This is a genomic window from Enterococcus sp. DIV0170 (assembly GCF_051710765.1).
GTDB classification, from domain to species: Bacteria; Bacillota; Bacilli; order Lactobacillales; family Enterococcaceae; genus Enterococcus_A; species Enterococcus_A raffinosus.
On sequence record NZ_JBIOLG010000001.1, the window covers coordinates 2,587,058 to 2,702,400 of the forward strand.

The 115,343-nt window shown below is 40.5% G+C and carries 105 protein-coding genes, 1 pseudogene and 1 other annotated feature (2 of these 107 running past the window's edge); of the genes and pseudogenes, 16 read left to right on the top strand and 90 right to left on the bottom strand.

Going from position 1 to position 115,343, the window contains the following annotated elements; all coding sequences use genetic code 11:
- The 36 genes from IGI50_RS12485 to IGI50_RS12660 form a co-directional block, all read right to left on the bottom strand.
- A protein-coding gene (locus tag IGI50_RS12485) for a hypothetical protein (RefSeq protein ID WP_438777136.1) crosses the window boundary here: on the bottom strand, positions 1 to 795 show its beginning. It extends 1,416 nt beyond the left edge of the window; the window shows 795 of its 2,211 coding nt (coding positions 1–795); it begins with the start codon at positions 793 to 795; the stop codon falls past the left edge of the window.
- A gap of 443 nt (positions 796 to 1,238) precedes the next feature.
- Entirely contained in the window at positions 1,239 to 2,063 is an 825-nt protein-coding gene (locus IGI50_RS12490; RefSeq protein WP_438777137.1) for a helix-turn-helix transcriptional regulator, read from the bottom strand.
- A gap of 4 nt (positions 2,064 to 2,067) precedes the next feature.
- Positions 2,068 to 4,065 carry a HelD family protein gene (locus IGI50_RS12495; RefSeq protein WP_438777138.1) on the bottom strand — a complete coding sequence of 666 codons (1,998 nt, stop codon included), beginning with the start codon at positions 4,063 to 4,065 and terminating at the stop codon, positions 2,068 to 2,070.
- A 131-nt stretch (positions 4,066 to 4,196) separates the two neighbouring features.
- Positions 4,197 to 4,427, bottom strand: coding sequence for a hypothetical protein (locus IGI50_RS12500; RefSeq protein ID WP_222225836.1), 231 nt, complete (start codon positions 4,425 to 4,427; stop codon positions 4,197 to 4,199).
- Positions 4,428 to 4,442: 15 nt separating this feature from the next.
- Complete coding sequence (locus tag IGI50_RS12505; RefSeq protein ID WP_438777139.1) at positions 4,443 to 5,030, bottom strand: TetR/AcrR family transcriptional regulator; 588 nt, start codon at positions 5,028 to 5,030, stop codon at positions 4,443 to 4,445.
- Between the two features lie 151 nt (positions 5,031 to 5,181).
- Positions 5,182 to 5,877 (bottom strand): N-acetylmannosamine-6-phosphate 2-epimerase, encoded by a 696-nt coding sequence (locus IGI50_RS12510; RefSeq protein WP_438777140.1) that lies wholly within the window; start codon positions 5,875 to 5,877, stop codon positions 5,182 to 5,184.
- Between the two features lie 158 nt (positions 5,878 to 6,035).
- A complete protein-coding gene (locus IGI50_RS12515; protein WP_438777141.1) occupies positions 6,036 to 6,707 on the bottom strand; it encodes a ribulose-phosphate 3-epimerase in 672 nt (223 codons plus the stop codon).
- A 37-nt stretch (positions 6,708 to 6,744) separates the two neighbouring features.
- The gene (locus IGI50_RS12520; protein WP_438777142.1) at positions 6,745 to 7,620 is read right to left on the bottom strand and encodes a class II fructose-bisphosphate aldolase; all 876 of its coding nucleotides are present in this window, start codon (positions 7,618 to 7,620) and stop codon (positions 6,745 to 6,747) included.
- Positions 7,621 to 7,637: 17 nt separating this feature from the next.
- Entirely contained in the window at positions 7,638 to 8,348 is a 711-nt protein-coding gene (locus IGI50_RS12525) for a GntR family transcriptional regulator (RefSeq protein ID WP_222226903.1), read from the bottom strand.
- A 165-nt stretch (positions 8,349 to 8,513) separates the two neighbouring features.
- A complete protein-coding gene (locus IGI50_RS12530; protein WP_438777143.1) occupies positions 8,514 to 9,548 on the bottom strand; it encodes a zinc-dependent alcohol dehydrogenase in 1,035 nt (344 codons plus the stop codon).
- Positions 9,549 to 9,574: 26 nt separating this feature from the next.
- Positions 9,575 to 10,423 (bottom strand): PTS system mannose/fructose/sorbose family transporter subunit IID, encoded by an 849-nt coding sequence (locus tag IGI50_RS12535; protein ID WP_438777144.1) that lies wholly within the window; start codon positions 10,421 to 10,423, stop codon positions 9,575 to 9,577.
- 11 nt (positions 10,424 to 10,434) lie between these two features.
- Entirely contained in the window at positions 10,435 to 11,202 is a 768-nt protein-coding gene (locus IGI50_RS12540) for a PTS mannose/fructose/sorbose/N-acetylgalactosamine transporter subunit IIC (RefSeq protein ID WP_438777145.1), read from the bottom strand.
- Positions 11,203 to 11,214: 12 nt separating this feature from the next.
- On the bottom strand, positions 11,215 to 11,688 hold the full coding sequence (locus IGI50_RS12545; protein ID WP_438777146.1) for a PTS system mannose/fructose/N-acetylgalactosamine-transporter subunit IIB: 474 nt from the start codon (positions 11,686 to 11,688) through the stop codon (positions 11,215 to 11,217).
- 2 nt (positions 11,689 to 11,690) lie between these two features.
- Complete coding sequence (locus tag IGI50_RS12550; protein WP_438777147.1) at positions 11,691 to 12,113, bottom strand: PTS sugar transporter subunit IIA; 423 nt, start codon at positions 12,111 to 12,113, stop codon at positions 11,691 to 11,693.
- Between the two features lie 288 nt (positions 12,114 to 12,401).
- A complete protein-coding gene (locus IGI50_RS12555; protein ID WP_438777148.1) occupies positions 12,402 to 13,331 on the bottom strand; it encodes a serine hydrolase in 930 nt (309 codons plus the stop codon).
- Between the two features lie 28 nt (positions 13,332 to 13,359).
- Positions 13,360 to 14,292 (bottom strand): zinc ribbon domain-containing protein, encoded by a 933-nt coding sequence (locus tag IGI50_RS12560; RefSeq protein WP_438777149.1) that lies wholly within the window; start codon positions 14,290 to 14,292, stop codon positions 13,360 to 13,362.
- Positions 14,293 to 14,468: 176 nt separating this feature from the next.
- Entirely contained in the window at positions 14,469 to 15,515 is a 1,047-nt protein-coding gene (locus IGI50_RS12565; RefSeq protein WP_438777150.1) for a serine hydrolase, read from the bottom strand.
- A gap of 307 nt (positions 15,516 to 15,822) precedes the next feature.
- Positions 15,823 to 16,650 carry an ABC transporter permease gene (locus tag IGI50_RS12570; RefSeq protein ID WP_222225850.1) on the bottom strand — a complete coding sequence of 276 codons (828 nt, stop codon included), beginning with the start codon at positions 16,648 to 16,650 and terminating at the stop codon, positions 15,823 to 15,825.
- Entirely contained in the window at positions 16,650 to 17,663 is a 1,014-nt protein-coding gene (locus tag IGI50_RS12575; RefSeq protein ID WP_261321644.1) for an ABC transporter permease, read from the bottom strand. The genes IGI50_RS12570 and IGI50_RS12575 overlap by 1 nt, the downstream gene beginning before the upstream one ends.
- 33 nt (positions 17,664 to 17,696) lie before the next feature.
- Positions 17,697 to 19,301 carry an ABC transporter substrate-binding protein gene (locus IGI50_RS12580; protein WP_438777151.1) on the bottom strand — a complete coding sequence of 535 codons (1,605 nt, stop codon included), beginning with the start codon at positions 19,299 to 19,301 and terminating at the stop codon, positions 17,697 to 17,699.
- 113 nt (positions 19,302 to 19,414) lie between these two features.
- The gene (locus tag IGI50_RS12585; protein WP_438777152.1) at positions 19,415 to 20,398 is read right to left on the bottom strand and encodes an ABC transporter ATP-binding protein; all 984 of its coding nucleotides are present in this window, start codon (positions 20,396 to 20,398) and stop codon (positions 19,415 to 19,417) included.
- Positions 20,399 to 21,391 carry an ABC transporter ATP-binding protein gene (locus IGI50_RS12590; protein WP_438777153.1) on the bottom strand — a complete coding sequence of 331 codons (993 nt, stop codon included), beginning with the start codon at positions 21,389 to 21,391 and terminating at the stop codon, positions 20,399 to 20,401.
- A gap of 393 nt (positions 21,392 to 21,784) precedes the next feature.
- Positions 21,785 to 22,219 carry a hypothetical protein gene (locus IGI50_RS12595; RefSeq protein WP_438777154.1) on the bottom strand — a complete coding sequence of 145 codons (435 nt, stop codon included), beginning with the start codon at positions 22,217 to 22,219 and terminating at the stop codon, positions 21,785 to 21,787.
- Positions 22,220 to 22,411: 192 nt separating this feature from the next.
- The gene (gene dagF / locus IGI50_RS12600; RefSeq protein ID WP_438777155.1) at positions 22,412 to 23,149 is read right to left on the bottom strand and encodes a 2-dehydro-3-deoxy-phosphogluconate aldolase; all 738 of its coding nucleotides are present in this window, start codon (positions 23,147 to 23,149) and stop codon (positions 22,412 to 22,414) included.
- Positions 23,150 to 24,253, bottom strand: a complete 1,104-nt coding sequence (locus IGI50_RS12605; protein ID WP_438777156.1) for a DgaE family pyridoxal phosphate-dependent ammonia lyase — start codon at positions 24,251 to 24,253, stop codon at positions 23,150 to 23,152. It lies immediately after the preceding gene.
- Entirely contained in the window at positions 24,243 to 25,349 is a 1,107-nt protein-coding gene (locus IGI50_RS12610) for an amidohydrolase/deacetylase family metallohydrolase (RefSeq protein WP_438777157.1), read from the bottom strand. The genes IGI50_RS12605 and IGI50_RS12610 overlap by 11 nt, the downstream gene beginning before the upstream one ends.
- A gap of 15 nt (positions 25,350 to 25,364) precedes the next feature.
- Complete coding sequence (locus IGI50_RS12615) at positions 25,365 to 26,057, bottom strand: DUF4310 family protein (protein ID WP_438777158.1); 693 nt, start codon at positions 26,055 to 26,057, stop codon at positions 25,365 to 25,367.
- A 140-nt stretch (positions 26,058 to 26,197) separates the two neighbouring features.
- A complete protein-coding gene (locus IGI50_RS12620) occupies positions 26,198 to 26,977 on the bottom strand; it encodes a DUF4311 domain-containing protein (protein ID WP_438777159.1) in 780 nt (259 codons plus the stop codon).
- Between the two features lie 43 nt (positions 26,978 to 27,020).
- Complete coding sequence (locus tag IGI50_RS12625; protein ID WP_010745529.1) at positions 27,021 to 27,371, bottom strand: DUF4312 family protein; 351 nt, start codon at positions 27,369 to 27,371, stop codon at positions 27,021 to 27,023.
- Positions 27,372 to 27,383: 12 nt separating this feature from the next.
- Positions 27,384 to 27,737 carry a glycine-rich SFCGS family protein gene (locus IGI50_RS12630; protein ID WP_010745528.1) on the bottom strand — a complete coding sequence of 118 codons (354 nt, stop codon included), beginning with the start codon at positions 27,735 to 27,737 and terminating at the stop codon, positions 27,384 to 27,386.
- Positions 27,738 to 27,754: 17 nt separating this feature from the next.
- A complete protein-coding gene (locus IGI50_RS12635; RefSeq protein ID WP_438777160.1) occupies positions 27,755 to 28,087 on the bottom strand; it encodes a PRD domain-containing protein in 333 nt (110 codons plus the stop codon).
- Positions 28,088 to 28,103: 16 nt separating this feature from the next.
- The gene (locus tag IGI50_RS12640) at positions 28,104 to 29,948 is read right to left on the bottom strand and encodes a BglG family transcription antiterminator (protein ID WP_438777594.1); all 1,845 of its coding nucleotides are present in this window, start codon (positions 29,946 to 29,948) and stop codon (positions 28,104 to 28,106) included.
- A 372-nt stretch (positions 29,949 to 30,320) separates the two neighbouring features.
- Positions 30,321 to 31,364 carry a DUF916 and DUF3324 domain-containing protein gene (locus tag IGI50_RS12645; protein ID WP_438777161.1) on the bottom strand — a complete coding sequence of 348 codons (1,044 nt, stop codon included), beginning with the start codon at positions 31,362 to 31,364 and terminating at the stop codon, positions 30,321 to 30,323.
- A 22-nt stretch (positions 31,365 to 31,386) separates the two neighbouring features.
- Entirely contained in the window at positions 31,387 to 33,423 is a 2,037-nt protein-coding gene (locus IGI50_RS12650; RefSeq protein WP_438777595.1) for a lectin-like domain-containing protein, read from the bottom strand.
- A 109-nt stretch (positions 33,424 to 33,532) separates the two neighbouring features.
- Entirely contained in the window at positions 33,533 to 34,258 is a 726-nt protein-coding gene (locus tag IGI50_RS12655) for a WxL domain-containing protein (RefSeq protein ID WP_438777162.1), read from the bottom strand.
- A gap of 2 nt (positions 34,259 to 34,260) precedes the next feature.
- Positions 34,261 to 34,605: an LPXTG cell wall anchor domain-containing protein gene (locus tag IGI50_RS12660; RefSeq protein WP_438777163.1), complete on the bottom strand. Its 345-nt coding sequence runs from the start codon at positions 34,603 to 34,605 to the stop codon at positions 34,261 to 34,263.
- Between the two features lie 347 nt (positions 34,606 to 34,952).
- Here IGI50_RS12660 and IGI50_RS12665 point away from each other — a divergent pair, with 347 nt between their 5' ends.
- A complete protein-coding gene (locus IGI50_RS12665; protein ID WP_438777164.1) occupies positions 34,953 to 36,446 on the top strand; it encodes a helix-turn-helix domain-containing protein in 1,494 nt (497 codons plus the stop codon).
- A 78-nt stretch (positions 36,447 to 36,524) separates the two neighbouring features.
- Here IGI50_RS12665 and IGI50_RS12670 read toward each other — a convergent pair whose 3' ends face one another.
- Entirely contained in the window at positions 36,525 to 37,430 is a 906-nt protein-coding gene (locus IGI50_RS12670) for a magnesium transporter CorA family protein (protein WP_438777165.1), read from the bottom strand.
- 377 nt (positions 37,431 to 37,807) lie between these two features.
- Between IGI50_RS12670 and IGI50_RS12675 the strand changes: the two genes are divergently transcribed.
- From IGI50_RS12675 to IGI50_RS12685, 3 genes are all read left to right on the top strand, one after another.
- Entirely contained in the window at positions 37,808 to 38,422 is a 615-nt protein-coding gene (locus IGI50_RS12675; protein ID WP_438777166.1) for a TetR/AcrR family transcriptional regulator, read from the top strand.
- Positions 38,423 to 38,647: 225 nt separating this feature from the next.
- Positions 38,648 to 39,118: a GyrI-like domain-containing protein gene (locus tag IGI50_RS12680; RefSeq protein WP_438777167.1), complete on the top strand. Its 471-nt coding sequence runs from the start codon at positions 38,648 to 38,650 to the stop codon at positions 39,116 to 39,118.
- A 461-nt stretch (positions 39,119 to 39,579) separates the two neighbouring features.
- Positions 39,580 to 40,245: a DUF998 domain-containing protein gene (locus tag IGI50_RS12685; RefSeq protein WP_438777168.1), complete on the top strand. Its 666-nt coding sequence runs from the start codon at positions 39,580 to 39,582 to the stop codon at positions 40,243 to 40,245.
- Positions 40,246 to 40,441: 196 nt separating this feature from the next.
- On the opposite strand, the gene IGI50_RS12690 is transcribed toward IGI50_RS12685, so the two are convergent.
- The 8 genes from IGI50_RS12690 to IGI50_RS12725 form a co-directional block, all read right to left on the bottom strand.
- The gene (locus tag IGI50_RS12690) at positions 40,442 to 41,155 is read right to left on the bottom strand and encodes a winged helix-turn-helix domain-containing protein (protein ID WP_438777169.1); all 714 of its coding nucleotides are present in this window, start codon (positions 41,153 to 41,155) and stop codon (positions 40,442 to 40,444) included.
- Between the two features lie 23 nt (positions 41,156 to 41,178).
- The gene (locus IGI50_RS12695) at positions 41,179 to 41,934 is read right to left on the bottom strand and encodes a winged helix-turn-helix domain-containing protein (RefSeq protein WP_438777170.1); all 756 of its coding nucleotides are present in this window, start codon (positions 41,932 to 41,934) and stop codon (positions 41,179 to 41,181) included.
- Between the two features lie 70 nt (positions 41,935 to 42,004).
- A complete protein-coding gene (locus tag IGI50_RS12700) occupies positions 42,005 to 42,220 on the bottom strand; it encodes a hypothetical protein (RefSeq protein WP_438777171.1) in 216 nt (71 codons plus the stop codon).
- A gap of 21 nt (positions 42,221 to 42,241) precedes the next feature.
- Complete coding sequence (locus IGI50_RS12705; protein ID WP_438777172.1) at positions 42,242 to 44,623, bottom strand: WxL domain-containing protein; 2,382 nt, start codon at positions 44,621 to 44,623, stop codon at positions 42,242 to 42,244.
- Entirely contained in the window at positions 44,616 to 45,077 is a 462-nt protein-coding gene (locus IGI50_RS12710; RefSeq protein WP_438777173.1) for a hypothetical protein, read from the bottom strand. Before IGI50_RS12710 ends, IGI50_RS12705 begins: the two co-directional genes overlap by 8 nt.
- Positions 45,064 to 46,134: a DUF916 and DUF3324 domain-containing protein gene (locus tag IGI50_RS12715; protein WP_438777174.1), complete on the bottom strand. Its 1,071-nt coding sequence runs from the start codon at positions 46,132 to 46,134 to the stop codon at positions 45,064 to 45,066. The genes IGI50_RS12710 and IGI50_RS12715 overlap by 14 nt, the downstream gene beginning before the upstream one ends.
- Before the next feature lie 67 nt (positions 46,135 to 46,201).
- Positions 46,202 to 46,981 carry a WxL domain-containing protein gene (locus IGI50_RS12720; RefSeq protein WP_438777175.1) on the bottom strand — a complete coding sequence of 260 codons (780 nt, stop codon included), beginning with the start codon at positions 46,979 to 46,981 and terminating at the stop codon, positions 46,202 to 46,204.
- A 357-nt stretch (positions 46,982 to 47,338) separates the two neighbouring features.
- Positions 47,339 to 48,454, bottom strand: a complete 1,116-nt coding sequence (locus tag IGI50_RS12725; RefSeq protein WP_438777176.1) for a tyrosine-type recombinase/integrase — start codon at positions 48,452 to 48,454, stop codon at positions 47,339 to 47,341.
- A gap of 542 nt (positions 48,455 to 48,996) precedes the next feature.
- Between IGI50_RS12725 and IGI50_RS12730 the strand changes: the two genes are divergently transcribed.
- The 3 genes from IGI50_RS12730 (at position 48,997) to IGI50_RS12740 (ending at position 51,174) form a co-directional block, all read left to right on the top strand.
- Positions 48,997 to 49,722 (top strand): hypothetical protein, encoded by a 726-nt coding sequence (locus IGI50_RS12730; protein ID WP_438777177.1) that lies wholly within the window; start codon positions 48,997 to 48,999, stop codon positions 49,720 to 49,722.
- 378 nt (positions 49,723 to 50,100) lie between these two features.
- Complete coding sequence (locus IGI50_RS12735) at positions 50,101 to 50,484, top strand: hypothetical protein (protein WP_438777178.1); 384 nt, start codon at positions 50,101 to 50,103, stop codon at positions 50,482 to 50,484.
- A 48-nt stretch (positions 50,485 to 50,532) separates the two neighbouring features.
- The gene (locus IGI50_RS12740; protein WP_438777179.1) at positions 50,533 to 51,174 is read left to right on the top strand and encodes a DUF2922 family protein; all 642 of its coding nucleotides are present in this window, start codon (positions 50,533 to 50,535) and stop codon (positions 51,172 to 51,174) included.
- 167 nt (positions 51,175 to 51,341) lie between these two features.
- Here IGI50_RS12740 and IGI50_RS12745 read toward each other — a convergent pair whose 3' ends face one another.
- The 32 genes from IGI50_RS12745 to IGI50_RS12900 form a co-directional block, all read right to left on the bottom strand.
- The gene (locus IGI50_RS12745) at positions 51,342 to 51,662 is read right to left on the bottom strand and encodes a hypothetical protein (RefSeq protein WP_240145422.1); all 321 of its coding nucleotides are present in this window, start codon (positions 51,660 to 51,662) and stop codon (positions 51,342 to 51,344) included.
- Between the two features lie 46 nt (positions 51,663 to 51,708).
- Positions 51,709 to 52,308 (bottom strand): alpha/beta hydrolase, encoded by a 600-nt coding sequence (locus tag IGI50_RS12750; protein WP_438777180.1) that lies wholly within the window; start codon positions 52,306 to 52,308, stop codon positions 51,709 to 51,711.
- 64 nt (positions 52,309 to 52,372) lie between these two features.
- Entirely contained in the window at positions 52,373 to 53,194 is an 822-nt protein-coding gene (locus tag IGI50_RS12755; protein WP_438777181.1) for a class C sortase, read from the bottom strand.
- Positions 53,195 to 53,258: 64 nt separating this feature from the next.
- Positions 53,259 to 58,913: a SpaH/EbpB family LPXTG-anchored major pilin gene (locus IGI50_RS12760; RefSeq protein ID WP_438777182.1), complete on the bottom strand. Its 5,655-nt coding sequence runs from the start codon at positions 58,911 to 58,913 to the stop codon at positions 53,259 to 53,261.
- A 461-nt stretch (positions 58,914 to 59,374) separates the two neighbouring features.
- Positions 59,375 to 60,190 carry a class C sortase gene (locus tag IGI50_RS12765; protein WP_438777183.1) on the bottom strand — a complete coding sequence of 272 codons (816 nt, stop codon included), beginning with the start codon at positions 60,188 to 60,190 and terminating at the stop codon, positions 59,375 to 59,377.
- 65 nt (positions 60,191 to 60,255) lie between these two features.
- Positions 60,256 to 61,890 carry a SpaH/EbpB family LPXTG-anchored major pilin gene (locus IGI50_RS12770; RefSeq protein WP_438777184.1) on the bottom strand — a complete coding sequence of 545 codons (1,635 nt, stop codon included), beginning with the start codon at positions 61,888 to 61,890 and terminating at the stop codon, positions 60,256 to 60,258.
- A 13-nt stretch (positions 61,891 to 61,903) separates the two neighbouring features.
- Entirely contained in the window at positions 61,904 to 66,328 is a 4,425-nt protein-coding gene (locus IGI50_RS12775) for a SpaA isopeptide-forming pilin-related protein (protein WP_438777185.1), read from the bottom strand.
- A 404-nt stretch (positions 66,329 to 66,732) separates the two neighbouring features.
- On the bottom strand, positions 66,733 to 67,449 hold the full coding sequence (locus IGI50_RS12780; RefSeq protein WP_438777186.1) for a sugar transferase: 717 nt from the start codon (positions 67,447 to 67,449) through the stop codon (positions 66,733 to 66,735).
- Positions 67,450 to 67,569: 120 nt separating this feature from the next.
- Positions 67,570 to 68,361, bottom strand: a complete 792-nt coding sequence (locus IGI50_RS12785) for a YveK family protein (protein ID WP_438777187.1) — start codon at positions 68,359 to 68,361, stop codon at positions 67,570 to 67,572.
- Between the two features lie 12 nt (positions 68,362 to 68,373).
- The gene (locus tag IGI50_RS12790; RefSeq protein ID WP_438777188.1) at positions 68,374 to 69,219 is read right to left on the bottom strand and encodes a hypothetical protein; all 846 of its coding nucleotides are present in this window, start codon (positions 69,217 to 69,219) and stop codon (positions 68,374 to 68,376) included.
- A gap of 15 nt (positions 69,220 to 69,234) precedes the next feature.
- The gene (locus tag IGI50_RS12795) at positions 69,235 to 69,918 is read right to left on the bottom strand and encodes a class D sortase (RefSeq protein WP_438777189.1); all 684 of its coding nucleotides are present in this window, start codon (positions 69,916 to 69,918) and stop codon (positions 69,235 to 69,237) included.
- Positions 69,919 to 70,568: 650 nt separating this feature from the next.
- Positions 70,569 to 71,132 carry a VanZ family protein gene (locus IGI50_RS12800; RefSeq protein ID WP_438777190.1) on the bottom strand — a complete coding sequence of 188 codons (564 nt, stop codon included), beginning with the start codon at positions 71,130 to 71,132 and terminating at the stop codon, positions 70,569 to 70,571.
- 132 nt (positions 71,133 to 71,264) lie between these two features.
- Positions 71,265 to 72,200, bottom strand: a complete 936-nt coding sequence (locus tag IGI50_RS12805) for an LCP family glycopolymer transferase (RefSeq protein WP_438777191.1) — start codon at positions 72,198 to 72,200, stop codon at positions 71,265 to 71,267.
- A gap of 50 nt (positions 72,201 to 72,250) precedes the next feature.
- A complete protein-coding gene (locus tag IGI50_RS12810) occupies positions 72,251 to 73,678 on the bottom strand; it encodes an oligosaccharide flippase family protein (RefSeq protein WP_438777192.1) in 1,428 nt (475 codons plus the stop codon).
- A 13-nt stretch (positions 73,679 to 73,691) separates the two neighbouring features.
- The gene (locus IGI50_RS12815) at positions 73,692 to 74,702 is read right to left on the bottom strand and encodes a nitroreductase family protein (protein WP_438777193.1); all 1,011 of its coding nucleotides are present in this window, start codon (positions 74,700 to 74,702) and stop codon (positions 73,692 to 73,694) included.
- A gap of 13 nt (positions 74,703 to 74,715) precedes the next feature.
- Complete coding sequence (locus tag IGI50_RS12820) at positions 74,716 to 75,930, bottom strand: polysaccharide pyruvyl transferase family protein (RefSeq protein WP_438777194.1); 1,215 nt, start codon at positions 75,928 to 75,930, stop codon at positions 74,716 to 74,718.
- 55 nt (positions 75,931 to 75,985) lie between these two features.
- Complete coding sequence (locus IGI50_RS12825; protein WP_438777195.1) at positions 75,986 to 77,158, bottom strand: nucleotide sugar dehydrogenase; 1,173 nt, start codon at positions 77,156 to 77,158, stop codon at positions 75,986 to 75,988.
- Complete coding sequence (locus IGI50_RS12830; protein WP_438777196.1) at positions 77,155 to 78,039, bottom strand: NAD-dependent epimerase/dehydratase family protein; 885 nt, start codon at positions 78,037 to 78,039, stop codon at positions 77,155 to 77,157. Before IGI50_RS12830 ends, IGI50_RS12825 begins: the two co-directional genes overlap by 4 nt.
- A gap of 177 nt (positions 78,040 to 78,216) precedes the next feature.
- Positions 78,217 to 79,062: a glycosyltransferase family 2 protein gene (locus tag IGI50_RS12835; protein ID WP_438777197.1), complete on the bottom strand. Its 846-nt coding sequence runs from the start codon at positions 79,060 to 79,062 to the stop codon at positions 78,217 to 78,219.
- Positions 79,059 to 80,390, bottom strand: a complete 1,332-nt coding sequence (locus tag IGI50_RS12840) for an O-antigen polymerase (protein ID WP_438777198.1) — start codon at positions 80,388 to 80,390, stop codon at positions 79,059 to 79,061. Before IGI50_RS12840 ends, IGI50_RS12835 begins: the two co-directional genes overlap by 4 nt.
- Position 80,391: 1 nt before the next feature.
- Positions 80,392 to 81,501 carry a glycosyltransferase gene (locus IGI50_RS12845; RefSeq protein WP_438777199.1) on the bottom strand — a complete coding sequence of 370 codons (1,110 nt, stop codon included), beginning with the start codon at positions 81,499 to 81,501 and terminating at the stop codon, positions 80,392 to 80,394.
- 142 nt (positions 81,502 to 81,643) lie between these two features.
- Positions 81,644 to 82,210: an acyltransferase gene (locus IGI50_RS12850; RefSeq protein ID WP_438777200.1), complete on the bottom strand. Its 567-nt coding sequence runs from the start codon at positions 82,208 to 82,210 to the stop codon at positions 81,644 to 81,646.
- A gap of 15 nt (positions 82,211 to 82,225) precedes the next feature.
- Positions 82,226 to 83,407: a glycosyltransferase gene (locus IGI50_RS12855; RefSeq protein ID WP_438777201.1), complete on the bottom strand. Its 1,182-nt coding sequence runs from the start codon at positions 83,405 to 83,407 to the stop codon at positions 82,226 to 82,228.
- 15 nt (positions 83,408 to 83,422) lie between these two features.
- Positions 83,423 to 84,451 (bottom strand): hypothetical protein, encoded by a 1,029-nt coding sequence (locus IGI50_RS12860; protein ID WP_438777202.1) that lies wholly within the window; start codon positions 84,449 to 84,451, stop codon positions 83,423 to 83,425.
- 20 nt (positions 84,452 to 84,471) lie between these two features.
- Complete coding sequence (locus IGI50_RS12865) at positions 84,472 to 85,188, bottom strand: sugar transferase (RefSeq protein WP_438777203.1); 717 nt, start codon at positions 85,186 to 85,188, stop codon at positions 84,472 to 84,474.
- A gap of 45 nt (positions 85,189 to 85,233) precedes the next feature.
- Positions 85,234 to 85,977 carry a tyrosine-protein phosphatase gene (locus IGI50_RS12870; protein WP_438777204.1) on the bottom strand — a complete coding sequence of 248 codons (744 nt, stop codon included), beginning with the start codon at positions 85,975 to 85,977 and terminating at the stop codon, positions 85,234 to 85,236.
- Between the two features lie 11 nt (positions 85,978 to 85,988).
- The gene (locus IGI50_RS12875) at positions 85,989 to 86,747 is read right to left on the bottom strand and encodes a CpsD/CapB family tyrosine-protein kinase (protein ID WP_010745500.1); all 759 of its coding nucleotides are present in this window, start codon (positions 86,745 to 86,747) and stop codon (positions 85,989 to 85,991) included.
- A gap of 13 nt (positions 86,748 to 86,760) precedes the next feature.
- On the bottom strand, positions 86,761 to 87,549 hold the full coding sequence (locus tag IGI50_RS12880; protein WP_010745499.1) for a YveK family protein: 789 nt from the start codon (positions 87,547 to 87,549) through the stop codon (positions 86,761 to 86,763).
- 14 nt (positions 87,550 to 87,563) lie between these two features.
- Positions 87,564 to 88,409, bottom strand: a complete 846-nt coding sequence (locus tag IGI50_RS12885; RefSeq protein WP_438777205.1) for a hypothetical protein — start codon at positions 88,407 to 88,409, stop codon at positions 87,564 to 87,566.
- A gap of 15 nt (positions 88,410 to 88,424) precedes the next feature.
- Complete coding sequence (locus IGI50_RS12890; protein ID WP_010745497.1) at positions 88,425 to 89,072, bottom strand: class D sortase; 648 nt, start codon at positions 89,070 to 89,072, stop codon at positions 88,425 to 88,427.
- A 28-nt stretch (positions 89,073 to 89,100) separates the two neighbouring features.
- Positions 89,101 to 89,712, bottom strand: coding sequence for a hypothetical protein (locus IGI50_RS12895; RefSeq protein ID WP_010745496.1), 612 nt, complete (start codon positions 89,710 to 89,712; stop codon positions 89,101 to 89,103).
- Between the two features lie 863 nt (positions 89,713 to 90,575).
- Positions 90,576 to 91,571, bottom strand: a complete 996-nt coding sequence (locus IGI50_RS12900) for a TPM domain-containing protein (RefSeq protein WP_438777206.1) — start codon at positions 91,569 to 91,571, stop codon at positions 90,576 to 90,578.
- Between the two features lie 299 nt (positions 91,572 to 91,870).
- Between IGI50_RS12900 and ahpC the strand changes: the two genes are divergently transcribed.
- Positions 91,871 to 92,434 (top strand): alkyl hydroperoxide reductase subunit C, encoded by a 564-nt coding sequence (gene ahpC / locus IGI50_RS12905; RefSeq protein ID WP_010745494.1) that lies wholly within the window; start codon positions 91,871 to 91,873, stop codon positions 92,432 to 92,434.
- 99 nt (positions 92,435 to 92,533) lie between these two features.
- Positions 92,534 to 94,066, top strand: coding sequence for an alkyl hydroperoxide reductase subunit F (gene ahpF / locus IGI50_RS12910; RefSeq protein ID WP_438777207.1), 1,533 nt, complete (start codon positions 92,534 to 92,536; stop codon positions 94,064 to 94,066).
- 67 nt (positions 94,067 to 94,133) lie between these two features.
- Here ahpF and spx read toward each other — a convergent pair whose 3' ends face one another.
- Together spx and IGI50_RS12920 are read right to left on the bottom strand one after the other, a co-directional pair.
- On the bottom strand, positions 94,134 to 94,559 hold the full coding sequence (spx, locus tag IGI50_RS12915; RefSeq protein ID WP_010745492.1) for a transcriptional regulator Spx: 426 nt from the start codon (positions 94,557 to 94,559) through the stop codon (positions 94,134 to 94,136).
- A gap of 485 nt (positions 94,560 to 95,044) precedes the next feature.
- Positions 95,045 to 95,977 (bottom strand): helix-turn-helix transcriptional regulator, encoded by a 933-nt coding sequence (locus IGI50_RS12920; protein ID WP_438777208.1) that lies wholly within the window; start codon positions 95,975 to 95,977, stop codon positions 95,045 to 95,047.
- A 116-nt stretch (positions 95,978 to 96,093) separates the two neighbouring features.
- On the opposite strand from IGI50_RS12920, the gene IGI50_RS12925 reads away from it, so the two are divergent.
- Positions 96,094 to 96,723, top strand: a complete 630-nt coding sequence (locus IGI50_RS12925) for a type 1 glutamine amidotransferase family protein (protein ID WP_438777209.1) — start codon at positions 96,094 to 96,096, stop codon at positions 96,721 to 96,723.
- 745 nt (positions 96,724 to 97,468) lie between these two features.
- Here the strand turns inward: IGI50_RS12925 and IGI50_RS12930 are convergent.
- The 4 genes and pseudogenes from IGI50_RS12930 to IGI50_RS12945 form a co-directional block, all read right to left on the bottom strand.
- Entirely contained in the window at positions 97,469 to 98,665 is a 1,197-nt protein-coding gene (locus tag IGI50_RS12930) for a 3D domain-containing protein (protein WP_438777210.1), read from the bottom strand.
- A 195-nt stretch (positions 98,666 to 98,860) separates the two neighbouring features.
- Complete coding sequence (locus IGI50_RS12935; RefSeq protein WP_438777211.1) at positions 98,861 to 99,640, bottom strand: putative ABC transporter permease; 780 nt, start codon at positions 99,638 to 99,640, stop codon at positions 98,861 to 98,863.
- Between the two features lie 99 nt (positions 99,641 to 99,739).
- Positions 99,740 to 99,925 carry a helix-turn-helix domain-containing protein gene (locus tag IGI50_RS12940; RefSeq protein WP_438777212.1) on the bottom strand — a complete coding sequence of 62 codons (186 nt, stop codon included), beginning with the start codon at positions 99,923 to 99,925 and terminating at the stop codon, positions 99,740 to 99,742.
- A pseudogene (locus IGI50_RS12945) lies at positions 99,897 to 99,995 on the bottom strand (oxidoreductase); the annotation flags it as partial. The pseudogene IGI50_RS12945 and the gene IGI50_RS12940, both read right to left, overlap by 29 nt.
- Positions 99,996 to 100,371: 376 nt before the next feature.
- Here IGI50_RS12945 and IGI50_RS12950 point away from each other — a divergent pair.
- From IGI50_RS12950 to IGI50_RS12960, 3 genes are all read left to right on the top strand, one after another.
- Positions 100,372 to 101,892, top strand: coding sequence for a helix-turn-helix domain-containing protein (locus IGI50_RS12950; RefSeq protein ID WP_010745484.1), 1,521 nt, complete (start codon positions 100,372 to 100,374; stop codon positions 101,890 to 101,892).
- A 171-nt stretch (positions 101,893 to 102,063) separates the two neighbouring features.
- A complete protein-coding gene (locus IGI50_RS12955; protein WP_438777213.1) occupies positions 102,064 to 103,788 on the top strand; it encodes an ABC transporter ATP-binding protein in 1,725 nt (574 codons plus the stop codon).
- Positions 103,785 to 105,542 carry an ABC transporter ATP-binding protein gene (locus IGI50_RS12960; RefSeq protein ID WP_438777214.1) on the top strand — a complete coding sequence of 586 codons (1,758 nt, stop codon included), beginning with the start codon at positions 103,785 to 103,787 and terminating at the stop codon, positions 105,540 to 105,542. The genes IGI50_RS12955 and IGI50_RS12960 overlap by 4 nt, the downstream gene beginning before the upstream one ends.
- Positions 105,543 to 105,650: 108 nt before the next feature.
- Here the strand turns inward: IGI50_RS12960 and IGI50_RS12965 are convergent, their stop codons facing one another.
- Complete coding sequence (locus IGI50_RS12965) at positions 105,651 to 106,682, bottom strand: SDR family oxidoreductase (RefSeq protein ID WP_438777215.1); 1,032 nt, start codon at positions 106,680 to 106,682, stop codon at positions 105,651 to 105,653.
- A gap of 114 nt (positions 106,683 to 106,796) precedes the next feature.
- Between IGI50_RS12965 and IGI50_RS12970 the strand changes: the two genes are divergently transcribed.
- On the top strand, positions 106,797 to 107,366 hold the full coding sequence (locus tag IGI50_RS12970; RefSeq protein ID WP_438777216.1) for a TetR/AcrR family transcriptional regulator: 570 nt from the start codon (positions 106,797 to 106,799) through the stop codon (positions 107,364 to 107,366).
- Here IGI50_RS12970 and IGI50_RS12975 read toward each other — a convergent pair.
- The 6 genes from IGI50_RS12975 to IGI50_RS13000 form a co-directional block, all read right to left on the bottom strand.
- Entirely contained in the window at positions 107,363 to 108,592 is a 1,230-nt protein-coding gene (locus tag IGI50_RS12975; RefSeq protein ID WP_438777217.1) for an MFS transporter, read from the bottom strand. The genes IGI50_RS12970 and IGI50_RS12975 overlap by 4 nt on opposite strands.
- A gap of 117 nt (positions 108,593 to 108,709) precedes the next feature.
- Complete coding sequence (locus tag IGI50_RS12980; RefSeq protein ID WP_438777218.1) at positions 108,710 to 109,879, bottom strand: glycoside hydrolase family 3 N-terminal domain-containing protein; 1,170 nt, start codon at positions 109,877 to 109,879, stop codon at positions 108,710 to 108,712.
- Positions 109,880 to 110,044: 165 nt separating this feature from the next.
- Positions 110,045 to 110,749, bottom strand: coding sequence for a winged helix-turn-helix domain-containing protein (locus tag IGI50_RS12985; RefSeq protein WP_010745470.1), 705 nt, complete (start codon positions 110,747 to 110,749; stop codon positions 110,045 to 110,047).
- Positions 110,750 to 110,918: 169 nt separating this feature from the next.
- Entirely contained in the window at positions 110,919 to 111,530 is a 612-nt protein-coding gene (locus IGI50_RS12990; RefSeq protein WP_438777219.1) for a hypothetical protein, read from the bottom strand.
- A gap of 104 nt (positions 111,531 to 111,634) precedes the next feature.
- The gene (trhO, locus tag IGI50_RS12995) at positions 111,635 to 112,576 is read right to left on the bottom strand and encodes an oxygen-dependent tRNA uridine(34) hydroxylase TrhO (RefSeq protein WP_438777220.1); all 942 of its coding nucleotides are present in this window, start codon (positions 112,574 to 112,576) and stop codon (positions 111,635 to 111,637) included.
- A gap of 203 nt (positions 112,577 to 112,779) precedes the next feature.
- The gene (locus tag IGI50_RS13000) at positions 112,780 to 113,883 is read right to left on the bottom strand and encodes a 5-methyltetrahydropteroyltriglutamate--homocysteine S-methyltransferase (RefSeq protein WP_438777221.1); all 1,104 of its coding nucleotides are present in this window, start codon (positions 113,881 to 113,883) and stop codon (positions 112,780 to 112,782) included.
- A gap of 55 nt (positions 113,884 to 113,938) precedes the next feature.
- Positions 113,939 to 114,181, bottom strand: a binding site (T-box leader).
- 152 nt (positions 114,182 to 114,333) lie between these two features.
- On the opposite strand from IGI50_RS13000, the gene IGI50_RS13005 reads away from it, so the two are divergent.
- Both IGI50_RS13005 and IGI50_RS13010 read left to right on the top strand, forming a co-directional pair.
- Positions 114,334 to 115,005, top strand: coding sequence for a response regulator transcription factor (locus tag IGI50_RS13005; RefSeq protein WP_438777222.1), 672 nt, complete (start codon positions 114,334 to 114,336; stop codon positions 115,003 to 115,005).
- Positions 114,993 to 115,343, top strand: the 5' end (the start) of a protein-coding gene (locus IGI50_RS13010) for a sensor histidine kinase (RefSeq protein WP_438777223.1). The gene runs 837 nt beyond the window's last position; the window shows 351 of its 1,188 coding nt (coding positions 1–351); the start codon lies at positions 114,993 to 114,995; its stop codon lies beyond the right edge, outside the window. Before IGI50_RS13005 ends, IGI50_RS13010 begins: the two co-directional genes overlap by 13 nt.

Below are 115,343 nucleotides of genomic sequence, written 5' to 3' on the forward strand. Positions count from 1 at the left end.
CGTGTGGCTTCCTGCAACAAACTCAAAGTTGTTGCATTCCGCAAACTCTTGTCCAGTCGCCACCGAACCATCTGCCTTCTGCTGCATAAATCGATTCGTTCCATGGAAATAGATTTTGCTGTTCAGATGTCTGAGATAAAATGGTTGGGCCGTTGTGCTAGAATAATAATTTACATTTTCTATATGTAATTGCGTTGCGGAGTCACTTTGCATGATCCCGTACAACCCGCTTGCGGAAAGAGTATAATCGGGAGATCCAAAGGTCATATTTTGCAGGGTAATCGTTAAATTCGCTGTAGATGAATTGAAGGCTCGACCTCCTGTATAAGAAATTTGACGATTATTTCCATCAATGGTCACGTCTGCAGTGATCGGAACATTGGCACTTCCGATAACAAAATCCTCCTGAGAGTTTGCTAACTTTATGTAAGGTTCCTTATCTTTCAATGCGGTTTGCAATTCACTTAAGGTGTTGACAATCACCCATTGTCCGTCATAAATTTGATTCACAGCAGAGCGAGTGTGTGCGGTCTCTTCTTCCACATTAGCTCTCTCATTCTCATCAATATTATCCTCACGGTCTAAAAGCTCTTCTTCTGTTGAAGTAGTTTCCCGTGTTTCTTTATCATTTAGAGAGGAATTATTCTCAGTTGAATTATCAAGTTCTGATGAACTTTGCACCACTGTTTTTTCGGCTGTGACTTCACTATCAATTGTTTCAGCCCAAACAAATTGACTATTTCCAAAATTCACGAAGAATAAAAGGAAAATAATAGGTATTCTCCATTTTCTCATTACTATCGACTCCAAAGTAGTTGTATAATCACCAATAACAGTAATATAAGCGAAATATAATAAAAGAACAATTTCAAAAAAAAAGAAAAAATTAGCATAACACCAGTTATTGAACTTTGTTATTGTTTTCATTAATTATTTAAAATAACTATCAATAAATAACAAAGACAATTAGAATTTTTGCTTTTTCTCCTTTTTTTTGAAAAAAAAAGCCGATTTTTACGCTCCTTTTATAAAAAACTTGTTTTTTCGAGAGTTTCCCTCTTTAAATTTCATTCATTTCTTTATCAATTAATTATTTTTTACGAAATTTGAGCAAATGAAAACGGATAAATGATTAAGAATTTGTAAAAAATGTGTATAGATTGTCTTAAACAAGGACTAATTGCATAAATAAAAAATAAAAAACAGTTCAATTTAATGAACTGTTTTTATCTTTTATTCTATTGCCTCTTATGGAAAAGAAGTTTCTCAGTTGGATAGTTGATTTCGATAATTTCTTCAACAGGAATAAATCCTACCTTTATCAACCGTTGGCGATGTCCAATATCCAATTTATCAGCAGCTCTGAAGGATGTTGTATAAAGCATTCCTAGTTGTTTGTCCTGGAGCAGTCTATTTATCAATTTTTGCTCAATGTTCAAGTCCCAACAAGAAGGAAATACTGCAAGGTTTTCCACTTTTTGTGCCGTATCATCAAACAAAAGTAAGCCTATGATTTGATCTTTTGACCAAGCAAGATAACAGTTTCCTTTCTCGATAAGCCGTTGAATCGAACGTTGGTATTCGGTTTCTTCCAAATAAGGGAGCCCCCCTCGCATCAATTGAGCAAAACTTAGAATTTTTTCTTGATCTCCTCGCTGTCCTGAACGAATCTTTATATCGTTATCCTTTGCCCAAACCAGTGCCTTCGAAACATTATAGGGTTCCTCAATAAAGAATTTCTTGTTCTGCAGTCGGTATTGCTTAGGACTCAACTTAAATAGCTCCTCGAAGGCTTTTGTAAAGGCTTGTTGGCTTTGATACCCTGAATGGAAGGCCACCTCGATGATTCGCTGATCCGAATAAAGCAACGACTTTGCCGCCTCGTTAAGTCGGCGACGTTTGACATAGTTATAAAGTGATTGGCGAGTTGCTTCTTTGAACTCATGAAGCAGATAAAATTTTGAATAGTGGAGTTGCTTCGCCAGCTCTTCAAGTGTTACTTTTTCCTGCAGATGATCCTCAATATATTCTGCAATACTTGCAACCAGCTGAGAATTATTCATAGGCTCACTTCCTTTGAAGAAAATAAAGGGCATGCATCGCTCGTGTCGCCGCAACAAACAACTGCTGGCGGCCTAATTGATCAGGATAATTCTCTTCATCCGCATCAACGATAATTACCGCATCAAACTCTAAACCTTTTGATTGTACCAAAGGACAAATGGAAAGCTTTCCTTGTAATTGTACAGCATCATCTGTCATTAATTCACAGTCCATTCCGTAATTTTCTAATCGCACGAGCCATTCCTTTGCTCTATCAAGCGTTTTGGTTATCAATGCAATGGTTGACAAGCCATTCTTTTTTAGTTGTTCAACTATCTCTAGTATACCTGAAATTTCTTCTGTTTGAGAATGAACCACCCGTTTTTCTGGAGTCATCCCATGGCGTAAAACAGGTTCAATCTGATGATCATTGATGAACTTTTTGGCACAGGTGATAATTTCATAGGTAGAACGATAGCTTTTAGTTAGATAGATTGTTTGGGCTTTTGGATAATAGCGCTGTACCTCTGCTAAGCTCATTTCATTAATATCTGTCAATGTCTGGGTAAAATCACCGATGAACAAAATCGGACAAGTGAACATTTTTTTGAATACCTCAAATTGAATAGGTGTATAATCCTGCATCTCATCAATGATCACATACCGAATCTTCGAAAACTCATCAATCCCTTCCATGAATAGGCGGATATAAAGGATCGGGAAAAGGTCAGAATAGCTTAGATCTTTTTTCATCGAGTACCCCTGTTCTGCTAAAAAATTGGCATACAATTTGGTGCAGTTTGTAATAGGAAGCATTTTCTTCAAACGATTGAACAGCTGCTTTTTAGTCGGCTTCTTTTTTGGTTGAAAGGGTCGACTGCGTAAATTTTCTAAAATATCTTCCGCAATAAGCTGCAAACGCTCAAAAACTGGCTTTTTGCCGTAGGCCTTGTAGCGCTGCAGAATATACTCTTCACCATAATCATAGTCGCCAATCGTTATTGTTTCTGGTGTGAACTTTTCACTTTCTTTGAGAAATTTTTTTAAATCTGCTACACAGCGTTTGGTTGAAAGATAGCGGATTCGTTCAATCAATGATTGTCGCTGATTGAGATATAAGCGCTCGATTTCTTGAAAACGCGATGGAACTTTGGCCGCTCCAGAAAGTTTTTGACCGAATTCATCGATCGTCCATTCGGTCACCGGTTCTTCTCCCAGTTCAGGCAACACTTGAGCGATAAATTGACTAAACGTGCGATTCGGCGAAAGAATCATCACCTGCTCTGACGTAATGTGATCGCGAAAACGATACAATAAAAAAGCGATGCGATGCAAAGCGATTGAGGTTTTACCAGAACCCGCGACTCCCTGAATGATCATGTCCTTTGAACGACTATCACGAATCACTTCATTTTGTTCTTTTTGGATCGTACTAATAATCGTAGACATTTGTCCGCCTTTTTGCTGCCGCAGCTCATTTTGCAGCACCTCATCGAACACCGTCGTGTCAGATTCCACGACATAATCAATCATTCCATCCTTGAACTTGATTTGACGCTTCCGTTGAATTTCTCCTGATGCAATTCCCGCCGGTGTTTGAAACTTCGCCTCACCCAAATCATACTCATAAAAAATGCTGGCGATGGGTGCCCGCCAATCATAGATTAACAAGCCCTGCTCCTTAGTCGAAAAAGAAAAAGGACCCACATAGATTTTCTCCGCTGCTTCTTCTCCCTTATATGTGAAATCTATACGGGTAAAATAAGGATTCTGCTTTTGCTTATCTAAGCGTATCAATTGCTTCCCACTCACTGACTCTGCCAGCTGCTGTTGATTCAGGAGTCGGAAATTAATAAACATTTCATGCGGGTCTATTTCCCCCTTATAATCAACTAAATACTGATGAAATTGCTTTGTCTCCTCTGTAAAATGAAGGATTTCCTGTTCAAGGCTAGTTTCCTTACGCTCAATTTCTGTGCGAATTACTTCCCATTCTTGTTGCTCTTCCGCTAATAGATTCATCAATGATCACCTCTCACAAACTTGGTCAAATAATTAGTATAAGTGAGAAGCAAATTCTTTTTTTCATCAATGTTGCGGTCTTTAAAAAAAGAACGTTAGAACATAAAGCTGTCCCAACGTTCAGTCCCCATCTAATCCTTCAATTGATAATGGAGCGCCGTCGCCCCTGCAAGTCCGACGATTCCTAAGGCAAACATAGCTTTACTAGATAACAGAACACCGCCTGCCATCAATCCTACGCCTACCACTGTGTTACTTTTTACACTGGCTTGAAGACTTTTTTTCGATGGTCTGGGTATCTTGATGGAAACGCCCATGTCCTCCGCCATTTTTTCGAAATATTTCGCTGAGCTATCAAACATCCTTCTTCCTCCTTCTTATTCTTCAATGAACAATTGATCACTGATTGTTTCAAGCATGAAAGTAAAAACTTTTTCTTGGTCATAGACCGTATTGGTCAAGGTGACTGTATAGAGCAAACTGCTAAGCACACCAAAGGCCTTCTTTTTTGAAATTGCCAACCTCAAATTGGTGGAGGTCAGAACGAACTCAAAGAACGACAAAGAACTATTTGTAAATTCTTCCCGCTCCTCTTCGCTCAAACGATTTAGCAAGGCCAAAAAGTCCGGATTCGAAAAATCGTATAGAAATGGAGAGGCCTGATACTCTCGATACAAGGTTAGCATCGCATGATTGAAGCCAGCTTTGTCGGGCTGCTCCTTTAATATCGTCATCCACTCCTTTCTCAATCGCTCTTGAACCAAAAGAAAGGTTTCAAGAAACAACTCCTCCTTATTTTCAAACAGAAGATAAAAAGAACCAGTCGCAATTCCTGTCTCCTTTGTTAATTCTCCGATTGTCGTTTTTCGATACCCAAACTTGGTCCAGCTTCTCTCACAGGCAGCACATAATTTCTTCCTTAGATTCAGCTTCTCTTCTTCAGAAAACCCCTTGTTTTTCTTCATTATTTCACCTCTAATATACCATGAATATATATGTCGATATATTCATGGTATATTAAAACAAGTCGAATTACAATCCTTTCAAAAAAATCAGTAAAAAAAAAGTCGAAAACTGCATTGCTGCACTTCTCGACTATTGACCGATAACTACTATTTATTTCAATCTATTTACAAATCTCTCCGTAATCTCCTTCGGCCGTGTAATCGCCCCACCAACCACGATGCCGCTGACTCCCATTTCTTGTATTTTTTTTGCTTGCTCCGGAGTATGAATTTGTCCTTCAGCGATCACAGACAGATCTGCTTCTACTAACCGTTCAATCAATTCAAAATCTGGTCCCTGACCTTTGCGATCAGCTGTTTCCGCAGTATAGCCGCTTAACGTGGTTCCGATAAAATCAGCTCCAGCGTGAGAAGCATTTATCCCTTCTTCAACCGTTGCAATGTCAGCCATCAATAGCTGCTCAGGATATTTTTCCTTGATCTGTTGAATAAATTGATTGATCGTTAACCCATCATGACGCTTCCGCAAGGTACAATCCAAAGCGATAACCTCTACTCCTGTTGTAACTAACGCATCCACCTCTTGCATACTGGCAGTAATGAAGGGTTCTTCTGGTGGATATTGCTTCTTGATTAAGCCGATGATCGGCAAATCGACCACTGCCTTGATCTCTTGGATATCTCGCACAGAATTGGCGCGAATCGCTATCGCACCGCCTTCTTTTGCTGCCAATGCTAATAAGGGCATAATGCCGCCAGCTTCCGTATATAAAGGCTCTCCCGGCAACGCCTGACAGGAAACGATCAGCCCGCCGTTTATTTTTTCTAGAAATTCTTGCTTGCGCATTTCTTTCACTCCATTTCGCTTACCACTTATGCTTAACGCCTTCACAGCACTAATAAAAGGGTACCATGACAGAAAAAGTCTGTATAGACAGTGGTCTTATATTCCCAAAAGTACATGAAAAAACTTGCCTTAAAAATGCTAGGCAAGTTGCTTCACGATTATTCGAATGTAGTCAAGCTATGCTTTAATTTTTCCACCTTTTCTCCGTAAGTACCGGGCTTTGTGTTAAACAGAGCAGAAGTTCCAACAACGTAAATCGATGCGCCAATTTTACTGATAGCAGCTGCTGTTTCCGAATGAATATTGCCGTCGACTTCAATCACCGGCCTCACTGCTTGCTTTTCAAGGTAGTGGTTTAAGCCTTCGAGCTTTTCCAGCACCGGCCACTGAAAGGCTTGACCAGCAAAGCCAGGATTGACCGTCATCATGAGAATTAATTCCACGGAAGAAACGTATGGAAAGAGACGCTCAATCGGGGTTTCAGGATTAATGGCTATCCCCGCTTTCAGTCCCTTAGAATGGATTTTGTCTATGACTGCTTCTGGCTCTTCTGCGGCTTCTAGGTGAAAGGTCAAATAATCTGGTCTTAAGGGGGCAAACAGTTCCACATATTTTTCAGGGTCAACACAAGCTAAATGAATATCTGTGGTAAAATTTCCTGTCTGAATGATCGGCTCTAACACATAAGGCGCCATCGCTAAGTTATTGACATAGACGCCATCCATCACATCACAATGAAGCCAGTCAATTCCCGCTGCATGCAACTCCTGTAATTCCTGTCCCAACGCTAGCTGATTTCCGCACATGATCGACGCTGCAATCTTCTCCATCCTCTTCCCTCCATCAAATAGATATAGCCTGTATACATCAAGGATTCATAAAAATTTCCATAGCTGCTTTTACGTTCTCCTTCATCGCCGCCGTTGCAACTAAAGACAGTTCATCAAAGAAAACAGAGTCACTTGAAAAATCCTTCAGTTCTTCCTGCACCTTTTTACCTGCTGCTTTATTCATATAGGTATAATAGTTGATTTTGCAAATACCGTTCTTTATAGCTATTCGATAGTTCTCCTCCGATACACCAGACCCCCCGTGCATCACAAAAGGCACATCAATTTTTTCTTTGATCTGAAGGATTCGATTCAGATCCAGCTTCGGTTCCTTCAAGTAAACGCCATGAACCGTTCCGAAGCCAATTGCCAAGCAGTCGACTCCTGTCTCTTCCACAAAGGATTTAGCCAATGCTGGATCTGTGTAAACATCATCCAAATCCTCATAATCTTCACTGGAATCAGAGCCTCGTCCTTCTCCGCCGCCGATTGCTGAGGTGAAGATATGCCCCAACTCGGCTTCGACACTTACTCCTGCCGCATGAGCAATTTTTACGATTTCTTTGGACTCGGCTAAATTAACTGCATATTCCTTGCTTGAGGCATCGTACATCACCGAAGTGAAGCCCAAGCGAATCGCCTTAACACACATCTCAAAAGAAGCCCCGTGGTCTAAATGTACTGCAACTGGAACACTTGCCGCTTTGGCATATTGCAGCATGATTGGGCCGATTTCTTCTAATGAAATGAGGTTCTCATGGACCTCCGCATGCTGCAGAATCACTGGTGACCCTAGCTCCTCAGCGGCTTGAATCACGGCACGAATCGCTTCCAGGTTCGGTACATTGAACGCTCCTACCGCATACTTTTTTTCCTTCGCATCCTTTAAAAGTTCACTTAATGTGACTAACATGAATCTTCCTCCTCGTTTTATTTACTAAAACGATATTCAAGATTTGTTGAGAAAACATCCGTATAGACATATGAAAGTTCAATGGGTTTATCCTCCCAATAGGCCATGTTGTTGACGACCATGACCACCGCTGGATTAGATATATTCAAGTATTCAATTTCTGTATAATTGGCCATCCGTGCACTTACTCGTTGACTGACAATCTCTGGATAAATGCCGAATTGGTTCAACACCTTCCAAAGAGACTTATCAGTCAGATCAAAGGAACCAATCTCTGGACAACGTGCAAGTGGGATAAAGCTTTCCGATAACGAATACACCGTACCATCCACACTCCGCAGCCGCAAAAGATAGAAAACGTAATCATTTTCTGCTATTTTAAGCTCTTCGCTCAATTTTTGATCCGCTTGAATCACGTTCTTTTTCAAAACTTTAGAGCTGATCTTCTTTTTTCGTGAAACGATGTCCTCATAAAAACCAGAAATATGCATACTTGAAACAATCTTTACATCTCGGTCAGGGATAATAAAACCTTTTCCTTCAATATAGGTAACGATGCCTTGTCTTTCCAGTGATTCCAGCGCACGCTTTACCGTCGTTCTGCTTACATCAAAGGTCTCAGAAAGCTTGCGTTCACTGGGGAGCGGTTTCCCTTGTCCGCTCAGTACCTTGGCTAAATTTTGAATATCATCGCTGATTTTTTTATACTTTGGAATAAATTCTTCCATTTCATTCATCCTCCCTCTCCTCGTCTTGTCTTGGATAGGGAGATCTCGTAAAGACTTCTATCAAAACAGACAGGCAATTGTATTCTCTTCTCAATCAAGTGGATTTTCACTATTGATTATAACTGATTTTTTATACAACTACCTACCAGACTAATGCTGCAGAACTTAAAATCTGACCACCACTCGGTATTTATCACCTTCAATCGCGGATTCAAAGCCCGCCACCACTTCTTCAAAAGGCACAATTTCACTAATAAACGGGCGCATATCAATGATACGTTCGCTGATCATTCTTGACGCTCGAACAAAATCACGGCTATTTGAATTGGCGGTACCTGCAATTGCGTAGCCGCCTTTATGCAGCCTGTCTGGGCTAAAGCTGACTGGCTCATCCGGATAGAATGACGAATACAGGATCACTTTCCCAGTATTTGAGACTAAATCTATCGCCTCTTCCACAACGCTATGAATCGGTGTTGTATCAAAGACTACATTCGCCCCTAGTCCCCGACTAATTTCCTTGATTTTCGTCGCTAATACTTCTGTTGAAGAATCAACAGTATAATGCGCACCAATCTTTTTCGCCAAATTCAGCCGTTTCGAATTCAGATCACACGCGACCACTCTAGCCCCACTTTTTACAGCCAACGAAACATGTAAAAGTCCCATGATGCCGCAGCCGATGACTACTACTAAATCCCCGTACTGGATATTCGCCGTCTCACAGCTATGAACGACACATGACAAAGGCTCTGTTAAGGCGGCCTCTTCAGGGGTTACTCCGTAATAATGAAAAAGATGCTTGGGTTCCACCAACATATATTCGGATAACCCCCCCATTCCTTTATGAGGTAGACCTTCTAGTTGCTTGCTGTGATTGAAATCCAAACAATTCTGTTCCTCTCCACTTTTACAAAAATCACAATCCCCGCAGGCCAAATTGGTGCCAAACACTACTTTGTCGCCAACCTGCCATTTTGTCTGATCGATGTTGCTCCCTAAATCCACAATTTCCGCAGCAATCTCATGACCGCCGATAAAAGGATACTCGACTTTTTTTATCCCCGTATACACCCGTTGTTCCCATGTACAAAGTGCGCAAGCCTCGATTTTTATTAAAATCTTGTTTTCTGATACTTCCGGCAAGTCGCATTCCTCGATTTTCAAATCCTTGATTCCATAAAAGACTGCTGTCTTCATTTTCCGTCTCCCTTCTCTGCGATTGGCTAAAATATATTAAACGCTCCAAAAAGAACCCCGATAGCAACTAAGATCAACATGACCCTTGTTGATTTCATTTTCTTATTTTTTAGTAAATACAATGTCAGTAAAGTAATCCCTAGCGGCAGGATGCCCTTGAATAATTTATCTAAAATATCCTCCTGCAGTCCTAATTTTACTGCTCCGACCTTGATGACAAATGGAGAAGAAACAGAGACAAAATTTGCGGTCAACGCCCCTAAAACGATCGCGCCCATTGCAGATGCCCCAGTAATTAAATATTGTAAAATATTACTGCTTAAGATTTTTTCAATACCGGCCTTCCCCATTTTGTATCCCTGCATCCAGACAAAATATGACAGCGAGAACATGATACCAAACATCAATAGACCATAAACCACCGGACCCATCAAGTTCCCTTCAGCCCCTAGACTTACGCCAAAGGCTAATAATATCGGTGTTAACGTCCCTTGCCATAAAGTGTCCCCAATCCCAGCAAAAGGCCCCATCAAACCTGTTTTTATCCCGTTAATCGCATCATCTGTGATAGGGGCCCCATTTGCCCTATCTTCTTCCATCGCAATGACCATCCCACAAATGATGCCTCCAAAATGCGGCTCGGTATTAAAGAAAGCCATGTGCCGTTTCAACGCGTTCCGATACTCTTCTGGATCATCGGCGTAAAGCTTTTTAATGATCGGACTTAATGAATGAACCAGTCCAGTAGCTTCTAATCGTTCGTAGTTATAATTTGCATGACTGAAAAAGGTCCAACGCCAAAAAGAACGGGTAACATCTTTTTTTGATAATTCCTTTTTTGGTTTCTGCATTTCCGTTTCCATTGATTGCTCCATCTTGTTCCCTCCTAACTTAAACTGCCGATTTCATTTCTCGGTGTTATGGTATAAAGATAGGCGATGATCGCCCCTAAAACGGCAATAACGATAACATCTAAGCCCATATAAATCGACATCACAAAACCTAAAATAAAGAAAAGCATCGTATTTGGTCGATTAATCGAACGTAAATTCATTGCGATTCCCAATGCAGGTAGTAAACCGCCAATTACTTGAAGCACATGCAAAGGGGTTCCTTCCAAATAATTAAGGATACTCGTCACGGCGCCCGCGCCATAGTATGCGGCTAAGGTCACAGGAATTACACTAATTAAAAGGAGAATGATTTGCGGTGGAACAACATGTAAAAAATTGATCCGATCAAGGTTTCCTTCGTCCGCGGCTTTGTCTGCCATGTGTACAAAGAAAACATCGATCGTCATATGCGCAACCCAGATCACAGTTCCTAACAACCCGATCGGCATTGCCAAAGTCACTGCTGTTTTCGGATCTGCACCCGAAGCAATCGCTAAAGCAGTGCCTAGGGTTCCTGCTAAACCGGGATCCACCGGTGCTGTTCCTCCAGCCGAAATAAACGCAATATACGGAAGTTGAATCGCCGCTCCAATGATTACTCCTTGAACGGGATCACCTAAGATAAGGCCAACGACTGTTCCCGCAACTAACGGTTTTTGCATAAAAGAGATACTTCCAAGTAATGAAAGCCAAGGTGTTCCAGTAACACCTAGATAGTAAACAACCCCAATCAAAATTGCTTGAATAAAAGATATTTCCATAGGTACCCCTCCCTAAGTCAATAATTTCGCCACATCAATCGCTTTATCCTCGGCGATGATCTGGATAGTAACAGCAGCTCCCGCATCGACTAACTTTTTCAAACTGTCTTTTTCTTCTGGCGAAGCGGAGATATTCTTATAGAATTTGGTTCTTCCCTCTTTCGCGCCCATTCCGCCGATGTTCACTTTTTCCAATGAAATCCCTTGATTGATTAGTTCAACATAGACCTCAGGCGACTTAGCCAAAAGGATTGCTTTGTCTGAGTCGGCCAACTGCTTAATCGTTTCTGCTCCTTCGTGAATATCGAAAACTTCTGTTTTGATATTCGCTGGCGCTACGGAAGTCACAATCATTTTTAAGAAGGTGTCATTTGCTGTTTCATCATCCACAATAATAATTCGATTCGCCCCCGTATAATTAAGCCACGAAGTCATAACCTGTCCATGAATCAGTCGATCATCAATCCTTGCTAATACAATACTCATTATTATTCCCCTGCCTTTGCGATTAAATTACAATACACTTCATTCAAATCCTGCAGACTTTCCTTGCCGCTTTGGAGTGCGGCTTCGCTTAACGTTTCTATATCTGTTGAAAACTCACGGTTCACCACAATTTCCAACAGCATCACCATGTTTACACCGGAAAGCACTCTCATTTTCTTGCTTGCCAAAAGCTTCATCACTTCATTTCCAGGTGTCCCCCCATAAAAATCGACCAATACAATGACCCCTTCTCCTGAATCCAATGCCTCAACTTTCTCCTGAATCTCCTCTCTTAATTGAATAGGACTATCCCCATGGTACAAACCAACCGATGCAGCACATTTTACTTCCCCAGCAATAATAGCAATTGAATCCAAAAGCGACCGACCCAAATCCCCATGAGTAACTACCAGCAAACCAATCACCTTCACCCACTCCTTTCAAAAATCCATCGGTTCTAAAAAAGTGCCAATGGTTCTATTCACAAGTTAAATATATAGCCGACCTTCTCTGTTGTCAATATTTTTTTGAAACCGTTTTTATAAATTTGATTGAAAGGTGTTGTTTTAAAGCCAAATAATCACTATGCCTTTTAATGATTGGTGCGCTTATTCTTTCGCTTTAAGTTTTTTATTCATCAATGATTTTTCACAATCAAATAAAAAAATCGGTTTTGCCTTAGTCATCTAAAGCAAAACCGATTTTCTTTTTCTCTACCGATCTGTTTCTGTTGCCGCTAGTGCAAACTCACCTATGGCGGTTCTGATTCCATCTACACTCTTGAAATTCTTTGTTAACACAACGATCGCGAAAGGATTCTTTTCTGATAACACCAATCCGATATCATTTTCTGTGTCGTCCAGCTCACCAGTTTTATTCGCTACCATACTATCGACAGGAAGCTTACTGGGAATCTTCGTACGCAGCGTCTGTCCCTTCATAATGGTGAACATTGTTGATTGAGGGTACGTCTCTCGCTGCTGATAGAGCTGTTTCAAGAAGGCGAGACAATCATTCAATGAGGTATAGTTTTCTTTTCCTTCACTCCGAGCTTCATCATCTAGCATTCTTCTTTCCAAACTTGTATCCATGTATCCCTTTGCCTGAAAAAAGGCATTCAGTTCCTCCATACCGAAGTGATCCATCAATACATTGGCTGCTTCGTTATCGCTTTGTTGAATCATGGGAATGAGCCAATCATTCAATGGTTTGCCTTGAATGACTTCGCTCGGCTCTGCCTGTGTGAGGGCATACTCCATAATGAATACCTTGATTACGCTGGCTGCAGTCGTTGGTGCGGAATTATTACTAGAAATGTCCTTGCTCTGATTGAAATAATGAACGCCATAGTAAACCTGCTCGGCATTCTCCTTCAATGCCGTGACAGCAGGCTGCAGCTCTGACTCACTTGATTGCTGCACACTGCTATTGTTTGTGGCGACCTCTGTACTTGTTTCAGCTTTTGAAATTGAAGGGGGCGTCTTCACAGAAGCCTGTTTCTTTACACTCGGTGTCCTTTCCTGCTGTTGAGCAAAAAAAGTATTCATTACTAAATAGGAAGAACCCGCAAGTATAAGAAATAGCATCCCTATCAAAACGTATTTGGCTGTTCCTGAGTTTTTCGGACTGGAATGTCTTCCCAAAAGGTTTCATCTTCTTTCTTTTACAATCTTAAGAGATCCAAACCTCATTGACCCCATCATTCTTCGAAACACCATCCGTCAAGGCCAAACGTGAAGAATAAGAAACATAGCCATAATAAATCTGCGTTCCACCGCCGTCCCAAGTCACTGTGATTTGCACATTTGGATTGATCAGCTTCGTATCTGGCATCTCTGATGGGTACTGTTCATTGGTTTCGTAGCTTAGGACATCCCCACTAGCACTGGTGATCGTCGCCTTTCCAAAATACTGAGTTCCATTCACATTTTTCTGTGTCACACTGCCATTCGCACCGATCGTTAATGCCGTTTGCCGTTGGCTAGTTTGGGAATAATAAAAGTAATAGGTATTCGCCCATTTCGCATAGTCCCCGGTAAAGTCGCTTGAACTTCCTGAGGTTCTCACCGCTGGCCGGTCTTTTTCCTGAGCCTTCTGAACGGCTTCCTTGTCCTCTTCTTGCTTAAGTCCTTCTTCATTTTTCTCCGTTAACTCATCTACTTCATCTGCAATCGCTGAAAATTCGCTCTTGCCTAGATCACTGGCAGGGATTCGACTCAGTTTGAGATTGGATTTTTTATAATCACCGTTAATCGTTAATTCCTTGGCTTCCGCAATAATTTCATCATATTTACTGGTATCAGTAGTGCTAGAGGTAGTTGTCGTCGACGGGAGTGTCGCCTCGTTGTTGGAACGACTGGCCATCGCAAAACCGACACCTACAACAACTGCTAGCAATGCCACCCCAGCAATGATGAACGCCCACTTAGGGATACCCGATTTTCCATTGTTCGACACTGCGGCTGTCGTTGGCTTCGTTTCTTGTAGATTGGCGCCTTGGCTTCTTTTTGGCAATGAATCTGTTTTGGCAAATTCGTACCCGCAATGTTCACAAAATAATGAACGATCACTATTTTCTTCCCCGCATCTTGGACAAATTTTCATTTTGAACCCGCTCCTTTTTCCCATTCTTAAGCCCTTTAAAAAAATAATCACTCTTTTTTTCTTAGGTTTATTTTAGCATACAAATAGCAAAAAACATCACAATCATTTCTTTGGTACCTCTTCCGCTCTTGCTAAAAAAGAGCTCGTTGATTTTTATTCAACAAGCTCTACTTCATCTATTTTATTTTTGTTGCCGCTAGACTAAAGTCAGCGATGGCTGTTCGTGTTTTTACAATATCCGAAACTTCTCTAGTTAATACAGCAATCGCAAAGGGATTGTCCTTTGTCAAGACCAACCCAATATCATTTTCGACATTTTGTTGTTCACCAGTGATATTGGCAACTGTCGTACTTTCCGGAAGCTTTTGCGGGATCTTTGTACGGATCACTTGTCCCTCTAATATTTCCAGCATTGTTTTTTGCGGCTCTTTCGATCGATTGTCGTAGATTTTTTTCAATAATTTCATGCAATCATTCAATGATGTGTAATTGTCATCATCGGTGATACGAACATTGATATCCACCATTCGGCGATTAAGTTTTGTCTCTGCATATCCTTGTGCATTGAAATATTCATTTAGCTTATCCATCCCGTAATGGTCAATCAATACATTGGTGGCATTGATGTCATTCTCTTGGATCATGGGGGTAAGCCACTCGGTCAGCTTTTTGTCCTGAATCACCTGATTGCCGCCGTCCTTCTGTGCCAAGGCATAATCCATGATAAACAGTTCAATGATATTTGCAGCGCTGGTTGCTTCAGAATTCTTGCTGGAAACTTCCTGCTTGTCCTTGAAATAATAGACACCATAGTACACCTTTCCGGCACTCTGAGTTAATGATGAGGCATCTAATTTAACCGTTTCCTTCTTTTTAGTGGCGGAGGCTTTTTTCTCAGAACTTTCCTGCTTTTTACTCGTGCTGGAGGTCTTCGTTTTTTTCTTTTTAGAGGATTCCGTTGTCTTTTTAGTTTTTTTCTCAGAACTCTTCTCTGTTTTTTTCTTAGCTGCCTTCTTCGTGCTGCTTGTTGCGGAAGCTTTTTTTGACGAGGATGGCGTATCCTTAGCAGTGACCGTTTCCTTTGGTTTTTCTGGCGAATCATTAAACACACGCGTCACACCAAAATAGGTGCCGCCTGCTAATAGAAGTGCCGCTAAACCGATCACCACGTATTTTCCTTTAGATTTTTCATTTGGATCCGTATGTCTACCCAAAGTCTTCACCTTCTCCCTTTCATATCACTGTGTGGCTTTTTCAATAATAAGTTTATCACATTTCATTATTAAAATAATTTCTTTCGAAAAAGAATATATAATTTATAATTATCATCGATTCCCCTTGATTCAAAACAACTGTTAAATTCATTTTTACAAAACTTTGGAAAAAGTGTTTACTTTTTTCTGTATGTATTCATTTTATTGACATTGCAAGCTTTCATTCCTATTGACTTTGCGACACCCGTTTACTATTTCTTGATTTGGAGCCAAAAAAATCTGACTTAGAAATTTTCCTAAGTCAGACGTTGTTGATCTATTTATTTTTGATTTTTGGATCGAGGTAATCTCGTAGACCATCACCCACAAAGTTGGCGCCGATCGACATAGAGAAGATCGCCACACCCGGGAAGGTGGAGATCCACCAATAGTTCATATTATTGACACCGTCAGAGACCATTGAGCCCCATTCAGGCGTTGGTGGTTGTGTCCCTAATCCCAAGAAGCTTAGTCCTGAGAATGTTACGATCGCGTTCCCGATATCCAGAGTCGCCATAACCAAGAGTGACCCCAAAGCATTCGGTACGATTTCCTTCACCAAAATACGCAAATGACTCGCTCCTAACACTTTGGAGGCGACGATGTATTCATTTTCCTTCAAAGTAATCACGAGACTTCGCATCAGTCGCGCATAGTTGGGCCACCAAATAATCGTCATCGCCAATACTGAGTTGAAGATACTTGGTCCCAACGCCGCGGCAATGACCATCGCCAAAATCAATGGCGGAAAGGCGGCGATCAGCTCTGCGAAACGCATCATGACATCATCGATGATACCACCGACATATCCGGCAATCCCACCATAGATGGTGCCAATGACAATTGTGATACAAACAGTTACTAGTCCCGCAGTAATCGAAACCCGGCTCCCCATCAACACACGAGAAAATACATCTCGTCCCAATTCATCTGTTCCTAATAAATGCCCAGACGATCCTGGAGATAAGAAGCGTCCCGCCATATCTTGAGCTAATGGGTTTTTCGGAACGATTATTGGTGCAAGGATCGCCACAATCACCCACAACGCACAAATGACCAATCCTAATTTAAATAAGAAGTTCTTCTGTCTTAACAATCGTTTCATCAGCTGTACCTCACTCTCGGATCAATGACTCCATAAAGGATGTCGATCAAGAGATTCAGCAGGACGTTGACCATCGCGATCAATAGTGAAACGCCGCAGATTGCTGGAAAATCCAGTGTCGTTGCTGAAAGATACGCATATTGCCCGATTCCCGGCCACGAAAAGATCTTTTCTACAAAGACCATCCCGCCTAACAGGTTACTAAAGCCCATCCCCATAACAGTAATGACAGGAATCAAGGCATTTCCCAACGCATGACGTAACACAATCTGACGCTGAGACAAGCCCTTCGCCTTTGCTGTTCGAATATAGTCCAATGAAGAAACCTCCAGCAAGTTTGAGCGGGTCTGCCGTGAGATGAGTCCCATGGTAAAGAATCCCAATACAATCGCCGGCAGAATCAAATGGGAGAGGGCATCGTTAAGTAATGCCCAATTGCCACTTGTTAGTGCATCTAAGACATAAAGCCCTGTCCCACCTGTTGGCGCCGATATTCGAGAGCTGACTCGTCCACCGCCTGGAAACAGCTGCCACTTAGAGTAAAACAGCAGCAACATGACTAATGCAAACCAGAAGTTCGGGATCGAGACCCCGCTGATTGAGATAGTACGAACTAGATAATCAAACGGCTTGTTGCGATAAACCGCAGAGATGATCCCAAACGTGATCCCGAATAACACCGCGATCAGCATCGCCATGATGGATAGTTCCAAAGTCGCAGGGAAAAACTGTTTTAAATCACTGATAACAGGATTACCGGTGCGAATCGAAGTCCCAAGATCTCCCCGCAACAAGTTGCTCAGATAGATAAAGTATTGCTCCATTAACGGTTTGTCCAATCCCCAGCGTGCTTTGTACGCCGCCACTGCCACAGGATCGCTCATCGCGTTTGGACTCATATTGGATGCAATTGGATCACTGGGAACGAGGTGTGAGATCATGAATACTAAAAACGTCACCCCAATGATCAAAAAGCAAACAAATACTAAGCGCCGTAATAAAAACCTAGCCATATTCCTCATATACTTTTGCCCCTTGCTCTTTGGTTAGTTGATACTGACATCTTGGAAATTGATTTTTTGTACTTCGTAGTAGTTGACACCCTTCAAGCTGTCTCGGTAAGCCAATACTTTTGGATGTTGAACTAAGAAAGCATAAGGCATGTCATCTGCCAATAATTTTTGTAATTCTTCAGATGCTGCCGAACGTTTTTCTTCATCTGATTCTGTTTGAATCGTTTTTTTCAATTCTTCCATCTTCGTATTCGAAGTATCCGTCCATTTCGCCCGTTCGCCCACTGTATCACCTGGTAAGAAGGCTAATTGGTTGTTGATATCCATGTAGTCTGGATGCCAATGCATCATTAAGAAAGCTTCTTTTCCTTCACGATAAGAATCGATTACAACACCAATCTCAGACGTTTCGATCTTCGCATTGATCCCGATTTTTTCTAGATCATCTTTGATTTTTTGACCTAAAGTCGTCCATGACATTCCTTCTGTATCGAAGTTTGCGACTGTGAACTTAATGTCAAAGCCATCTTTGTAACCAGCTTCCTCCATTAATTTCTTCGCTTCGTCTAAGTCTTGATAATCCTTTTCTTTCTCTAATGCGCCCACAAAGCCTTTCGGTACGATATTTAGTGGAAGAACGGCTTGATCGCCTGAAATTTCGAGTAATTCTTTATAATTGATGGCCTTACGAACCGCTTCTTGGACTTTTGGATTCGCCATTGGTCCGCCGATTTCCTCATCTTGGTTCATCAATAAGAAGGTTGTTGTCGAACCAACATAATTCTTAATTTTCACGCCTTCTTGATCCTTCAGTTGAGAAACGTTATCTACACCGATTCCCAAGGCAATATCAATATCCCCTTGTTTCAACATTTGAATCTGCGTATTCACATCTGGAATTTCCTTACAGATGACTTTATCGTTCTTCACTTCACCCCAGTAGTCATCATTCTTGACCAAACTAAGTTCTTCATTTTGTTTCCATTTGTCTAAGACATAGGCTCCTGATCCCGCTGAGTTTGAATTCAACCATTTTTCAGCCGTATCCTTAGAAGAGGCATCCTCTGCATCGGTACCACCATGTTCTTTCACTACTTCTGAATCCAAAATTGCAAAGGAATTGTTCGCAAGCTTCACTAAGAAGGCTGCATCCGGCTCCTTCAATGTAAACTTCACGGTATAGTCATCCGGTGTTTCGATACTTTCAACATTTTCCGTATGATGAGTCGTATTACTTTTTAGATTTTTTGTCCGCATAACGCTGAACTTCACGTCTTTTGACGTCAACTCATTCCCGCTTGAGAATTTCACCCCTTCTTTGATCTTGAACGTGTGAACCTTTTGAGATTCATCTAATTCATGTGATTCTGCTAATGAAGGCTCTGGTGTAGAGGATTCATAAGTTCGATATAAATAATCATACATCGCGTAATACACCATATTGCCGTATACCTCATAGCCATGATGAGGATCCAAAGTCTTCAAATCAGATGCCATCCCGACTACCAATGTCTTGTCGCCATCCCCGCTGCCGCCACCATCGTTTGACCCGTCAGTGCTGCCGCCACCGCCACCACAACCAGCGAGTGTTAACATCACTAAACAAATGACGCTCCACAACATCTTTCTTTTTTTCATACCCTTGTACTCCTCCTTATTTTTTGGTAAATGTATTTAATTTTTCAAACGAAAAATTAAGTCTGATTTTTATGCCGCAGTCTCCCCCGCGAATCTAGTTGAAACACGAAACATTAGCCCTCTTTACTGTGTAGATGACAGGCGACAAAATGCTGGTCCTTCACTTCCTGCAGCTCCGGAACTACCGTCTTGCACTTTTCCATTGCAAATGGACAGCGTGTATGGAATTTGCAGCCCTTAGGCGGATTTGCCGGACTCGGCACATCGCCAGTCAAGACGATCCGTTCCGTCTTTTCCTTGTCGATCGTTGGTGCTGCTGAAATTAAAGCTTTAGTATATGGATGCAGGGTGTCTTTATATAGAGCATCACGATCTGCTAATTCCACGACATTCCCTAAATACATCACCGCGATTCGATCACATAGGTGATAAACCACCCCTAAATCATGGGAAATAAAGAAATAGGTCAGATCCATCTGCTTCTGCAGCTCCACCAGCAGATTGATCACCTGTGCCTGGATCGATACGTCTAAGGCTGAAACAGGTTCGTCGCAAATGATGATATCAGGTTTTAGAGCTAACGCTCGAGCAATCCCGATCCGCTGCTTCTGACCACCGGACATCTCATGAGGATAGCGCTGCTTATAATCTGGTGCTAACCCGACCATTGTCAGCAAGCGATCAATTTCCGCTTCGATCTCTGCTTTGGTCATGTCTTTTTTATGATGTATTTGAAAAGGCTCCGCCAAGATATCTTTGATCTTATTTCGCGGATTCAAACAGGCTGACGGGTCCTGAAAAACGAGCTGAACCTTTGACCCAAAGGCCACTTTTTCTTTTCGGTTCTTAAAGGCGCTGACATCTTGCCCATCGATAATGATCGTTCCGTCCGTTATAGCACCAAGGTTTAGCATAGTCTTTCCCAAGGTACTCTTGCCACAACCGCTCTCGCCTACAATACCGAAAGTCTCGCCTTTATTGACGGTTAAGGACACATCATCAACGGCTTTTAAGGTCCCTTTCTTCCCTTTACTGTCGCGAATCTCAAAATATTGTTTGACATTTTCCATCCTAATAATCGGTTCTTGCGTCATCATTTACGTCGTCACCTCGGTCTCTTCTTCCGTCGAATACTTAAAGCAGCGAACCTTTCGACCATCCTCGTCCGTTGTTAATGCTGGTCGTTTTTCTTTACAAATAGCCATCGCGTAAGGACAGCGAGGATGGAAGCTGCAGCCTTTCGGCATGTTGTCCAGCTGTGGGACCATTCCCTCGATGCTGCTTAATTTTCCTTTTTCATCCTGGATATTCGGTATCGCTGCAATCAAACCTTCCGTGTAAGGATGCTTAGGTTTGTCTAATATTTCACGAATTAATCCTTGCTCAACAACCTTCCCCGTGTACATAACGATCACGCGGTCGCAGACTTCGGACACCACGCCTAAATCATGTGTAATGAGGATGATCCCCATCTTGAGACGATATCTCAATTCCTTTAGAACTTCTAGAATCTGTGCCTGAATCGTCACGTCCAATGCGGTCGTCGGTTCATCCGCGATCAATAGCTGCGGATCACAAGCTAAAGCCATTGCAATCATGACCCGTTGACGCATCCCGCCAGACATTTGATGTGGATATTCGTTAAAGCGCTGCTCTGGTGCAGGTATTCCCACGAGCTTCAGCAGTTCGATCGCCTTTTCTTTCGCATCAGCTTTTGAAATGTCCGTATGAATCAGCATAGATTCAATGATTTGATTGCCGCATTTATGAAGCGGATTCAAAGAAGTCATCGGTTCTTGGAAGATCATCGCTAAATGATTGCCGCGATACTCCTGCTTCTCCTTTTCCTTCATAGCGATCAGATCCGTTCCTTTAAACAGCGCTCTGCCGCTGACTGAACTGGTCGCCTCCTCTAATAGCCCCATAATACTTAATGACGTCACACTTTTCCCGCTGCCGCTTTCTCCAACGATCCCTAATGTTTCATTTTCATTTAATAGAAGCTCTAAATTATTTACGGCAGTTACCTCTCCGTTATAGGTGCGAAATTTGACTGTAAGGTCCTCGACCCGCAGCAGTTCTTTCTCCATAAAATAATTAACTCCCTGCCTTCTAATTTTTAAATTAAGGTTAAAAAATAACTGATCATTCTAATTTAACAAATATTCGAACGCTGTTCTTTTATTCAGATTTTTCGAAAAATATTTTATTTTTTGATTATACCAGTTGCGAAAAGATTGTCAATACAAAGTTTTAAGCGTTTTCTTTAAGAAAGCAGTAACCACAACCTTCATTAAATGAAACCCAAAAATCTTATATTTATTATTAAATTATGCTGAGCTCCTCTCATTTTTAAAAGCCGTATTATATTATCCCTTGTTTTTCGACCTAAATATGCGTTACGAAATAACATACAAAAAGCCCTTGGCAATTTTCTTTTAAAAACTGCCAAGGGCTTCTGCTTTACGATTCAATTTAGTCGTTTACATTAATTTTTCGAAGCGGTTTTCAATCACGCCAATATGCAGCTGGTTAAAATCTCTAAAGGCTCTACAAGGCGTATCTTCTATATCGCAGTCTTCAGCGATATAGATTGGTTTGAAGCCTAACGCTTCGGCTTCTTGCAATTGTTCCAGAGAATTCGAGATGAAATTGACCTTTTGATGACTCAATTCAACCTTCAGAAAGTCCACTAACCCCTGAGGAACCGTTCCGGCAACTTCACCATTGATAGAAAAGTCCAAATAATCCGCTAAATGATGCTCCAGCAAAACATTGTTCATCGTCGCTTGATCATAGAAGACCATTCCGATTTGCTGCTTCCGACTTTTTAAATAGTCCAGCAGCGGTTGAACATTTGCTTGATTTTCTTCTCGTAAAAAAATACTCTCACTTGAAAATACAAAAGTTTCGATCATTTCGTTTCCTCCTACTCCATTTATTTTGTGCGTTTATTCACGAATATTGCTAAAAAAATATCTGTTACTCTATATTGTCTTTTAACTTACATCATTTTTAAAGCGCTGTCAATGAATTGTCGGTTGGAGTTTTTCACTTTACACATCAAAAAAGAGCATAGCTTTTTGCCATGCCCTTCTATTATATAGAAACTACAAAAGTTCTTTTACGAGATCTAGTAAAGTGCGTACATCCTCAGGTCTCGTATCCCCTGTTGCGGAATCAATGATCGAACTGTACACATGAGGGATCACCTTTTCAACACCGGCATCAAGAGCGATTTTGACGATCTCTTGGAAATTCTCCAAATCGATGCCACCCGTTGGCTCTAAGTAAAAATCGTTCTCGGCGCAGGCTTTTGCGACTGCTTGATATTCTTCCTTGCAGGATAAGCCCTTCATCGGGAAGTATTTTACAGAGCTGCCGCCCATATCCTTCAACAAGGCGATCGCTGTTTCGATTGGAACGATTGCTTCAGTGGTTTGCGAGCTCAACGGTCCTGTTGCGATATTGACATAGCCAACCTTACCGCAGGGTGACACTAAGCCGTTAATCACTGTATCTTGTTGTCCAAGCAATGCACGCGAAGTCCCAACACCTGTGAAGACTTGGTTTACATGCTGGGGCTGAAGCTCACCAGATATACGCGAAACCATTTGACTCTGATTCGGATCGCCAGCGCCAAGGCCGACAGACAGTGCATTTTCTGTCGCTGCCTGATAGTTTTTCATATCTTTGATAGCCGCTTCGTCACTCTCATAATTTTTTGATAGCACACCTAGAACAACATGGCCTTCTGCTGCTGTATAGCAATCACGCGCATTTTCAACTGAGTTCGCTAAAACATTCAGACATACTCGCTCTTTATAATAGTTTGGGGTTAATGACATTTATTCAGACTCCTTCTCCATGATTTCTCTTAATCGTCGAACGATTTTATCCATCTCTGCTTCATTTACCGCACGAATATCGAACTCGATAATGCCGTTGTTCGCTTGATATTCTCTCGTATAGATGGCAGGATCTTCTGCTTTTAACGCTTCGATTACTTCGAAAGCGGATTTGTTTTGCACTTTTACACTGGCGCGATAGATCGCTCTTCCAGCACCGTCCTGGACACTTTTAGCCTCTAAGCTCTCGATTTGATCAAGCTGATCAATGAATGGTACAAGACGCTGCTTCATCGACTCCCCCGTCTCACTCCCATTGGCTAAACGATCCTCTAACGCCTGGGTCAACCCCAAGACATTTTCTTTACCAATCTTCATCGCACGTCCGATTCCTTTGCCCTGAAGGCGAAGCCATTCGATGTATTGCTTCTTACCAATGACTAGACCGCTGCTAGGACCTTCGATGGCTTTCGCGCCTGAATAAATGACTAAATCAGCGCCCGCTTTGCTGTACTGATAAAGATCTTCTTCCGCTGCCGCATCAACGATCAGGGGCAGCTGATATTTTTTTGCGACAGCCGCAGCTTCTGCTACTGTCAGCATGCTTTTTTGTACCGTATGGTGGCTTTTGATGTACAGTAATGCCGCAGTTTGATCGGTAATCATCATTTCCATTTGCTCTGGCGAGCAGCCGTTGGCATACCCTGCCTCCACCACTTGTCCGCCACCTTGACTAACCATTACTTCAACTGGCGTTCCGTAATCAACATTGTGTCCCTTCGGCAAAATAATTTCTCGCCCCTGAATACGGTCAGTATAAGGATGATAGGCATGATACATACTGCCTTGTCCAATGACCGCAGCGACAGACTGTGCAATGCCGGCGGATGCAGAGGAAACAATTTGTGCATCCTCTACTTCTAGCAGCTTCGCAATATAGGCACCGGTCTGAATGAAAAGCTCACTCATCTCAAAAAAATGCTCGCAGCCGAAACGTTGTGCCGCTTGCACATTTTCTGATACCTTTGATACACCGAGAATCGTCATTTTCCCAGAAGCGTTGATGACTTCCTTCAAGCCAAATTTGTCGTAACTAATTGTCATAAATGGTGCCTCCAATAATCGTTTTCACTGGTTTGATCAGCTCAGTGGCTGTTCGGGTGAACCCGTTTGAATCCGTTAAGGTTTTCTCGCCCTCCGCCAAATCAAAAATCGTCAGATCCGCATCATAGCCAGCCTTCAATTGTCCTTTTCTCTCTAAATGGAAGTATTTAGCCGGAACCGCAGTTACCTTGTCCAGAATCTCTTCCCAAGAGTACCCAACAACGCGCAGCTTCTCCATCGTTGTCGCCAAATCATAAACAGGCCCATTCTCGCGGTTGCGATGATAGATATCTGTACTGATGGACGTTGCCTTGATCCCTTCCTTTAACGCGATTTCAGCGACATGGAAATTGAAGCTGTCCGTCCCATGACCAATATCAAAAACAATGCCTTTTTCATAAGCAGCCTTTGCGAAATCCTTGATTTGATCGGTTTCTTTGTCCAGAATGCCATTGGGCTTGCCATTAAAGCAATGCGTCAGCACATCTCCCGCATCTAATAGCTCCAATACTTCCCGCAGCTCTGGCGGTGCCGAGCCGATATGAATCATTAATGGAAGGTTTTGATTCTCACGCTGGATATCTTTTGCTAATTCCAATGGCGTGATGCCATTCTCACCAACGACTGTTTTACTCATCCGTGCCTTGATTCCCACGATAAACTTCGGCAGCTCGGCTAACCGATCACGAACGAGAGACGCTTGAATCTTCGATAAATCCGCCAGTTCATCCTGTTCAACGATTCCCCATTTTGAAATATTGACCAAGGCGTAAACATTGGTCTTCACTCTTTTCGTCAGCTCATAAAAATCGCCGATATTTTCCGCACCCGTTGTCCCCGCATCAATCACGGTAGTAACACCTTTAGTGACCCCAATTTCATCTGGATAATCATAATACAGGGTCATTTTTTCATAGCAGTGCACGTGGTCATCGACCCAACCTGCCGATAAGTAATGCTTTCCTTCTAAATCCAGCACTTCCTTTGAAGGGGACTCGATCTCAGCTTCTACCGCTAAGATAGCGCCATCCTTTATCGCCACTTCCACCTTTTCACCGTTCACTCGTTTTCCATTTTTGATTAATAAATCAAACATCCTATGGCCTTCTTTCTACTGAAGTGCTACTGGGAAGATCGTCCCAAGTACCATTGCTCCAAGGATCGCTCCACCAGCAATCGGTTTTTTCCAAGCATAGAAGCCTAACGCTCCCAATGTTGCACCAATCCCGATTGGAATAGAAGCACCACATGCGCTCAAGATAATCAATGGGCCTAAGAAGCGGCCAGAAGAGTTTCCGGCACCCATCATTACATCTGCGCCAAACGTTGAATTCGCTTGATTGATTGTAAATTTACGAATCAAGATGATCACACCGCCGACAAGTAAGCCTAAAACAGCTCCTGTAATCAGCGACAAAGCAAAGTTATCAATAGGTGCCCGAATGCCCATGCTTAAGAAAATCGCCGGAATACCGATACCGATCCCCGTTAGAATCGATCCACCCAAATCAAGAATCCCCACAAGCGAACCCTCTAAGATACGAGCAAACAAGAAACTAGCCCCAAACGCCGCAGCCGCTCCATAAGAACCACCATCTAAGCCTGCCTTCAACATCGCTACGATCGAAACTTCATTAAACGCACCCACCCCATGAGTCACGTACATATGTGTTCCCGCAAAAACCGCCGCAGCCATAATTCCTACCGTAATAGGAAATGCCCAGTCAGCATACCAGAAGCTCTTCGCCTTCTTTTCTTCAGAAAGCGCAATTTGTTCCTTTTCCAATTCTTCTGTGTTATCCATTAAATTCCCTCCTAATTAAGAAATCATTTTTCAAAAAACTTGAAAATGATGTTTTGTCGTTTCGCATACGATGCCGCTAACCATGCCGAAACATAGAGTAAAACTCGCAATCTGGCATCTTATTTTTACCGATGACTAAATTAGCTTAATCCAAGCATCTTGTGGATATTTTCTAACCAGTTCGGCGCCTGCAGCTTGAAGCTTTCCAATACTTGAAGATCGAAGCCACGGAAGAAGCCGCTTAGAACAAACAGTAAGATAATTGCACCCATCATCATCTTGGTTACTTTTGACCAGCCGATCTCATCGACCCCTTTACCAATCAAGATCCCAAGTACCACACCAGGTACCGCATTTCCCATGATTAATTGTGCGATGCCGCCAAATAATGTTCCCCAGAAGCCAGTACGTTTGCCGGCATCCAATGCTGCTAACCAGAAAATGACTGGCATGACGATGTTAATCAATGTTGTTGCTGCGGGAACCAATACGGCTACTGCTGTTACCTGCAATGCTTCTGGAATTGCGGCAGCGGTTGAATTCAAGAATGCCACAACAATCGCACCCACAACAGCGCCCACAAAGCCCATTTTTCTAGGATCATGCATTGTTTCAGAAACATTTTTATTTTTCGCTAATAAGACCGATGCTGCCCAGTTTGGAATGATCCGATGTGTCACATCCTGGGTAAACGCTCCAGCGCCAACCGTTGAAGCCCAAGCATTGAAGAAAAATCCTAATCCAAATGAAAAGTGCGAAGCCGGGTCACCCATACAGGCATTCATCTCACCTAGCGTACGAAAGGCACCCAACCCTTGCGTACTTGGGGCATGAAACATTCGTGCCGCCCCCATCGAGGCAGAAAATCCGAGCAATCCGCCAATGATGATCGATTTAACTAATATAATTGTAAACTCCACTATTTATTTCCTCCTTCTTGTTCGTTCGTCTGACCGTTTCTCCTTAGATCTTTTTGGAAATAACGGGAATTTGAATACCATCAGGATCATCCGTCACTTCCTGTGTAAAGGCGACGTCATTCACTTGAAGCGTCGTCACGTTGACCGTTACTTCCAATTCCACATGATAGCTGGTTCTTTTTCGTGGAAAGAAGAAGAAGAGGAACCGTTCTTTGTAGGTTTTTTCCGTTGCCTTGATCACTTCCACCTCTACTGGCTCAATGCGTAAAATCACTTCCGACTCCTGCATCATTTTTTTCTGAATGTTTCCCAGCGCACTAGCAAACGCATGCTGCTTAGAATCGCCCTTGCCTTCGACAGTCACGATGACTTGTTGACAATCTTGGATACTCATTTGCTCATCTCCCTAATTGTGTTTCTTTTCAAATGCTTCTACTAGACGTTTGCCTAATTCTTCCTGATCCATGAAGCCAAAGCCTAAAACTGTTTTTCCATCATTGATCGCTGTGATCCCTTCTTCGATCGAGCGCATCCCATGACGTTCTGGATACCCATATTTTGTTGCCGCTGTTAATGCGCCTGCTCCGCCGCTGCCGCAAAATGAGATCCCCATGTCTGCTTTTTCCTGCTGCATCACATCACCTAAACGCATATCCGCGCCCATCCCTGGTACGACGACTGCTCTTCCTCCTGCTGCCTCTACGCCTTTTGCGACATTCTGTCCTTTACCCATACGGTCTGCAATTACTACTGTGATCATTTATTTTTCCCCCTAAATTAGTTTTGTTTGGCTGTTTCAAAATGGATTGATAAAACATACATTTCATCTTGTGATAGATTGCTGATTTTTTGGACAACACCATCCGCTAGGCGCAATGCTTCTTGCGAGACTTCGCTGAACATTGCTGGATCTACTTCTGGAATCGCTTCTTGTCCTTTCGAACGCTTCAGCATTTCGTTTAAATGATTGATCAGGATCGTCCATTGCAGTTCTGTCGGTTCGATTTCCGCCTCCGCAAGCTCTCCTGTCAACCAATCGATCAATTCTTCAAGCTCTCTTTGATGTTCACTGGTTGAAATAATTTGTAACGCTTCTCCAGTCACGGTCATTCTCTTCCTCCTTTTGCTATCCTTTGATATAAGCAAATAATGCGTTAATCTCGGATTGATTGATTGCTAAATTATGCTCTGTAAACAATTGCTCTATTTCTTTGTTATAAGTTGAAGTGATCTTATCAGCGTCATCCGTTTTGTTTCCTTCCATCATGTATTGCTGATCAAAAGTAATTCGATGAACCATCAGAAAGACATGCAAGAGGAACGCTTCACGATATTCTTGATTCAACTGCTCTTGGAATAGACACAGCAACTTTTCGTAAATGGTATACGCCTGTAAGATCAGCTCCTTGCTAAAATCCTCTAGTGAGGTTCGATTCCCCGCTGGCTCCAGCCTCAACTTCTTCGTTCCCTGCTGCGGCGACTGACTCAATATTTTTTTGACTGCCTGCTGGATCTTTTCTAAATCCTGTTTGGTCGGCAGTGGATGAACCTTGATGAATTCACAGGTCATTCCCTCAATAGGGAAAATGCTGATCACCAATTCCGGTTCCTTCTGTTTGATGATCTCCTGAGCATTCAGCACCGAAGCAAAGGCCGCGATCTCAATATTGGAAAGCTCCTCCGAAATTTTCTGCTTAATCAAGCTTGTTACCCCTAAGCCGGTCGAGCAAACATAAACTGCCCGCACACTTCGCGAATCCACCTCTTTCTCATAGGAAACAAGAAAGTGCAACGCGATATAGGCGATAAAGGAATCATTGATCAGGACACTCTTTCCTCGAATTTCCCGCCGTACCACTGTTTCGATCGCGTCAAAAAGCTCAGGGTACTTCGCTTTGATATCATCCTTGAAGGGATTGTACTCATTCACGAATTTCTGTTTGCGCGACAATCGCATCGACAAATGCGCATAAAGATTGGTCAACAGCTGCGGATCATTCGAAAAGGAGTAGTGGATCTTTTTACTCACCTTCTGGATCAGATTCTCCGTCAATGCCATGACATCCTGCTGCAGATCATTTTCGAAGGTATCACTATAAATGTAGCGATACTCGTCTTCAAACAAGGGCAGCTGATAATGAGCAAACACCTGCTGCATCAATAAGTAAGAGAGTTCCTGCTGTTCTTTCGGATCATTCAGCAACTGGTAACGACCGATCGTATATTCATTTTGCAAACGAACGGTGGCGATCGCGACTCGGATCAGCATGTTCAATAGCTCGGCATAGTTCAGCTCGGCGGTATCAATTTGCTTCAACAGGTGCCGCATATCCGCTAATACTTGATTGAAGACCGCTTGAAAAGCTGTTCCTTTAGCTGAGTAAAGCTCATAGCCTTCTTGCTTTTCACTTTGTAAAAGCAGCTCCATGATTTTGTAAATGTCATAATCCGTCAGCTCTTTTTGTAGGACCTCCTCGATCAGCAGACGAACCTGATGCTCCGGTCCCGAGATCAAAAAGCCTTTTCGCGGCAGCCGCTCAAGCGTCATTCCTTGCTCCTTCAGCTGCTTCTCCAGAATCTCCAGATCATTAAGGATCGTGTCCTTACTGACCATCAAGCGATCCGCCAGTTCAAAGGAAGTGATCGCCTGATTCGTAAGCATTAAGTGGATACTCAAGCGATCCAAGCGCAAGGTCTGATCAGCGAACAATTCTAAGCGATCAACATCCATCAACTCGCTTTTTAATTTGATTCGTTCAGAATCACTCAGCTCCAGCCACACCCCTTGACTTCGTTTACTCGTCAAGTCATGCTTTCGTTCCTGCAGCCATAAACGGATGTCATCCAGATCATATTTGATCGTGCGGACGCTTACATTTTGTTGCTTTGCCAACTCTTTAGTCGTTATCGGCTCTGCGTTTTCAAGAAATTGCAGCAAGACTTGAATTTGTCTTTTCGTTATCTGTTGCATCATGCTCTCTCCTTACACGTTTTACTATAGTGATTTGTGTTTCTCGTAACAATATGAAATGATTGCACTTACTCTAGTGCAAAAAGTCCTTATTCCATAAGATATGCAGTATATCAATCCTTGTTTTTACTGAAAAAAAGCAAAGTAACCGTCAGCACTCGACATTTACTTTGCACTAATCACTTTATTAAAGTAGCATCTTTCTGGCTGCTTGTATGCCCCAAACCAAAAATTTTGGTCTGATAAAAAAATTTGGTAAAAAAACGCCCCTAAAAATAGGGACGCTCTCCAAAACGAATCTACATGTAATTTTATTGATTGTAGTTGTTGCTATATCTATTAAGGATTCCTGCCACAGCGACTCCAAAAATGTCACTCACTTCTTATCTTTCCTCTGCGCCAAAAAATCAAAAGGACAACGATCCCTAGCAGAAAAAGACCGATCAGTACAAATGGGAAGGTGTGACTTTTCTTTAACGTGACATCTTTCTCATTCAACTTTCTAGCGATCTCCCCTTCAATTCGAAAGTCCTGTTCAAAAATCCATTGGTTTTCGTAGGTAAGCGGCTTATCTTTAGTTTTGTTTCCCGAGACAGTCATGGAAAGATGATAGTCACCCGGCTCCAAGGCCTGCTTGTTCAATGAAATAGGCAGAGAAAAAGTGGAATTCGGCGCGATTTGTCCTTCCTCTTTTTCTACTTGGTAAAGGACCTGATCACTGTCTTTTTTCCGGATTTCCGCCGTGATCGCTACTTGATTGATGTAGGCCATTTGATCATTTTGCAGCGTTGCTTGAATAACATTTCGGGCATTCAAGTGTCCAGGCTTTACCTCGTGAAGAACGAGATTTGGGGATACGTCTTTTTTTGTTTGTCGAAGTAACAGAGCAACGATGTATGAATAGTCATTATCGATGGCTAAGCCTTTTTCAGCTGAGTCCTTGCTTGTTGTCTCTTCCGCTTCTTCCTCAAAGGTAATGCCTCCAGCGATGACTCCGTCAAATGCTGTACTCGGCATCTTTACTTGAAAGGTGACAATTTGCTTACTCTTCGGCTTCAAAACCACCGACGAAGGATAATCAACCAACTCGCTTAAATCGTACAGCAAGCTTTGATCCTTCTTAATCGTATTTTCTCCATAGTCAATAATGACATTGGAATTGGTGATCGCATTGTTGATGGCGATTTTTCCCTTTACCTCTTTTTCCGTATCATTTTTCAGCTTCACCTTTAGCTCCGTTGTCTGATTCGGTGCCAGCAATAAATCAAAATACGTCTTTTCCTTATCTATTTGATATTCTGATGGCAGCGGGGTCACGGAATAATTAAACTCACTTGCCTTTCCAACGATTGGATGAACAGTGACCAACCCGAGCAACGTGAAAAACAGCGTGACTGTGATAATTAGTTTTTTCAATCTATCCCTCCTCTCTAATTCATTAATTATCTGGGACATTGGCTAATGTCCATGACAGTGTTCCTTTAAACGTCCCTATTCGCTGGTACTCAACTGGAATTTCAGCTCGAATTCCTCGTTGTGAAGTGTCATCCAGCAGGGCGCTTAAATCCGTCTCCCCCTTCTTATTACTTTCAAAAAGGGTAATTGCGGCATCACCAATCGTTTCTGATGTACTGTCTGTGACAAAGCTCAAAATATCAGGCATTACGGTCTGCCCATCGGTAAATGCCTGGGTTTGCTTTAGTTCCACGCGCCAACCGTTTGAGGCACGTTCGTCCATGATTTTCAGTCCTTCAGTCGGACGACCGAATAGCTTTAAAACGTTGGTTGATACCTTTTGTGTCCCAAAGGCTATTTGATTGGGGGCTTCAAGAAAATAAAGCTCTCCTGTACGATAATAGAAGTAAATATCCTGTGAACTGTCGGAAAACGTTCCTTCCACATTGCCAGAGTCCTTTTTAAATACAAATCCAGCGATATCCTCGGGCGTTTCTTTATAGGTGTCACCGATCGTTCCAGTGATTTGCTTAGGTGGAGCAATATCTAGGTTGGTGGCTTCCTCCTTGTAGAAAACCGAGAGCGTTTTTTCTTTTGGCTTAGCTATTTTGACTGACACCTCATTGGACTTTTGCAACAAGGCGGCTTCTTCTAGATACTCAAAGTTCATAGGGAGCACTTTTTCAGGTGTCCCATCCTGCAACGTTGCCTTGAGCTCGATGCGCATATCTTTTTCTAAAATTAAGTAATTGCTTAAATCAAGTGTGAGACGGCTACCTGCGATAGTAATGTCTGCTTCAGCTACTTGGACACCATCAACAGATAAGGAGCCTTTTTCATAAGAGAGTTCAGTAGGAAGCGTCAGACTTACCTGCGGCTGGCTGACTTTTGATCCCACCAAGTCATTGTCGATGTTCAATGTATTTTTGAAAGTAAGCTGGTCACTCTTACTCGCCTCGACAGCTGTAGTAAAAGCTCCCCCATTGACACTGATCTCAGCCGTTGACTGAACACTCGATGGAATCTGAGTCATCGCTAACGCGTTCTCTTGGTATTTGCCTCCTGTTGAGGAAGTAAAGCCCCAGTAAACACTTGTCGTGCCAAATTGAGCATTGAGGTCATTGACTACATAAGAAGAAGTTCCCACACCGTCCAGTTCATAGGCCAATCGTCGAGCATTGGCTTCCCAACGAACTGTCAACATGCGCCAAGTATCGTTGGATAAATAAGTTGAAGCAATCGTCACCCCAGCGTGTTCATTCGTGTAATTATTGTTGTTTGCCTTCGGTGTCACGAATGCGATATGCCCGCGTCCATTGGTATCTCCACTGATCTCTCGATCCATTCGATCCGCAGAGCCCTGATTTTTATACGTATCAAACTCAATCGATAGACCATTTTGGACATAAGGTTCCCCTGATCTAGTAGAATAAGCGCCGATCCCCATCCCAGAAGAGCCAATAACCTGTGTTGGATCGTTCGTCATCCTCGGATCATTGGTCAAGGTGAAGGTCATACCATCCCCTGCATTCCCTTGTTGATTGCCTAAATATAAATAGCTTTTAAACGTAAAGTCGGACAACAAACTGATCGGCCTTTTTGACCAGATGGCTCCTTTTTGCGAGGCAGTCGCCGGATTTAATTGAAGCAGCTTCCCATCCTCTAAAATACTCGTGCTATTGCCTATAGGTGCTTGAAATACCTTATCGATGGGAATAATCGTAGGGTCCTGCGGCAAGGAAGCCGCGTAGGGAGTCGCAGAAACTTCTTGCCGTGTTTCTTCTATTGTTGCCATAGTTGCTGGATCGGAGTCTGGTGTATCCGAAGACAATGATTCACTAGCCAGAATAGAACTAGCCGTTGTCGAAGACTCTTCCGTATGCTGCTCTTTACTTTGAGAGGTATCTGTATTTAGATTTAGCTCTTTCGAACTGGCGGTTTCAGCGGCACTGCTCGCTGAACACCCCAGCAGCAAGGCAAAGCCGCCTGCTGCAGCTGCTATAAGGAGGATTCGTTTCATTCCTGTCATTTCTTTTACCTCTATATAATTAATTTTGTGGTACATCCGTCAGGGTCCACCCTTTATTTGCCCCGCGATTATAGGATCAGTCGGATCGATTGGCTGAGCATTAACTATTATCCGGAGTATTCTCAAGGGTCCAGACTAGCTGCGTCGAGTACTGCTGAGCAAGCTTGACCGATTCTCCCGGAACAAAAAGCTGAACCGCGTCGGCATTATCCGCTGTATCTGATCCAAAACGATAAACCCACGTACCAACACCGGTTCCTTTTTTGGCATTGACCGCTAAGGCATTGCTCTGTCCAGGAGTCAAAATGATTTCTGAACTAACATTTGTTGGTGTGTATTTTCCATCCACAGACGAAGCGACTGCTCCTTTTGTCAATTTTAGTTGCGCCCCTTCAAGCTCGTCTCCGGCTGTTGTTTCAAATTGCTTCGGTTGGGAGATGCTTAATTTCCAGCCATCGAGCGTCCCTCTTCTGTCCGTGATTTGAACATAGGTTGGCTTTGTCGAGCCGTCCTTCATTTCATCTGGTGCGGCGTAGTAGGTTTTGTCCGCTGTTGAAATCTTCTGTGGACCAAATTTAAATTTTGACCCATAATCAATCGACAACGCCCCGCCTGTTCCTGGCCCTGGAGGATCGGTAGGGTCCACAGGATTGGTCGGATCAGGGTTTTCTGGATCGACTGGCGGCGTCACACCATCATCTCCTGCCTCAAAAGTGATCGTGCCTTCTGTGGTATATTCCTTAGGAAACGTTTCTGCGGCAGCCGCTGTTGTTCCGATAACTCCGCCTAATAAGATGACTGCGGTAATTGCTAAAATGTTTTTCATGATTAAATAGCCTCTTTTCTTTTTTTGATTAAAATAAAACAACTAACACTTCCCCATAAAAACAAGCCTAGATAGCTGTAGATAAAGTCGTCAGATGCGCCTGTATTGGGCAGAACGGCTTGACCAGATGCTAAATTTCTTTGTGTTCCTTGAGCAGAAGTATTTTTATGATTGGTCCCTCTGCCTGTATTTTGTTCTTCTTTCTGATTCGATTGTTCCTCATAGGTGCCGTAAAAGCTCACTTGACCGTTCGTCTCATAGGCTGCTCTTTCTTCCGCCTCTGCCGGCTTTACGTTTGAGGTTGCCGCTAAGAGTACAAACGACAAGAGAACCATCAGATATTTCATGTCTAATCCCCCTTTGATACATCCTATTTCAGATCTAACTTTTTCCAATGCGCGCGTAAAATTTCTAGATCCTTTGTTTCATGACAAACAAGAATAACTCGTTAAAAATTGTTATCTTTCAGTAAATCATGCTTCCTTAAAAAAACACTTATTTTTTTCCTAGGAATAAAAAACGATAGACTGTTAGAAGATAATTTTTTTCCCAACTTTTTTACATATTCTAAAACTTACTGTTGTATAAATGTTTGTCACGTGTGATATAGTATCAATGCCTACCCACCCTTTTCAAATACAAATTATGTACAGAGCGATACACAAACAGTAAAAATAACAGAGGTGACATTATTATGATCAAGCATTCGATCCTGCGAAAATTGAACGTCCTTTTTTACATTATCCGAAAAGAAAGCACATCGTTAGCCGAACTGTCCCAACAGCTGAACATCCCGAAAAGAACAGTGAAAGAGGACCTGAAGAACATCAATGAGCTGATGCAGGATGAATTTCTGTTAGACAACTTTCTACTTTCCAGTCGTCAAGGGGTCATCACCATCCACCCGGATTATCAACAGGATGCCGTTAAAAACGCCTATAGCCTGAAGCTATCGCTGCTAAAAAGTCAGATGATCTTCAATTTATGCGTGCTTCTGATCACCAATGCCACCATCAGTAAAGATGAGCTGTTAGATACGTTGTTTATCTCAGACGCCTACCTGACTAAGCTGACGGTTCAATTGAAACAATTTCTAAAGCGCTATCGCATTGAAATTGACAGTACGAATGATCATTATTCGCTTACGGGAAATGAATTAGATGTACGGCTGTTTTCTTATATTCTTTTGCAGGACAGCTTTCAAAGTCTTGAATGGCCGTTTACGACTGTCACGAAAGAACAGATCAAACAAATGGTGCCAGAGGAAATTTTGAAGGTCTCACATACTATTTCTCCAACAAAGCGACATTCCCTGTATTTGCTGTATCAGCTGTTGCGCTCCCGCTACGATCACCAACGCTTTTTAAACTTTGAGCTCCCGCCTGCTATCGAGGAGGTGCTTGAATTGATGGTGACGCAATACGATGGCGCCTGTGTCCTTCACGCCAGCAGCTATGAAGATATCCCAGCCGTTCATTACCGCCAAGAGCAGCTCTTTTTTAACTTCATTCAGCACATCTTTACACCGGATTCGATCCCTTATCAGGTAAAGATCGATTTAGGTCGCTTGTACAGTCTGTCCAATACGGGCTTTTGTCGTTTTTCTAATGAAATCTATGACGCCTTTATGACAATTTCAAAGTTTCCGATTCCAGAAGAAAGCGCTCACCTTTATCGTTATTACTTGGTTCTTTTAAAAACCTTGTACGCCTTAGTTGAAGACCGCTTTGAAAACTTTCTCGATCTCTATATACCAAAGTCAGTCTTTCACCTAGGCACCGAAAATGATTATATTGCCGCCATTCGCCAGACCATGAGTGAACGGATTGACGATCCGCGACAAGCCGCGTATATCAGCAGCTTGCTCTATTCCTTGTCTACATCTGAAAAGCAAACACAGGTCACCCTCTACCTGCAAATGAATAAAAATTTTATGGCCATCCATGCCTTAAAAAGCCGACTTGGGGCTATCTTCAACTCAGAGAATATTTATATTACAGAGGACTATTCAAAGGCGGATATTGTCGTGACTGACTCCTTGGAGAAGTCGACAACCGAAGATAAGCTAATTTTTTACTTCGATTCCTTGAACAATGATGACGCTTGGGAACACCTGCTGATGTTGATCCGAAAACGCTATATGAAAAAACGTGAGAAGTTGAATTTTGAGGAGAAGCTAAAGAGCTAGGAAGCCTATTTATCAGGTTTCCTAGCTCTTTAGCTAATATATTTTTTGTGATGTAGGTTCAAAAAACTATACTGCTAACTATTTCATTAACTTCCGCAGCAAATAATACAAGCCAAACCAAAGCACCAGACTCACTAAGATAGTAATGATCCATCCTGAAGCGTTATGCTCCAACGGCAGCGGCATGTTCATGCCGAAAAAGCCGGAAACGATCGTAGGAATCGTCAACAGGACGGATAAGACCGTCAGCACACGCATCGTGTCATTCAAGTTATTATTCAACACATTATTATAGGTACCAGATAATTGCTGCAAAATTTGAGAGGATAGCTGTGTCATTTCCACTAATTGCTGTGCCTCGATCAGCACATCATCCAAGCTCTCCTTCTCCTGATCACTCAACCGCCGATAGATGCCATGACTCTTGATTTGCTGGACTAAGAGGACATTTTGCCGTGAAGCCGTGACGAAATACACGATCCCCGTCTCTAAATCAGATAGTAGCAGCAAATTCTGCTTTGTGGTCTTCTCCTTTAACAGGTTACTAATCCGCTTACGGTCACGATCCATCCCCTCAACAAAGGGAAAATACTGATCAGAAATAATGAAGAGACTGCCGAATAGCAGCTCAAACAAGGTACTCTTCGGATTTTTCTCTAAGTAATTCTTTATCTCAAAGAATATGTATTTACTCTGCTGATTAGTTACCGTGATCAACGTTTGCTTGACCACGATAAAGGTCATAGGAACTGTCTCATAATGATTATCTATTTTGCGCCGATTGGGTGCATTGAAAATCAGTAGCAGTACATCGGTTTCTTTGTCATAATCCAGATGCGCCCGTTCATTCCGGTCCAAGGAATAATCCACGAATTCACTATCGATTCCATAATCCCGATAAAGATTCTTCAACTCGTCTTCATTTTCCGCGTCAATATTAATCCAGCTGTTCATTTTATTGTTGAAAACTTCTTTTGTATACATCGACTTATCTCCTAGCTATCAGTCTGTCCGTTAGCATTCTATCACAGAACAGAGAGAATGCACCATTCGGCTCTTTGAAAGCTTGGTTCTCTTGGGAAATAGGGTAAATGGATATATGCTCGTGTTGAATGCGAACCTTGTAGAATACTTCAAAGTACATCCACTTCGTCCCTATGCTTGTAAATATCACTATTGGACGGACAATAGGCGTGGCAGGGTACAAGGCTGACTGAATAAAGAGCTTCAGCTTCTCTTATAAATACTTCTGATTTCTATTTGCTTTTCTATACACATTGACTACCCTACCAAATGGTAGTATAATTAAACTACCATTTGGTAGGAAAATGGAAAATAAGTAGCTTAGCAGGTAGATAATTATGAAAACAAAACAACGAATATTGATGTGTGCCTTGGAATTGGCCTCTGAAAATGGAATGGGCAATGTAACATTGCAAAAAATAGCAGACAAGGTCGGTGTTCGCAAAGCGACTCTTTTTAGTCACTACAAGTCAAAAGATGAAATATTTGAAGCGCTTTACCAATACCTTCGTGAGACTGCTATGCAAAAGCGGATGTCACCGCCTATAGATTATATCGCTTTTTTTGAAGGTAAATCTGCCGTTGAGGTTCTTGAGCATATTGTACTGGGATACAAGCAGATGAACGAAGACAAGAATATCTCTGCTTTTTATAAATTTATTTATACAGAACGTGTCCTAAACCCTATGGCCGCAAAGATTATGATTGAAGAAACTGAAACCATGCTAGATAAAACAAGAGAATTATTGAGCGCCATGCAGGAGCAAGAATTACTAACATTTCCAAACCTCGAAACGGCAGTCACATCGTTTTGTCTTACCATTCATGAACTTCTAGATTTAGAAAGAGACTATGCAGTGAATGGGCAACAAACCATTGGTGAAACACGAATAAAAGAATATATTAGTGGCTTCTGCTCAGAATATTCACCGAACCATCAGGCTAGGAAGTAGCGGAGGATTGTCAAAACAATCGATTCTTTCTTCAAATACGTAAAAGAGAGTTGCATCCCTATATTCTATGGAGACTGAAATAGGCCTTTATTGGAAAAATGAGTTTTTTGATACCCACAGGAACTTGAACATGACTTTTTCTTCTGATGCAGATAGTTTTTGCATAAATGCACGCAAATGAAGAAGTTTTGTCTGGTTAAAAAAAATACAAATGGAGGGATTGATATGTCTAGGATATCAAATGTTACATTGAACCAAGAGCCAGAGCACTACACAGTAACCATCCGTAAAACGATTGATTTTTTGAAAGAGTTCCCACAAACCGCAGAACAATCATTTAAACTTACTGCCCAATATCTAAATGAACTGGGGATCTCCCCTACGGGTGGTGCAATCGTCTGTTACCACAATCAAGATCTAAAAGCCTGCGACGTAGAAATGGGCTGGCAGATTACACAGCAGGTTGAAGATAAGGGAGATATGATTTGTCGTTTCGTACCTAGCCGAAAAATTGTATCCGCTATCGACCTTGGTCCTTATAATGATTCTGACCCTACGATGGAAGCGGTATTTAACTGGATAAAAGAAAAAGGTATTCATCCACAGGGCACCATCTACAATTATTATCTAAATGACCCAAATCGGCCAGAAACAGAATACCTCACTCAAATCTTTATGCCTGTGAAAGAACTTTAAACTACAAAACATGAAAGTCGCATACAAAGCAATAATGGATGCAATTCTAGGAGTCACTAGCTTTTCAAAACGTGAGTCCTAGCGAAGAAAAGGACCCATTAGCTACTGTCCAACAAGCGATTTCTACTTCGTTTGGATAAAGCGCAATTTTCAAACCTAAAACAGAGCTATCCTGGAAATAAAATGGCTTCGCGTATTTGAAATACCTAGGAGGATCGCTTGATATCGGTTCCGTAACAAAAAATGGTAACGCAACGTTAGATGCACAATCAACAGCTTTCTCTAAAGTTGTTCACATTCCACGCCGCTGTTCTCTTTGTTAGTAGGTGTGGGATGTGAATACAGTATGTTTCTCCTTACAAATATACCTTTGCATTGATCAAACTTTCAGTCTTTTATACGTACAAGTAGGTTAGCCATTTAAACGGTTCATATTTTTAATAGAAAAGAGGAATAAAGTAGTGAGCATCAGAAAAAAGACACTAGTAAATTGGTTGGGATTGTTAGGCTTGGTAAGCCTTCTCTCTTTTACCGTTGCCATAATTTTTGCACCTCTAGCATATCCTGGCTACGACTGGAAAAGCCAAGCAGTCAGTGATTTGAGCGCGGCTAACGCGCCATCGCGGACACTTTTCACTCAACTCAATAGCCTGTTTGGCCCTTGTGGAATCGTTTGTCTGATGATGGTTTGCATCAACATTCAAAATAGGCTTCGCAAACCGACGCGCTGGGGAATTTATCTTTTTACAGCAATGACTTGGGTCGTGAATATTGGCTACACTATGTTTCCTCTGTCGGAAAGCGGCTTTGCCGAAAGTTTTCAGGATATAATGCACGGTGTCGTTACCCTCTTGGTCGTACTGCTATCTCTTACATCTCTAGCAATGATTATTATCGGGGGATTTGGAAAGAAGAGTTTTTTATCGCTGGCTGCTTGGGCATTTGTAACATTACTGTGTATGCTGGTAGGAGCTGTTGGCGTAATTATTGTTCCTTCTGAATACTTTGGTATGGTTCAACGAGTTAGCCTATTTTCCACGGCAATTTTTACAGCTGTACTAGGATTGTATTTATTTTTTGGAAAATTTGATGCTATGGATACGCATTTTACAGCGACAAAAAAGTAGGAGTTTTGAAGCCGGCACTAGATAGACAATCGACTTAAAACAATAACGGCTTAATTTTTATAAGGAATAGAAGTGAGAATTCTCCGAATTACTTCGAAAAAAATGAAGCGCCATCAAGGCTGTTCTTGATTCGCTCCATTCTCACTTACTATTCTGTTTTATTATAATGATTGATCGGACCCTCTCAAAAGTCTTTTCACATGATCTTTGTCTCTTCCTCATCCCCACACACCTGCTCATAAACCGTATCATGCAGCCGATATCCCTGCCCCCAACAAGTCTCGATGATCGGGCCTTCGATGTGATGGGCGGCCAGCTTATTCTTGAGATGCTTCACCAACACGGAGAGCTGCGACATGCTGGAATTACTTTTCTGCTTGTTCCACATACGCAGGCAGATTTCTTCCCGTGACACCGTTTGATTCTTTTGCCCATACAAAATTTTGAACAGCCTTCGTTCTGCTGTACTTAAGGATAGGTTAGCGACAGTACGTTTTTCTGGTGTAGTGGGCAATTGGATAATCTTCTGATTACTGATCAGCTGTTCGCTGCTGAGTTTTTCTCGCAGGACTTCAAGCTCCGGCTGGCTTTCGATCCAATCGGTCACGCCATGTTCTTTCCACTCGTTCAATTGCGCCTCGTCTAGTTTTTCATCCGATTTACGTAGGATGGACAACGGCTGCGTGCCTAGTCTTTTTATGAGCTCTTTGACTTCACTATTCGCGATGGTCTCACTGAGAACGACATGCTGGAAGGCATTGATCATTGCGCTTGTGGAGGTGCCTAAGAGACAGGCCTCGATCATGGTAGCGGAGGTAAAGACCTCATGCCCCAGCTGACGCAATCGTTGTTCAAAGGATTGTTCATTCAATACATTTTTGGTTAATAATAAAATCTGACTCACGGCCATTCCTTCTTTCTGCTCTTTCGCTTTTAGGTAGTGATCTGCTGGGGATGACTTTGGTATTCGCCTTTTAACAGGCAATGGTAAAAATAGGCGTTCAGCTGGTAGCCTTCTCCCCAAAGCGTCAGTACCGCGTCTTCGATTCCATACGTCGCCATTACTTTTTTTCGGATTTTAGTAATGGAAGAGGACAGCTGACTCAGCTTGGAATTCTGGTTCTTCGAGCGCCAGCCGCGACACAGTTCATCACGGGCTAACGACAGGTTCTTCGCCGCCATCAAGCGCTGAATGATGTCCTTCTCCAGCTTCGTAAAATGAATATCTGAAAAATATAACGGAAAGGCTTTTTTCTTGTATTCTGTTATCGGCTGATTCCTGTAAAAGGGCTGAATCGGTTGGCTGTTTGTGAATTCCACTTGATACAGCAGGGTTTTATGAACCAGCTTTTCTCGCAGGCGTTCCAACGATGTCGTCGCCAAGACCCAATCCGAAATATGCCAGTTGTTCCATTCAGAAAACGCCGCCTTCTCCGGCTCCTCCCCCACAATTCGTACTAAACAATCCGTGCTGAACTGTTCGCCAAATACTTTCGCCTCATTGTCTGAAATGGTCTCGCTCAAAAAGATCCACTGGAAGGACTTGATAAAGCTGTCCACTCTGCCAGAGCTTTCCCAGATTTCCCAAATGGAGACAGAGACCAGCACTTCGTAATTCAATTTTTGTAATTGTTCCTGCAAATAGCTTTCCACCGAAATATTCTTCGTTAAGATCAAGATTCGATTCATTTTCCACCTCGCTGTTTATCCTTTGATATGTACAAACCGCTCGAAATATCGAGCGGCAGTGTTTCATTTTTTACCCAGTTAACTGATTTTGAATCAGGATATACAAGCTGATACTCAAACCGATCCAAACGATCGCCAAAAGAAACATGCCCCAATTCGCGATCAGATACGTGGCCTTCTTTTTCTGCGTCTGCTCACAAAAACTCAGGTCTTTGACCAAGAAAAAGATCGCCAGACCGAGTGTCAGCACCGCCATTCCCGCAGACAGCCAGACATAATTGTACATAGATAACCCTCTCTCACTTTCCTATGGCGCTGTCGTTAGCGTCCAATCCATATCCGCCGTATAGGATAGGCCTGCGATACCTGAATGGGCTAATAAATCCAGCTCAACGTCACCAAAGGCGTAATCCAATTGATAGACTCCCTGAGCAGCACCATTTGTTAACGCGACTGTCGTACTGTCAGACGGAATTGATTTATTTCCTGCAGAGCCAATACTTGATAAGGACTCGTTGTCCTTGTTGTAGTTTTGTACTTCTTTCAGGTCGCCATTATTTAGTTGAATCGCTGTCGTTGTTGGCAAGGTCTTCGCACCACTTGTAAATTGTCCAAGCTTGGCAGTCAAACTCCAACCACTCAAGCTCTCCTGATCCATGAAACGGATATACGGATTGTAGCCCGACTGATAAGACGCCGCATCTAAACCTTTCGTTTGTGCGTAAGGCTTCACTTCTACATCCCCGAAACGGAAATCAGGAATATTGATCAATCCAGCATTGCCTGATGGCTTCAAATTCGGTTCATCTGGATCATCAATACGAACGAAATTCTCAGCCGTTAACGGACTGGCCATGTTTCCATCAATTTCAATCTCAGCAGGTAAGACTTGATTGACTGAACCTGTTGCTGTATCTGTGAAGGTGATATCCGCATAGTTATTTGGTCCACCACTTGGAATATTAATTCCTGTCAGATTGAAGCCGCTCGTCCAGTCCGTCGGTGAAACAGTAAAGTTTTGCGACGAACCACCCGCTGGCGTAACGGTTACTTGTGTTGGAGCGGATAGCCCTGCAGCCCAGTTACTCGTTGCTTTCAGTTTCAAATTATTCAAGGTTGACGTTCCAGTATTCGTTAAGCGAGAACTCCAAGCGACATTCCCACCACTTGTCGTTACCTGCGGTGTCGGATTCAAATCTAACGTTGCCGTCGTGTTTCGCGCTTGGTAGTGGTAGCGAATCTCTTTACTACCTTTGATATTGCTAATTACTAACGGCGTACCTGCTGGAACAACCGTACCTACTGCATCTGTTACATTCTCCCAACCAATATAGTCCCAAATATCTCCACTAGAATCAGTTATCGTAGCAATTCCCAAACCATTAAATGGATCATTATCATCTACAGCAGTTGTCTTGGGATTCCCAGCCATTGGTATCAAAGTCGAGCCATCAGAATAATCCACCCATTTTTCAGTAATCGTATGTTCTTTCTTTTTATATACATATTGAATCGTTCTGTTAACGTTAATCGTTGTAGCAACAGCTCCTGTTTTAATTGCACTCATAGGCTCCGTATTAAATTTCCACCCTTGATATTCCCACTCAGTTCCGCTGGAATCAGTTTTAGTTGCGGCTGGCGTTTGCGTGAACACGCTTCCTTGAATAACTGACTTTGAACTATTCCAAGACGTGTCTATCATGTTACTTGAAGGATCGATGTATTCCTCTGTTACCTTCCGACCATTATACTTCTGATAAACAATATGCACTTCATCCGCCGATTCATTCATAGTTGCCGTAAAATTGATAGATGGTGGATAAGTCGTGTCTATATTAGCTTTATTACCTGCTCCTTTGTACCAGCCTTTATACGTATAAATGAAACCTGAATCCTCATAACTTTGCGGCAAAGCAGAATCATTGGTCATTTGATAATGAAATGGATCAGAATCTATGTCTGTCAAGTTACCGTTCACATACCCCGGTGGGGCTGGAATGGATTCAGTTGGTATATGGTTTTCAAAAATTTCCTTAATCTGGTAGAAAGTGGCGTAAAAACGAACAACGTCTCCATCCACTCCATATGCATCAAATGCTTCTTGCATTGTCCATGTCATATCTTTATCCATTATCCTATAGAAAAGGTTGCTTTGGTACCCACCAATGTTACTTCCAAGAATTGGAAGGTCAAATGTGTCATCACTTTGCTTACTGCACTCTATAACGTACATAATCCCATTCCAAGGCACTCCATCTACTTCTCTGTAATGACTTATTGTATTCATAGTTGGTAACGAACCGTTGGTTGGTATCCCTTTAAAAGATTTTACAAAAGGTAAAGGTGTGTTTATTTTCATTTTTGAAGTGTACTCTTGATACCTCTGACCTGACCCTACCGTTCCATTAAAAGCTGGTATATCAATAGAAAAAGTATTTTGTCCTCCAATTTTTGTAATTAATAATGGATTAACTGTTTGAACTGTTGCACCCATTACTGTCACATATTTTCCTTCTACAATTAAAGGTATTGGAAAATCATTTCCCTTTTGATCTTTAAATTCTACATACGTTGTTGCAGCTGGATAGCTCACAGTAAAAGCGTTACTGATTGTCGGATTTACCACCACTCCAAAAATTGTTCCCATAAATATGAACATACTAACAAGGTACTTTATTTTCTTATTCATTCGCTTTTCCTCCCTCTTTCTTAAGATAGAAGAAAAACAACATCACTAAGAATACACCCGCAAATGGCAACGCTAAATGTACCAAATCGCCTGTGCTAGGCAAAAGTTTATCGTCTGTATAATAACGAGTTGTTCCACCTGTGCTTCCACCATCATTATTCCGCAAAAAAAAGAGTCCATTTTGCTTTTCACTAGATTTCGTTTCTGGTAATGAAGAGTCACTTTGTACGACACTATTAGAACTTGAAGAAGAACTAGAAGAGCTGGAACTGGTGGTAGAACTTGTTGTCGAACTCGTAGAGATACTGGTAGATGTTGCTGACGTGCTGTTTGAATCAACAAACCTAACACCCACCTCATTTTGGGTCTTATAGCTTGTTGCATAGACCGTTGCGCCACTCGTTACTAGGCAAAATAATCCGACAAATACAAACCATATTCTATTCTTTTTCATGCAACTCCCTTCCTTTCTTTCGTTTGATCAGGCGAATCACGAGCCAAGCAGACAACGCTGCGGTGATCGTTCCCATAACGTAGAAGCTCGTCGTCCACCAACTTGGAATGAAGATACGGAATGCCGTTTGTTCATTCATCTTCTTCGCCATTTCACGTGTGATCGTGAAATCCTGTTTGAAGTCCCATGTTTTGGTCTTCCCTTTGACTTTCCCAATAAAGGTGTAGTCACCAGCCGAAACCTCCTGCATTCCCCAATCCACTTGGAAAGGAAAAACAGAATTTGGGGCAATCTTAACGTTTTCCAATTTATTATCCGCTAGTGACTTTTTTTGCCCTTTACGAACGATCTTTCCTTCGGCGGTTAATTTCTCCATCGCTTCTGGGTAAGGATTCTGAATACTTGCTTCCAAGACCTTACTGCCATAATCGATTTCAGGTTGCAGCTTTGTCAGCTTCAAATCCGTTTCCCCATACACAGGCGCAAAATCCTGTTCAGTTAACACTAAACCAATCACATAGCCATAGGTATTCTTCACAGACATGCCTTTAGAATCGTCTTCCTTCTCTTCTGATTTCAAAGAGATTCGAATGCCTCCTAGTAAGATCCCTTGAAATTCCTCACTAGGTATTTGAATCTCAATTTCTGCTTTCCCCTCTGAGTAACTCTCAACAGAAACTTCTTTCGTTTTCGGCTTCGCAACCTCCGCAATCGGCAGCTTCATACTCTTATCCGGCTTTTTATCCCGTTCATCGTAGGTAATCAAGCCATTTTTGTTCGTTGCCGCATTGATCACTTCGACTTGATAGCTTTGCTTTTCTGCAGAGGTATTCATGATCTTCACTTCAATGGTCTGTTTCTGTTCAGGTTTCATTAATAGATGGTAGAAACTCACCCGATCATTGACCTGATTCTCAGGTAAAACCGCCTGTACCGTAAAACCGGCACGTTTTTCATTTTCTGTGATCCCTTTTGATTCCTTTGTATCTTCCGCATAACCAGTTAATGGAAAAAGAATCAATACTACTAAACTAAAAATCGGGAATAATCGTTTCATGGTTGGCTCCTTTAGACAAGAACAGGTTGAAGCTGCCATGCAACTTCAGCCTGCCTTTTTTAACTATTTAGATAGAATCTGTTAACGTCCAGTCAATCGTTCCTTCATACTGTTCATTAGCCAAAACATTATTCATTGGAACCGCTGGAATGTTTAGATTGATATTTGTGAATTCTCCTTGCCAATAGCCTTCACCACGACCATCTGCGTTCCCAGGTCCAGTTTCACCAGAAGCGCTCATAACTGTTGTGCTTGTAGTACTCAATGTAACCGCTGAAGTTACTGTATCTGGTGTATGAACCGTTGCACTTGCTGTTGTTGGAGTGGCAACCCACCCAACTGGATTCATTTCATTAATACTTTGTGACATGGTGATTGTTGCACCATCGAGCTTCTTAGTCGCACTAACCTTTAGGTCATCTGTTAATTTAGCCTCTAATTTCCAACCAGAAGCACGAGTACCACGAACATCGCCGACTAAGAAATGTTTAGTCGCCGTATTTGTTCCACCTGTACCACCAGTATTTGTGGCGGGGCTTCCTTCCCAGTTAGTATCAAGAGCAACAACAGTAGTAGGCGTTGTTACAACAGATGTTGGAACTGCAGTCTCCGCAAAGTTGAATTCCTTTGGTACATAAATTAATGCAAAATCTGAATTCGGCGGTACTACTGGCGGATTGACTGGTGGTGTAACTGGTGGCGTAACGATCGTTCCTTTTTTAAATGTCACTGACCCCGTAGAACTTTCACCATATGTTGCCGCCTCTGCCGGTAATGCTGTAGTAACCAACACACCACCAAGAAATGCGGTGCTTAACAATCCTGTGACTAATTTTTTCTTATTCATCTCTTTTCGCTCCTTAAAATAATTTAATTTTTGTATATCAAAAATGTACAGACCGTACGTTTGATATTAGAATGAGTGTGCAATCCACCTATTTTTGATGATTATTCGAAAATTTCTTTCTAGGTTTGATTAAAACTAGGAATCAGCGTATAAACGTTGACATAACAGTGTTTATACGCCCTATTTGACGGAAACTGACGGCGATCAAAAAGATTGTGAATTTTCGAAAATTCTTTATAGACATTTTTTCTAAAGAATTTGGACTTGTGTTTTATCCGTGATTATAGTAAGCGCTTACTTAAAGCGGGCAAAAAGACCTGTCCAAAAAAAGAAAAATCAAAAAAAAACACGAGATATTTAACTGATTTTTCTATTGGCTCGCTCCATTTGATAGATCACTTCGATCCGCTGTTCCATCATAGAATCGGCATATGTGTCTAGAGTCAACTTAGTTGAAGCATGTCCCAATAAGGCACTGACTGATAAAATATCACTTTGCGCTTCTAAGCAGCGGGTCGCAAAAGTATGGCGCAATTGATGGAAATGGATGTCTCCCAATCCACACTTTTTTCGAAGTTGATGGAAATGATACGTCAATAGTCGAGGTTCCATCGGATGATTTTTTGTAGAAAAAACAAAACTTCCTTTTGACTGACCTCGGTGTTTCAAAAGCGCTCTTCGCAAAGACTGACTTATCGGAATAGTGCGAGTACCATAATCGGTTTTCGTTGAACCAATCACCAGTTGCGTCTTTTGTTCCCTCAAACTTAGTGCGATCCTTTGACAAGTATGTTTGACCTGAATCAAATTGCGTTCAAAATCAATGTCCTGCCACTGTAAGGCAGAGATTTCTCCGATTCTAAGACCGGTGTGCAAGGCTAGATATGTTGGCAATCCTGCGCCTCTTTTTTCTTTGAGCGCAACTTTTTCTAACTCATACTGCTCGTTTTTTGTTAATGCACGGATCTTCTGTGTTCGATTCCTAGGCAGCTTCAATGTTAAAAAAGGATTCTCTTTCATTTTCTTCTGATCTTTGGCGTAGTTCAGACATTTATTTACAATTCTCAGAATCACTTGCATGGTTGATGGTTGCAGCTCTTTTTCTTGCCAATACACAATTAACTTTTTCCCGACCTCTGTGGTCAACTCATTTAGAAATAGTTGACCAATAAAAGGGAAGACATATTTGTTCAATTTGTAATGGTAGGAACTGAACGTCGAGGGTTTGACCTCGCTTTGAATTTCTTGAAGCCATACTTCTCCCCATTCTTTCAAAGGAATACATGCCTCTCCATAAAGCTCTTGCTGAGTAAGATAGTGGGCTTTTAGTGAGTACAGTTTGATTCTCACTTCTTGGAAGGCTCTGCCATATACATACCCATACTTTATTTTTCCGTTGGATCGATATCCTTTTTTATAGCGTCCTTCCCAACGCCCATCTTTCCTTTTGTAAATGTTTTCTCCTCTGCGCATAATTCTTCCTCCTGACGGCTTAATTGACGGAGAATAGTTCGTTACTATTTCCGTTTTCGCGTTCTTTCTATTTCTTTTTTATGTGATTGAATATTAATAGAATGTTACAAATATCTTTTTTTAATAATTTAAAACTATATATTGATTATTCTTACGAGGTATTCTATAATTAAGTCAAATCAATTCACTTTTTTATAAGATGTTTGTGTTATTGAAAGAATTTTATTCCTAGTTTTAATCAAACTATGTAATAATTTAAACGAAAATAACAGAATTATCAATTAAAAATTACATAGTTTTTCTCATATATCTCCTTGTAGCCCTTGAGAAGATACTTTTTTTCGTTGTTTTAAAAATGGTCATTTTTCTTAAAAATAAACATATTTTTTTATCTTTTCTTTTGTTTGAATTTTGGACGAAAAAGACGTTTTTTCTTTTTTGTTTATTTTCAACACGTAATTAAAGAAAATTTGTTTCTTCCTTTTGCCGTATATTGTTTTTAGAACCAACAGTAAAGCGCATTATTAGAAGGGGGAATTTTTATGAGTAAGAATCACCATGATGAGATTTTAGATTACAAGAGTCACGAAAGGATTTGGCTGGATTATCAGTCTGTCGCTGAGGTCTTTGATCCGGCAAAGGTGCAAGAGATTTCTTGTATTCTTCCCATGCCGGATCACTCGGGGGTGTTGATCCTTGCGGAGAATGAGATCTTTATCAATCGTCAGAATGCCTTGAGCACTCTGCGTGAGTTTGCCTTGACCCATAATTTTCCTGATTATCGAACACTTTCTTCCGTTCTCAAGGATATCGGTTATTTTGGAAAATATAAGCTGCCTTGGGCGTGTCCTTATTTTGCCTTATGTCCTCTGGAGGGTGTGACGAATAGTGTATGGATCAATCCGGTAAAGGTCGAGAATATCTACAAGTTGGACGGGCAACATTATGCACAGCTGCTCAACGGCGTGAAGCTGGTAATTCCTGTTCAGCGCTATTATGCTTTATTAAGGATGGAAATTGCCTGTGGGATTCTTGCGGCCATTCGTCAGGATATCTTTCACTTTTCAATACTGGGGAATCGACCGCTGGATTATTTGAGTCTGCCGAATACGGCTTTTGCGCAGAGCTTGAAAAAAAGACCGCTCCTTAGAACCTTTGTCACAAGAACCTTTGAGATTCAACGGCGCTATCAACGGGCTCGTTTCCTGCATTACTACAATGAATTAGCTGACAATCCCAAAGATCTTTACTGGGAAAACTGGTATTAGACGTTCTCAAGACTGGATGAAGCCCTTCATCCAGTTTTTTTGTGTCTGTAAGTCAGCGAAGAAGCCAAACTTTCCATTGTATATTCTTCCAACGGTTCAAGTCAAAAGGCAATTTCGATGCTTCCCTCTCAACTTCGATGATTTGAAACGGTCTTTCAACGTTTTTCAGCACTAAACATTCGAAATTGAGGGGGGCGTGTTCGAAATTGCGAGTCGCCTTTTTTTATTATATCCAGTATCTTTTAGTCACCGGCCGAAGATAAAAAATCGATTCCAAACACCAAATATGTCGACTCTGTAAAAATGATCATTTTTCTATCAAACGAGGAACGGCGAGATATCCGCCTTCCTCGAATTACGAAGGAGGAGAAACATCCCATGAATGAACAAGCGCTTTCCCACCAGCAGCTATTCAAATTAACACCAAAAACACTTGAAAAACGAATCAAAGAATACTATTACACCACCCAAAACAGCAGCTTAACGATCAAATATATTTTAACCTTGCGTGTCAGGCACCAACTGGGTGCGGAAGAGTTTGCTCTCATTCTGAAGGATCTTGTCCGCGAGATTTTCATGAACACCAAGGCTACTCGCACCATGAAGCGGTTCTTCTATTACTTTCAGGACTACTTCATGACACCTGAATGGAAGGCCTTGAAAATGAAAACCTTCCCTGTCCGCAACTTTGGTACGAAAGCCTTGTCCATCGTTCGCTCCTTAATCGCTAAAGTCCGCCCTGCCGAAACGACCGAATCATGATCGTCGCTTACCTATCTATACAGAAAAATTCGAGAAAGGGTTAAAAAAATGAGAACTGATTTAGTTGCAACATTTACGAACGCTCGTGGATCAAGACACGACTGGACCTACAAAGAGCTGAATGCGGATCTGCCGATTCCAGTGATCAAAGAAGCGTGTGAATTATTAACTTCCCTAGATATTTTCGAGAAAGATGGCGTAAAGCTATTTGATTCTCTTGTAACAGCAAAGATCGTGACCACGACAGAAACGATCATTTTTGATAAGACCAAGGATTTACCGAGAGAAAAGGAATCATCCCTAGAAGTAACTGCAATGAAAAACCAAGGAATCGAAAAAGTCGCAGGGCGTTTATTAGAAGCGAAGAATCCGCTATTGATGACCTTTGAAGGATCAGAGAACCGGAAAGAGATTACTGATAAAACACTATTGATCCCAGCAGCAGCTTCACCCCTTTCTGTAGTCCCTAATCAACAACTACAGGAACATGAAGCAATCAAACCTACCGAAAAGGAAACTCCCGGAGGAAGAAGAATCGGTCATTCCTCCGATCCAATAAATGCGTTACCAAATTCAGAACCGCATTCCCTAGAAAATGGGCACAGGCTCAAACAAGTCCTCGCTCGATTTTGGAGAAGGAAAACGAAGAACAAAGAAGCGTCTCACATAAAGGAAGTCAAAAAGGAATAAATCCGTCAAAAATTCTATCCTTTTCACATCATTTGAGCGGAAGTCATTCGCTAGGATCGTCCTCTCCTCATTCCGGAAGCTGAGATGACGACTTCAGACGATAGATATGTAATGGCCTTCTGAAAAAGGGCAAAAAAATAAGAGCCGAAAGATTTCTCTTTCGACTCCTATTTATGACTCTCTACATGCATAAAGCCCCAGTTTGTCGGCATATAATACCCGTCTACGGTCATATCCTTCAAATCACTGGAAACTAGTTGCCCTGTGATGTAGTAGATTCGTTTTGCTTTGCGTTCGGCATCGCCCAGTTTTGCCAAAAGACCGTTCAAGTCATATTCCGGCATCAAATAATAATGAAAATTAAAACCCTTCAGGCGTTCATGAGTGATCGCCCCCTCAAAGGTCAATAATTTTTGTAATTCGTCATCATTGAATGCCAAGTCAGTTGGTGTTAAGGTCAAGCCTTTGTATTCAAATGAGTCTGTCATCGCGCCACCCCTTCGACTCATTTTACCATATCCAAAAATGGTGTCACTATTCTTTCAGCCATTCCCGCGCGTTCTGAACCTCGTCCATCGAGACCTGATGACCATAAGGCGTATCGACTACCGTGACTGCCGCACCTCGATCGCGAAAGGCCGCGACTAGTTCCGCAAAGGAGGCCTCACTGACGATGGGATCTTTTGCGCCGCCATAAGAAACCCAAATTTTTTTATTTTCTAAACGAAATGATTGGGTATGCAGCTCCAAGGACATTGGATGGAAAAAGATTCCTCTGGACAGGCTTGTTTCTCGCTCCAGCAGCATATGCGCCGCAATGTTCGCACCATTTGAATATCCGACTAAGGTCCATTCTTCCAGTGGGATTCCTTTTTCCTGACTGATTGCTTTGATCTCATCCAATAGATGATCCGTTTCTTTTTCTAAACTCTCAAAATCAAATTGATTCAAGCCGTTGCGTTTGAAGAAACGATTCATCCCGTCTTCTTTAATCTTTCCTCGTAAGGACAAGACTGTACTATCCTCATCTAAGAATTTTGCCAACTCCAGCAAAGACGTTTCATCCCCGCCTGTTCCATGAAGCAAAATAAATTTTTTCCCATTCGGTTTTCCTGCTTGATATAGGTATTCCATCTCCATGCACCTCACTTACTAATTGTAAGTTAACATGAATACGTGCATAGGACAATTTTTTTGTTTAGGAGTCGCGTCTCTTTCTTTTGATACGCCAATAATTCAGCAGGATCAACAGCAGCATAACGCCGCTGGTAATCAGGATGACCTTCAATAATAAATAATTTTCTTCACTCATTTTTTTCTTCTTTACTTTTTTGTTTGGCTGATAAGGAACGCGTTTCCCACGAACCAATAATCGATGAGAGTTCACACCATACGGGGTACAGGTCAACAATGTCGCGTAGACTTTTCCTTTGACCGCCTTTAACAATTCTGTCTGCTCCGGCTCAATCACAGAAATCTTATCCACCTCATAGGCCAAGGTTCGATCCAATACACGAATATAAAAATGATCACCTTTTTCTAATTCTGTCAAATCGGTGAACAACTTGGCTTGCGTCAATCCGGTATGTGAGGTTAGCACCGTGTGAGTCCCTTCTCCCCCAATCGGCAGCGCAGAACCTTCCAAATGTCCAACTGCTTTTCGCAAAACCGTCTCCTTCGTGCCATGATAGATGGGCAAGTTCACATCAATGCTGGGAATCTTCAGTTGCCCCATCGTTCCGCCTACATTTAGAACCTGATAATAATTATCCGGCATGACGATCCCTGATCCTGGAATGAAAGGGTCATGGGCAGGTTGACCCAATAAATTCTCATTATAAATTTGTGCCTGTTGCATCCGCTTCGCGATTTCTTCCGGCGACAGCTGATCCGCTTCTTTTCGATACTTCTCCATTACCTGCGTGGCATTTTTTTGATTCAGGTAGTTTCCTATGAAAGGGTAAGCAATGATGCCGATTCCAGTTATTAACAATAAGACAATCAATACGATTCGTTTCATCCTTTGCCCTCTTTCTATGTATAGAAAAAACCGAGCATCACTCGGCTTTTTCATCAAGCTTTATTTAAACAGTCTTCTTCTTTTTATTCATGGTCAAAATAATCGCCAGACCAATCAGAATGATCCCAAAGACTACTAGTAAGATCGTTCCTATACCCCCAGTATTTGGTAAGGTGAAGCCCTTTTTGTTAACAATAGTTTCTGTCAACACATGGTATTTATTTTCATTAGTCCCGTCAAATGTTACTTTAACGGGTGCGTCCAATAGATTGTAGTCTGCCGGTGCCTTGGTTTCTGCTATCCAATAGCTTTTCCATGTAGTTGTCCCATTAGAAACCTCATGTGTCTGTATACCTTCAAACGAGGTTGCGTAGAAAATTTTATCGTCCAAACCAAGATTATCATCATCCGCTTCATATGGACGTACGACCCAATAGAAAGCATCATCAGAATTGTATCCAGCATCACCTTTCTTGAGAATATCAACAATATATTCCTTCTTTGAATCAAGCTTCACTTTCAGAAAATCACCGGCTATTGCATCGGTATCAGTAAGAGCTACTTGAAATTCTGCACCCTTCAATTCCGTTGTTCCATCCGAATCCTTCTTGTCGATAAAAATCTCCCCCGTATGCACTTCGCTAATCGGTGTTTTATCTGAATCTGTGGTTGAGCCGTTATCAAATTCGATGGTTGCATCATTTTTGATTTCATTTTCTTCGTCACTGTTGATATTTCCGTTCACAGTCGTATCAAAAGAAATAGCGACCTTCTCAATACCATCTGTTGCGGCAAGCTTAGCGATCCCTGCAGCAGTCAACGAAACAACGATTTTTTCTTTTGCATCTGCTGTAGCCGATGAATGAGTCACCTCAAAATCATTTGGATTAATTAATGGAATAAGTTCATTGCCGCTTGCATCTAGCCCAACAACTTTAACACTTCCGTCAACAAAGTTCAGACGCTTATCTAACTCATCGATTACATCAAATTTCTGGTAAACCCCAATATCAGAAGGGACATTTGCGGTAATTGTCCAGTTCACCTTGTCCCCTACATTGATTGAAGGGACATCTGGTTCTTTATCAGGATTCAGCCCTTGGTTTTTCGGGTATACATGGACATCAGTATTCCAGCCGTTTCCTGCAGAATTTGTCATTGGAACCGCCACAATGAAAGGTTTAGCAGCAGAGGTAATGGTCTTCCCTCCGTTTCCATCTCCTTGCACCTTGTAACCAGTTGATTCAGCTAAGTTTTCTTCCACATAGTAATAGCCAGCAGGTAAATTTGTGTATTTCAATTCCCCAGTTGTATCAGTCTTTTCATTAGGACCAGCATCAGATTCTATTAGCACTAATGTGTATTTGTATTCGGTGCTATCTTTTTTCACAGTTAATTCAAGACCGTTTCTTGAGTATGTCCAGCCATCCTTGTCAGATGGAGGTGTATCTGGCGTTGAAAGATCATTAGGTGTTATCCCATATACATCAAATTGAATGCCTGCAATTGGTGGATTAATCGCCGTATCAATACTCTCTGCTTCACCATCTCCTTCTGCACCAACAGCGCTTGACGTTTCCGCCCAATACTTATGGATCGTTAAATCTCCATTTGTCGGTCTTGTGCCTGGTGCCGCCAGTACTGAGGCAGCACCACCTAGAGTTGTCGCTAGTACAAATAAGATCGTGATTAGTTTGCTAAATAGTTTCTTCATCTTCTTTTCCCCCTTATTTTTTTGTTGCTTGTTCTGACCAATTAATATGGCAAAACCAAGTGTAACTATGCCAATAATTAACAGGAGCACTCTCATAGACCCGCCAGCTCTTGGCAAAGAGTTCTTCTGATAATTTGGTAAATAATACGTACCGTCTTCAATTCGAAAGGCTGGCGGCAATGGATCGCCACGCCCTTTGACGGTTTCAATTTCCCCATAAAAATCAACCGTTACTATCCAATAACCAAGAGGCAGCTGATACCCTGCCAAGGTTTGTGTTTCCATTAATAAGTAATCTCCACGAGCGAGACCCTCAAATGTAACCTTCCCTTTATCTGAAGCATTGGTACTGCTGATTTTTTCAATCGGATTCGCCATATCCCATTTTGTATCTGAAGCTTCTGGATCTTCACTACCAGTCGTCCCTTCCTCACCTTCTTTCGTTTTATAAAGAGAGAAATGAACACCGCCTAGTGGAGTTTGGTTGCCATCTTCTTTATAGAAGCTAATCGGTTTTGTTTTATTGGTTAAATAGAGTGACTTTCGATCGTCACTAATGGCGTGTCCAGGGTCTTCTCCATCAACAGCCGTGTCGCCTAAACCCACCTTATATTTCACTTCAAAAATTTCGAATTGTTGAGTGGTCGGGTTCCAAGCAGTTTTGACAAGCCAGTATCCCTCTGGCAGCTGATACCCACTATAAGTTTCCGTCTCATGAATAATGTACCAGTCGTAATTTTTATTCTCATCACCATTTAAGCCTGTCTGTCCGATCTTCCCGAAGAACCCTTGGTTGTCGGTCGTTCCTGTCGTGAGTTTTTCCCAAGGAGACTTGTTATAGGCATAGTTCTCATGAAAGTATCCACCACCAGTCCAACGATAAATATCGAATTGTACCTTCTGCTGATTGGCCGATGGCATCGCCTCATTTTGTTCATTGACTTTAAAAAGAGATATCTCTGGTTTTCTGTTTTTTAGAATATACCGATTGTCATTGCTTTCGCTGGGCGTTTCAAACTCTGGCTTATCCACTTCCGTTCCATGTGCCCAAGAGGGGGCAGAGAAAATAAGATTGGTGCTCATTCTAACGACCCAATAAACCTCTCGATAAGTACTAAGGTCCACAGGAGGGTTGTTATAAGCTAGAACATAATCTGGATAGGTTTCTACCTCTACGATTGCATAATGCTTTGTAAGATCTGTAATTTCAGGTACTCGGATTCTTCCTAAGGCATCTGTCGCAATGGGTTCATCATTGATTTTCGTCCAAACATTAGGCTTAGCTACCGGCCCATTACCAGGTTCATAGGGATTACTTGTGTCCCAATTCTCATCCCACTCATAAATATCAAAGGCAACCTTCATTTCCCTTCCCTGTTCGTCAACCAATGGACTCCCATTTAAATCAACAGAGGGCATCATTTTCCCATCCATTCCCTGTTTGTAGAGAGTGAAGGGAACTTCAGCAGCGATTGTGTAATATAGCTGCAAAGTTAGGCTGCCATCTTCCGTAACAGTTCCGGTTGTCTTGCCGATGATGTCGGACAAGTCTCTATCATATTGATATGAGCCCAACAGCTCCATCAAGGGTTCGCCAACAACCTCTTCTCCAAGGTATCCTGACTTATTTATTGTTGTGTACAATTTAAAGTTTTCTTTTGCAGTATTCCCTTCACTATTTTGGATATAGTGCTCCACAGCATACGTCGCTTGGGGAAGCTTCTTGTTCCAAACAGTCACGGTCGGCCCTCGCGATGTCGTAGAAGGAATCGCAAAAGAGTCAGAAATGACCGCTTGCTCACTTTCCACCCAGTTCGGCGATTCTTGTGCGTCGTATCCCGCCGCAGCTCTGTTCTCTACGAAACGGTAGGTACCATTACTCAAGCCCAATGCGGCAAAGTCTGCCTTCACCAGTCCGTTAGCTGTCTTTTCTACCGTAATCCCATTTTCTATCTCAAAATACTTTATGCCTTCTGTTTCAAAGAGCAGCAGCTCGCCATCCTTTTTAACATCTGTCCAAGTAGCTCCATCTTTAACCTGCAGTTTGAATTCAGCACCGTTGATCGGAATATAGGCGTCCTCCTCATCACGTTCCACATCGAACTTTTGCAATAGTACTTGATTTGCGTTCAATGTGATGCTGCCATAGGGATTTTGCAAATTGGCTGTTCCTTTGTCTCTCTTCGGCATTTCCTCTGGCACTGTACGATTCAACGTCAACGCACTGTGTGTATAAATCGCTGACTCATTTTGGACAGGACCTGATGGAGTAGCTGGCGGATAGCGAACCGTAAAAGAAATATTGTACGATGTAGCCCTCCCGCCAATGACATTAGAATCTCCATAAGTGATGGAATAATAATTTTCCAACAACTCGCGATCTTCTTCAGCGTAGTATCCCCGCTTGATCGAATAATCTGCTGCCTTCGCCGCAACCTGAGTGATTTGAACCATCTGTCCTGATTTCGGATTTGTGATCGTTCGACCCGTATAGGCCTCATTCGTTAAATCACTGAGCTTCTCCTGTTCATTGTTCGCTTTTTTCAATGAACCATAATGGATCATTACAGTCGATACACCAGCGTTTTCTTTATAGACACCATATTGATATGGCGCAGATTGAATGCGGGTTTTAAACTGTGATTTGGTTTCAGTTGATTCCTGTGTCAACAGGGAAAACCCAGTACCTGTCTTCGGCTGCTGAACCTCACTATTATCAGAAGCATCCCGATAGGTAGGCCCATTTCCATAATCAGCTAAAACAAAGGATTGATAGGCTGCAGTCGTAGATGAATACACCCCTTCTTGCCTCGCATAATTCTCTTGTGTCAGACCAATAGGGATTGGGATATACGCCGCGATTGTCATACTTGTCATCTCTGCTCCCACAGGCAGCTCATCTTCAACATAGCCACCTAAATCGCCCCCAGCTTCTTTTCCAATAGGCGCGAAAACGTCCGTATAATTTGTTCCCCAAGGATGCCAAACATCTCTACCAGGCTTCTCTCTATAAAAGCCTTGATATTCGCTCTCTGCTCCCCCATTTACATCGTAATCAACTTCATCACCGCTCAATTCAAGATTAGCGGCTCCGTTAAATTGAATCCCCCATTTCAATGAATTGTTCGATCCGGCAGCTCCAAATTTGTAGGAAAACCCATTTGAAGCCTTCAAAGCGATTTGATTGAAGGTAATACTTTTTGAAATCCCCGTCCCGCTACCATCCTGACCAAAATGGACGTCCTGTACCCCTTCTTTCGTGACATAGTTCATGAATCCGGAAAAGTTCAATTCTGAATCAAGCGTATTTATATGAAGCTTATCTACTCCATCCAAAAATTCGATCCGAATAACCTGAGTTTTTCCATCAGCAGAGTTTTCGATTCGATAACGATAGACTGATTCAGAGCCATCTTCCGTCGTAACCGTGTTCCACTCACCAGTCATCGCATACCAATGGCCGGTCGATCGATCGTCATTTTGCGGAATATCTAACTGAAAATAATCGCCTGGCAGGAGGTTTCTTCCTAATTTATCAGAGGCGATCATCCACCCGAAGGAAAAATTGTACGCTTGGTTGGGCTCAGCATTTGTTTTAGGCTCCTTTGTTAATGACTCCCGTACTCCATTTTTGTCGCGAAACAACTCCCAGTCCGTTACGACCACAGCATGAAGAATGTCTTTGCTATCGGCACGTGTTTCTTGAGTAGCTGTCTCGACTGCAGAAGCTTCCGCTGCCTGTTCATCCCTTGAAGCAACCGTATTTTCGGAAGGCTCTGTAGATTCTGCTTCAGTGTTAAACACTCGTCCATCGTTTGTCTGTCCCTTCAACAGCGAATCACTCACTCGCAACAATCCATTGGAATCATTCGTTTCCCTGACAGAGGAATCAGTCACTCTTCCCCCTTGCTCTTGGCCAATAGAAAATGTAGGGAAACAGATCGAAAAAAGGACAAAAAAAACTACGAATAGACAAATAATTGAACTTGTACTTATTTTATTCATTGTTTTATTCGTTCCTCCTTCTCATAATCATTTCTATTGTTTTTTCTAATCCAACACAAATGGACAAAAAAACTAATAAGTGATTTATAATATATTAAATCAAATTATTATAACTTAATATTACTATTATTTAATTAAAATTTCAAACTTTTATTGAACTTCACTAACTAAAGAATAATTATGAATATATTTGTTTTATAAAAGTTATTTTAAAAAGTTAAAAATTTGTCATTATAACAAAAAAAGACTGGAGCATTCCTCTCCAGTCTCCTATTATATATTTTATAACCCCTTCTTATTCCTTGTGCTGCAAAAATAACCTCATCAAACATTCGCGAAATTTAGAATGATCAGCCGCATCCCAGCGAATACAACAATGAAAGAACATGGGATAAACAGGTCCTAGCCAATTATTCTGCAGCGCCCATTCGTCCTTTGAGCGATAAAACAAGTTTTTTCGTTTATTTTTCCTTTCGGATGTTCCTCCAATAATTCAACAGGATCAATAACAGCATCATTCCACTCGTAATCAATACAACCTTTAATAACAAATAGTTTTCCTTCGTCATTTTTTTCTTTCGAACGACTTTGCTAGGAGTGTAGGCAACCCGTTCTCCTCGAACCAATAATCGGTGCGAGTTGACCCCATAAGGCGTACAGGTCAATAATGTCGCGTAGTCTTTTCCCTTGAAGGCTCTCAAAAACTCTGTCTGTTCGGGTTTGATCACAGAAATCTGATCCACCTCGTAAGCAAGCGTTCGATTTAATACGTAAATATAAAAGTGATCGCCTTTCTTTAGTTCAATCAAATCGGTAAACAATTTTGCTTTTGTTAATCCAGTATGAGAGGTCAACACGGTGTGGGTCCCCTCTCCGCCAATCGGCAGTGCGGAACCTTCCAAATGTCCGACTGCTTTTTGCAGGATCGTTTCTTTCGTTCCATGATAGATCGGCAAGTTCACTCCAATACTGGGGATCTTTAATTGCCCCATCGTCCCTTCAACGTTCAAAACCTGATAATAATTATCCGGCATGACGATTCCTGATCCGGGAATAAATGGGTCATGAGCAGGCTGCCCCAACAAATTTTCATTATAGATTTGCGCCGTTTGAAAAAGGTCAGCGATTTGCTCTGGGGTTAGCGTATCCGTCTTTTTACGATACGTATCCATCACTTGTGTCGCGTTTTTTTGATTTAGATAATTTCCGATAAAGGGGTACGCAATGACGCCAATTCCAGAAATTAATAATAGAATAATCAAAATCACCCGCTTCATCGTTTCCCCCTTCTTCCTATAGATAGAAAAAGCCGAGGGCGACTCGGCTTTTTCTCAAACGTTCTCTAGACAGTTTTCTTTTTTTTGTTCATAGTCAAAATAATCGCCAGCCCGATCATTACAATCCCAAAAGCAACGAGGAGGAGGGTCCCCATGCCCCCAGTATTCGGTAAAGTAAATCCGCGTTTATTTTCAATTTCATCGGTGGTACGGACGTATTTCGTTTTATCATCGTCTTTTGCGAAGGTTACCTGCAGCGGTTCATTCAATAAGTTATACCCTTCTGGCGCTTTGGTTTCGACTAAATAGTACGATTCAAATGTCTCTCCATGCTCTGAGATTTCCATTGTTTTCAAGCCTTCGAAGGATGCCACATATAATATGTCTCCTACAAGCTTCAACTCTTCATTTGTCTCTGCATAAGAAGGCAATGCTACCCATTTTTTCGCGGTGTCGTACCCAGCTTCACCAGGAGCAACGATGTCCTCAATGTAGGTCCCACTGCTGTCTAGAACAACGCGCAAATAATCCCCCGCAGCAGCATCAGTCTCGCTCTTAGCTAATTGGAATTGCGCACTTTTATCGACTGTTCCACCAGAATAGGTTTTATTAATAACAATCTCGCCTGTATGTACGTTCGCAGGCTGTGTCAGGTCTGTACCAACAGTCACCCCATTGTAGAGTTCGATTGTCGCCCCATTTTGAATCGCGTTCTCATCGTCGCTGGAGACATTCCCATTGACCGTTGTTTCCAAAACGATCTCAACTGTCTCAACAGTAGCTGTTCCTAGTTTAGCGATGCCTGCAGCGGTTAACGACACCACTACTTTTTCTTTATTTTGACCAGCAGCTGGTGTATGGCTCACAGTGAAATCGTTCTGCGCCTCTAACTCAACTACCTCATTACCACTTGAATTTACACCAACAACTTTGATGCTACCATCTACATAATTCAAACGTTTGTCTAATTCATCAATCACATCAAATTTGGGATAATCCGCAATATCAGAAGGAACATTAACTTTAATCCTCCAGCTCACTTTGTCTCCCACATTAACTGATGGCTCTTCTGCTCTTTTTTCAGGACTTAACCCTTGGTTTTTGGGGTATACATGAACGTCATCGTTCCACTCATCTCCAGCCGCGTTCACCATTGGGACCGCCGTGATGAAGGGTTTTGCTGGTGAAGTAATCACCTTGTTATCTGCCACTTGTACCTCGTAGCCAGCAGATGCTGCCAAGTTTTCTTCCACATAATAGTAGCCTGCATCTAAGTCCGTATACTTCAATGCTCCGTCAGTACCCGTCTTGCCATTTGCGCCATTATCAGAATTTTTTGGGGTTAACGCGTATTTGTGTTCAACAGCATCCTTTTTCACTGTTAATTCAGCACCGACTCGTGAATAACTCCAGCCATCCTTATCTGATGGCGGTGTATCGGGGGCCGCATCTTTTGGTGTTAATTGATACACATCGAATTGAATCCCTTTAACTGGGGGATTTTTATCCGTGTCAATCGTTTCCGCTTCTCCATCTCCTTCTGATCCTATATCGCTTGAAGTTTCCGCCCAATATTTATGGATCGTCAAATCCCCCGTTGTCGGTCGTGAACCAGGCGCGGCTAATACTGAAGCAGCGCCTGCGAGCGCTGTTGCTAAAATGAATACCAGTGTGATCAGTTTGGTTAGCTTTCTCTTCATCCTCTTTCTCCCCTTATCTTTTTTTCTTTTTGTCGTTTTGACTGACGATTGCTCCCACACCTAATAAAACAATTCCTACTGCCACCACGATCAACCGCATATATCCCCCTGCTTTTGGCAAAACGTGTTTTCGATAATTTGGTAAATAATACGCCCCATTATCGACTCTGAAAGCTGGAGGAGACGTACCATCTCTCGCACGGATATCCGTGATTTTTATTTCATTATTGTTCTCTTCAACAGTGATGAGCCATTCCCCTTGAGGGAGTTGATACCCCTTCGCCGTCTTTGTCTCAATCAATAAATAGCGTCCCGGCTCCAATCGTTCCAGCAAGACCGCGCCGCTAAAGCTGCTCGTCGCTGTCCGATATGGTTGACTTAAATCCCAAAAGGTCTCAGGTGCATTCGGATCTTTTGAATCTTGCGCCCAATTACCGTCAGACTTTCCAGCGTACAATTCAAATTGAACATTTCCCAAAGGCTCATTCTTTTCATTCTCCTTTGTAAAGCGCAGTGTCGGATACTGATACGATTCATTCAGCAAAACAAATTCTTTGAAGGGATTGCCCAAATCTAACGGCGCCATGAATGAGTAGGTCCATGGCACACGATCCATCCCATCCACGACAAAAGGGGTGGCGTCGTCACCAATCGTTTGATGCTTTACGTAGACAATCCAATAATCCTCTCTGTTCATTCGATAGCCATCATAAGTCTGAACTTCCTGGATCGCATAGGTCTCTCCCCAAGGCCCACCGACAAATAAATCATTGATCTTCGTTAACCGACCTTGATCATCTGTTTTAAATAAAAACTTTTCCTCCGAAGGGTCTGTCACTTCGAAGTCTGGATTGATCAAAGGGAGCCACCTAGTTGTATTCGTTAAATCCGTACTGTTATTCGGTGTTTCTCCAGCATTCCAATCTCCGATAAATTTATAGTACTTAAAGACCACCTGCTGCCGATCATTCGAAGGCATCGCGTATTTCGTATTCTTGTCCGCTTTGTACAGCATCGTTTTGGTGGCGGTTTCATTTCTTAACGCGTAGCTCCCTTTGGAGATGTAGTTCGCTCCCGGATTGTTCGTCCCATGGCTACTCAGTCCACCACCGTCCCATAATATCCAGTAAGCTTGCCGTGGGTTCGGGCAGTGATAGTTAGAATAGGTACTGGTTTCGACTAATGCGTAGGGGCCGCCGCTGACAGGAAGGTCATGCTCCCCTACGATTCGCCCATCTTCATTGGTCGTATAGGTAAAGCCCTCCATAATAGCCCAGGCCCGGTCATCAGCAGGGCTATAGTCGCCCGGTGCGTAAGTCCAAGTAGGGTCGTCGTATTTATAGAGCTGGAAGCTGACCTTCTCTGGTAGGGGATTGCCGTTTTCGTCACAGGAAGGCAGTCGCTTGCCAGACATATCCTCCTTGTAAAGCCACCAATAATTGGTGTCCTTCCGATTGAAGATGGCGAATCGGTCATTTACCTTCGCGCTTAACTGCCACTCCTCCAGTTCGCCTGTCAAATCAACCCCAGCAACATGCGAGATTTGCGCATCTAAATTGTTCGCTGTTTCCTGTGTGAAGACTATCCAATAGGTATTTTTCGTTCCTGAATTCTGATCAGGTAACTCATACTCTCGATAGGTTTGCTTTTCCACCAGTGCAAAGGTGTGCAGATACTGGACTTCTCCTGTATCCGTACGACTCTTGACGAGGTCGATTCTAGAATCTTGAATGCGTCCTTCAGCATCCGTCGTGACCGTGACCGGCTCCCCATCAATGACTAGTCGTTCCCAGTAATGGTTTGGATCATTTTCCGGATGTGTTCCTCGAATATGAGCCTCATCCCACTCTCCGTTGTAAAAATAAATATCAAACATAACCGTCTTCTCTGGTCCCAGAGGATCTCCTCGGATATCATAGGAAGGCATCGGTGAGTGCTGAGCATTATCTAACTTATCTATCGAAAAAGCGGCCACGCTTTTATCGATTTGGTAATAGAGAGCCAGCACTAGTGAGCCATCGGCATTGACAGTTCCCTGCTTTACCTCTAACGGATGCCCCGCCAAATAGCTGTAGCCTGATAACTTTCGCTCTTGGGCAATCACTTCACTATTGGTTTCACCGTGCTTTGTTTCCTGATATTTCAATTCAAAATCCGCAGGCGAGCTTGTCCCGGCCCCTTCTTTTTGCACATAATGGAAGACTGTATAGCTTGGCGCCGAAACATTTCTTACATAGCGTGTCGAACCGTTTCCCGCTGCCGGTATCAAAAATTCTTCAGAAACAACTTGGTTTACTGTTTCATCGAAATTTGGCGACCGCATCTTATCATATCCAGCGGGCGTCTCCAGCTCGACAAAGCGATATGTACCATCGGCCAGCGCTCCTGTCACGCTCCCTCCCTCAAGCGTTTGCATCTCAACGACCGGATGCCCCTCACTATCGACCACCTTCACTGGGACATTAATCGGTCCAGTTGCATACTCTACTTCAACGTCTTCCCAATTGCCTTCCGTCTTCTTTTGTAAACCAAATTTCACCCCATTCATCGGACGATTGTTTTCATCGAACTTAAGCACCGCTGCCTGATTCGATTGCAATTGGATACTGCTGTACGGGTTGCTTAACCACGAGGTGGCGCTTCGCTCATGCCTTCTTCCTTCCCACGGAAGCACTCGATCGCTGCTTTGATCAAATATCCCTGTATTGCTCTTTTTTCCACTGGCAGTCTCAGGCGGATAATTGACATTAAAGGAAACATTATAGGTTGATATTTGTCCGCCAAAGACGTTACTTTCACCAAAGGTTAAGGTGTAGTAATCTTCTAGCAGCTCTCGATCTTTTTCGCTGTAATAGCCATTCTTGATTAGATGGTCCGCTGACTTCACCGCAAAGTTTAGAACAGGAATATTCGTCCCTTTAACCATCCGACCCGATGACGCGTACTTTTGATCGGTTAAATCACTGTATTTTTTCAGCTTATATTGCTCATTGTCTGCTCTTGAGATATCTCCAAAGTAGACCATCAATGTGTATTGCTTGGCTTGCTCATCATAGTAAGCACCATATTGATAGTCTCTTGCCTTCACTCGCTCTCTAAACGCCGTCTTGCTCTCTCCGCTTTCTTGATAGACTCGGTCAAAGGACGTCTCCTGTGTCGGCTTTTGCCACATCTCGCTTGTCGGACTTGTTCGATACTCGGGCCCCCTTCCCGTGTCGAAAAGAACATAGCTCAAATAGGCAGAATCGGATGCGGTGATTCCACCTCTGTGCTTACTGCCATCATAAGGCTGCTGCTCTGTAAAAGGGAAAAGAATGGGAATTCTTGTTTCAGCGGTGATGGTGATATTTCCCAAGGTGGCGCCTGACTCCAACTCATCCTCCATAAAAATTCCGAGTGCGTCTGTCGCGTATTCTCCCCAATCATGGTCTGGATTCACAGGATCGAACCCCCAATAAGTCCCTATCCCATTGTCACGCTCTCTGATCATGTCCCCACCCAGTTCAACAGGCGCAGACAGATTGATCGGTAAAGAGTACTTGATTGAATTGTTCCCTGAATTCTCGGCATTTTTATAGCTATGCCCGCTGGAAGGATCAAGCTGTCGCGCATTGAAATAGATTTGCTGCGTCGAGTTGCCAAAAGCAACATTTTGAATCCCTGCCTTTAAGGTATAATTCTTTAACCCGCCGTGTCCAAGATTGAACTCGCCTGAAATATCGATGACTTTTCCTACTTCATTCGTAAACTGAACCCGAATCTGCTGGATCGTATAATTACTCTCCGGCGTTCCTTCCACATACCATTCGCCAATCTTTGCTACAGAGCCATCCGCCAATTCTGTCATGATCGGTGTCGTTGCAGTTGAATTCAAGGCTACCCACGAACCTGACGCGTCAGACTTGTCTGGCAGAGTCCCTTCATTTTGCGGCAAGGTCAACGTAAAATAATCATTGGGCTGGATTCTGATTGTGCTCGCATCAGAAATTTCCCACTTAAATTTGAAGGTATATCCCTGATCAGAATTGGCTGGATTAGACGTTGATAAGCGCGTGTCGGAATTGTCATAGATTCCCCATTCTGTCACCTCAACCCGATCGTTCAACGATCCAGGCGAACGTACCCCTTCTAACTGGATGTCATTCGGAACAGCCTCCTCCTCACTACTTTCCTCCACAGTCTCTTGCTCCTGCGGCTCTTCGGTCGAGTAGCCCTCTTCACTGTCCTCCGTATCAGCCACAACCTCACTGCTGGACTCTGCGTCCGTCAAATCAGCTAAATCGCTGGTTGATTCGATCACGCTGTCGCTTGTAGTTATTTGCTCACTGTTTTCTCCGAATGAGAGTGCAGGAGAAAATAGTGATAAAAGTAACATTATGCTTAGTAACGACCGCAAAACCCTATGCTTCATCATCATCCCCTCTCCTCTCTTTCCCATTTATTACTTTCCAGTGGTCAAAAATGATGTTTTGCCTTCATTAGTAACGAGGAATATTTTATATAAAAAAGAAAATTAATGGTTTCGGTATAATTAAATATGTTTATTTTATTTTAAAAAAATAAATTTACTGTATCGTTTTACACATAAAGTTTACTACTATTTATTATAATTTCAATAATACACTATATTTTTTTATTAAAAATAAATTAAAAAAATCCGTCTAGTTTTGCTTTAAGACCTGTTCAACACAAAAAAACATACTACGAGGAAAGAGTAGTATGCACCTAACTATTTAATAGACTATTCAATAACCCTTCAATAATGGCTAAGAAACGACAGACTCAAAGGATTACCTAGCGATCTTTTGAGTCTGTCTGCCAGCGGTCAGAACTTGCGGGCAGCTAATACGCCCCATCCGGTTTCAGCATGACCTTTATCGTTTTAAGAATCAACGAAAGATCCTGTCTGATGCTTCGAGTCTGTATATACATAAGATCAAATTCCACCATCTCATCGAAGTCGACTTCATTGCGGCCACTAACTTGCCACAGTCCCGAACAGCCCGGCTTCACCAGTAAACGTTGCAGATCAACCTGCGTGTATTCAGCGACTTCTCTTTGCAAAGGCGGTCGCGGCCCAATCAAACTCATGTCTCCTTTGATGACATTGATCAGCTGGGGAAGCTCATCTAAGCTTGTACGGCGAATGAATTTGCCGAATTCCGTTATCCTTGGATCTTCCTTAATTTTAAACATCGCTCCTTTGAGCTCATTTTTCTTTAGGAGTCCCGTTAACTGTTCATCTGCATCGACACACATCGAACGGAACTTATACATCGTGAATAGTTTGCCATTCCTTCCTACACGTTTTTGTGCGAAGATCACTGGACAAGCTGGTTCGTCCTTATGTATTTTATAGGCGATCCACAGCATGACCGGGGAAATAAGAATCAGACCGCTGCTAGCTAAAGGTAAATCAAAGATTCTTTTAGCAAGCTCATAAGCGGTTTGCTCTTCGATCTTTTCTTTATCTAGCCAGATCCCTTGCGTGTGTTCTTGATCCACATAGATGCCGCTGTTCAAATTACTCATGTGCCAAAAGGTCTTCTCACTTTTCATCCCTAATTCCTCCAACATCCAACATAGTACGAAAAGAAATAAAAACGATGGTCCACTGTCAAATCACTGAATCTTGAAACTTAGATCCAGCTATTCTTTTCATTTCTCCGATTCATTTTTTTAGACTCGTCTGCGCTTTCGCTGAGGTGGTTGAGTGCCCGCGCCCCAGGTAACTGCACGATCCTCCTGAGCTGTCACGATAATTCTATGCCTTCTAACCAGTTCCTTAGGATGAACCTCAGAAACTTGTCCTAGAACAGGCAGGCCCAAAGCCTCTACGATGTAGCGTTCGTCCTTCACTGTTTTATCCAACCATTCGATCAAAATGGCCAGACCCATGCCAATCATCATGCCTAACACAGTCCCGATTAATAAGTTCAATGTATGATTAGGGAAGACCGACTTAGAAGAGACCGCTGCTTCTGAAGTGATCGTCACCTTATTAACGGCTAGTACTTCCTCTGCTTTTTCCTGAAAAGTTTTTGCTGTTGTGTTCGCGATTAACGCCGCTTTTCGTGGTTCAGGAGAAGTCGCGATAATCTGGAACATTTGCGAGTTCTGTGCCTGTTCTACTTCCAAAATACTTTTTAATTCGCTATTACTATAGAGAGATTGATAATCATCCTGCAGCTTCTTTTGAACCGCATCAATAACAATATCACTCTTGATCATATCTTTGTAGGTGTTAATCAACAGAACATTTCCGTTGATATCATTTTGCAGATTCCCACTGCCGCCTTCATCTTGATCACTTTGCACAATTAGCTGGGCCGCTGAATCGTATTTCGGTGCAATCAAGAAAAAGCTCACACCGGCTGCGAGCCCTAGCCCTGCAATCATCGTCAGGACAATCCACGCGAGTTTTCGTTTCAAAATCTGAAGCATTCCTTCTAAGCTGCTTGTCTCTTCCATCTTTTCCTCCTGCTAGTGAATAGTAAATAGTCTTTTATCACGCATTCTTTCACTGATAATGACTAAAATGATCGCGACTCCAATCACTGCCAATCCAACAAATACGAAACTCAAATCAAAGATCGTCACATATGAAGTAACGAAACGGTAGAGTCCCTCTGAGGTAATCCCTAGCCGCTGGATCACCCCACTGAAATAGATGATCGTCGGCAATGTCGCAAGCATCAAGCCTGCGCCGAAGAAGGTGATGCTGCTCCAGCGAACCCTCTGATGCGTCATCTTGATCATCAATTGCAGCCCCGCAAATATTAGTAAAAAGGCCGCACCCACAACAAACATAATGACATTCAATGAGGATTCAAAGGCCATGACCTTCTGTCCATAGCTCATTAAATAAGGGATTTCAATATACGCTGAAAAATTTTTTGCTGCCGTTTCCGCTAAATTGGTTAAATTCTTTTCGGTCGTCTCATCAATCGGGATATTCTTTTCTTGCGCATATTGCTCCACATTCTTCAAGATATTCTCTTTGATCTGATCCTCTCCCTGAAGCTGAAAGGGGATGTTTTGATAAATGCCGCGAATATAGTTCTCCACATTGATCGTCACTAACTCTTCTGTAACCACCTCGCTTAAGACCTCTGGCGGGATATTGCTGCCCCGCCCCACATCCTGAATGCTCTCCGTCACGTCCTTGCGAATCGTTTCAATGTACTTTGCTTGATGCATTTGCTGGATCATAAAGTTTTGATTGAACAAGGTCAGACGAACGCAAAGCAGCGCACCTGCGGCAAAGAGAAGCAGTGAGCCAATAAAAGCTAAAATCCAACGGGGGATGTTCCGTGTCATTTGATTCATTCCAAGCTTCTCCTCCTACTCATTTTCATTGATCCTTGGCCCAGATTCATATTTTCCACTGACAAACAATCGTTGATCGGTTAAACCTAAACTATCGATCGGGTAGCACGTATAGAGAATGAGTCGTCGCTCATTCCGCTGATAGATCATCCGATCAATCGCTGGGTCCTTTTTATCCTTCACCTCTATTTTGGTGACACGATATATATAATTTCCATAAGTGGTCTGAATCTCGATTCGATCACCCACTGGAACCGTTCCGAGCTTGCCAAAATCATCGACATTATGCCCACCGATCAGCGAAGTGCCAATCTCCCCAGGATAGACCGAGCCCATGAATTGTCCCGCACCCTTCCGTAAAATCTCTTCACTATCCCCGAAATATAATGGGACACATAAGCGGACGCTGGCAATCTTTACTTTTCCAAAGATCTGACCGCCCACCGGATACGCCACCTTCGTCGAGGGCAATTCCTTTTTACTATTTACAGCGACATTCTTGTTATCAATTGGTTCAAAGGACTGCTCCGCCGCCTCAAACGTCGGCGTATCCGTTAATAGAAAAAGCTGGATAGACGACGTCACAAATTGGATGACCGGCTTGCCCACGAGATAGATCAACGAATACCCGCAAATTAAAAAGATGATCGGAACGACCACCGTTACACCGATTCTCTTTAACCTCGATAAACTACGCAAGGCACCTACCTCCTATGACGAATGAATGCAGAATCCACTGTAAACTTGCAAAGAAATTCGCAAGACACACAGACCACTCCCTATTCGATCGACCTATCAAGATACTTTTTTCATCAGAAAGAGTCGCTTCTTTTCCTTGAATCTTCAGCTCAATGATGACGAAATCAATAAATGTACGAATAATTTTTCCCACCAACATTTCCCCTTTACTAGTTATACATTTTCATATGGTAAAAATAATATTTTTGATGATATTAGTATACTTTTCTATCTGCGTAAAAACAATCCGATTTATAAATAATATTTTAAGGTCCTAATAAACAGAAAATGAGAAGAATATAAATGTAAGAAACATTGAATTATTTATGTATTATCAAATATCAAACAATCAGAGTCGTTTTAATAAAAGTCGATAGAATTAATCAGATTTTCCGATTGGCTAACTTTTTAATTATTAAAATAGTTCTCTTATTAACTGATAAAGCAAGCGCTCTCTTTTTGCTGTTTTTTTCTATCAATCATTTACAAACTATTGATTGAGTGAATAATCAACTCGCAAAAAGATCAATATAGCACCTTTCTATGCACAGGAAACATAAAAAAAAGCAGATCCTCATCCAGCTTAGGATGACTGATCTGCATTTACTCAGTTACGCGATTCTCTTTTTTATTTGCAGGCAAAGGAAGTAGCCGATGAGACATCCCGCAAAATTTGTAAAAATATCCCAAATATCAAACGTGCCAATGTAGAACACATACTGGATCGTCTCGATCCCAAGAATCGTGATCAAGGCAATCACTGCCGCCTCAACTGGCTTCGCCCGTAATCCATACAAGCAGCCAAGAGGGATAAAGTATCCAGTATTCAATATCAACTCGATAATCTGCTGCCCATTGTTCAAGTACAACTCAAACGGATTCAAATTAAAGGAATGATAGGCCTTCGCTTTCGTGAACAGCATGATGAACAATAAGAGAAAGTAGCAGCTATAAAACAAATACAAATAAATATTCCATAGCTTCCGCTGCTCCCATTGCCAATAAAAGAGCCATAAGCTCAAGAAGATGAATAGCCACAACGCTTCATCCGTATACTCAAACCGCTGCGCCATCGAATCCAGACGGGGATAATTCTGCAAAGTCGGCATGACCAAATAATAGACCATCCCATAACTCAGCACAAAAGATATGATACCTGCAATGATTTTCTTCATCGAATCCCCTCCTCAGACAACCTTATAGCAAATAATTATAGCGAAACAACTTAAACGATTCATTAAAAAGGCGCCGCCACAAGAAAAGCTTAAAGAAAAAACCAGAGACAACCGCTCTGGTTTTCGTCACACCTATTTCAATTGTGCCTTCAATTCCTCTTGAACACGCTTCAGCTCTCCTGGATCAATCCGCTGATAAGAAACGCCATCTTGCATGAAGCCTTCACCCTTCAGTTGATCCGATTGGATATTGCCAAACGCCGCGCGATAATCCCCCATCAAGGTGCGCATATCCGTGAAGGTCAGATCCGTCTTTACATTCTGGCCCATCGTTTTCAAGATCGAGGAATAATTCGTTAGCCCCTGTGTGCTCAATACTTTCTTCGCAATACCGGTAATAATTTGCCGCTGCCGTCCCTGCCGGCCATAATCCCCATCCGGATCATCATAGCGCATCCGAGAATACTTCAACGCCTCTTCGCCATCCAATGCTTGCTGCCCTTTAGGAAATGTCTTCTTCTCATATGTAAATTCAAACGGATTGTTGACCTCGATCCCGCCAACCGCATCAACCAAGGACTCAATCCCCTGCATGTTGATGGTTATGTAATGATCAATCGGAATATCCAGCAGCTCCGCCACCGTATCCATCGACATCGCCGCGCCGCCAAAGGCATACGCATGATTGATCTTATCCTGCGTCCCATGACCAACGATCTCCGCATACGTATCTCGAGGCAAACTCACCAACAACGCCTCATCCGATGACGGATTCACCGTCGCCACCATCATCGTATCTGAGCGTCCTTGCTCCGTCCGCCCCAGCGCTCCAGTATCAACACCCAAAAGCAAAATACTGAACGGCTCCTGATCCGATAAACTCACTTGACGCTTGTTCGATGCATTATCCCGATCCACAGACTCATACGCATCATTCGCTGTGGATCGCACGTCATAGTACATCTTCGCACCGATGCCGACTACGACGAGGAGCAGGGCTAGGAAAATGCCTAGTAGTGAGAGGAGAATTTTTTTAGAACGATTTGGGGCTTTTTTTGGCTTTGACATAATATTAGATTATTTACCTCCATCACACAAATTTAATATCAGCATTGACTTTACTTTCTAATTTTTTTACTCTTATTTATCATCTTAACCATTGGATTTGCATTTAAAAGCATAGTAACACAAAGGTAAATAAACCCACCTAAAATTATTTGAACAAAAGTAGTAAGTAAAGATGAAGACATTTTTTTCGTAAATATATATCCTACTATCAACATAATAACTCCTGAAAATATCCATTTTATCACATTTTTATATTCAAATTTAAAAGTAGTATCTATCAACAACATTCTTAAGCGCAAAATAGAAACTACGAGATATCCCAAATTTATGCCTATAATTGCTCCATACACACCAATAAAAGGAACAAATATTATCGTACTTACTACTGTAACTACTGCTCCAATCAAAACCGAAATATTATATTCTTTCATCTCATTCTTAGGAATTAGGTATTGAGTTGCTACTGACATTTGAAATGACTGTGTAACTACAACTGGTGCTAACCATGGAAGAATATTTTTTATTTCAGAAAAATTAGAACCAAAAAACCAATCTACTAACTTACTACTGAGTAAAATAATTCCAAATGCAATTGCTATTGTAAAATAAAGTTGAAAATGAATAGTTCTTTGAATCATTCCTATCATTTTTTCCTCATCTTTATTTTCGAATAAATTGCTCATTCTAGGAATTAGCACAGTATTCATCGCATTGATTACATTTCCGCACATCAACACTAAAGAAAAGGAATTTGAATAATACCCTACAACCGTCATAGTGGTCATCACACCTAAAATTGTTTTAGTAGCATTTTGATATAATGTTACTGCAACCTTAGCCAAAAAATAAGATAATAGCGGTTTAAAATGAGAAAAACATTCTTTCAAAGTGACTTTGACCCAAGTTATATATTTTTTTATAGAAATCCATAGGCTTAATTGTGAAACCAAAGTACTAAGTAAGTTAATGACGAAATAAAGGTCTAGATCGTTTTTATCTCTTATAAAAAAAACTATCAGAAAGAAACTACTTATTCTTATTACAAAGTTACGAATAGTGATTTTTTTAAAATCCTCCATTCCAGAAAAAAACCAAGTGATATCGAATAAGTTACTGATTATCAAAATACTACTAATAAGAAAATAGAACGTGTTTGAAAAAATTAAACACCATATAAGGTACACAATTAAAGTTAAAATAGAAATAAATACATTGAATCCCTCTAATTCCCAAAATTTCTTAGACAAATTATATCTATCGTCTCTGACGATAGCAATTTCCCTCACTCCATAATTTGCCATCCCCAAACCTGCCACGAGCACAAAATAAGCTACTATAGAGTTAATATAGTTATATGTCCCTATCCCACCTGGTCCCAATGCTTTTGATACAATTGGAATTGTGATAATTGGTAGAATGATAAGAAGAATTTGATATGAAGCTTGGTAAAAGAAATTGACAGCTAGTTTTCTTTTCATAAATACCCTTCTACTAAAATATTTCAGTAATTTTACTTGCTGGACTCCTATAACTTTTAGGAGAAGTCACATGATCATCAATAATTCCACATGCAATAAACATAATTGGAGTTTCACTTTCTGGTATAGATAATATTTTTCTAATTTCATGCACTTTTTCTTGAGAAATATTAACTGATAATGGACATGCGCCTATTGATTTATACTCAAGAGCGTAAAGTAAACTCATACAAAACAACCCTCCATCAACGAATGCTTGGTTTCTTTCTTGTGCACGTAAGAATACTGAAAGATCATTAGTTACTAATAATAATTTATCAGGTAATTCATACCCCCCAAATCCGCCTTGGAGAAATAGAATTCTTTCTATTACCTGCGCATCAGTAACTATTTTTACTCTAGAAGATTGTCGATTACAAACACTTGGTGTCTTTATACATATTTCAATTGCTTCTTCTAAATCTTTAATATCGATACTTTCACCATCTTTAAAATCCCGAACAGATATCCTGTTCATAGCCAACTTCTTAAAATTAATATTAGAATTATTATTCTTAGATTTAGAAGTTACTTCTATTACACCTGCGCACTCGTCCTTAGATTCTTTTATTTCACTGATTATATCAACAGGAATTTTTTCAAAATTTGGAATTTTTTCACTAATTGAACTGTGTCGATCAACATATGCACTTAATGACGATATTCCGTTTCTATAAAAATCATCTTCCTCCCAATTAGAAAATTTCTTCATTCTTTGTAAAGCATCTACTAGATTTATTATTGCATCCAAACCAAATCCATATCGGAAATTTTTTCTACTAAGCCCCTTTTCTATTTGATGAGAGAAATACATAATTTGACTTCTAACATTCTCGCGATCATAATTTACTTTTTCACTAGCGGAATATTTTTGGAATCTTCTTTTATCATTTCTAAATAATGTATTCAATTCCTTTTTTTTTAGAATAATTCTTCGCTTCTCAAGTATTCCTTTAGGAATAATAGATTTCAATTTCTCTTTCATCAATGGTCAACCCTCATTCTTTCGTAATAACTTTAAACGCTTTGTCAAAAGGATCCGACATAGCAAAAATTTTTTTTAATCCAAATTCTATTTTACTTTTCTCCTCAGGGATTTTATTAATTAAATTGTTCATTATTTCAATAAATAAAGATGTGTTGATATTGTGCCTAACATCAAATACGTAGTCAGACTGATCAAAATACTCTGCTAACTCTTTGTATTTAGTAGCCCATCCTAGAATAATACACGGAGTTGCAACTTGATACGAATGTACAATAGAATGGAATCTTGATCCTATTGAAAATTCAAACTTACTGATTAAATTTTCAAACTCTGAAGGTGTTAAATCATTACTAATTATTCTTACATTATCTTTCTCATCAAACAAATTTTTTATATTTTTACACGCCTCAAGATCTTCTCCAGAATGACGGATCAAATACACGTTCATTTTCTTTTTAAGAAGTTCCTCAATTATCAACTCATATAAACTGTATATTTTCTCTCTGTTTCCATGATCAAAATTTCGCATATTAGGTACAATTGCAACACTCATTTTGGGTATTTCAAAATCTATTGGAGCAATAGGTTTTTTATAAATATGGTTCCAATTTATCTTTTCTTTATTTGTAAGAACTAAGTCAGGTGAATAAAAAATATTATCAACTAGTCCCAAATCATGAAGGAACTGCATACCTTCGTTTTCTCTTGGCATAACAATATCCACTTTAGATAAAACTTCTATTATTTCCTTTTTCATTCTTAGATTATTTTTCCCATAATCAAATGGTCCAAATGATTGTGGTAAAATTGCACTTTTAATTCCCCTCTGATAAGCGAGTCGAAATTTTTTTAAGTATCCTCTAGAGTTACGGATTCCCCATTGACTAGAAAGAGCATAACCACTAATATCAAACAAATAATCGGTATCATCTAAAATTCTATTAAATTTTTTTGGATTCTCTCTTAGATTTTTCTTCAAAATCTTGCGAATAATATTTTCACCCACAAAATTATTTCTGACCAGAGGATTTGATATTATATCAAAATTATATATATCAGTTTCTTCTTCTGATCGTTTTGCATCCAAATCTGAAGCAAAAACTATATTGTGCTCTGGAAATTTAGATTTAAGCCTACTTATCGTAATAAAACTCATTGCTTGAGCACCTTTATTATTAAATTCCCCACCCGTAATAATAATATTCCTTTTTGAAGTATCTTTCATTTTGTCTCCTCATATGCAATTAATAGTAATTATAATTGTTGTTCTATATTTGAATCTAATCTCTTCCAAAAATGTCTCTTGTATATATTTTGTGTTCAACATCCTTAAGTTCTTTTTCAAATCTATTTGAGACAATCACATCTGAAACTAATTTAAACTCTTCAAGATTATTAATTACTTTTGAATTATAAAACGTATCCTCATCCTCCATTAAATTAGGCTCATAGATAACTATGATAATGCCTTTAGCTTTTATTCTTTTCATAATTCCTTGTATAGAGGAATAACGAAAATTATCAGAATCTTTTTTCATTGTTAATCGATAGATGCCCACTACTGTAGGATTTCTTGCTAAAATTTGTTCAGCAATAAAATCCTTTCTTGTTATATTCGCATCAACAATTGCTCCTATGATATTACTTGGTACATTTTCATAATTCGCACGTAACTGTTTTGTATCTTTAGGTAAGCAGTAACCGCCGTAACCAAATGACGGATTATTATAGTGATTTCCAATACGAGGATCTAGCCCAACACCCTTGATAATTTGCTCAGTATTTAGCTCTCTAGATTCAGCATAAGTATCTAATTCGTTGAAATATGCCACACGTAAAGCCAAATATGTATTCGAGAAAAGCTTGATTGCTTCGGCCTCAGTGGAATGTGTTAATAATATAGGTACATCTTTATCATTAGCATTCTTTAAAAACATATTTGCAATTGCTTTTCCTCGGTCAGAGCACTCTCCCACTATAATTCTTGAAGGATGTAAATTATCATAAAGCGCTCTTCCCTCTCTTAAAAATTCTGGTGAAAATATAATGTTTTCAGTATCATATTTTTTTCTTAACTCTTCAGTATATCCAACAGGAACTGTCGATTTAATGATAAATGTCGCATTTTGACGAGTAGCTAGTGCTTTTTCAATTACGTCTTCTACTGATGATGTGTCGAAATGATTTTTCTTTTCATCATAATCAGTTGGAGTGGCAATAATTAAGTAGTCGCCATGCTTTACAGCATCATCAAAGTTCGTAGTGAATTCAGCATTTAAATCTTCTCGTCTCAAAAATTCATGAATTTCTGTATCTTCTATAGGAGACTGTTTTTGTTGTAACATATCAATCCTTTTTGAAACAATATCATATGCCTTAACTTGTTCATTTTGTGCCAATAGTAATGTGTTTGCTAAACCCACATATCCTAATCCAAAAACTGATACCTTCATTTTTCACCATCTCTTTTAGATAATCCTGATAAATTTATAGTAGACTTTAACAGTGCATTTTTTTTCATAATTGCTTCGATTTTATCACTATTTCCCCAAGTAGCTTTTGAGTCATATTTTCTGTCTGGATAAGCTCCATATTTGAGCTTGATATTGAAATTATTTTCTCTAATAAATTTGTCTACACGCTCACTGAGTTTCATTGGTTCTCCAGATGAAATATTAATTATTCCGTTTATTTCATTTTGAGAAATTGTTGCTACCACTCTGCGACAAAATTCGTCATAATTTAGAAAATCATACTGATTTTTCCCTAAGGTGAATGGAAATTCTTTCTCACCATTTTCTTCAGCTGTAACTATTTTACTAAAAATTGAACTCCCATTTTTTGAATTTCCAACAATATAATAAGCTCGCAGCCATTGAAAATTTTTTTGTGTATTGTCTGACATATAACTTACAAAGTTTCTAAGTGAATCTTTTGCTATTCCATAATAGTTCATCGGATGAGTATGAGTCCATTCGTCAATCGACCCTTCATGAAAACCAATTTCATGCATTGTTCCCATAACCACTATTTTTTTAACAGGTGAATTGAAAAATTTTTCCATAAGTAACACATGCTTTGATAAATCTTCGATATGCGAATGTGAATTATGACTGAACCCATCTCTCCATGCTAAGTGGAGAAGTATATCTGGTTCTCCGTACTCAACATATGGATTCGGTGAATCAAATATATTTCCACCAATTCTAGTTGATCTATTTGAGACATTCTCTAGGTAAAGATCATTTATCAGGACTTCATGTCCTTCACTTAATAAACTTTCAACAATTCCTCTTCCTAAATAACCATTACCACCAGTTACCAATATTTTCATTCTTAATATCAACTCCTTTTCTTTTATAATTAATAATTTTAGTATTTTAAAATAAAGCTATTACTCCACGTACATAGATTCAATAGTGAAATACTTTTAAAATTTGATAGGGATACATTTTTCCAAAACACATTTTGCTCTTGACTGGTGCAGTACTCATATATAGAAAATGTATAATTAATTTTTATGATATTTCAAAAATAAAAAAAACAACCTCACTAGAGACCGAATATTAAATCTTTCATGTAATGATTTAACATATAAATCCCGATTCAACTCATTTACTCCTTCAGAAGCTTTACCAAGATGATAATAAAATTCTGACATTTTCTTTTTTGAATTTGAAACATATTTGGAATAGTTCTCAAACAATATTTTATATGCTTCATAGTACTTTTCTTTATTTTTTGAAATACTATTAGTTTGAATATACTGATTTACATATGGCTTATCAATGTAGAAGATGTCATACTTTTCCATGACTCTTAATACAAAATCCCAATCTTGCAACCTAGGCATATTCACATCGAATCTGAATTCCTCTATGATTTTTCTAGACATAAGAAAAGTCTGTGTAGAAAGAAAATTTACTGGTAGTATGTCTTCTTGAGTAATCACTTTATTTCCCGAGTTCAAAGTAATTATTTCTTTTTTTTTCCCATCAATTTTATAGAAGCTAGAAGTTATGAATTGAAAACCTTTATTAATAAATGCCATTTGCTCCTCCAATTTTCCCTCCAACCATTCGTCATCGGAGTCTTGAAATGCAATTATATCCCCATAAGAATTTTCAATACCCACGTTTCTAGCAAAATTTGCTCCTCTATTTTCTTTTAGTTCAAATAATCTAATCCTCATATCTTTTTTCATGATTCTCTTTATAATTTCAACAGTACAATCTGATGAACAATCGTCTACAATTAAAATTTCTATTTCATACTTCTCCGACTGATTCAAAACACTTTCAACAGCACGTTCTATTGTATTCTCTCGATTATAACTTGGAATGATTACTGATATCATATCTCTATTCCTCTCTTTGATCTAATGGATATTTTACCTAACAAATTGATCACAATAATTAGTAGTGGGAAGATTATGAATAGAAATGTATAACTTTGAATGTACGTATAAAAACTTAATGCAAGACAAATAAATGATGCCCCCCAAACATAAGAAACAAATAGATTTGATTCTGAACAAACAAAAATTGAAAATGCCAAATTAATTATGAAACTCCAAATAGTTGCTGCAATAAGCCATAAATCTCCAAAATCCAAATATTGATATGAAATAATATTTGTAGCAGTATATCCATATATACTAAAACCTGGTTTATGTATTAACGGAACTTGAAATAAATCTAAAATAGGACTTAAAGTGTAATTTCCTTTCATATATCCAGCTGGAAATGTTTCAATAAACTTCTGCATGACTCTTTGACTGTATCCAAAATACCTAATAATTTCCGTATTTCTTAAGCCTTTTTCAGTTCCAGAATAACTTCCGTTGCCTGCATAAAAGAGATATTCATCAATATTTCCCCCACGTATATTAGCTACAACAACAAAAAATAAAATTAAAAAAAAGGTAAATATAAATATTTTTTTTAGTGTTGTTTTTTCAAGCTTACCTTTTGAATAATTTGATAGCAGTAATAAAACCAACAAGAACAACCCAAATCTTACAGCTGTTAACAATTGAAGTACTACATAAACAAACGTAGAAACAATAAATATTTTGCTATTCCTTTTATTGGGATCCAAAAAAATCACGAAAATTCCTAAAATTCCTAATACTATAATTGTTGCTGTCCCTGGAAGAAAAAAATCATACTTGGCAAGTCCAGCATTCTCAGACAATGCTGGAAACTCTCCACGTCTTAAAAATGATAAAAAAATCATACTACTTGCTAACATAATTATGAATAAACAAAATAGAAACTGTAATTGATTAAGATTAATTTTAGGTCTACTAAGAGAATTTCTTTTAGTTAATTCACTTTTTCCATTACCTAAAAATGAAGCAATGAAACCGCCAAGAGAGAAACAAAGAATAAACAGCAAAGAATACTCCCACTGTAAGTTAGTCATTCGATCCATAATAGGATAAGAAAATGATGTGGCAGGTAACGCAATTAACCAAATAATCGCAAAAATTGATTGCGGTCTAAGGATATTGGAATACTCTTTTAAGTTTAATATAAACACTGTGATCCCAGTAAATATTAAAATAATCGCAATCCCATTTTGAAAAAGCGAGTTTTCTTTTATTAACAAAAGAATAATGATTAACAATATAGACTCAATCGAAATAAAGAAATACAGAATTTGATTTAACTTATTGTCCATATTATTCACCTACCTGTATCATATTTTTCATCTTCAACAAATTATTTTCGTAAGAGTAATTTTTCTTCCATTCCGCGTGTGCATTTTCTGCCATTGTCATCCATAATTCATTATCAGTTGCTATTTTTAAGATAGCATTTACTAAATCTTTGGAATCAGAATCATTTGTCAATACTCCAAAATTTTCCTTAATCACAGTTGAATTGAATCCGACATTCGAACCTATAACAGGAATTGAGTTTGCCATATACTGTATTAGTTTAAAACTACCTTTTCCTTTTTCGAATATACCATTCGATAAAGGCATAATTCCGATATGTGCTGACTCCATTGCTAAAATAGCTTCATCTCTAGTCCATTTAATATTCTTTAGGTAGAAATCATTCTTTTTTGACACAAAAGGAATATTACTTACTACTATGACATTCAAATTCTTTCCCTTAGCATTTAATTTTTTTGCTGCTTCATTTAACCCATTAACATATAGATGTAAATAATCAATACTTGCACTTGAGCCAACCCAAACTATATTAATATCAGTGGTATATTTTTTGACTCTGTTGGTAATAACATCTTTTTTATCTTTCACAAAATCCTTATCTGTTGTAGGCATCAGAATAATCTTACTTTGTGTTTTTTTGTTGAGTAAACCAGATAAATAGGCGTGAGTCACAGAAATAAAAGTAGACTGTTGTTCAAGCAAATTTCTTTCTCTAATTGATATTTCATTTGAACTAAAAATATCATCATCAAAATCCCAAATAACTATCTTTGTTTTTTTGACTAATTTCTTATAAAGAAAAGAAGAAATGCCAAAAAATGTTTTTGGCGTAATTGAACGTAGAATAATAAGTGTATCTGGCTTCCAGATTAAATCTGCTAAAAAGCATAAGGTAGATGATAACAAAATAAACATATGGTAAGCTACTATGACCATCAATTTTTTCCCGTAATTATATTGTAATTCCGTCAAAAATTTGGGAACAAAAATCCTTTCTTTAATAGAAAAGAATTCTTCCTTCGATAGTTCGTCAGTATACTGCAAAACTCTATAATAACTTGAACTAGCATTATGCCCATCACGTGTATAAACTGATACTTTTTTTTTCACTACATATATCTCCAAACATGTTATTTACCCGAAGTATCTGACACTCATTCTCCGAAAAAAATCATTTTATTCAAATATTTGTTTAACCCTATTTAAAATTTGTGTACTTAACAAACTATTTATATGCCTTCTTTCAAGAATACTATTTTGCAATTACTTCGCCATCACCAGTACTGTAGTCATAATAGTATATGTCATTTTTCTCCAAGTGATTTTCAAGGAATGCATCAATTTCAATTATTTTTTTTGCAGGATTTCCTCCGATTACTATATTCGAGTCAATTTTTCCTTTTACAACAGAGCCTGCGCCAACGATAACATTATCTCCAATTCTTGTTCCTGGTAAGATAATGGTCCTAGCTCCAATAAAGCAGTTTTCTCCTACAGAAACAGGTTTTAGAAAAAAACCACCTTTTTTAAAGTTTCCATTAGCTATTAACGCTTTGCTAATGGAATAATCATGAGTAAGAAATTCCACTTCTTTAGAAATTGTCGTATTAGCTCCTATCGAAATTAATGAATAATCCTTTCCATCAAAGTGAACACTTGGATGGATATATGCATCACCAAACTTGGTTCTAAAATTTTTCGGAATCTTGATTCCCCTATACCTAAGAAATTTTGGATAAAATTTCTTATATAGATCAAGGTTGATTTTTTCCAAAAGACCCAATAAATACTGAATTAAAGTTAATAAAATTTTTTTCACTCATAATCACCTACATTACTTTCCCAAATAAATTTTTAAATATTCAATATTTTTGCTATTTTTATCAAATTTATTTCTATAAAAAATTATGGTTTCTTCAGTTAATTTATTAACATCTTGAATAGCTTCATTGATTGATAAAGCATCTTTCTTCTTCACTACTTTTCCAGCATCATTAATGATAGATTCCGGACTTCCTCCCGTATCAAAAGTAATTACAGGTGTTCCACAAGCAAACGATTCTATATTAGTAGTTGGGAAATTGTCATATAAAGTTGGATTAATAAAAACTTTTGCGTTAGAATACCAATTTCTTATTTCTTTTATGCTATCAGTCTGAGATATATGCAGGATATCATCGCTTAACTTCATTCTTTCTTCAATTTTGCCTATAACTACAATTTTTTTATTTGTATGATCAATTAAATCGTCAAGCTTATTCAAGTACTTTAACCCTTTTCTCCTATCCCATACGCTGGCCACACCGAGAATTATTTCTTTATCAGCGATACCATACTTTCTAAGAATTTCCGTATCAATTTCCGGAAAAAATTTTTCCATATCAATTCCATTGTGAATAACATTTATAGGATATTCAGAAAAGAATGTGTCTTTTACCATATTAGCTAACCAAAAAGACGGTGTAACAATCACAAGGTTGTTAAATCCTGAAAAAATTTTTTTCTTTCTTACGTAATTATCCATCGGAGAGAATAACGATCTAGGATATTCTCTTAATTCATCTTTTGAAATAATTTCTGTAGGCAAAATACCTTCCTGATAATCAATGTATCCCGAATGTCTAGAAAAATTCCAACAGTCATGAAAGGTCCAGACTATTTTTGTTTCCCGAGTTTTTAGATACTCCATTAAAATCTTAATATTCACATAATAACCATGTAGATTATGAATATGAATAATATCTGGATTATAGTCTTCAATAAATTTAATGAACTTTTTTGTTGCAATACGTGAAGAAAATCCGTGATTATCAAATAGTCTTGTTTCCAAGACATGAACGTAGTTATTTAAGAATCCACCAATTTTATATGTATTGTAATCGCTACTATCTACTTTATTACGTCCATACGCAATGCAACATTCGTGTCCATTCTCAATTAACATATCATGTAAATCTTGTACGATTCTTCCTGTACTACCAAACCCACAATACTGATTTATTATCAATACTTTCATTTTCTGAACATCCTCTTAATTATTATAATATTTTCCAGATGGTACAAATCCTAATAACTCTTTAAGAAAAAAACCAATTGAATATTGTTCTAAAATATCAGGTTCTACTATTTCAAAGTCTGATATGATCATATCGTTATCAATACAAGGATTAACTCTAGATAATAGCTGAATATTTTTATCTGAAAAAAAATTGTATTTTTTGATTTCATTATTTGTTGTAACAAACTTTTTATTTGAAGCTAATAACTCAATCGTTCGGATTGTTAACCCAACCTGGTGCGGTTTTTGAATATCAATTAAAACTCTTGTCTGGGCTATTATTTCTTGTATTTGGTGATGATTCATTGGTTTAAAGGAAAAATCGCTAATATTTCCATTTTTAAAATCCCTTCGAATGTATTTAAAGTAGTAATACATCAACTTTGATTGAAGGTAGTAAAAAATGAAATAATTTTGTTTGCGAATATCTGCTGACCGTCTTATTTCTTGTAAAATATCAAAACGATCTTTTCTAACTGTTCCAATAAAAGAAAAATCGTATTTATAATTTTGATTAGTTTCATCAGGGTTCTTCAAATATTCATCTATATAAAATAAAGGGCGAAATTTTAGTCCATGCTCTTTCCAGTCATAGGGATCAAATGTGAAAATTTCATCATATAAATCTCTATCATCTAAGCTCATGGGCTTATCGCTTACCGAATCCCATAAATAAAGTATTTTTCTAGATTCTTTATTTTCCTTATTCACAAATTCTAAAAACCATCTTGGTGTTGCTTCGGCTTGAAAAAAAAGTATTTGATCAAATTGTTGCTCCTTTATTTTAAAAAAAATATTTTTATAGTACCTATACACCATTCCTTGAGAAAGCTTATTACTCATCCGTACTAGTGTTTTTCCAAATGTTGAATTCGAGGGTCTTTCATCAAAAAAAGTTACTTGAGCACCCATGCTCTGTAACTTTTTTACAATCGCTTTTTCATAACCAAAAAAAGCAGGCGCAAATACTAAAAGTTTCATACCATTTAAATCGTGATCCATCTTTTATCTTCTCACTTTTCTTAATACGCCCCATCAGGCTTCATCATTACCTTTACAGTCTTAACAATCAACGAAATATCATATCGAATACCCCGTTTTTGTATATAGTCAATATCAAAATCAACCATCTCATCAAAATGAACATCATTTCGCCCACTAACTTGCCATAATCCTGAACAACCAGGCTTTACCAATAGTCGCTGCATATCATACTGTGTATATTCAGCAACTTCTCTTTGTAATGGCGGTCTTGGACCGATCAGACTCATATCCCCCTTGATAACATTGAGTAGTTGAGGTAATTCGTCTAAGCTCGTTCGGCGAATAAACTTGCCGAACTCTGTAATTCTTGGATCTTCTTTGATTTTGAACATAGCGCCTTTTAATTCGTTTTTATCAAGCAACTCTTCTAGTTGTTCTTCGGCGTTTGAACACATCGAACGGAACTTATACATAGTGAATAGCTTTCCGTTTCGTCCAACGCGTTGTTGCTTGAATATAACTGACGCATTTGGGTCTTCTTTATGTATTTTATAGGCAACCCACAGTAGGATAGGGGAGATAAAAACGAGCCCTAGGCAGCCTAAAACAAGGTCGATGATTCGTTTGAAGAAATCATAGCCTTTTTGATTGTCTATTTTTTCCTTATCTAGCCAAACCAACTTGGAGTGTCCCTGATTAGGAAAGTTTTTATTATCCAAACCATCCACATCCCCAAAAGTCTTCTCGCTTTTCATAGTTAATCCCCCCACAAACTATTGATAAAGTCTTTGACACATGATTCATTTTATTGCCTGATACTTCGGTCGAGTGACCGGATCCCCATTTACTAGGTCTTTCGCCATTTGCTGCATGGCTTCGACCATTTCTTTTCCACCGATTTTCTCGATTTCTTTGTATGCTTCCTTCATTAAAAAGGTACGGTGCCGTAAATTATGGGCATCGGAAGCCACCATGTAGAGCATGTTATGCTCTAGCATTTGTCTGGCCGTCTGTTGAATATCGCTACCGAAGATTCCCACGATACTCGGTGCGGTCAGTTGAGTCAGCGTACCCATTTCAAGAAAAGAAACCAATCGATTCGGTTCTTCTCGAAAGACCGCGTTTCTTTCTGGGTGAACAATGACAGGAACCTGTCCTCTATTAAGCAGCTGGTAGAAGACCTGCTCCGCATAGATGGGCACCTCATTTGTCGGAAATTCAATCAACAGATAGGTATTATCCAAATCGGTAAATAGAATTTCATCTCGCTGAACTGCCGTTAAGAGGAATTCGGTCAATCTGACTTCCTGTCCTTCAAGCAATGTTAGGTCTAGTCCGCGTTTATCGAGTTCTCCTTGCAGGTTCGCGACCTCTCGAATGATTTTATCTGCTGGATTGTTATACTTCCCGTTGTTATGATGCGGTGTACACATTAGATGAGTAATGCCTTGACTGATCGCCTTTCGCGCCATTTCAAGACTGTCCTCTAATGTCTGTGCGCCATCATCCACACCGGGCAAGATATGACTGTGTAGATCAATCATTTCGTGATCCCTTACTTCCCTTCCGTTCCATAATAGTAATAAGAGTCTTCCCCTTGCTTCTTACCGTTATAGACGACTCCGATAATTTTTGCTTTGACCATATCTAATAATTTCTTTGCTTCTAAAATCGCTTGTTTATTGGTCTTGCGTTCACGAACGACTAAGATCGTTCCGTCAACGTAAGAGGACATGATTTGCGCATCTGTCACTGTCACTACAGGCGGCATGTCAAAGATGACTAGATCAAAGGACTCGGTTAACGTATCCACCAGCTCCTGCATCCGTTTTGAGCTTAATAACTCAGATGGATTGGGCGGTGTAGGTCCACTTGGCATCAGGTATAGATTCTCGATTTTTGTTTCGATCAGCCTGCTGCCAATTTGTGTATTGCCTTGTGTCAGATAGACGTTCTCCACGTCAGTTTCTGTCAAGAAGCTAGCATGAGCCGCATTGCCTTCTGTTAGATAGTTGCTTAGACCGTTCACATTAGGTACCTTGAAGCTCAATGCGATATTTGGTTTTCTCAAATCGGCATCGACTAACACCACTCGACTGCCTGCATTGGCGAACACAACTGCCAAATTAGAGGCTGTTGTTGTCTTTCCTTCTGAAGGGCCCGAAGATGTTACGACAAGGGATTTGATTTTCTTATCTGCTGATGAAAATTCGATATTGGTCCGAATCTTACGGTATTGCTCAGCTGCGGTTGAGAAGGGATTGATCGCCGTGATCAAATCCACTGGTGTGATTGCTTGTTTCTTTTTCGCCATCTAACTGTTCCCCTTACACACGTTTTCGATTACGAGTCGGCACGGTTCGTGTCCCTCGTTTGTCGTTTTGGTTTTGTTGTGGAGTCGGTGCGGCTCCGCGATTTTCAAACAATTCTTTTTTGCTGATCTCAGATACCTGACCAAGGATTGGCAGCTCTAGTGCTTCAATGATAAAACGTTCATCTTTTACGGTCTTATCTAGCAGCTCTGTAAGGAATGCAAGACCGACACCGAGCATTAGACCTACGACTGCGCCGATCAACAGGTTCAGCTTATTGTTTGGAAAAACGGCTTTAGACGGCACGACCCCTTTTGAGGTGATAGTTACTTTATTGACCGCTAATACATCTTCCGCTTTCTCCTGGAAGGTAGTCGCTGTAACATTGGCGATCGTTGCCGCTTTACGTGGTTCCGGTGAGGTCGCGACGATTTGGAACATTTGCGAGTTCTGCGCCTGCTCCACTTCGATCATGTCTTTTAATTCCGCGTTGCTATAGCTGTACTGGTATTCACTTTGCAGCTCCTTTTGAACCGCGTCGATAACGATATCCCCTTTGATCATGTCCTTATATGTATTGATCAGCAATACATTGCCATTGATATCATTCTGCAGATTCGTATTGGTCCCTTCTGATTGATTGTTTTGCACGATCAGCTGTGCGGCAGAATCGTACTTAGGCGTAATCAAGAAAAAGGTAACGACTGCCGCAAGACCGATGCCGGCAATGGTTGTCATTAGAATCAGTAAAGCTTTCTTTTTTAATACTTGAAATAATTCTTCTAAGCTGATTGTTTCTTCCATCTTTTTTCCCTTCACTAACGAACGTTATGTATTTTTTTGGCGCGCATTCTCTCACTAAGCAGCACCAGGAGCAGCGCTAAAACAGTCAACGTTAATCCGACAAAAATAAAACTTAAATCAAACGCTTTGATATAGCTGGTCACAAAGGTATACAATCCTTCTGATGTGATCCCTAGTCGTTCAATGACTCCGCTAAAGTAAATAATCGTCGGTAAGACTACCATCATTAGTCCCGCACCGAGAAAAGTCACGCTGCCCCAGCGTACCTTCTGATGCTTCATCTTAACCATCAATAGCAAGCCAAAGAATACTAAGATAAAGGCCACGCCCACGATAATCAAAATCATCGTCAGAGCCGATTGAAAGGCCATTACTTTCTTGCCATAGCTTAGTAAATATGGAATCTCGATAAAGTTCGCGTAATTTTTCGTCGCGCTATTTGCTAAGTTGTTCAAATTACTTTGAACCGTCTCATCCACCGCGATATTTTTTTCTTGCGCGTATTGATTGACGTTCTTCAAGATATTGTTCTTGATCTCATCTTCCCCCTGAAGCTCAAAGGGAACCTCTTGGTAGATACTGCGAATATAGTTCTCTACGTTCGTAGCAACTGTTTTTTCTGGAACGACATCGGCTAAGATTTCTGGCGGGATATTACTTCCCCGACCTAAGTCTTGGATGCTTTCTGTCATGTCCTTACGAATCGTCTCGATGTATCCTGTTTCACGAACCTGTTTAATCATAAAGTTCTGATTGAACAGCGTCATACGAATACAAATCAGTGTTAATGTAGCAAAGAGGAGTAAAGACCCGATAAATGCTAAGATCCATCGTGGAACGTTTCGTGTCGCTTGTTTCATACTTTGTCTTTCCTCCTACTCATTTCCATTAATAATCGGTCCTGAAACATATTCTCCGATGGCAAAAAGCCGTTCGTCTGTCAGCCCCAAGCTATCTAAGGGATAACAGGTATAGAGAATGATGCATCGATCGTTTCGTTGATAGATCATCTCGTCGATTTCTTTGTCTGTCTTGTTTCTAACATCTAATCGCGTGATGCGATAGGTGTAATTGCCGTAGGTCGTCTGAACCTCGATCGTATCGCCTACTTGAGCGGCGCCTAACTTGCCGAAATCATCGACATTGTGTCCACCGATCAGTGACGTCCCCAGTTCCCCAGGGTATACCGAGCCCATGAATTGACCCGCGCCTTGCCTTAAAATTTCTTCGGTATCTCCGAAATATAGAGGAACATCCAGTTGTACTTTATCTATCTTCACTTTGCCGAAAAGCTGTCCCCCCACTGGGTAATTGACCTTACTTGATGGAAGTTCATTCTTTTCATTGGTAGGAATCTTTTTATTGTCCACAGCCTTAAATGTCTGTTCCGTCGCCTCAAACTCGGGAGTATCTGTTAATAAAAATAATTGGATAGAAGAAGTGACAAATTGGATTACAGGTCTTCCTATGACGTACATCAGAGAATAGCCGATAACCAGAAAGATGATCGGAGCGATCAACATCGCTCCAACCCTCTTCAGCCTAGAAGTACTACGCAAGTTTCTTACGTCCTACTACAAATGCACCTGCTGCAACAAGTAGTAAGCTTGCGAAAGAAATTGCACTAGACAGATGTGTGATACCTGTCTGTTTCACTGCACCACCTGATGAGTAGACTGTACTACTTGCTGGTTTTCCAGTAGTAGTCGTCCCAGATGAACTTGAACCTAGATTCGTTCCAGTGATTGTGTAGCCACCAGGATAGAAATTGACGGTCAAACCTAAAGCAGAAGCTGCTACAGAGATGACGTCCTTCAATTGGTTTCGGGTACTCAAAGGTAGCGCTTTAATCAACTGTTCAACAGAAGTGATATTTGAAGCATCCACACCTGAAGAAGCAATGATTGAGCGTACTTTTTGAATTTGCGCTACAACTGTGTTCACTTGATCTGCAGAAAGATCATTTTGTTTCAAATAATTTTCTGCATGCGTGCGTTCGTTCGCTCTAACAGTGAACGTCTTTCCACTAACAGTTACACCTTGGTCTAATTCCGTCAGAATCCGTTGTTCATCAGCAGTGATGGCACCATCCGCATGAGCGCTTGGCCCAACAAACAAAACCACCGCGATGAGTGCAATTAACCCACTTACAATTTTCTTCATCTACATACCTCCCTTACTTAGTATTTATGTTACCAAAGTCACAATTCAGCAGAAAAAAAATCAAATTTTCCGCTGAATTTAGTATACTTTCTATTACAAAAAAAAACAATGGAATTCACAATTTAATTTTATTCCAAAAAATACAGAGTTCAAAATGATGAAAATCACGATAATAATTTTACATTAATTTGATATTATTAAAAATAAAACCATTTTCTTTATAAAATAAAAATATTATGGAAATAACCGATATAATCCTTCTGATCTTTAGCTATTTAACTAAACTGTCTTCATTTCAAATTATTGAATTCAGTATTTTTTTATCTCCTTTTAATTATTTAAAAACTTTAAGCGGCGCACTTAATTGAATTGATCCAGCTTTTTAGAGTTTTCTATAAAATAACAGACTTATAAGTATAGTATAGGCTTTGAAAAGTGCTTTATTTTGAAGATTTTTCGCGTCTTAAAGAAAATATCAATCAAGAGTATTTTTCTTTCATGTTTCCGCTATCAATTACGTTAAATTACGTTCTGTAAGTCGTCATTTTTTTTACTATCAGAAACTTAGAATAACGCATAGCACCAATGAAAAACAGCGTTATTTGAAAATAAAGAACCCTTTTTTTTAAATAGATTTTAAGAGAAAAAATTTTCCTCTTGTTTCACCCAATTTGTGAAATTTTTTTCAAAAATAAGGTTTTATTCCTTTATTATCGTAATTATTTTCTAGGTGTCATTCCTTCATTTCCTTACATTTTTGACCAAAAATAAATAGGTATAGAACGTTAACTGAACATTCCATACCTATTTATTATCTATTTTTAAAGCTGTCTTACATCTTTCACCACAATTGGTCTATAGCATTACCAATCTGAACTTGCTCCACCACCACCAGAGCTGCCGCCGCCCCAAGAATCACTGCCACCTGAGTTGCTGCTGCTGGAGCTGCTGCTTGTCCACATGTCTCGATGATGATAATACACGGAGTATTTCTGCATCTCTTTCTTTTTACTCCATAAAAGTCCCCATAAAGTGAGCGTTCCAAAGGCATAGGTAAAATCATAATACATCGGACGTTTGCGCTTTAGTTTGCCGTATCGCTTTTTAATAGCCTTTCTCGCTTCTTCAACCGGCGGTTCTTTACTATGGATTATTTTTCTTGTGGAATAGCGTTGATATTTGGGATCTGCATCCTTTAATCGATCCTTCAGTTCCACCGCAAAGACTTTGCGAGCCTTCCGATAGATAAATAGCTTATTCAACGGTGTCGAGATGAAAGCGTATAGGATACCTAAGCCAATAAGTACTGGACCTATCCGTTCCGTAATGATCTCCCAAAGTGTCAATCCGTCAAATATCCCTGGTGAGAAATCCTTGACCGTTTTATTGCCTTGTAAGACATCGTTGATATTTGCTGCAACGATCGAGACGCCTGCGTCATAGTTCTCCTCGCGGAATTTCTCCTTGGCTTCCTCGTTCATGAGGTCCATCGCCAATGCGTCAGGAATCGTTTCCTCCAGCCCATAGCCGACTTCGATCCGCTGTTTTCGATCTTTTACAGCGATGACATACAGAACACCAGAATCATGTTCCTCATCACCTACTCCTAATCCATTGAATTTCTCATTGGCATAGGACTCGATGGATTTTCCGTCTGGCAATTCGCTTAGAGTAACAACGGCTAATTGCGGCCTCAGCTCGAGTTCCTTGTATTTCTGATTGTATTGATTGATTTCTTCTTTTGTTTCAGCACTTAAGACACCTGCGTGATCTTCTACATGGATATTTTCTCCATAAACGGTCACGCCGCAAAAAAGTCCGAAAATGACCAACGAAAAAAAATAAAGTACCCGCTTCATTTTCTCACCCGCTTTTCCTTTTTCTTAATTATGACGACTCTTGAGAGGCAATGCAATCGCTTTTTTCTAAAGCTTCCTTCGATTTGGAAGGGAAAAAAGCAACAATCAAATTCATTATTGCTAAATTTTTTCTCTTTTTTGGATAAATAGTTTTAAAAAACTACCAAAAAAGCATTTACAATAGAATCGTATTCTGTTTATAATTATTTTAAATAAGAGGGAGAAAGACTTAGCTTTTTCAAAATTCCTTTTATCAATTAAGAGAAAATTTTCTCACTATTACTCAGGAGGGTACATTCATGTCATTAATTGGAAAAGAAGTTGAAGCGTTTCAAGCACAAGCCTATCGTCAAGGAAAATTTGTCGAGATTTCTGATGAAGCCTTAAAAGGAAAATGGTCCGTTGTTTGTTTTTATCCAGCAGATTTTACCTTCGTTTGTCCGACAGAATTAGAGGATTTACAAGACCAATATGAAAAATTACAAGAATTAGGAGTCGAAGTATACTCTTGTTCAACCGATACTCATTTCACTCACAAAGCATGGCATGACACGTCAGATGCTATCGGCAAAATCAATTACACGATGATCGGTGATCCGTCTCATCATATCTCTCGCATCTTTGATGTTTTAGATGAAGAAGCAGGATTGGCTCAACGCGGTACCTTCATCATTGATCCAGATGGCATCGTGCAAGCGATGGAAATCAATGCAGATGGGATCGGCCGTGATGCAAGCAGCTTAATCGATAAGATTCGTGCTGCGCAATACGTGCGCACTCATCCAGGTGAAGTATGTCCTGCGAAATGGAAAGAAGACGGCGAAACGTTAAAACCAAGCTTTGACTTAGTCGGCAAAATTTAAATTTTTAGTGGCCCTTCTGCTAATCTTGCCTCGGCGCGATTGTCAGAAGGGTCTGTACTATGAAAAATGACGATATTTCATGAAAGTAAAGGAGCCTTTATGTTAGATAACGAAACGAAAGAACAGCTCCAACAATACCTAGCTTTGTTGGAATCAGAGATTGTCTTTTCTGCGAGCTTAGATGAATCAGACGACTCAAAAAAAGTGCAAGAGTTTCTGACCGAAGTGGCAGAAATGGATGCAAAGATTACTATTGAAGGAAAAAGTTTAACCCGCACACCTAGCTTTGAAATCAATCGAAAAGATGGGGAAGCCAGCGGCATCATTTTTGCTGGCCTACCAATGGGACATGAGTTCACTTCCTTCATTCTTGCTTTGCTGCAGGTTGGCGGTCGTGCACCGAAGATTGATGACAACGTCGCACAGCAAATCAAATCGATAGATCGTACGTTGAACTTTGAAACCTATGTCAGCCTCACCTGTCATAATTGTCCTGATGTGGTCCAAGCCTTGAACATCATGGCGGTTTTAAATCCGAAAATTGCCCATACTATGATCGAAGGCAGCATGTACCAACACGAAGTCGATGAAAAAGAGATCATGGCTGTGCCAACTGTCTTTTTGAACGGAGAGACTTTTGACAGTGGTCGGATGACCATCGAGCAAATCATCGAAAAAGTCAGCGGACCAATGAGTGCCGATGAATTCGCCGACAAGGAAACCTTTGATGTGCTTGTCATCGGCGGCGGTCCAGCAGGTGCGAGCTCCGCGATTTACGCCGCACGCAAAGGAATCAAGACAGGCATGGTCGTTGAAACCTTTGGTGGTCAAGTGTTAGAAACATTAGGCATTGAGAATGTGATTGGTACTCCTTACGTGGAAGGTCCGCAATTAATGCGGCAAGTGGAAGATCACGTGAAGCAATATGACGTGGATATAATGAAGGGGCAACGTGCCAAGTCCATCCAGAAGAACGGCTTGATCGAAGTTGAATTGGAAAACGGCGCACAGCTAAAAGCGAAGACCGCGATCCTTTCCACTGGCGCTCGTTGGCGTGCGATCAATGTTCCCGGTGAAAAAGAATTCAAGAATAAAGGTATCGCTTATTGTCCGCATTGTGACGGTCCTCTATTTAAGGATAAGGAAGTCGTAGTGATTGGCGGCGGAAACTCTGGAATCGAAGCAGCGATTGATTTGGCTGGATTAGCCAAACATATCTATGTTTTGGAATTCTTACCAGAATTGAAAGCTGACCAAGTCCTACAAGACAAGCTATACTCCCTTTCTAACGTCACAGTCATTACGAACGCAGCGACAAAAGAAATCACTGGGTCTTCCCATGTTGAAGCATTGACTTACACGGATCGTGTAACGAACGAAGAACATACCTTGAATGTTGAAGGTGTCTTCATTTTGATCGGACTTATGCCAAATACCGAATGGCTATCTGGTACTGTTGAGTTGAGTGACCGCGGTGAGATTTTAGTAGATAAGCATGGTGCTACCAACGTAGATGGTATCTTCGCTGCAGGCGATTGTACTGACAGCGCCTATAAGCAAATCATTATCTCTATGGGATCAGGTGCGACTGCTGCTCTCGGAGCCTTTGATTATTTGATACGTCAAACTTAAAAAATAATCCCCCGTCTGTTCTTCCCTAACAAAAGAACGGGCGGGGGATTTATCTATAATGATGTCTTTATGCAAGACTTTCTTTTTGTAAATCTAAATAAAGCAGGACTCTAGCCATTTTTTTTGACGTTACTCGACGAACTTCTCGTGGGATAAATTGGTGGATCTCATCTTCGTTGAAGCCTACTTGGAATTTGGTCTCATCAAAAATCAGTGGACGTCTCAATAGACTTGGGTGCTCCTCAATGATATCGACAAGCTCACTTAATGATAGCTCATCAAAATCAATATCTAGTTTTTCATAAACTTTCGATCGTGTGGAAATAATTTCATCGGTACCCGTTTCCGTTAGTGAAAGAATTTCTTTGATTTCATCTGTTGTAAGAGGGTCAGACATGATATTCCGTTCTTCAAACCTCAATCCATTTTGCTTTAACCAAGCTTTTGCCTTCCTACAAGAAGTACAACTAGCTGAGACATATAATTTAATCATTTCACATACACCTTTCTGCTTTTTCATTTTAAGTAACAAGAGTTATTCTACACATATTACGATACAACATTTTTGGTTCAGTGTTAAATATCCTACGCGTCAAAGTGTTAAAAAAAGACATTTAAACTTCAAAAAAGCGTGCTTTTCATAACTAAAAACGATACTTATTATAAATAAGGTATATATACTAATGAGTAATGATTGTAAGGCATATACGCATTTTACGCAAAATGATATAAAAAATTTTATAACAGTTGTAATATTCCGTCATTCTGTTTACTCAATAATTTCTTTGACAATGTAAAAGATGATTGTCGCGAAAAAATGCGCTTTATTTTATAAATTTCTTTATTTTTCTGCTTTATTTTGTCTAAACGAATAATATATTCTTCAACTAAATAAAAAATTATTTGATTCATTGTTATCTCGAAAAGTTTGAATAGTTGTCCTTAAGTATCTGATGCGTTAGACTTGGGAGTTTCTTTTTAGCTCTCATATAAAACAGCGAGCTCCTGAATTCTGCGTTTCATTTCTTTGCGTATGTTCAGCGGCTCCAAACATTCACACTTACTCCCAAAGCTTAAGAGAATAGAATAGTAATAATCATTTTCTATGAAGGGAAAATAGACCAGATAATACTCCCCCTCCTCAGGTATAAAATCCTCGTCGGCACAAAAATCTCTCACTCTATCTAAAATCGACTGATGAACCCGAAGAGTGATTTTTGTTTGCATCGTCTCCAGAATAGCGTCAAACTCTAGCTGTGGTTTTTGAAACTCGCGAGGTGAGAATACGATGTCTTTTATTTGCAGGTTGGTTATACGCGATAATTTGAACAAGCGAAAATCATTTCTTTTAAGGCAATATCCCTGAAAATACCAATGACTGTCCTTTAATAGTAGTTGATACGGCTCAGCGGTTCGTGTCGTGTTGTTTCCATGGCGATCTGCATAGTCAAACGACAGGATTCGATTCTCCTCGATAGCCTTTTTTAACTTATCTAAATGGGTATGGATACTCTTATGCCCCATCCATGGACTTAAATCTACGTATAATTGATTGGATTTTGTTTCAATATCAGCCGCTCGATCAGCCGGTACAAAGCTCTGTACTTTTGCAAGAGCATTCACCAGCTCGTCTCCTCTTACCATATTCGATAGGCTTGTGAGCCCCATTAAAATGGCTGAGAGATCCGAGCTCGAAAAGACTTTCTTATCCATCTTGTATTGCTGCATAATTTCAAAGCCGCCGCCCACTCCTGGAATTGCATGAACTGGAATACCCGCCATATTGATCGAATCAATGTCACGATAGATCGTACGCGTAGATACTTCAAACTTCTCCGCTAACGCCTGTGCGCTGATCCTTTTTTTATCAAGCAAAAGTAAGATGATGCTAACCAGCCGCTCCACCTTCATTTTTTTACCTCCTTAAACTATTTCTTTTTGTCAGTGTAGATTGTTGACATACTGTTGTCAACAATTGCTAGGTATACTGTGAGTAAAGAATCAAATAAATCTTATGGAGGAATTTTATGATTACAATTTACGTATATGTTCTGGATACTTTAGCTGACTGGGAGTTGGGGCCTGTTACCTCAGAATTGAACTCTGGGCGATTTTTCAAAGAAGATGCTGCCCCACTAGCACTCAAAACTGTGAGTCATTCCAAAGAAGCGGTTCAAACAATGGGCGGAATGACGATCCTTCCAGATTGCTTGATTGATGATATTAGCTTGGATGAAAAAAGCGTGTTGTTATTGCCAGGTGCAGATACTTGGAATGACTCAAAGCATCATGCCATTATTGAAAAAGCCAGTGCACTACTTGCTGCTGGCGGTACAGTGGGCGCTATCTGCGGTGCTACTGCGGCACTAGCGAACGCTGGACTTTTGAATGATCGCACACATACTAGTAATGGACCTGGATTTTTAGAAATGGTCGCTCCAACCTATAAAGGACAAGAGTTTTATATTGAAGAACCAGCAGTAACTAGCAATAATCTTATTACAGCAAGCTCTACTGGAGGTTTACAGTGGGCAAAGCAGATCCTTGCACATCTGGATGTCTTTCAACCAGATACATTAGACGCTTGGTATGACTATTTCCATACAGGAAAGCCTGAATATTTCTATGCTCTGATGGGGTCTTTGCCGAATAAATAGGAAGGAACTAGGGGGCTCAGCTTTAAGCTAGCTGCGAAAAGTGGAACTCGCAGCTAGCTCATATCATATGGACTCATTTTTCTAAATGCAGAAAAATGCGTCTTATTTTCGTACACATAACATTTTTCTAATCTGCTAAAGCAGAAAGAAAAACTGTCAGCTATTTCCTAGTTAAGTCATCATTTTTCGTAAATCGAAAAAAATGAGTTGGATTGTCGTTTCGCATACGATTCCACTAACCTACTAAAGTAGGAAGTGGAACTCGCAGCTAGCTCATATCAGATGAAATCATTTTTCGAAAATCGTGAAAAATGAGTCTTGTTTTCGTGCGCATAACATTTTTCTAATCTGCTAAAGCAGAAAGAAAAACTGTCAGCTATCTCCTAGTTAAGTCATCATTTTTCGTAAATCGAAAAAAATGAGTTGGATTGTCGTTTCGCATACGATTCCACTAACCTACTAAAGTAGGAAGTGGAACTCGCAGCTAGCTTATAACATATGAAATCATTTTTCAAAACTCAGAAAAATGAGTCTTGTTTTCGTGTGCATAACATTTTTCTAATCTGCTAAAGCAGAAAGAAAAACTGTCAGCTATCTCCTAGTTAAGTCATCATTTTTCGTAAATCGTAAAAAATAATTTGGATTGTCGTTTCTCATACGATTCCACTAACCTACTAAAGTAGGAAGTGGAACTCGCAAAAAGAACCGTTTGAAATCTTTTGATTTCAAACGGTTCTTTAACTTCTTAACTGATTACTGTTACGGTTACTGAACGGCGTCCCCATTGGATACATTGTTCAACCGTTGGGAAGTGGCAATCGATAATGTTGCCTTTGATGGCGCCCCCTGTATCTCCAGCGATGGCAATGCCATAACCAGATACCTCTACCATTGATCCTAGTGGAATCACACTTGGATCAACAGCGACAACTTGAGAGTTTTGACGTAAGTCGATCCCCATCGCTGTAAAGTACGTGTTAACGGATTCTGCACATGAGTATCCAGTAGATTCCATTTGCATCGTACGTCCAGACGTTGTCGGTGTGGTAGGCTCTGCGGGTTTCGCAGGTTCTTGTTTAGGCTGTTCACTTGTTTGAGTCGTTGATTGTTGTGAACTTGAAGCAGATGCAGCCGGTTTTGAGGCTTGTGCAGAAGATTGTGATGAAGCTTCTGCTTGTGCCTTTTGCTGCGCTTGGGCTGCAGCTTTTGAAGCTTTCTCTGCTTCAGCAGCTTTGGCCGCTTCGGCTTCCTTCGCTTCTTTTTCTGCTTGCTCTTTTTGAGCTTTTTCCGCAGCCTGACGTGCTTTTTCTACTTCTTTGTCTTGGCTGATCTTTTCTAAGCTAGTTTTGTTCTCTGCTAACTCTTGTTTCAAGTTCGCCATTTTACTATCTAGCTTTGTCGTTTCAGCTTCAAGGCTTTGACTATCTTTTTTTAATTGGGCTTGTGTTTTTTCTTGTGTTGCTTTTAATTCTGTTAATTTATCCTTGGCTTCACCTAAGCTGGCAACTTTCGTCTTCTCTGCATTTTGGATGACAGACATCGCAAATGCACGATTCAAAAATTCTCCAAGGTCTTTTGATTCCAGTAACGCGTTAATTGAACGATCTGTCATGCCGCTGACTTGCGCATTCTTCATCCGCTCAGCGATCGCTTCTTTGCGTTGCTCGATCTTCTGTTCTGTTTCTGTTATTTCCGCTTTGGTCTTTTCCAAAGTCGCTTCGTTTTCACTGATCTTTGTTCGAATGTCGTTAACCTCTTGATACTTTTCATTGACATCGTTCAACGCGATCTGCAGCTCTCCGCTGATTTTGTCACTTTGACGCGAAATTGCGGATTCTTTCTTATCTAACTCATTTAGTGACTCTGCATGTGCAAAGACTGGTAAAAGTACGTTAGCACCCAACAATAGTGTGGCAACGAACCCAAACGTTTTCTTTCTCACTTTAAAAGTCCACCTTTCTATTTACCCTTCGTCATTATACGAAAAAAAAAGGGACTTTTTGTTTCATCCATATTACATTTCATTACAAAATGAAGCGCGTTTTAGTAACATTTGTTTTATTTCTATCGGAAACTATAAAAAAAGAGAGTCCTTTCAAGCATTGAAAGGACTAATTTTTGTCATATTTTTGTAATATTATTTTTTCCGCAGCTCTTTAGATAACTCTCGAATCTCCATTAATGGGCTCTTTAGCTCTTTCGATTTCATATTTGGGAAGCTGTTTAAGAAGCGACGCTCTTGAAAATTCAGCTTCGGTAGCTGTTTACGCCACTCTGGCTGCTCTTTGATCTCTGTTAACCAGCCTTGACGACGTTCTTCCGCCGCGACCTTCAACTCTCCAAGATCGGTTTGCAGCTGCTCCTTCTTCTCTTGGATTGTAGTACTCATCTTGTTTAGTGCTTGGCGTAATGAAGCCAAGTTCGCTAACGTAAATCCTAAATCAAAACTAGTCACCATTAATAGAATCAGCGGCAAAAACATTCCAAAGCGCTGCTGCCAACCGATGACTATGTTCATTAAATAAGGATTCAAAACGCGGACGATAAACACACAGGCGAGCCCCCAAAAAATGGATACTGGTACAGCCACTCTGCCATTGATGTTTAATGGTACTTCCTTATAATCCCATAAGGTTAAATGAAAGATCTTTTCCAGCAAGAAGCTCGTCAGATATTCTAAGGCGGTTACCAAGAACAATGCTAAGAAAAACAGCAGGACGATATTCTGTTGGTAGGGCTCAATCAAATAAAGCACGCCCACCACCCCAAAACCATAAATCGGTGTAATCGGTCCTAACAAAAAACCGCGGTAAACAAAATGCCTGGCCTTGATCGAACAATAGATAGTTTCCCATAGCCAGCCAATAAATGAATAACAAAAAAATAAGAGCACAACGATTGTAAAAATTTGTTCCATTCTTTTCCTCCCTAACAAAGCTGATAGATGATCCTAATTATTCCATGGATAGCAAGAAATTACCAGCTTCAGGGGTAGTCCATTCACCCATTACTCCTTTCACACGTCAGAAATGGTCTTTTCTGTCCAATTTTTGAAGGCTCTGGCAAAGGAGCTGGATTCTGTGTAGCCCAGTAAATAAGCGACATCAATCGTGGGTAAAGTTGTTTCACTTAAGTAGTGTTCGGCTAATCCTTTTTTTTCGTTAGAAAGAAGAGATTTGTTCTGTTCTTCGCGACTCTCCATAGACCTTGTACCCATTTTCAGCAAGTAACTTTGCTGTTTGATAGCCTATTCCGCTACTAGCGCCTGTAATCTATACGATTTTTTCTTTCATTTTCTCCTACCGCCTTCTCTTAAGCTAACTATATGAAAATAATCCAGTAGAGGGAATGACAGAAGGCGACAAAAAACAGGTTTCCTATTCTATGAGTAAAACACATTTTTGAAATATTACCGTTTAGGCTTGTTTTTAAGACTAGAAGCTTATATCATTTTTATAAGGAAAAGATTTTATTTCCATGCGCATTATCACATTATCTGTGTTTTTTTAACGAAAACATTTTGAATTTCCACAGCAATTGGGAATTATAGATTTATTATTTTTTGTTAATTGGTATTTTACGTTATCGCAAGTTATATACTCGTAGGTCAGTTATTTCCAAATAAAAGCGATCGAAGGAGGAATGATGATGGATTTTCGCACAATTTTAGGAACCAGCAACATGCGACGCTTATTACTATTGGAATTATTGTATTATCGCAGAGATGGATGGTCCAGTGATCAATTACTCAGTAAGCTGAATTGTTCTTTGCCCATTTTATTGAATGACATTGATTTAATTAATAGCTTCAACCCAAGTTTTCAAATTATTAAAACAAAAGGAATCTATCTAGTCGTTCTCGATAAGGCAATCAGTTTAGGTAATTTGTATGCAGATTTTTTAAGCTCCTGTCCTGAATTTCAAATCATCGAAGAACTCCTATATGAAGAATGCGAAAACATCACTGCGTTATCAAAAAAGTTATACTTAAGCACCTCCAATACACAACGCTATTTAAAAAAAATCGAACAAACCTTGGCAGATGCAGGGATGGAACTTTCTTATCGCCCACTACGTGTTGAGGGAAATGAAGGCGAGATTCGGAACTTCTATTATCGATTTTACAGTGAACGTCAGAGTGCTTTTGAAAGTACCCTTCCTAAATTGCCATCGAATCACTACCATATTATCGAGAAATATGTCCAGGACTTTGTTAAGGTGAACAACATTCACGAAAAATACGTGTATCAAAAACGGTTGATCTATAACATGTATATTAGCTTCTGGCGGATAAAAAGCGGCCATATTTTTCCAAAAGATGAATTAAGAACAGGTGGAATCATCCTGCCTATGGGACTTTCCTATAAAAAATTGAAGCAGGCGGTTAGAGAAGGTGTCGACTTAGAGCTCACACCTGAAATGACCCGAGATACCCTCTGGTTAACCTTTTCTGATGCCATTGTCTTTAGTCTGTATCATCGAGAAATAGCTCTAGCAACCAACCCGAGGTATCGAAGATTGTTTGTACAACATTATGCATTAGTGGAAGAATTCAATCAGATGTTAGGAAATAGACTGACAAAATTGAATCGCTTAGATTTAGCTACCGTACTGAACAACGATTTCTATCTATGCAACCCTAATGGGAAATACCTTGGTGTACTATGGCGCAACCGTTTAGTTTTCCTACAGGAAGTATCCAAGGTATACAGCCGCGGAGTTCACAAGGTAAGGAAAATGGTTGAACGTTTCGTGAAGAAATACCACATGTATCAAGAGAGTGACTATATTCAAAACTATATGTATCTACTAATTACGACAGAAGTGTATAGTCTCGAATGGTTGGCTAGTATGGATTCTCCGGTAAGCGTTTTACTTCTATCTGATTTATCACCTACTGAAGAGAGTTTTTTAGCTAAACAAATTTCTGAAAGTATTTATGGCAACTACACGATCGCTCATTTTGAGCAACTCGCTGGTGGAACACCTAATTTCGTAGAAGAATTGAACAAGTATGATTGCTTAATTACGACCGGTTCCTCTGAGGGATTGCCGGAAGAGTACCCAGTTGTTGTAATCGATCCTTTTTTAACAGACCAAAGTAAGCATTGGATTCAAGAGATGATCAGCGAGCTCTCTAAAAAAAAGGAACTGGCGGATAATAATTAGCTTCGAAAGAGTGGCGGAATTTTTCTGTTACTCTTTTTCTTTGTCTTTTTTTGTGAAACTGAAAAATTTTCAGCTTTTTAAGTATATGTTTCGGACTTAATTGACAAGTAAGTTACAATAGAAACGATCCTATTTTGCTCATTATCTACTTTATATATTGGAGGAACTTCTATGTTTCAGCTTTTACGTTACGCCAAAGATTATCGAAAACAGATTATCCTTGGCCCTTTTTTCAAATTTTTAGAGGCCGTCTTCGAACTGATCCTGCCTTTATTTATGGCACGTTTAGTCGATGAAGGAATCGCTCGCCATGATCAAGGCAAAGTGATCGAAATGGCGGTCGCCATGCTAGGCTTATCGATTGTTGGACTACTCTGTGCCTTGATTTGTCAGTATTACGCATCGATCGCTTCACAGGGTTTCGGAACGGTTTTACGGAATCGATTGATGGAAAAAATCAACAGCTTTTCCCATAATGAATTGAATCGCTTCGGCACGGATACTTTGATTACTCGAATGACGAATGACATCAATCAAATGCAGGGTGCGCTAGCGATGCTGATTCGTCTTGTAGTCCGTGCACCTTTCCTTAGTATCGGTTCGGTCATTATGGCTTTTTATATTGATTGGCAAATGGGACTTATTTTCTTGATCCTATTGCCTATTTTCTGCCTGATCCTTTTTCTGATCATTCATTATTCTGTGCCTTTGTATAAAAACATCCAACAAAAACTGGATCAATTGAACCAATTGGTCACTCAAAATTTGAGCGGGGTTCGGGTCATCCGTGCCTTTGCCCGAACAAAAACTGAGACCAACCATTTTAATGAAGAAACAGAAGAAATCTCTCATTTAAATCAAAAGGTTGCGAATATTTCCGCACTGCTCTCACCTAGCACGACTTTGATCATGAATGCTGGCGTGGTGGCTCTTCTTTACTTTGGTGGCTTCAAGGTGAATATTGGTCATTTAGAGCAGGGACAGGTTTTAGCTTTGATCAATTATATGAATCAAATGCTTCTGGCTTTAATTGTTGTTTCAAATCTAGTCGTACTTTTCACTCGTGCAGCAGCCTCAGCAAATCGAATCAACGAAGTGTTTGCGACAGATACAACTTTAGCAGACAACGGAACCAACCAACTAGCCAATGAACAAGCACCTTTAATTGACTTCCAGAAGGTAGATTTTCGTTATACGGAAAAATCTGGGCTCGCTCTACAGGATATCTCCTTTACTATGGAAGAAAATAATTTTCTTGGAATCACAGGAGCGACGGGCAGCGGGAAGTCAACCCTGATCAGTTTGATCCCGCGCTTTTACGATGCGACGAAGGGCAGTGTCAATTTTGCTGGAAGCAATGTCAAAGACTGGCAATTGGATCGCTTGCGTTCTGAAATCGCACTTGTACCGCAAACAGCCGTCTTATTCAGCGGCACCATTCGAGAAAACCTACAATGGGGCAAACCCGATGCAACAGATGAAGAATGCTGGCAGGCCCTGTCTACTGCCCAGGCTAGTGAATTTGTAGAAACCTTGCCTAGAGGCTTAGACACCCCGATCTTAGAAAACGGGAAAAACTTTTCTGGTGGTCAACGGCAGCGTCTGACTATTGCTCGCGCCTTGATTCGCAAACCGAAGCTGCTTATTTTAGATGATTCTTTATCTGCCTTGGATTATCAAACCGATTTGGATTTGCGCCAAGCGTTGAAGCGGGATCTAGCTTGTGGCGTTATCATTATTTCTCAACGCCTGCGTTCAATCCAAGAGGCGGAAACGATTTTACTGATGGACAACGGAAAAATCGTCGCACAAGGTGCCCATAACACACTACTCAAGGAGTCCAAGCTTTATCAAGAGCTGGTCAAATCTCAAGAGGAAGGCGGGGCTGTGGAATGATTAAGAAAAAGAATTTTTTCCGTTCACTAAAATTATTCATCCCCTATCTTGCGGCTTATCCAAAGGAACTCATCGCAGCGATCATTTTAGGGATTGCTAGCGGGATCACTTCCGTGTTAATGACTTACTATATAGGTGTCGCCGTTGATCAGATGGTCAATCAAGGGGCTGTAGACTTCACGCGGCTGTTCCAAATTCTTCAATTGTTTGTCGGCATCTTTTTAGTCACTGTCGTCAGTCAGTATTTCATTCAGCGTTTAGGAAATACCGTAGCCTTTGATTCTGTCGCCAAGCTGCGGGAAGAGACCTTTACTCATTTAAATAAATTGCCATTGAGCTATTATGATCAAAGTTCGCAAGGAGATATCGTTAGTCGTTTTACCAATGACATGGACAATATTTCCACGGCTATCTCCGCTGTGTTCAATCAGGTATTTTCTGGGATGACGGTCGTTTTGGTCGCATTGGTTTTCATGCTGTATCTCAGTCCAATGCTGACTTTAGTTGTTCTAGTAGCCACACCCATCATCTTTTTAATTACGTATATTGTGGCACGTACCTCTCAGCAATACTTTACTAGTCAGCAGAAATTAGTTGGATCGATCTCAGGCTTCATCACTGAGATGGTCGGCAATCAAAAAATTGTCAAAGCGTTCCAACGAGAAAATCAAAACCAAACCAACTTTGAAGCGTTGAACCAAGAGCTTTATGTTCGAGGACAGAAGGCGCAATTCGCGTCATCATTGACCAATCCTTCTTCACGCTTCGTTGACCATCTGGCTTACTTAATGGTTGGACTTGTTGGTGGATTACTGGCCTTAAAAACCGGCAGCGGTGTGACGATCGGGATCATTTCGAGCTTCACAATCTATTCCAGTCAGTTCACAAAACCGTTCATCGAACTATCTGGAATTACGATCCAGATACAAACGGCCATCGCCGGACTTGACCGTTCCTTTGAATTGTTGAAGGAACCTATTGAACAGGCGGACGATCCAGATGCCCTCACATTAACGGATGCAAAGGGAAAAGTTGTTTTTGATCACGTGGACTTTGCTTATCAAAAGGACCAGCGTTTAATCGAGAACTTTAACTTAACCGTTCAACCGGGAGAAACGATCGCTATCGTTGGAAAAACAGGCGCGGGTAAATCAACATTGGTTAATCTTTTGATGCGCTTTTATGAAGTGGATCACGGGACTATCACCATCGACGGCACTGACATTCGTCACTTGACTAGAGACAGCCTGCGCCAGCAATTCGGAATGGTTCTGCAGGAGACCTGGTTGATGGACAGCAGCCTACGAGCAAACCTGCGTTATGGACGTAAATCAGCCACGGATGAAGAAATCTTCGCTGCCTTGAAAGATGCGTATATGTACGATTTCGTGATGCGCTTGCCTGATAAACTAGATACGATCGTCGGCGAAGCAGGAATCAAGCTTTCAGACGGGCAACGACAATTATTGACAATCGCACGAACCATGATCAGTCGTCCTTCGATGTTGATCCTCGATGAAGCCACCAGTTCTGTCGATACCTTAACCGAGCAAAAAATCCAAAACGCATTTCTTGCGATGATGAAAAATCACACTAGCTTCGTGATCGCCCATCGCTTATCCACGATTCAAAATGCGGATCAAATCCTCGTTCTTGACCATGGACAAATCGTTGAGATCGGAAATCACCAAGAGCTGTTACAAAAAGACGGCTATTACAAAAAATTGTATCAAGCACAGTTTTCACAGAGTTAATAAAAACCCTCAAGAGCAAAAAATCTTGAGGGTTTTTGTCATGATAAACGAAGAACTATATCACTAGCTCTTAAAAATGAGGTGCTAAAACAAACGTCTTTTTCAGGCTTACTTTACAATCCCTAACGTTATCATAGAAGAAGCTGTTGCGAGAATAGCTTCACGAGCAGGGCGCGGCTGCCAGCCTAACATGTTTTTTGCCTTTTGATTACTCGTTTCAGCATACTTACCTGTTAAAGACGCCAACATTTTCAGCTTTGGATCAGCTATAGCCGCTGCTTTTAAAACCGCATTTGGAATTTTCTTCGTAGGCAGCTTTTCTGCGTATGCTGGAAAAGCTGCACGCAGGATATTAGCAACCTCCAGCATCGACAAGGTTTCTCCTGTTGTAGCCAAGAAGCGTTCACCCGCTGCCTTTGGTGAAGTCATTGCCAGTAAATGAAGAGCCGCAACATCGCGAACATCCACATAACCAGAATCAACATTCGGCACCGCCTTGACCTCACCAGCTAAAAGCTGGCGGATTTGTTCATTCGAATGTGAATAATCAGCAGTTAAGATCGGTCCCATCACACCAACGGGATTTACCGTTGTTAGTTCTAGCCCTGCCCCTTCTTCTTCGATGAATGTCCAGGCAGCCCGTTCAGAGAGTGTCTTTGATTTCTGATAAGGAAAGATATTTTTTGCCTCTAAGTTTGACCAATCTTCTTCTGTATATGGAGTTGTCCGATTTTCGTGTCCAGCAAATATCGCACCGTATGCAGATGTCAAAACCACACGCTTCACATTGGCGTCGCGTGCTGCTCTCAATACATAAAGAACACCGTTCACTGCGGGTTCAATCATTTCTTTTTCATCTTTGAAGTTTAATTTGGGTGTGGGAGATGCTGTATGAATAACATAGGTTACGCCTTCCATGGCTTTATTCCAATTTTTTTCGCTCGACAAATCTGTTTCAATAAAAGAAAGATCTGTGGGATGTTCAATACCCCCAGCCGCGATAATTTTCTTCACACGATCCATTTTATCTAGCGAACGAACCGATGTCCGCACAGCATAGCCTTGGTCCAACAACTGCAAAATAATATTCGAAGCGATATAGCCGCTTCCGCCTGTCACTAAAACTAATTCTTTTTCCATAGTAATTTCTCCTTCAACGCGTTACACTTGTAACGTTTGTGAGGCTATATTAAAATAGACTCCCAATGAATACAAGACGTTCGCAGGCATCTGTGACAGAAAGGAAAATCTGTAATGGCAGCTACTGACCACTCTCAGGCAATCAAACAGGATTCAAAGGATTATTTGACTACCGCTTTACTGCAGCTTTTAGAAAAGAATACTTATTCTACTATCACTGTTTCACAAGTTGTTCGACGTGCGGGAGTCAGCCGAATGGCCTTTTATCGAAATTTTGACAAATTAGACGATGTTTTGCTTCAATATTTTTCATCAATTATCAGCACACGCTTCGCTGATATTAATCAACATGTGCCGGCGAACAAAAAACTGCAGTCATTAGAAATCTTTTTCAAAGATTTTGCTAAAACGCTAGAAATGAGTGTTTCGCAAGGGTATGAGTCTATTATTCGTCAGGTTTTCAATGAAAATATGCAGCAGTTTTATGATAGCTTTCCTCTTTTCTCGGATATTAAAGAACCGGAAAAGCGCTACTATATCAAATTCATGAGTGATGGAGTATACAGTATTTGGCGCGAGTGGCTGATGAACAATCAGGGAGAATCCTTAGATATGATTCACCAATTATTAGCTACGCTTCAAACCTCTACAGTGACAGCATTAAAAAATCAGCAAGCGGATTAATCCGCCTGCTGATTCCTTTTTGCTTTCGCTCGAGCATAAAACATCAAGCACAATAAGCTAAAGATCACCGTTAGAATTCCTGAAATCAAAAACCATCTAGCAATTCCTAACCTTTCCGATAACGGCCCCGCCAACAATAAACCGATCGGCATCGCGGTTGACATCACACTGCCAAACAGTGAAAAAACACGACCCAATTTTTCTGGAGGGACAGTCTCCTGTAAATAGGAAGTAAATGGAATGTTATACAAATTCCCCATGCCGCCCATGAATATGCAAAAAAAGACAAACAGCCAATAACCGACTAAATTCGCTGGTGCTAATCCACTACCGATAAAGGTAATGCCTAAACCAACATTTGCCAGCTGAGCAGCTAGTAATTTCTCACGCCATTCTTTTTTCATTCCGATCAAGAAGGCGCTGACCATCATCCCCACCGCATAAGAAAATTCCACCACACTGGCAAACCAGGCGGACAATTCAAAATGTACATTCGTCATTAATGGAAATAAAATCCCTAACGGCAGATAAAAGATCATAATGAAAAAAGAAAAGAACATGATCACCAGCATCGGCGGGTCTTCCTTAAAGACTCTGAAGCCGTCCTTTAGTTCCTGCAAATAATGCTGGGTCGTTTCCTCACCACGAGGAATATCCGGTACTTCGACAATCCACAATGTTAAACAAGCGGCCAACGCTCCGATTAAGTCCGTAAGTAGAATCACCCATAAAGGCATCGCCGCAAACATCACTGCACCTAATACTGGACCAAGCATAAAGGCCCCAGACTGTAAAAATTGATTCCAGCTATTGGCTTTGACCAGCTCTTCTTCCGGTACCAATAAAGGAACGATCGCTTGGATCGAAGGCGTGTGAAATACATTCGCTAACGAACGCAAAAAGAGCGCTGCGATAACCACTAGATACCCTGGACTCCCCCATAAGAACCAGATGGATAATCCTAAAGCTACCAGTCCCATAAATAAATCTGCCGCAATCACCACATACTTTCGCTTCAGCCGATCCAGCCACACACCAACGAATGGTCCTAAAAACATTTGCGGCAAATAAGCGGATAATCCCGCTAATGACAGCATAATAGCTGATTTAGATTCATTGGTTAACCACCAAATCAGCGCAAACTGAACAGCAGAGCTTCCAATCAAAGACACCGTCTGTCCAGATAAAATCGTTAAATACTTTTTTCTCCATAGTTGTTTTTCCATCATTGCTCCTTTGTTTGTCGTTTGAACAAACAAGAAGTTCGTCAAACGTTTTTCTATTTGGCGATTCGTTCAATTTTCAACCGCATGGAAGCACACATAATCAATTCCTCCTCTAATTTAAATCAATCCTAACTCGACCTTCCACGTCAATAGACGCTCAACAGATTGGTCCAGCTGCTGTTCACTATACTCGCCTTTTTTGATTGCCTCTAGAATGTATGGAATCTGAGTGCTATAGCTTGAAGATAAAATCATATCATTTCCTGCCTGTAGCGCTTGTAATCCCGCTTCCTCTTGAGAGATAAAATCTGCGAGACCGGCCATATCCATATCATCCGTCATGATCACGCCTTTAAATCCTAACTCATTACGAATCACGTCATGAACGGGTTTTGAGATGGAGGCTGGTCGATTGCCATCTATTGCTTGGACAATATTATGGGATACCATAATACTATCTACCCCCGCTTTGATTCCTGCTTCAAAAGGCAGAAAATCATTTTTTCGTAAATCCTCCATCGAACGGTCATCTGTCACAATCTCCACATGGGAGTCGCGATTATTTCCATACCCAGGAAAATGCTTCAAGGTTGAACCAAGCTTCTGCTTCTTCATTTCTTCTACACTCAGCTTCACGTAATGACTGGTTCCTTTGGCATCCATTCCGATTGTCCGATCATAGATGAATGATTGAGGATCTGTCGAGACATCGGCGTCAGGAAACATACCTAACTGAATCCCTAATTCGCCAAATACTTGCGCTTTTCGGTCGATTTCCTTGGTAATTCCATCCCAACCATCTTTTTGGTACAACGCCTGCGGACTTTCAAAGGCTGGCGAAACAATTTGATTTCTACTCAGTCGACTGACTGTTCCGCCTTCTTCATCAGAGCCAATGAACATTGGTGTCTTACTAGCTTCTTGATAGCTTGCAATTGTTTGTTTTACATCGGCTTGTCCTTTTCCAGCCATGTCTCTGTCAAATAGCAGGTATCCGCCCAAGTGGTAGTTTTGGATATCCATTATTTGATTCTGTTCGGGCACCCGTGCCATAAATAATTGGCCTACTTTTTCTTCTAGAGTCATAGTCTTCATAGTGTTCTCGACTTTTTCCTTCACCGTCATTTTCTCATTTATTGATTCCGTCGTTTGTTTTGACTGCTCTGTTGATTCTCTCGTTTTTGATGCGTCACTATTCGTTGAGGAGTCCTTAGTGGAAGTTCCACAAGCAGTTAGCAAGATTACTACTGATAGGAGCATCAAACTTATTAAACTATTTTTTTTCACTTTATTACGCTCCTTATTTACTTGTACTAGGGTAGATATGATTCATTCAATCTATATACGTCTCAATACTTACGATACATTTTATCATAGCTAGTAAAAAGAAAGCATCGTTTCGGATTTTTCCGCAAAAAAAGAGAAAAAGCGTCAATGCTTTTTCTCGACTGTTTATTTATTTTGAACAGCGGCATCCTTGCGAACACGATAGCCTTTACCCCAAATGGTTTGAATGACTTCTTGGTCTACCTCTAGAGTTTCCAATTTCAATTTGATATTTTTTACTAATGAAGATAGCTGCGCCAAACGCGACTGAGAAACATTGCCCCAAAGCGTCATGCATAGCTCATCACGTGAAACGATTTCACCTGGATGACTTCGTAATTTTTCTAATACCTGTAATTCAAGGGAAGACAAATTGATCAATGTTATCGCTGAGAGACCTTTATCTTCTCCCTCAGGTGCGCATTCTTCCACAGCAACAGGTTCAAACGATCTTCCTTGATACTGTGTAGCGACTTCAGCCAGCTGTTCTCGCAAAACTTCAACTGAATCGCTATTTTGAACAATTCCACTTAAGCCTTGTTCATTTAACAACGCGCGCTCATCCTCATTCAAGTAATGATCCACTTCGCGTAAAATACTCTGACCTCGACCTTTCAGCTTCGGCAGCATAAATTCCATTTCGTAGCTTGAGATCGTCTCACCAATGATAATAATCGGAAAATGGTTAACCAAATCCGGCATACGTCCATTCATTTGGATCTCATTTAGAATGCTGGTGGAACAAAATACCTCGTAATTTAAATGTTGCAATTTATTGGTTATAATTTCTTCCGCTAAAATATTTTTAGTCAAAACTAATACTCGAACCATTTACTCGCCCTCAATTTCTACACAATAATCATTATGAATAGAATATAACTTAAATTTAAGCAAATAAAAGGTCTTTTTTTAGATGATACTAAATAAAATTATGAACATTTTGGACTATTTCACTTTTTTAAGATTTAAATAAAGAAAAACCGTGATTTACTCTCACGGTTTAGGCAGTAACCTTATGCAATTTCTTTTCTTGCTTAACAGCCTTCTCAAATATAGGCAAATTGAATTGTTTATACAACGCGCCAGCAACAAAGTATGCGATATTGAAATCAACGAGACTGTGGATCAATCCACCAATTCCCATCAGAATGAAGACGGTATATAAATAGCCTTGGGAATAAAAGGTATCTGGCATATTCCCCATGAAATAAAAGACTGAAACGACAAGCATTTCAGCAGCCGCATGAATGACGCCGATCACTAAGTTAAATACTTGAAAACGTCCATTCGCTAAAGTGAATTTTCCATTCTTTAATACGAGCTCTGGGTGCTTTTGCAGGTAGCTTGCCCCAATCAATGCAAAAATTAAATGAGAGAACGCCCGCAAAGCGATAATCGGTGTGGTAGAAATAAAGAAACCAAATGTTGTTCCTAAAACAACAGCAAGTGCTACTACCGGCGAGAAAAACATCGCAATAAATACAGGAACATGACTCGCTAAAGTAAATGATGCCGGTCCGATTACGATTTTAGGCATAACCATTGGGATCAAAATGCCCAATCCGATTAATAAGGCAGAGATCGTAAGGTGTTTAACAGAATTATTTTTCATTTTATCCTCCTTGATATGTCAAGACACTTATTTCGTTCTTTAGTTTAGTTTATAACAACGGAAGTGTCAAGACAGTTAGGATGGAATTTTTTTGAAAAGTTTCACTATTGATTAGTCAAAGCTAGGCGTGCATCTCTTTCTTCAACCGTTAAATGATGAGTTTTTACATAGCGATTATTTGGGTGTTTTGCACAAGCAATTGAACAAGCGCCTAAGTATTTTTCTTCATTTTCTTCAGAAACCAATATTTGACGATTGCATTCTGGGTTGCTGCAATTGATGTAACGTTCGCACGGAGTACCGTCAAACCACTCTTTACCAATGACCTGCTTATCTACCTGATTGATCTCTACGCTGATGCGTTCATCAAACACGTACATTTTTCCGTCCCACAACTCACCACGTGTTGCCTCATCTTTACCATATGCTGCGATCCCGCCATGGAGTTGTGCCACGTCTTCAAAGCCTTCACGCAATAGCCAGCCAGAGAATTTCTCACAGCGAATGCCGCCGGTACAATAAGTCACAATTTTTTTATCCATAAATTGCTCTTTATTCTCACGAATCCATTCAGGCAGTTCCCGGAAATTATGAATCTCTGGACGAATCGCTCCGCGGAAATGACCTAAATCATATTCATAGTCATTGCGGGCATCAATGACGACTGTCTCTTCATCTAATAAGGCCTCACGAAATGCTTGCGGCTCCAAATAATTCCCCGTCAATTGCCGTGGATTCACATCCTCCTCCAAGTGGAGTGCTACTAGCTCTGATCTTGGCCGAACAAATAGTTTTTTAAAGGCATGGCCTTCACTTTCATCGATCTTGAAGTAGGTGTCCTTAAAACGATCATCCTCCAGCATTTTTTCCATATACTGGTCTGTCGCTTCTTTTGTACCAGACAAGGTTCCATTAATGCCTTCTGGAGCGACTAAAATTCTTCCTTTAATTCCTAAATCACGACAAAAAGCCAAATGCTCTTTAGCAAAAACTTCTGGGTCTTCAATTTTTGTATAGTTATAGTAAAGTAAAACACGATAATTCATGATGCTTCCTCCTGTTTCTTTGATTCTTTACTACTATAGGAGATGCCCTTTGTTTTTTCGAGATTGATGCTTGTGGAATTATTTACAAACCGTTTAAAAAGCAACGTTCTGTATCTTCTAGGATTGTCCCTAGAGCTAGATACAAGACGCTGCTTTTTTATGCTATTCGTTTATAAGTTGTTGCCAGTCACTCTACTTTTGAATTAATCCGTCCAAACTTCTTTTGCTGTCTCAATGACTAAGCGTAACTTGGCCCATTGGTCTTCTTCAGTCACCTTATTCCCTTCATGGGTCGAAGAAAAACCACATTGCGGACTTAGACATAGCTGCTCTAATGGAACAAACTGTGTCGCCTCTTGAATTCGAGCTTTGATCGCTTCCTTGTCTTCTAGCTCCGGCGTTTTGGTGGTTATCAATCCTAAAACGATTCGCTGATCTTGGATATTTTTCAACGGCTCAAAGCTGCCAGAACGCTCATCGTCAAACTCTAAGAAGAACCCATTAAAGGCCTTAATGGATAATAAGCGTTTTGCGATTTTATCATAAGAACCATTGTATAACCAATGGGACTGGAAATTTCCTTTACAGAAGTGGAAGGTAACTGCTAAATCTGCAGGCTTCTTCGCTAGAACCGCTTCAGTAATGTCCCCAAACTCTTGAATCAATTCATCGGGATCATAGCCGTTTTTAGCGATCAATCCACGGAAACGTTCATCGAACAGTCCACCCCAGCTAGTATCGTCCAATTGCAAATAACGACAGCCCGCATCATAGAAAGCCTGAATCGCTGCCTGATATGTTGCAATCAAATCTTGAACAAACTCTTTCTTGTCACTATAGACCGGTGCTTCATGGTATTGCTTTGATAAAATAAAGGAATCCAAATAGATCATATTGGGTCCGGGAATCGTTTGTTTAGCGATCGTCTCTCCAGCCTGCTTTTTCGTAAATTTGAAATGATCTAAAAAGGGATGTTGAGAATCAAAGGAAAGTGGTCCGCTGACAAATGTTCCTTGCGCCTCAGTAGTAATGCCAAAGGCGGTCGTTTCAAAATCATAGACGGTAATGCCGTTTAAACCAGCAATAAAATCCAGATGCCACCAGCGGCGACGAAATTCACCGTCAGTCACGGCCTGCAAGCCGATTTCTTTTTGCTTCTGGATCACTTTGATAATTTCTTCATCTTCTACCTTGGTCAAGGCTTCCTTCGTGATTGCGCCCTGCTTAAAATCCTCACGTGCTTTTTTTAATCTCGCTGGCCGTAATAGACTCCCCACTTGATCAAACCGAAATGGAATACTGTTCATAAAATCCTCTCCTTTTATAAAATAATAAAAAAGCCCTTAGACAGCCGAATAGCTGTCTAAGGGCATAATTGATATACGTTACCACCTTATCATACAGCGTCCTCGCGAACCGCTGTCTCATTAAGTACCCCATTCATTGGGAGACTTCTGCTGCTTAACGGGGCATTCCGTACCTTCCTAATTAGTCAGAAGGTCCACTCAAAAGCCATGTTCAAAACAAGTCCTTTCCATCTCTTTTCAGCTACCGAGACTCTCTGGGGGAAATCATTATTTCTACTTTCTTTCTCATAGTGTTTTAATATTCATCTAAGTTTAGAATAGCGGTCAGGTTTCCATTTGTCAAACCCTTTTGAGTAAAAACTAGCTTTACCACTTCAATAACCCCATACCTTCTGACAATGTATTATGATACGATGAATCTATCAATACGACACCGTATGGAGGTTCACGATGAAAAAAATATTGATCATTGATGATGAGCAGGATCTGCTAGAAACATTCAAAGACTATTTTCAGCTAATGAACTATCTCGTTTATACTGCAGACAATGGCTTGGAAGGCTTGAAGCAATTACAGCATCAACCAGATATTATTATATTAGACGTAAATATGCCTGAAATGGACGGCTTTGAATTATGTACAATGATCCGAGAACAAATTGCTTGCCCAATCGTATTTCTTTCCGCCAAGGAGGATGAGGAAAGCCGAATCCAAGGTCTGACAATCGGCGGCGATGACTATCTAGTTAAGCCAGTAAGTTTAAAGGAACTAGCTTTGCGAATTGAAGCGCATCTTAGACGTGAGAATCGAAAACAATTCACTCGAAAAATAGCCTACTTTGGTGACTTGATGATTGATTATGACCAGAAGACTGTACAGTTTCAAAAACAAGAGATCTATCTTACTAAGATAGAGTTCGCTATCGTCGCGCTCCTTTCTAAGCACCCCGGCAGAGCTTTCTCCAAAGAAGAAATCTATCAAAAGCTTTGGAATTGGGACAAATTGGGGGACGCTTCAATTATCACAGAGCATGTTCGGCGAATTCGCAAGAAGCTTGCTGTGTATTCAGAGGATGAACTGATTCAAACCGTTTGGGGGGTAGGATATAAATGGATTGGTTAGATGAGGGGATTGCTCGTTTATTGGCTAAGAAAAGCAGCCTTAATCAAAGTCTGCTTCTTTATCTATTTTTCGGGACAGTAGCCGTTGCCTTCGCAACATTGGTTACCATCTCTTTATGTGTTAGCTGGGAACGGTTGATCCTGATGTCGGACTCTGGAGATACACATTTTTGGGCTTTTTTGACATGGACTCCTTCTTTCCCCATTGAAAAAAAACTCCTGCCAACCATACGATTGATCGAGTTCATTCGTCGATACGCTATTTTTGCTTATGGCTTTCTAGGTGTCTATTTTTCGACAAAACTCTTCTATAATAAACGAATTTTACAGCCCATTACA

Excerpts from the sequence above, each read along its gene's own strand:
- IGI50_RS12490 (WP_438777137.1), bottom strand. The coding sequence starts at position 2,063 with ATGAATAATTCTCAGCTGGTTGCAAGTATTGCAGAATATATTGAGGAT.
- IGI50_RS12495 (WP_438777138.1), bottom strand. The coding sequence starts at position 4,065 with ATGAATCTATTAGCGGAAGAGCAACAAGAATGGGAAGTAATTCGCACA.
- IGI50_RS12500 (WP_222225836.1), bottom strand. The coding sequence starts at position 4,427 with ATGTTTGATAGCTCAGCGAAATATTTCGAAAAAATGGCGGAGGACATG.
- IGI50_RS12505 (WP_438777139.1), bottom strand. The coding sequence starts at position 5,030 with ATGAAGAAAAACAAGGGGTTTTCTGAAGAAGAGAAGCTGAATCTAAGG.
- IGI50_RS12510 (WP_438777140.1), bottom strand. The coding sequence starts at position 5,877 with ATGCGCAAGCAAGAATTTCTAGAAAAAATAAACGGCGGGCTGATCGTT.
- IGI50_RS12515 (WP_438777141.1), bottom strand. The coding sequence starts at position 6,707 with ATGGAGAAGATTGCAGCGTCGATCATGTGCGGAAATCAGCTAGCGTTG.
- IGI50_RS12520 (WP_438777142.1), bottom strand. The coding sequence starts at position 7,620 with ATGTTAGTCACATTAAGTGAACTTTTAAAGGATGCGAAGGAAAAAAAG.
- IGI50_RS12525 (WP_222226903.1), bottom strand. The coding sequence starts at position 8,348 with ATGGAAGAATTTATTCCAAAGTATAAAAAAATCAGCGATGATATTCAA.
- IGI50_RS12530 (WP_438777143.1), bottom strand. The coding sequence starts at position 9,548 with ATGAAGACAGCAGTCTTTTATGGAATCAAGGATTTGAAAATCGAGGAA.
- IGI50_RS12535 (WP_438777144.1), bottom strand. The coding sequence starts at position 10,423 with ATGGAGCAATCAATGGAAACGGAAATGCAGAAACCAAAAAAGGAATTA.
- IGI50_RS12540 (WP_438777145.1), bottom strand. The coding sequence starts at position 11,202 with ATGGAAATATCTTTTATTCAAGCAATTTTGATTGGGGTTGTTTACTAT.
- IGI50_RS12545 (WP_438777146.1), bottom strand. The coding sequence starts at position 11,688 with ATGAGTATTGTATTAGCAAGGATTGATGATCGACTGATTCATGGACAG.
- IGI50_RS12560 (WP_438777149.1), bottom strand. The coding sequence starts at position 14,292 with ATGAAAATTTGTCCAAGATGCGGGGAAGAAAATAGTGATCGTTCATTA.
- IGI50_RS12570 (WP_222225850.1), bottom strand. The coding sequence starts at position 16,650 with ATGAAACGATTGTTAAGACAGAAGAACTTCTTATTTAAATTAGGATTG.
- IGI50_RS12575 (WP_261321644.1), bottom strand. The coding sequence starts at position 17,663 with ATGGCTAGGTTTTTATTACGGCGCTTAGTATTTGTTTGCTTTTTGATC.
- IGI50_RS12580 (WP_438777151.1), bottom strand. The coding sequence starts at position 19,301 with ATGAAAAAAAGAAAGATGTTGTGGAGCGTCATTTGTTTAGTGATGTTA.
- IGI50_RS12585 (WP_438777152.1), bottom strand. The coding sequence starts at position 20,398 with ATGATGACGCAAGAACCGATTATTAGGATGGAAAATGTCAAACAATAT.
- IGI50_RS12590 (WP_438777153.1), bottom strand. The coding sequence starts at position 21,391 with ATGGAGAAAGAACTGCTGCGGGTCGAGGACCTTACAGTCAAATTTCGC.
- IGI50_RS12595 (WP_438777154.1), bottom strand. The coding sequence starts at position 22,219 with ATGATCGAAACTTTTGTATTTTCAAGTGAGAGTATTTTTTTACGAGAA.
- dagF (WP_438777155.1), bottom strand. The coding sequence starts at position 23,149 with ATGTCATTAACCCCAAACTATTATAAAGAGCGAGTATGTCTGAATGTT.
- IGI50_RS12605 (WP_438777156.1), bottom strand. The coding sequence starts at position 24,253 with ATGACAATTAGTTACGACAAATTTGGCTTGAAGGAAGTCATCAACGCT.
- IGI50_RS12610 (WP_438777157.1), bottom strand. The coding sequence starts at position 25,349 with ATGTTTGATTTATTAATCAAAAATGGAAAACGAGTGAACGGTGAAAAG.
- IGI50_RS12615 (WP_438777158.1), bottom strand. The coding sequence starts at position 26,057 with ATGGATAACACAGAAGAATTGGAAAAGGAACAAATTGCGCTTTCTGAA.
- IGI50_RS12625 (WP_010745529.1), bottom strand. The coding sequence starts at position 27,371 with ATGAGTATCCAAGATTGTCAACAAGTCATCGTGACTGTCGAAGGCAAG.
- IGI50_RS12630 (WP_010745528.1), bottom strand. The coding sequence starts at position 27,737 with ATGATCACAGTAGTAATTGCAGACCGTATGGGTAAAGGACAGAATGTC.
- IGI50_RS12635 (WP_438777160.1), bottom strand. The coding sequence starts at position 28,087 with ATGACCGTGACTGGAGAAGCGTTACAAATTATTTCAACCAGTGAACAT.
- IGI50_RS12640 (WP_438777594.1), bottom strand. The coding sequence starts at position 29,948 with ATGCAACAGATAACGAAAAGACAAATTCAAGTCTTGCTGCAATTTCTT.
- IGI50_RS12650 (WP_438777595.1), bottom strand. The coding sequence starts at position 33,423 with ATGAAACGAATCCTCCTTATAGCAGCTGCAGCAGGCGGCTTTGCCTTG.
- IGI50_RS12655 (WP_438777162.1), bottom strand. The coding sequence starts at position 34,258 with ATGAAAAACATTTTAGCAATTACCGCAGTCATCTTATTAGGCGGAGTT.
- IGI50_RS12660 (WP_438777163.1), bottom strand. The coding sequence starts at position 34,605 with ATGAAATATCTGATGGTTCTCTTGTCGTTTGTACTCTTAGCGGCAACC.
- IGI50_RS12665 (WP_438777164.1), top strand. The coding sequence starts at position 34,953 with ATGATCAAGCATTCGATCCTGCGAAAATTGAACGTCCTTTTTTACATT.
- IGI50_RS12670 (WP_438777165.1), bottom strand. The coding sequence starts at position 37,430 with ATGTATACAAAAGAAGTTTTCAACAATAAAATGAACAGCTGGATTAAT.
- IGI50_RS12675 (WP_438777166.1), top strand. The coding sequence starts at position 37,808 with ATGAAAACAAAACAACGAATATTGATGTGTGCCTTGGAATTGGCCTCT.
- IGI50_RS12680 (WP_438777167.1), top strand. The coding sequence starts at position 38,648 with ATGTCTAGGATATCAAATGTTACATTGAACCAAGAGCCAGAGCACTAC.
- IGI50_RS12690 (WP_438777169.1), bottom strand. The coding sequence starts at position 41,155 with ATGGCCGTGAGTCAGATTTTATTATTAACCAAAAATGTATTGAATGAA.
- IGI50_RS12695 (WP_438777170.1), bottom strand. The coding sequence starts at position 41,934 with ATGAATCGAATCTTGATCTTAACGAAGAATATTTCGGTGGAAAGCTAT.
- IGI50_RS12700 (WP_438777171.1), bottom strand. The coding sequence starts at position 42,220 with ATGTACAATTATGTCTGGCTGTCTGCGGGAATGGCGGTGCTGACACTC.
- IGI50_RS12705 (WP_438777172.1), bottom strand. The coding sequence starts at position 44,623 with ATGAATAAGAAAATAAAGTACCTTGTTAGTATGTTCATATTTATGGGA.
- IGI50_RS12710 (WP_438777173.1), bottom strand. The coding sequence starts at position 45,077 with ATGAAAAAGAATAGAATATGGTTTGTATTTGTCGGATTATTTTGCCTA.
- IGI50_RS12715 (WP_438777174.1), bottom strand. The coding sequence starts at position 46,134 with ATGAAACGATTATTCCCGATTTTTAGTTTAGTAGTATTGATTCTTTTT.
- IGI50_RS12720 (WP_438777175.1), bottom strand. The coding sequence starts at position 46,981 with ATGAATAAGAAAAAATTAGTCACAGGATTGTTAAGCACCGCATTTCTT.
- IGI50_RS12725 (WP_438777176.1), bottom strand. The coding sequence starts at position 48,454 with ATGCGCAGAGGAGAAAACATTTACAAAAGGAAAGATGGGCGTTGGGAA.
- IGI50_RS12730 (WP_438777177.1), top strand. The coding sequence starts at position 48,997 with ATGAGTAAGAATCACCATGATGAGATTTTAGATTACAAGAGTCACGAA.
- IGI50_RS12735 (WP_438777178.1), top strand. The coding sequence starts at position 50,101 with ATGAATGAACAAGCGCTTTCCCACCAGCAGCTATTCAAATTAACACCA.
- IGI50_RS12740 (WP_438777179.1), top strand. The coding sequence starts at position 50,533 with ATGAGAACTGATTTAGTTGCAACATTTACGAACGCTCGTGGATCAAGA.
- IGI50_RS12745 (WP_240145422.1), bottom strand. The coding sequence starts at position 51,662 with ATGACAGACTCATTTGAATACAAAGGCTTGACCTTAACACCAACTGAC.
- IGI50_RS12750 (WP_438777180.1), bottom strand. The coding sequence starts at position 52,308 with ATGGAATACCTATATCAAGCAGGAAAACCGAATGGGAAAAAATTTATT.
- IGI50_RS12755 (WP_438777181.1), bottom strand. The coding sequence starts at position 53,194 with ATGAAACGAATCGTATTGATTGTCTTATTGTTAATAACTGGAATCGGC.
- IGI50_RS12760 (WP_438777182.1), bottom strand. The coding sequence starts at position 58,913 with ATGAATAAAATAAGTACAAGTTCAATTATTTGTCTATTCGTAGTTTTT.
- IGI50_RS12765 (WP_438777183.1), bottom strand. The coding sequence starts at position 60,190 with ATGAAGCGGGTGATTTTGATTATTCTATTATTAATTTCTGGAATTGGC.
- IGI50_RS12770 (WP_438777184.1), bottom strand. The coding sequence starts at position 61,890 with ATGAAGAGAAAGCTAACCAAACTGATCACACTGGTATTCATTTTAGCA.
- IGI50_RS12775 (WP_438777185.1), bottom strand. The coding sequence starts at position 66,328 with ATGGGAAAGAGAGGAGAGGGGATGATGATGAAGCATAGGGTTTTGCGG.
- IGI50_RS12780 (WP_438777186.1), bottom strand. The coding sequence starts at position 67,449 with ATGAAAAGTGAGAAGACCTTTTGGCACATGAGTAATTTGAACAGCGGC.
- IGI50_RS12785 (WP_438777187.1), bottom strand. The coding sequence starts at position 68,361 with ATGGAAGAGACAAGCAGCTTAGAAGGAATGCTTCAGATTTTGAAACGA.
- IGI50_RS12790 (WP_438777188.1), bottom strand. The coding sequence starts at position 69,219 with ATGAATCAAATGACACGGAACATCCCCCGTTGGATTTTAGCTTTTATT.
- IGI50_RS12800 (WP_438777190.1), bottom strand. The coding sequence starts at position 71,132 with ATGAAGAAAATCATTGCAGGTATCATATCTTTTGTGCTGAGTTATGGG.
- IGI50_RS12805 (WP_438777191.1), bottom strand. The coding sequence starts at position 72,200 with ATGTCAAAGCCAAAAAAAGCCCCAAATCGTTCTAAAAAAATTCTCCTC.
- IGI50_RS12810 (WP_438777192.1), bottom strand. The coding sequence starts at position 73,678 with ATGAAAAGAAAACTAGCTGTCAATTTCTTTTACCAAGCTTCATATCAA.
- IGI50_RS12815 (WP_438777193.1), bottom strand. The coding sequence starts at position 74,702 with ATGAAAGAGAAATTGAAATCTATTATTCCTAAAGGAATACTTGAGAAG.
- IGI50_RS12820 (WP_438777194.1), bottom strand. The coding sequence starts at position 75,930 with ATGAAAGATACTTCAAAAAGGAATATTATTATTACGGGTGGGGAATTT.
- IGI50_RS12825 (WP_438777195.1), bottom strand. The coding sequence starts at position 77,158 with ATGAAGGTATCAGTTTTTGGATTAGGATATGTGGGTTTAGCAAACACA.
- IGI50_RS12830 (WP_438777196.1), bottom strand. The coding sequence starts at position 78,039 with ATGAAAATATTGGTAACTGGTGGTAATGGTTATTTAGGAAGAGGAATT.
- IGI50_RS12835 (WP_438777197.1), bottom strand. The coding sequence starts at position 79,062 with ATGATATCAGTAATCATTCCAAGTTATAATCGAGAGAATACAATAGAA.
- IGI50_RS12840 (WP_438777198.1), bottom strand. The coding sequence starts at position 80,390 with ATGGACAATAAGTTAAATCAAATTCTGTATTTCTTTATTTCGATTGAG.
- IGI50_RS12855 (WP_438777201.1), bottom strand. The coding sequence starts at position 83,407 with ATGAAAGTATTGATAATAAATCAGTATTGTGGGTTTGGTAGTACAGGA.
- IGI50_RS12860 (WP_438777202.1), bottom strand. The coding sequence starts at position 84,451 with ATGGATCACGATTTAAATGGTATGAAACTTTTAGTATTTGCGCCTGCT.
- IGI50_RS12865 (WP_438777203.1), bottom strand. The coding sequence starts at position 85,188 with ATGAAAAGCGAGAAGACTTTTGGGGATGTGGATGGTTTGGATAATAAA.
- IGI50_RS12870 (WP_438777204.1), bottom strand. The coding sequence starts at position 85,977 with ATGATTGATCTACACAGTCATATCTTGCCCGGTGTGGATGATGGCGCA.
- IGI50_RS12875 (WP_010745500.1), bottom strand. The coding sequence starts at position 86,747 with ATGGCGAAAAAGAAACAAGCAATCACACCAGTGGATTTGATCACGGCG.
- IGI50_RS12880 (WP_010745499.1), bottom strand. The coding sequence starts at position 87,549 with ATGGAAGAAACAATCAGCTTAGAAGAATTATTTCAAGTATTAAAAAAG.
- IGI50_RS12885 (WP_438777205.1), bottom strand. The coding sequence starts at position 88,409 with ATGAAACAAGCGACACGAAACGTTCCACGATGGATCTTAGCATTTATC.
- IGI50_RS12890 (WP_010745497.1), bottom strand. The coding sequence starts at position 89,072 with ATGTTGATCGCTCCGATCATCTTTCTGGTTATCGGCTATTCTCTGATG.
- IGI50_RS12895 (WP_010745496.1), bottom strand. The coding sequence starts at position 89,712 with ATGAAGAAAATTGTAAGTGGGTTAATTGCACTCATCGCGGTGGTTTTG.
- IGI50_RS12900 (WP_438777206.1), bottom strand. The coding sequence starts at position 91,571 with ATGAAGCGGGTACTTTATTTTTTTTCGTTGGTCATTTTCGGACTTTTT.
- ahpC (WP_010745494.1), top strand. The coding sequence starts at position 91,871 with ATGTCATTAATTGGAAAAGAAGTTGAAGCGTTTCAAGCACAAGCCTAT.
- ahpF (WP_438777207.1), top strand. The coding sequence starts at position 92,534 with ATGTTAGATAACGAAACGAAAGAACAGCTCCAACAATACCTAGCTTTG.
- spx (WP_010745492.1), bottom strand. The coding sequence starts at position 94,559 with ATGATTAAATTATATGTCTCAGCTAGTTGTACTTCTTGTAGGAAGGCA.
- IGI50_RS12920 (WP_438777208.1), bottom strand. The coding sequence starts at position 95,977 with ATGAAGGTGGAGCGGCTGGTTAGCATCATCTTACTTTTGCTTGATAAA.
- IGI50_RS12925 (WP_438777209.1), top strand. The coding sequence starts at position 96,094 with ATGATTACAATTTACGTATATGTTCTGGATACTTTAGCTGACTGGGAG.
- IGI50_RS12935 (WP_438777211.1), bottom strand. The coding sequence starts at position 99,640 with ATGGAACAAATTTTTACAATCGTTGTGCTCTTATTTTTTTGTTATTCA.
- IGI50_RS12940 (WP_438777212.1), bottom strand. The coding sequence starts at position 99,925 with ATGGAGAGTCGCGAAGAACAGAACAAATCTCTTCTTTCTAACGAAAAA.
- IGI50_RS12950 (WP_010745484.1), top strand. The coding sequence starts at position 100,372 with ATGGATTTTCGCACAATTTTAGGAACCAGCAACATGCGACGCTTATTA.
- IGI50_RS12955 (WP_438777213.1), top strand. The coding sequence starts at position 102,064 with ATGTTTCAGCTTTTACGTTACGCCAAAGATTATCGAAAACAGATTATC.
- IGI50_RS12960 (WP_438777214.1), top strand. The coding sequence starts at position 103,785 with ATGATTAAGAAAAAGAATTTTTTCCGTTCACTAAAATTATTCATCCCC.
- IGI50_RS12965 (WP_438777215.1), bottom strand. The coding sequence starts at position 106,682 with ATGGAAAAAGAATTAGTTTTAGTGACAGGCGGAAGCGGCTATATCGCT.
- IGI50_RS12970 (WP_438777216.1), top strand. The coding sequence starts at position 106,797 with ATGGCAGCTACTGACCACTCTCAGGCAATCAAACAGGATTCAAAGGAT.
- IGI50_RS12975 (WP_438777217.1), bottom strand. The coding sequence starts at position 108,592 with ATGGAAAAACAACTATGGAGAAAAAAGTATTTAACGATTTTATCTGGA.
- IGI50_RS12985 (WP_010745470.1), bottom strand. The coding sequence starts at position 110,749 with ATGGTTCGAGTATTAGTTTTGACTAAAAATATTTTAGCGGAAGAAATT.
- IGI50_RS12990 (WP_438777219.1), bottom strand. The coding sequence starts at position 111,530 with ATGAAAAATAATTCTGTTAAACACCTTACGATCTCTGCCTTATTAATC.
- trhO (WP_438777220.1), bottom strand. The coding sequence starts at position 112,576 with ATGAATTATCGTGTTTTACTTTACTATAACTATACAAAAATTGAAGAC.
- IGI50_RS13000 (WP_438777221.1), bottom strand. The coding sequence starts at position 113,883 with ATGAACAGTATTCCATTTCGGTTTGATCAAGTGGGGAGTCTATTACGG.
- IGI50_RS13005 (WP_438777222.1), top strand. The coding sequence starts at position 114,334 with ATGAAAAAAATATTGATCATTGATGATGAGCAGGATCTGCTAGAAACA.